Origin of the sequence: Chitinibacter sp. SCUT-21, from assembly GCA_041874755.1 — a bacterium.
Lineage (GTDB): Bacteria > Pseudomonadota > Gammaproteobacteria > Burkholderiales > Chitinibacteraceae > Chitinibacter.
The window spans coordinates 1440170-1555512 of record CP102611.1; the positions used below are offsets into that span (position 1 = coordinate 1440170).

116 protein-coding genes, 8 tRNA genes and 3 rRNA genes (2 of these 127 running past the window's edge) are annotated in these 115343 nt (G+C 49.6%); 36 read left to right on the plus strand and 91 right to left on the minus strand.

The genetic code is table 11. From position 1 onward, the window contains the following. Together NT239_06550 and NT239_06555 are read right to left on the minus strand one after the other, a co-directional pair. Nucleotides 1–596: the 5' portion of a response regulator gene (locus tag NT239_06550; protein XGA72484.1), read on the minus strand. Its footprint begins 3235 nt before the window's first position; 596 of the gene's 3831 nt are visible here — the first part of the coding sequence; the start codon lies at nt 594–596; its stop codon lies off the left edge, out of view. A gap of 92 nt (nt 597–688) precedes the next feature. Continuing rightward, nucleotides 689–976 carry an outer membrane protein assembly factor BamE gene (locus NT239_06555; protein ID XGA72485.1) on the minus strand — a complete coding sequence of 96 codons (288 nt, stop codon included), beginning with the start codon at nt 974–976 and terminating at the stop codon, nt 689–691. Between the two features lie 191 nt (nt 977–1167). Here NT239_06555 and NT239_06560 point away from each other — a divergent pair. Next, nucleotides 1168–1244: transfer RNA gene (locus NT239_06560), tRNA-Pro, on the plus strand. Between the two features lie 130 nt (nt 1245–1374). Then, nucleotides 1375–2820 (plus strand): exodeoxyribonuclease I, encoded by a 1446-nt coding sequence (gene sbcB / locus NT239_06565; GenBank protein ID XGA72486.1) that lies wholly within the window; start codon nt 1375–1377, stop codon nt 2818–2820. A 4-nt stretch (nt 2821–2824) separates the two neighbouring features. Here the strand turns inward: sbcB and NT239_06570 are convergent, their stop codons facing one another. Beyond that, on the minus strand, nt 2825–3004 hold the full coding sequence (locus NT239_06570) for a hypothetical protein (GenBank protein XGA72487.1): 180 nt from the start codon (nt 3002–3004) through the stop codon (nt 2825–2827). 444 nt (nt 3005–3448) lie between these two features. Between NT239_06570 and NT239_06575 the strand changes: the two genes are divergently transcribed. From NT239_06575 to NT239_06600, 6 genes are read left to right on the plus strand one after another with little or no spacing between them, the layout of a single operon-like run. Then, nucleotides 3449–4450 (plus strand): sugar ABC transporter substrate-binding protein, encoded by a 1002-nt coding sequence (locus NT239_06575; GenBank protein ID XGA72488.1) that lies wholly within the window; start codon nt 3449–3451, stop codon nt 4448–4450. Continuing rightward, nucleotides 4447–5508, plus strand: a complete 1062-nt coding sequence (locus NT239_06580; protein ID XGA72489.1) for an ABC transporter permease — start codon at nt 4447–4449, stop codon at nt 5506–5508. The genes NT239_06575 and NT239_06580 overlap by 4 nt, the downstream gene beginning before the upstream one ends. A gap of 1 nt (nt 5509) precedes the next feature. Further along, nucleotides 5510–6340 (plus strand): ATP-binding cassette domain-containing protein, encoded by an 831-nt coding sequence (locus tag NT239_06585; GenBank protein XGA72490.1) that lies wholly within the window; start codon nt 5510–5512, stop codon nt 6338–6340. 14 nt (nt 6341–6354) lie between these two features. Beyond that, nucleotides 6355–6810 carry an RbsD or FucU transport gene (locus NT239_06590; GenBank protein XGA72491.1) on the plus strand — a complete coding sequence of 152 codons (456 nt, stop codon included), beginning with the start codon at nt 6355–6357 and terminating at the stop codon, nt 6808–6810. Beyond that, complete coding sequence (locus NT239_06595) at nt 6791–8032, plus strand: ROK family transcriptional regulator (protein ID XGA72492.1); 1242 nt, start codon at nt 6791–6793, stop codon at nt 8030–8032. Before NT239_06590 ends, NT239_06595 begins: the two co-directional genes overlap by 20 nt. 8 nt (nt 8033–8040) lie before the next feature. After that, nucleotides 8041–8973: a carbohydrate kinase gene (locus NT239_06600; protein XGA72493.1), complete on the plus strand. Its 933-nt coding sequence runs from the start codon at nt 8041–8043 to the stop codon at nt 8971–8973. Here the strand turns inward: NT239_06600 and NT239_06605 are convergent, their stop codons facing one another. Together NT239_06605 and NT239_06610 are read right to left on the minus strand one after the other, a co-directional pair. Beyond that, on the minus strand, nt 8974–9927 hold the full coding sequence (locus NT239_06605; protein ID XGA72494.1) for a substrate-binding domain-containing protein: 954 nt from the start codon (nt 9925–9927) through the stop codon (nt 8974–8976). Between the two features lie 206 nt (nt 9928–10133). Then, nucleotides 10134–10210, minus strand: a tRNA-Met gene (locus tag NT239_06610). Between the two features lie 114 nt (nt 10211–10324). Here NT239_06610 and NT239_06615 point away from each other — a divergent pair. From NT239_06615 to lnt, 6 genes are all read left to right on the plus strand, one after another. Beyond that, nucleotides 10325–10681, plus strand: a complete 357-nt coding sequence (locus NT239_06615; GenBank protein ID XGA72495.1) for a hypothetical protein — start codon at nt 10325–10327, stop codon at nt 10679–10681. 142 nt (nt 10682–10823) lie between these two features. Continuing rightward, nucleotides 10824–12158, plus strand: coding sequence for a tRNA (N6-isopentenyl adenosine(37)-C2)-methylthiotransferase MiaB (miaB, locus tag NT239_06620; protein XGA72496.1), 1335 nt, complete (start codon nt 10824–10826; stop codon nt 12156–12158). Nucleotides 12159–12202: 44 nt separating this feature from the next. Further along, nucleotides 12203–13231: a PhoH family protein gene (locus NT239_06625; GenBank protein XGA72497.1), complete on the plus strand. Its 1029-nt coding sequence runs from the start codon at nt 12203–12205 to the stop codon at nt 13229–13231. Between the two features lie 7 nt (nt 13232–13238). Then, nucleotides 13239–13718, plus strand: a complete 480-nt coding sequence (gene ybeY, locus NT239_06630) for an rRNA maturation RNase YbeY (protein ID XGA72498.1) — start codon at nt 13239–13241, stop codon at nt 13716–13718. Between the two features lie 68 nt (nt 13719–13786). Continuing rightward, nucleotides 13787–14641: a CBS domain-containing protein gene (locus tag NT239_06635; protein XGA72499.1), complete on the plus strand. Its 855-nt coding sequence runs from the start codon at nt 13787–13789 to the stop codon at nt 14639–14641. A gap of 98 nt (nt 14642–14739) precedes the next feature. Beyond that, a complete protein-coding gene (gene lnt / locus NT239_06640; protein XGA72500.1) occupies nt 14740–16239 on the plus strand; it encodes an apolipoprotein N-acyltransferase in 1500 nt (499 codons plus the stop codon). On the opposite strand, the gene NT239_06645 is transcribed toward lnt, so the two are convergent. From NT239_06645 to NT239_06660, 4 genes are all read right to left on the minus strand, one after another. Next, nucleotides 16236–17156, minus strand: coding sequence for a TraB/GumN family protein (locus NT239_06645; GenBank protein ID XGA72501.1), 921 nt, complete (start codon nt 17154–17156; stop codon nt 16236–16238). The genes lnt and NT239_06645 overlap by 4 nt on opposite strands. A 63-nt stretch (nt 17157–17219) precedes the next feature. After that, complete coding sequence (locus tag NT239_06650; GenBank protein XGA72502.1) at nt 17220–17804, minus strand: RDD family protein; 585 nt, start codon at nt 17802–17804, stop codon at nt 17220–17222. A gap of 53 nt (nt 17805–17857) precedes the next feature. Continuing rightward, nucleotides 17858–18187: a hypothetical protein gene (locus tag NT239_06655; protein ID XGA72503.1), complete on the minus strand. Its 330-nt coding sequence runs from the start codon at nt 18185–18187 to the stop codon at nt 17858–17860. 2 nt (nt 18188–18189) lie between these two features. Continuing rightward, nucleotides 18190–18747 carry an RNA polymerase sigma factor gene (locus NT239_06660; GenBank protein XGA72504.1) on the minus strand — a complete coding sequence of 186 codons (558 nt, stop codon included), beginning with the start codon at nt 18745–18747 and terminating at the stop codon, nt 18190–18192. 361 nt (nt 18748–19108) lie between these two features. Here NT239_06660 and ilvB point away from each other — a divergent pair, with 361 nt between their 5' ends. From ilvB to NT239_06680, 4 genes are all read left to right on the plus strand, one after another. Further along, on the plus strand, nt 19109–20869 hold the full coding sequence (ilvB, locus tag NT239_06665) for a biosynthetic-type acetolactate synthase large subunit (GenBank protein ID XGA72505.1): 1761 nt from the start codon (nt 19109–19111) through the stop codon (nt 20867–20869). Nucleotides 20870–20882: 13 nt separating this feature from the next. Then, on the plus strand, nt 20883–21374 hold the full coding sequence (gene ilvN, locus NT239_06670; protein XGA72506.1) for an acetolactate synthase small subunit: 492 nt from the start codon (nt 20883–20885) through the stop codon (nt 21372–21374). A 96-nt stretch (nt 21375–21470) separates the two neighbouring features. Next, nucleotides 21471–22487 (plus strand): ketol-acid reductoisomerase, encoded by a 1017-nt coding sequence (gene ilvC, locus NT239_06675; protein ID XGA72778.1) that lies wholly within the window; start codon nt 21471–21473, stop codon nt 22485–22487. Between the two features lie 200 nt (nt 22488–22687). Continuing rightward, complete coding sequence (locus tag NT239_06680; GenBank protein ID XGA72507.1) at nt 22688–23644, plus strand: stealth family protein; 957 nt, start codon at nt 22688–22690, stop codon at nt 23642–23644. Here NT239_06680 and NT239_06685 read toward each other — a convergent pair. Together NT239_06685 and asd are read right to left on the minus strand one after the other, a co-directional pair. Next, complete coding sequence (locus NT239_06685; GenBank protein ID XGA72508.1) at nt 23641–24396, minus strand: transporter substrate-binding domain-containing protein; 756 nt, start codon at nt 24394–24396, stop codon at nt 23641–23643. The genes NT239_06680 and NT239_06685 overlap by 4 nt on opposite strands. A gap of 196 nt (nt 24397–24592) precedes the next feature. Then, nucleotides 24593–25432 carry an archaetidylserine decarboxylase gene (gene asd, locus NT239_06690; GenBank protein ID XGA72509.1) on the minus strand — a complete coding sequence of 280 codons (840 nt, stop codon included), beginning with the start codon at nt 25430–25432 and terminating at the stop codon, nt 24593–24595. Nucleotides 25433–25584: 152 nt separating this feature from the next. Here asd and pssA point away from each other — a divergent pair, with 152 nt between their 5' ends. The 4 genes from pssA to NT239_06710 all read left to right on the plus strand — a co-directional run bounded on the left by pssA (nt 25585) and on the right by NT239_06710 (nt 31188). Further along, nucleotides 25585–26349 carry a CDP-diacylglycerol--serine O-phosphatidyltransferase gene (pssA, locus tag NT239_06695; GenBank protein ID XGA72779.1) on the plus strand — a complete coding sequence of 255 codons (765 nt, stop codon included), beginning with the start codon at nt 25585–25587 and terminating at the stop codon, nt 26347–26349. A 136-nt stretch (nt 26350–26485) separates the two neighbouring features. Further along, on the plus strand, nt 26486–28276 hold the full coding sequence (locus tag NT239_06700) for a 2-isopropylmalate synthase (protein XGA72510.1): 1791 nt from the start codon (nt 26486–26488) through the stop codon (nt 28274–28276). A gap of 329 nt (nt 28277–28605) precedes the next feature. Beyond that, on the plus strand, nt 28606–30114 hold the full coding sequence (locus NT239_06705; protein ID XGA72511.1) for a YiiX/YebB-like N1pC/P60 family cysteine hydrolase: 1509 nt from the start codon (nt 28606–28608) through the stop codon (nt 30112–30114). Nucleotides 30115–30159: 45 nt separating this feature from the next. Beyond that, nucleotides 30160–31188 carry a sensor domain-containing diguanylate cyclase gene (locus tag NT239_06710; protein XGA72512.1) on the plus strand — a complete coding sequence of 343 codons (1029 nt, stop codon included), beginning with the start codon at nt 30160–30162 and terminating at the stop codon, nt 31186–31188. Here the strand turns inward: NT239_06710 and NT239_06715 are convergent. The 8 genes from NT239_06715 to NT239_06750 all read right to left on the minus strand — a co-directional run bounded on the left by NT239_06715 (nt 31173) and on the right by NT239_06750 (nt 39345). After that, a complete protein-coding gene (locus tag NT239_06715) occupies nt 31173–31556 on the minus strand; it encodes a hypothetical protein (GenBank protein ID XGA72513.1) in 384 nt (127 codons plus the stop codon). The genes NT239_06710 and NT239_06715 overlap by 16 nt on opposite strands. Then, the gene (locus tag NT239_06720) at nt 31556–32896 is read right to left on the minus strand and encodes a phosphatase PAP2/dual specificity phosphatase family protein (protein XGA72514.1); all 1341 of its coding nucleotides are present in this window, start codon (nt 32894–32896) and stop codon (nt 31556–31558) included. The genes NT239_06715 and NT239_06720 overlap by 1 nt, the downstream gene beginning before the upstream one ends. Before the next feature lie 101 nt (nt 32897–32997). Continuing rightward, on the minus strand, nt 32998–33483 hold the full coding sequence (locus NT239_06725; protein XGA72515.1) for a hypothetical protein: 486 nt from the start codon (nt 33481–33483) through the stop codon (nt 32998–33000). A gap of 40 nt (nt 33484–33523) precedes the next feature. After that, nucleotides 33524–35320 (minus strand): bifunctional alpha/beta hydrolase/class I SAM-dependent methyltransferase, encoded by a 1797-nt coding sequence (locus tag NT239_06730; GenBank protein XGA72516.1) that lies wholly within the window; start codon nt 35318–35320, stop codon nt 33524–33526. A gap of 6 nt (nt 35321–35326) precedes the next feature. Then, nucleotides 35327–35962: a 1-acyl-sn-glycerol-3-phosphate acyltransferase gene (locus tag NT239_06735; protein XGA72517.1), complete on the minus strand. Its 636-nt coding sequence runs from the start codon at nt 35960–35962 to the stop codon at nt 35327–35329. A 21-nt stretch (nt 35963–35983) separates the two neighbouring features. After that, complete coding sequence (locus NT239_06740) at nt 35984–36922, minus strand: phosphatidate cytidylyltransferase (GenBank protein XGA72518.1); 939 nt, start codon at nt 36920–36922, stop codon at nt 35984–35986. Continuing rightward, on the minus strand, nt 36915–37631 hold the full coding sequence (locus NT239_06745) for a CDP-alcohol phosphatidyltransferase family protein (GenBank protein XGA72519.1): 717 nt from the start codon (nt 37629–37631) through the stop codon (nt 36915–36917). The genes NT239_06740 and NT239_06745 overlap by 8 nt, the downstream gene beginning before the upstream one ends. Nucleotides 37632–38136: 505 nt before the next feature. Then, nucleotides 38137–39345, minus strand: a complete 1209-nt coding sequence (locus NT239_06750; GenBank protein ID XGA72520.1) for a multifunctional CCA addition/repair protein — start codon at nt 39343–39345, stop codon at nt 38137–38139. 98 nt (nt 39346–39443) lie between these two features. On the opposite strand from NT239_06750, the gene cysK reads away from it, so the two are divergent. Then, nucleotides 39444–40373, plus strand: coding sequence for a cysteine synthase A (gene cysK, locus NT239_06755; protein ID XGA72521.1), 930 nt, complete (start codon nt 39444–39446; stop codon nt 40371–40373). Between the two features lie 52 nt (nt 40374–40425). Here cysK and NT239_06760 read toward each other — a convergent pair whose 3' ends face one another. From NT239_06760 to NT239_06775, 4 genes are all read right to left on the minus strand, one after another. Then, on the minus strand, nt 40426–42633 hold the full coding sequence (locus tag NT239_06760) for a PAS domain-containing protein (protein ID XGA72522.1): 2208 nt from the start codon (nt 42631–42633) through the stop codon (nt 40426–40428). 96 nt (nt 42634–42729) lie between these two features. Next, nucleotides 42730–44247 (minus strand): threonine ammonia-lyase, biosynthetic, encoded by a 1518-nt coding sequence (ilvA, locus tag NT239_06765; GenBank protein XGA72523.1) that lies wholly within the window; start codon nt 44245–44247, stop codon nt 42730–42732. A gap of 78 nt (nt 44248–44325) precedes the next feature. Next, nucleotides 44326–45894, minus strand: coding sequence for a DUF3369 domain-containing protein (locus NT239_06770; GenBank protein XGA72524.1), 1569 nt, complete (start codon nt 45892–45894; stop codon nt 44326–44328). Between the two features lies 1 nt (nt 45895). Further along, entirely contained in the window at nt 45896–47554 is a 1659-nt protein-coding gene (locus NT239_06775; protein ID XGA72525.1) for a PAS domain-containing sensor histidine kinase, read from the minus strand. A 128-nt stretch (nt 47555–47682) separates the two neighbouring features. Between NT239_06775 and hslU the strand changes: the two genes are divergently transcribed. Further along, nucleotides 47683–49011 (plus strand): ATP-dependent protease ATPase subunit HslU, encoded by a 1329-nt coding sequence (gene hslU / locus NT239_06780; protein XGA72526.1) that lies wholly within the window; start codon nt 47683–47685, stop codon nt 49009–49011. A 58-nt stretch (nt 49012–49069) separates the two neighbouring features. Here the strand turns inward: hslU and NT239_06785 are convergent, their stop codons facing one another. From NT239_06785 to rplU, 14 genes are all read right to left on the minus strand, one after another. Further along, the gene (locus tag NT239_06785) at nt 49070–50029 is read right to left on the minus strand and encodes a hypothetical protein (protein ID XGA72527.1); all 960 of its coding nucleotides are present in this window, start codon (nt 50027–50029) and stop codon (nt 49070–49072) included. A gap of 108 nt (nt 50030–50137) precedes the next feature. Then, nucleotides 50138–50251, minus strand: a 5S ribosomal RNA gene (rrf, locus tag NT239_06790). Between the two features lie 138 nt (nt 50252–50389). Continuing rightward, nucleotides 50390–53276: ribosomal RNA gene (locus NT239_06795) — 23S ribosomal RNA — on the minus strand. Nucleotides 53277–53576: 300 nt separating this feature from the next. Continuing rightward, nucleotides 53577–53652 (minus strand) — tRNA-Ala (locus NT239_06800). 38 nt (nt 53653–53690) lie between these two features. Next, nucleotides 53691–53767 (minus strand) — tRNA-Ile (locus NT239_06805). 196 nt (nt 53768–53963) lie between these two features. Further along, nucleotides 53964–55497 (minus strand): 16S ribosomal RNA (locus tag NT239_06810). Together the 16S, 23S and 5S rRNA genes with 2 tRNA genes alongside form the textbook arrangement of a ribosomal RNA operon. A 460-nt stretch (nt 55498–55957) precedes the next feature. After that, nucleotides 55958–57118, minus strand: coding sequence for a THUMP domain-containing protein (locus NT239_06815; protein ID XGA72528.1), 1161 nt, complete (start codon nt 57116–57118; stop codon nt 55958–55960). Nucleotides 57119–57148: 30 nt separating this feature from the next. Beyond that, entirely contained in the window at nt 57149–59986 is a 2838-nt protein-coding gene (locus NT239_06820; protein ID XGA72529.1) for an AAA family ATPase, read from the minus strand. Next, nucleotides 59973–60509, minus strand: coding sequence for a GNAT family N-acetyltransferase (locus tag NT239_06825; GenBank protein XGA72530.1), 537 nt, complete (start codon nt 60507–60509; stop codon nt 59973–59975). Before NT239_06825 ends, NT239_06820 begins: the two co-directional genes overlap by 14 nt. After that, nucleotides 60506–61165, minus strand: coding sequence for a hypothetical protein (locus tag NT239_06830; protein XGA72531.1), 660 nt, complete (start codon nt 61163–61165; stop codon nt 60506–60508). The genes NT239_06825 and NT239_06830 overlap by 4 nt, the downstream gene beginning before the upstream one ends. Nucleotides 61166–61171: 6 nt before the next feature. After that, nucleotides 61172–62449, minus strand: coding sequence for a hypothetical protein (locus NT239_06835; protein XGA72532.1), 1278 nt, complete (start codon nt 62447–62449; stop codon nt 61172–61174). A 118-nt stretch (nt 62450–62567) separates the two neighbouring features. Beyond that, a complete protein-coding gene (gene obgE / locus NT239_06840) occupies nt 62568–63731 on the minus strand; it encodes a GTPase ObgE (GenBank protein XGA72533.1) in 1164 nt (387 codons plus the stop codon). Between the two features lie 311 nt (nt 63732–64042). Beyond that, nucleotides 64043–64315 carry a 50S ribosomal protein L27 gene (gene rpmA, locus NT239_06845; GenBank protein ID XGA72534.1) on the minus strand — a complete coding sequence of 91 codons (273 nt, stop codon included), beginning with the start codon at nt 64313–64315 and terminating at the stop codon, nt 64043–64045. A 15-nt stretch (nt 64316–64330) separates the two neighbouring features. Continuing rightward, the gene (rplU, locus tag NT239_06850) at nt 64331–64642 is read right to left on the minus strand and encodes a 50S ribosomal protein L21 (GenBank protein XGA72535.1); all 312 of its coding nucleotides are present in this window, start codon (nt 64640–64642) and stop codon (nt 64331–64333) included. A 256-nt stretch (nt 64643–64898) separates the two neighbouring features. Between rplU and NT239_06855 the strand changes: the two genes are divergently transcribed. Then, nucleotides 64899–65861, plus strand: a complete 963-nt coding sequence (locus NT239_06855) for a polyprenyl synthetase family protein (GenBank protein XGA72780.1) — start codon at nt 64899–64901, stop codon at nt 65859–65861. A 73-nt stretch (nt 65862–65934) separates the two neighbouring features. Here the strand turns inward: NT239_06855 and rplS are convergent, their stop codons facing one another. The 5 genes from rplS to ffh all read right to left on the minus strand — a co-directional run bounded on the left by rplS (nt 65935) and on the right by ffh (nt 69419). Continuing rightward, entirely contained in the window at nt 65935–66309 is a 375-nt protein-coding gene (rplS, locus tag NT239_06860) for a 50S ribosomal protein L19 (protein XGA72536.1), read from the minus strand. A 63-nt stretch (nt 66310–66372) separates the two neighbouring features. Next, the gene (gene trmD, locus NT239_06865; protein XGA72781.1) at nt 66373–67125 is read right to left on the minus strand and encodes a tRNA (guanosine(37)-N1)-methyltransferase TrmD; all 753 of its coding nucleotides are present in this window, start codon (nt 67123–67125) and stop codon (nt 66373–66375) included. A gap of 49 nt (nt 67126–67174) precedes the next feature. Next, complete coding sequence (gene rimM, locus NT239_06870) at nt 67175–67657, minus strand: ribosome maturation factor RimM (GenBank protein XGA72782.1); 483 nt, start codon at nt 67655–67657, stop codon at nt 67175–67177. 73 nt (nt 67658–67730) lie between these two features. Then, nucleotides 67731–67976 (minus strand): 30S ribosomal protein S16, encoded by a 246-nt coding sequence (gene rpsP / locus NT239_06875; protein XGA72537.1) that lies wholly within the window; start codon nt 67974–67976, stop codon nt 67731–67733. A gap of 99 nt (nt 67977–68075) precedes the next feature. Further along, nucleotides 68076–69419, minus strand: a complete 1344-nt coding sequence (gene ffh, locus NT239_06880; GenBank protein ID XGA72538.1) for a signal recognition particle protein — start codon at nt 69417–69419, stop codon at nt 68076–68078. A gap of 81 nt (nt 69420–69500) precedes the next feature. On the opposite strand from ffh, the gene ccsA reads away from it, so the two are divergent. From ccsA to NT239_06925, 9 genes are all read left to right on the plus strand, one after another. After that, a complete protein-coding gene (gene ccsA / locus NT239_06885; protein XGA72539.1) occupies nt 69501–70307 on the plus strand; it encodes a cytochrome c biogenesis protein CcsA in 807 nt (268 codons plus the stop codon). 235 nt (nt 70308–70542) lie between these two features. Next, nucleotides 70543–72249, plus strand: a complete 1707-nt coding sequence (gene pilB / locus NT239_06890) for a type IV-A pilus assembly ATPase PilB (GenBank protein ID XGA72540.1) — start codon at nt 70543–70545, stop codon at nt 72247–72249. A gap of 17 nt (nt 72250–72266) precedes the next feature. After that, nucleotides 72267–73490 carry a type II secretion system F family protein gene (locus NT239_06895; GenBank protein ID XGA72541.1) on the plus strand — a complete coding sequence of 408 codons (1224 nt, stop codon included), beginning with the start codon at nt 72267–72269 and terminating at the stop codon, nt 73488–73490. Further along, complete coding sequence (locus NT239_06900; protein ID XGA72542.1) at nt 73490–74350, plus strand: A24 family peptidase; 861 nt, start codon at nt 73490–73492, stop codon at nt 74348–74350. Before NT239_06895 ends, NT239_06900 begins: the two co-directional genes overlap by 1 nt. A gap of 3 nt (nt 74351–74353) precedes the next feature. Then, nucleotides 74354–74980, plus strand: coding sequence for a dephospho-CoA kinase (gene coaE, locus NT239_06905; protein XGA72543.1), 627 nt, complete (start codon nt 74354–74356; stop codon nt 74978–74980). Nucleotides 74981–75005: 25 nt separating this feature from the next. Beyond that, nucleotides 75006–75764 carry a cell division protein ZapD gene (zapD, locus tag NT239_06910; GenBank protein XGA72544.1) on the plus strand — a complete coding sequence of 253 codons (759 nt, stop codon included), beginning with the start codon at nt 75006–75008 and terminating at the stop codon, nt 75762–75764. Continuing rightward, a complete protein-coding gene (locus tag NT239_06915) occupies nt 75761–75958 on the plus strand; it encodes a DNA gyrase inhibitor YacG (protein XGA72545.1) in 198 nt (65 codons plus the stop codon). Before zapD ends, NT239_06915 begins: the two co-directional genes overlap by 4 nt. Nucleotides 75959–76150: 192 nt before the next feature. Next, nucleotides 76151–76900 carry a GNAT family N-acetyltransferase gene (locus NT239_06920; protein ID XGA72546.1) on the plus strand — a complete coding sequence of 250 codons (750 nt, stop codon included), beginning with the start codon at nt 76151–76153 and terminating at the stop codon, nt 76898–76900. A 58-nt stretch (nt 76901–76958) separates the two neighbouring features. Further along, nucleotides 76959–77732 (plus strand): 1-acyl-sn-glycerol-3-phosphate acyltransferase, encoded by a 774-nt coding sequence (locus tag NT239_06925; protein ID XGA72547.1) that lies wholly within the window; start codon nt 76959–76961, stop codon nt 77730–77732. Here the strand turns inward: NT239_06925 and NT239_06930 are convergent. The 47 genes from NT239_06930 to lgt form a co-directional block, all read right to left on the minus strand. Then, nucleotides 77683–78507 carry a symmetrical bis(5'-nucleosyl)-tetraphosphatase gene (locus tag NT239_06930; protein ID XGA72548.1) on the minus strand — a complete coding sequence of 275 codons (825 nt, stop codon included), beginning with the start codon at nt 78505–78507 and terminating at the stop codon, nt 77683–77685. The genes NT239_06925 and NT239_06930 overlap by 50 nt on opposite strands. Before the next feature lie 68 nt (nt 78508–78575). Then, entirely contained in the window at nt 78576–78956 is a 381-nt protein-coding gene (gene rplQ / locus NT239_06935; GenBank protein XGA72549.1) for a 50S ribosomal protein L17, read from the minus strand. 26 nt (nt 78957–78982) lie between these two features. Next, entirely contained in the window at nt 78983–79966 is a 984-nt protein-coding gene (gene rpoA, locus NT239_06940; GenBank protein XGA72550.1) for a DNA-directed RNA polymerase subunit alpha, read from the minus strand. A 33-nt stretch (nt 79967–79999) separates the two neighbouring features. After that, on the minus strand, nt 80000–80623 hold the full coding sequence (rpsD, locus tag NT239_06945; GenBank protein ID XGA72551.1) for a 30S ribosomal protein S4: 624 nt from the start codon (nt 80621–80623) through the stop codon (nt 80000–80002). A gap of 13 nt (nt 80624–80636) precedes the next feature. Beyond that, nucleotides 80637–81029, minus strand: coding sequence for a 30S ribosomal protein S11 (gene rpsK / locus NT239_06950; protein XGA72552.1), 393 nt, complete (start codon nt 81027–81029; stop codon nt 80637–80639). A 15-nt stretch (nt 81030–81044) separates the two neighbouring features. Next, a complete protein-coding gene (rpsM, locus tag NT239_06955) occupies nt 81045–81407 on the minus strand; it encodes a 30S ribosomal protein S13 (GenBank protein XGA72553.1) in 363 nt (120 codons plus the stop codon). 58 nt (nt 81408–81465) lie between these two features. Next, nucleotides 81466–81579, minus strand: a complete 114-nt coding sequence (gene rpmJ / locus NT239_06960) for a 50S ribosomal protein L36 (GenBank protein XGA72554.1) — start codon at nt 81577–81579, stop codon at nt 81466–81468. Nucleotides 81580–81836: 257 nt separating this feature from the next. Then, nucleotides 81837–83129 (minus strand): preprotein translocase subunit SecY, encoded by a 1293-nt coding sequence (secY, locus tag NT239_06965; GenBank protein XGA72555.1) that lies wholly within the window; start codon nt 83127–83129, stop codon nt 81837–81839. 40 nt (nt 83130–83169) lie between these two features. Continuing rightward, entirely contained in the window at nt 83170–83604 is a 435-nt protein-coding gene (rplO, locus tag NT239_06970) for a 50S ribosomal protein L15 (GenBank protein XGA72556.1), read from the minus strand. 1 nt (nt 83605) lies between these two features. Beyond that, on the minus strand, nt 83606–83791 hold the full coding sequence (gene rpmD, locus NT239_06975) for a 50S ribosomal protein L30 (GenBank protein XGA72557.1): 186 nt from the start codon (nt 83789–83791) through the stop codon (nt 83606–83608). After that, nucleotides 83788–84303, minus strand: a complete 516-nt coding sequence (gene rpsE / locus NT239_06980) for a 30S ribosomal protein S5 (GenBank protein ID XGA72558.1) — start codon at nt 84301–84303, stop codon at nt 83788–83790. Before rpsE ends, rpmD begins: the two co-directional genes overlap by 4 nt. 14 nt (nt 84304–84317) lie before the next feature. Beyond that, on the minus strand, nt 84318–84671 hold the full coding sequence (gene rplR / locus NT239_06985; protein ID XGA72559.1) for a 50S ribosomal protein L18: 354 nt from the start codon (nt 84669–84671) through the stop codon (nt 84318–84320). 13 nt (nt 84672–84684) lie between these two features. Further along, nucleotides 84685–85218, minus strand: a complete 534-nt coding sequence (gene rplF / locus NT239_06990; GenBank protein XGA72560.1) for a 50S ribosomal protein L6 — start codon at nt 85216–85218, stop codon at nt 84685–84687. Nucleotides 85219–85230: 12 nt separating this feature from the next. After that, nucleotides 85231–85623 (minus strand): 30S ribosomal protein S8, encoded by a 393-nt coding sequence (gene rpsH / locus NT239_06995; protein ID XGA72561.1) that lies wholly within the window; start codon nt 85621–85623, stop codon nt 85231–85233. 15 nt (nt 85624–85638) lie between these two features. Continuing rightward, nucleotides 85639–85944 carry a 30S ribosomal protein S14 gene (gene rpsN, locus NT239_07000; GenBank protein ID XGA72562.1) on the minus strand — a complete coding sequence of 102 codons (306 nt, stop codon included), beginning with the start codon at nt 85942–85944 and terminating at the stop codon, nt 85639–85641. A gap of 7 nt (nt 85945–85951) precedes the next feature. Then, nucleotides 85952–86491 (minus strand): 50S ribosomal protein L5, encoded by a 540-nt coding sequence (gene rplE, locus NT239_07005; protein XGA72563.1) that lies wholly within the window; start codon nt 86489–86491, stop codon nt 85952–85954. Between the two features lie 11 nt (nt 86492–86502). Continuing rightward, nucleotides 86503–86823: a 50S ribosomal protein L24 gene (gene rplX, locus NT239_07010; protein ID XGA72564.1), complete on the minus strand. Its 321-nt coding sequence runs from the start codon at nt 86821–86823 to the stop codon at nt 86503–86505. Nucleotides 86824–86835: 12 nt separating this feature from the next. Further along, entirely contained in the window at nt 86836–87204 is a 369-nt protein-coding gene (rplN, locus tag NT239_07015; GenBank protein XGA72565.1) for a 50S ribosomal protein L14, read from the minus strand. A gap of 194 nt (nt 87205–87398) precedes the next feature. After that, nucleotides 87399–87662, minus strand: coding sequence for a 30S ribosomal protein S17 (rpsQ, locus tag NT239_07020; protein ID XGA72566.1), 264 nt, complete (start codon nt 87660–87662; stop codon nt 87399–87401). A gap of 1 nt (nt 87663) precedes the next feature. After that, nucleotides 87664–87852, minus strand: coding sequence for a 50S ribosomal protein L29 (gene rpmC / locus NT239_07025; protein XGA72783.1), 189 nt, complete (start codon nt 87850–87852; stop codon nt 87664–87666). Continuing rightward, nucleotides 87852–88268, minus strand: a complete 417-nt coding sequence (gene rplP / locus NT239_07030) for a 50S ribosomal protein L16 (protein XGA72567.1) — start codon at nt 88266–88268, stop codon at nt 87852–87854. Before rplP ends, rpmC begins: the two co-directional genes overlap by 1 nt. Further along, nucleotides 88252–88956 carry a 30S ribosomal protein S3 gene (rpsC, locus tag NT239_07035; GenBank protein XGA72568.1) on the minus strand — a complete coding sequence of 235 codons (705 nt, stop codon included), beginning with the start codon at nt 88954–88956 and terminating at the stop codon, nt 88252–88254. The genes rplP and rpsC overlap by 17 nt, the downstream gene beginning before the upstream one ends. 10 nt (nt 88957–88966) lie before the next feature. Next, complete coding sequence (gene rplV, locus NT239_07040) at nt 88967–89296, minus strand: 50S ribosomal protein L22 (protein ID XGA72569.1); 330 nt, start codon at nt 89294–89296, stop codon at nt 88967–88969. A gap of 9 nt (nt 89297–89305) precedes the next feature. Beyond that, nucleotides 89306–89581 (minus strand): 30S ribosomal protein S19, encoded by a 276-nt coding sequence (gene rpsS / locus NT239_07045; GenBank protein ID XGA72570.1) that lies wholly within the window; start codon nt 89579–89581, stop codon nt 89306–89308. A 6-nt stretch (nt 89582–89587) separates the two neighbouring features. Then, nucleotides 89588–90421 (minus strand): 50S ribosomal protein L2, encoded by an 834-nt coding sequence (gene rplB, locus NT239_07050; protein ID XGA72571.1) that lies wholly within the window; start codon nt 90419–90421, stop codon nt 89588–89590. Nucleotides 90422–90433: 12 nt separating this feature from the next. Continuing rightward, nucleotides 90434–90736 (minus strand): 50S ribosomal protein L23, encoded by a 303-nt coding sequence (gene rplW / locus NT239_07055; protein XGA72784.1) that lies wholly within the window; start codon nt 90734–90736, stop codon nt 90434–90436. Beyond that, on the minus strand, nt 90736–91356 hold the full coding sequence (gene rplD, locus NT239_07060) for a 50S ribosomal protein L4 (GenBank protein ID XGA72572.1): 621 nt from the start codon (nt 91354–91356) through the stop codon (nt 90736–90738). Before rplD ends, rplW begins: the two co-directional genes overlap by 1 nt. Then, a complete protein-coding gene (gene rplC / locus NT239_07065) occupies nt 91356–92000 on the minus strand; it encodes a 50S ribosomal protein L3 (protein XGA72573.1) in 645 nt (214 codons plus the stop codon). The genes rplD and rplC overlap by 1 nt, the downstream gene beginning before the upstream one ends. Nucleotides 92001–92143: 143 nt before the next feature. Beyond that, nucleotides 92144–92455, minus strand: a complete 312-nt coding sequence (rpsJ, locus tag NT239_07070; protein ID XGA72574.1) for a 30S ribosomal protein S10 — start codon at nt 92453–92455, stop codon at nt 92144–92146. A 12-nt stretch (nt 92456–92467) separates the two neighbouring features. Beyond that, the gene (gene tuf / locus NT239_07075) at nt 92468–93658 is read right to left on the minus strand and encodes an elongation factor Tu (GenBank protein XGA72575.1); all 1191 of its coding nucleotides are present in this window, start codon (nt 93656–93658) and stop codon (nt 92468–92470) included. A 19-nt stretch (nt 93659–93677) separates the two neighbouring features. Next, nucleotides 93678–95774: an elongation factor G gene (fusA, locus tag NT239_07080; GenBank protein XGA72576.1), complete on the minus strand. Its 2097-nt coding sequence runs from the start codon at nt 95772–95774 to the stop codon at nt 93678–93680. 27 nt (nt 95775–95801) lie between these two features. After that, on the minus strand, nt 95802–96272 hold the full coding sequence (gene rpsG / locus NT239_07085; GenBank protein XGA72577.1) for a 30S ribosomal protein S7: 471 nt from the start codon (nt 96270–96272) through the stop codon (nt 95802–95804). A gap of 111 nt (nt 96273–96383) precedes the next feature. Beyond that, nucleotides 96384–96758 carry a 30S ribosomal protein S12 gene (gene rpsL, locus NT239_07090; GenBank protein ID XGA72578.1) on the minus strand — a complete coding sequence of 125 codons (375 nt, stop codon included), beginning with the start codon at nt 96756–96758 and terminating at the stop codon, nt 96384–96386. A 184-nt stretch (nt 96759–96942) separates the two neighbouring features. Further along, nucleotides 96943–101166: a DNA-directed RNA polymerase subunit beta' gene (gene rpoC / locus NT239_07095; GenBank protein ID XGA72579.1), complete on the minus strand. Its 4224-nt coding sequence runs from the start codon at nt 101164–101166 to the stop codon at nt 96943–96945. A gap of 83 nt (nt 101167–101249) precedes the next feature. Further along, the gene (gene rpoB, locus NT239_07100; protein ID XGA72785.1) at nt 101250–105422 is read right to left on the minus strand and encodes a DNA-directed RNA polymerase subunit beta; all 4173 of its coding nucleotides are present in this window, start codon (nt 105420–105422) and stop codon (nt 101250–101252) included. Between the two features lie 198 nt (nt 105423–105620). Next, nucleotides 105621–105995, minus strand: a complete 375-nt coding sequence (gene rplL, locus NT239_07105; protein ID XGA72580.1) for a 50S ribosomal protein L7/L12 — start codon at nt 105993–105995, stop codon at nt 105621–105623. A 53-nt stretch (nt 105996–106048) separates the two neighbouring features. Beyond that, complete coding sequence (gene rplJ / locus NT239_07110) at nt 106049–106588, minus strand: 50S ribosomal protein L10 (protein XGA72581.1); 540 nt, start codon at nt 106586–106588, stop codon at nt 106049–106051. A 234-nt stretch (nt 106589–106822) separates the two neighbouring features. After that, nucleotides 106823–107515, minus strand: a complete 693-nt coding sequence (gene rplA, locus NT239_07115; protein ID XGA72582.1) for a 50S ribosomal protein L1 — start codon at nt 107513–107515, stop codon at nt 106823–106825. After that, nucleotides 107516–107947: a 50S ribosomal protein L11 gene (gene rplK / locus NT239_07120; GenBank protein XGA72583.1), complete on the minus strand. Its 432-nt coding sequence runs from the start codon at nt 107945–107947 to the stop codon at nt 107516–107518. 98 nt (nt 107948–108045) lie between these two features. Further along, nucleotides 108046–108579, minus strand: a complete 534-nt coding sequence (gene nusG / locus NT239_07125) for a transcription termination/antitermination protein NusG (GenBank protein ID XGA72584.1) — start codon at nt 108577–108579, stop codon at nt 108046–108048. Nucleotides 108580–108597: 18 nt separating this feature from the next. Further along, complete coding sequence (gene secE, locus NT239_07130; protein XGA72585.1) at nt 108598–108951, minus strand: preprotein translocase subunit SecE; 354 nt, start codon at nt 108949–108951, stop codon at nt 108598–108600. Between the two features lie 67 nt (nt 108952–109018). Further along, nucleotides 109019–109094: transfer RNA gene (locus tag NT239_07135), tRNA-Trp, on the minus strand. 48 nt (nt 109095–109142) lie between these two features. Beyond that, nucleotides 109143–110333 carry an elongation factor Tu gene (gene tuf / locus NT239_07140; protein ID XGA72586.1) on the minus strand — a complete coding sequence of 397 codons (1191 nt, stop codon included), beginning with the start codon at nt 110331–110333 and terminating at the stop codon, nt 109143–109145. 53 nt (nt 110334–110386) lie between these two features. Then, nucleotides 110387–110461 (minus strand) — tRNA-Thr (locus NT239_07145). A 6-nt stretch (nt 110462–110467) separates the two neighbouring features. After that, nucleotides 110468–110541: transfer RNA gene (locus tag NT239_07150), tRNA-Gly, on the minus strand. A 49-nt stretch (nt 110542–110590) separates the two neighbouring features. Next, nucleotides 110591–110676: transfer RNA gene (locus tag NT239_07155), tRNA-Tyr, on the minus strand. A 100-nt stretch (nt 110677–110776) separates the two neighbouring features. Beyond that, complete coding sequence (lgt, locus tag NT239_07160) at nt 110777–111583, minus strand: prolipoprotein diacylglyceryl transferase (protein ID XGA72587.1); 807 nt, start codon at nt 111581–111583, stop codon at nt 110777–110779. A gap of 169 nt (nt 111584–111752) precedes the next feature. Here lgt and ilvD point away from each other — a divergent pair, with 169 nt between their 5' ends. Continuing rightward, a complete protein-coding gene (gene ilvD / locus NT239_07165) occupies nt 111753–113612 on the plus strand; it encodes a dihydroxy-acid dehydratase (protein ID XGA72588.1) in 1860 nt (619 codons plus the stop codon). 171 nt (nt 113613–113783) lie between these two features. Here ilvD and NT239_07170 read toward each other — a convergent pair whose 3' ends face one another. Next, nucleotides 113784–113987 carry a cold-shock protein gene (locus NT239_07170; protein ID XGA72589.1) on the minus strand — a complete coding sequence of 68 codons (204 nt, stop codon included), beginning with the start codon at nt 113985–113987 and terminating at the stop codon, nt 113784–113786. Nucleotides 113988–114177: 190 nt separating this feature from the next. Here NT239_07170 and NT239_07175 point away from each other — a divergent pair, with 190 nt between their 5' ends. Continuing rightward, a complete protein-coding gene (locus NT239_07175; GenBank protein XGA72590.1) occupies nt 114178–114879 on the plus strand; it encodes a hypothetical protein in 702 nt (233 codons plus the stop codon). A 49-nt stretch (nt 114880–114928) separates the two neighbouring features. Here the strand turns inward: NT239_07175 and NT239_07180 are convergent, their stop codons facing one another. Further along, nucleotides 114929–115343, minus strand: partial view of a BLUF domain-containing protein gene (locus NT239_07180; GenBank protein XGA72591.1) — the 3' portion only. The gene runs 5 nt beyond the window's last position; 415 of the gene's 420 nt are visible here — the last part of the coding sequence; the start codon falls outside the window, past its right edge — the gene reads right to left on this strand; the stop codon is at nt 114929–114931.

A 115343-nucleotide genomic window follows, 5' to 3' on the forward strand; every position in this document is an offset into this window, starting at 1 on the left:
GCAATTTCATTCAGCGCGCGCAACGCTGCTTCTCGGCGCAACAGCTGCGCTTGCTGCTGCTCTTGCTCGTGCCGAGCCCAAAGTCCCATCAGCAACTGGCCAACCGTGGTGATTAATGGCGTTAGTTGTTCGCTTAATTGCTGATCATAGCCTTGCACGCGATTAGCCACGCCGACCAAGGCCACCATCTTCCCCGCATAAATACAGGGTATTGCCATAAACGAATTTAGCGGCGGATGCCCTGCAGGTATACCCCCAGCCCTAGAGTCAGTAGCGGGCGAATTGGCGATTACAACTTCACCCGAAAGCATGGCCACGCCGAACAGCGTTTTTAAATTATTAAACTGTAAGCCTTGGGGGGCGTTTTTTTCATAAAAATCACGGGTCGCCTCATCCCAAGCAATATTGGTAATGGCATGGGTGCGTAAATAGGGCTGCCCGTCTAAGTGATGCCTTACCTCGCCTATAAAGCCATACTCACTCTGGGTAATATCTAAAATGTCGACCAGCATGCCCTCAAACGCTTTGCGTTGGTTTGCCACATCAACAAAACCCATTTGCGCGCGGGTAATGGCCGACAGCATTTTGGCGAGCATGCAAAACCCCTATTCTTGTCGTTCTAAAAACAAGATAGTGCCTCGCTTACTATTACGCAAAAGCGCAATCCTATAAAAGATCGATTTTGGGTTTATTGTTGATTGAGGCTATGCGTCAGCAGCGTTTCGTTGACAAACGTTGCTGTAATTTTGATTTTACCGTTCTCCCAAACCGCCGCCTCGCCCGCCACACCGAGCAAACTAGAGCGCTGTGTTGAAGTGGGCTCACCCAACACGTCAACCACCGCTTCCCGAGACATGCCTGTGGACACTTTCTGGTAATTTTCTGCAGTTACTTTGCTACACGCCGCCAACAGGCCAAGCACACCGATTAGCGCCGCACGGCGCAGAGCCGACAGGCATTTTGCTCGATTTAACATTGCTACCATCCTCGTTAAAAATGGAAATCATTGTAGCAACGCGCATTCATTTCGTAAGCACTCGCGCACACAGGTCGTGCGGATAAAAAATAATTTTCTTACAATCAAATATTTAGCGAAAAAGATCCTTTTTTCACCCGAAAAGCAGTTGACGTTTCAAGACCTCATCGGTATAGTTCGCAACCTCTAGTCGGGGCGTAGCGCAGCCCGGTAGCGCACCTGGTTTGGGACCAGGTGGTCGTGAGTTCGAATCCCACCGCCCCGACCATTCTTTCGTAAGAAAGATAGAAAACAAACGCCGAAAGGCGTTTTTTTCGTCCATAACAAAGCAACATTAGCTTGCCGCCCTCCTTGAGCGCAGGTATAAACGGCGTTTTATACCGCAACTTGCACGCAAAATGTCTCTAACTTTTCTCTGGCACGATTACGAAACCTTTGGCGTTAGCCCGAAAAACGATAGACCCGCGCAATTTGCCGCCGTACGTACCGATGCCGAACTGAACGAGATCGGGACGGCAATCAACCTGCACTGCCAGCCGGCCAACGATTACTTGCCCGCACCCGAAGCCTGTTTACTGACCGGCATTACGCCGCAGCATTGCTTAGAGGTCGGCATTCCCGAATATCAATTTGCCGCCGCGATCGAGCGCGAGCTGGCAACACCGGAAACCATCGGAGTCGGTTACAACACGATTCGGTTTGACGATGAAGTAACGCGCTACTTGTTGTGGCGCAATTTGACCGACCCGTACGCGCGCGAATGGCAAAATGGCTGTGGCCGCTGGGATTTGCTCGACGTTGTGCGCACCGTTTACGCGCTGCGTCCTGACGGGATTAACTGGCCCCAGCACGAAGACGGTCGCATCAGTTTTAAACTTGAACACCTCACCGTCGCCAACGGCTTAACCCACGAAGCCGCGCACGATGCACTATCGGACGTGCGCGCCACAATTGCGCTGGCGCGGCTGATTCGCGACAAGCAACCTAAACTTTTCGATTTCTGCTTGGCGCTACGAAAAAAAGACCGCGTCTTTGACGAAATCAACCTCGCGCAACCCAAACCCTTTGTGCATATTTCCGGCATGTACGGCGTTGAGCGTGGCAATCTCGCCATCGTCTGGCCACTGGGCATGCACCCGACTAATAAAAACGAAATCATCGTATGGGATTTGGCGTTCGATCCGAGCGAGTTGTTTGGTCTGGACGCAGCCGAAATTCGCCGTCGCATGTTTAGCAAACAAGACGAGCTGGGTGACACGCCACGCTTGCCAATCAAAACCATCCACGCCAATAAATCACCGATAGTCGTCAGCAACATCAAAGTACTGCGCGAGCAAGACCTTGCGCGCTGGCAAATCGATTTGGCGCAAATCAACTCGCACGCAGCCAAACTGAGCGAAGCGCCGCTTTTGCCGTGGGGCGAAGTGTTTGTGCGCGAACGCGATAGCGGCGACAAGCCCGACGTTGACGGCAATTTGTATGGCGGTTTTGTTTCCAGCACCGATAGGCGCACGCTAACGCGTTTGCGCGGCTTGAACGGCGATAAATTGGCGAGCGAAATCGTGCATTTTGAAGATCGCCAGCTGGAAGAATTATTCTTTCGCTATCGGGCGCGCAATTTCCCCCACACGCTCAGCGAAGAAGAAACGATGCGCTGGGAACAATGGCGCAGCGCACGCTTGTTTGACGGAGCTGCCGGGGCGCTCACGCTGGAAGCCTACAGCGAAGAAATCGATCGCTTGGCCGAAAGCATCGGCGACGAGGGCAACGAGGACAGTGCGCGAAGCGAAGCCATTTTGGCCGCGCTGTACGATTACGCCGAAATGATCGCCCCCGAGTTTTAAGACTTTAATCGTCCCAGCGCGCCGAAGGGCCGCGCTTGGGCGAATACAAATAAATACTAAAATCCACGCCATCATCAAAACCATCGCGCTGCACCACCCCATCGCGACGATCGACAAACCAGCACCACAGCAAATACAGCAGCACCAGCGCCAATAAACCCCAAGCCAACCATTCAGCCTTCATCTCACCCTCCTCCCCTCAAGCAGTCAGGCTAGACCACAGCAGCGCACAGCGAAATTCGACCAACGGTTAATTTTTTATTAAAACTCGCCCGCTTCAAAGGCCGCCCTTCAAGACAGTTTTGCAATTTATGTGGGTATACCGTGCAAACCATTATTAGAAATAGCTTGTATCGCCATACCCACTAAAACCAATCAAACCTCGTTCAGCGTTTCTCGCACCAAACAAACGCAATACGCCACGACTTCTCGCCTTCCGCGCCCTTAAACAGCACTTTTTCGCGCTCAAAACACGCTAATTGGCTGTTTACCAAGGGTTTTTATATAGATCAATGCACTTGATTTATTAATTCTAGCGGCATAATCTTTTCATAAATCAAATTGATTTATTTATAACAACAAGCAATTTGATCGCAAACACACAGACCACTGCATTTAGGAGAAAGTCATGCTGCATACCCGCACTCACCTCGCCGTTGCTACTTTACTTGGCGCAATCGCCGCCCCTAGCTTTGCCGCCGAACCGGTGATTGGCTTGATCACCAAAACCGAAACCAACCCCTTTTTCGTCAAAATGAAAGAAGGTGCCACCGCCGAGGCCAAAGCCAAAGGCGCCAAACTAATTTCTGCCGCCGGTAAAACCGATGGCGACAACGCAGGCCAAGTCACCGCGATTGAAAACATGATCGCCGCTGGCGCTAAGACGATTTTGATCACGCCGAGCGATTCGAAAGCCATCGTGCCATCGATCAAAAAAGCGCGCGAAAAAGGCGTTTTGGTGATTGCGCTTGATAGCCCCACCGATCCGGTTGACGCCACCGATGCGCTGTTTGCCACCGACAACTTCAAAGCCGGTGTGCTAATTGGTGAATACGCCAAAGCCAGCCTCGGCGGCAAACCGGCCAAAATCGCAACGCTGGATTTATTCCCCGGCCACCCCGTTGGCGCGCAGCGCCACAATGGCTTCTTGCAAGGCTTTGGCCTGAAATCGCTGGACGCAAAAAGCAATGAGCTAGCAAAACCGGCAGAAGTCGTCTGTATGGCCGACAGCTTTGGCGATCAAGCCAAAGGCCAAACGGCGATGGAAAACTGCCTGCAGAAAAATCCTGACATCAACTTGGTTTACACCATTAACGAGCCCGCCGCCGCTGGCGCATTTAATGCGCTGAAAAAAGCCGGCAAGCAAAAAGGCGTCATGATTGTGTCGGTCGATGGCGGCTGCCAGGGTATTAAAGACGTCGCCGCGGGCAAAATCGCCGCAACCTCACAACAATACCCACTCAAAATGGCAGCAATGGGCGTCGCCGCCGGGGTTGAATACGCCAAAACCGGCAAAAAACCAACCGGCTACACCGATACTGGCGTCACGCTGATCGCCGCCAAAGCCGTCGCTGGCGTGAACAGCAAAGACACCAAAACGGGCATGGATTTGTGCTGGGGTAATAAATGAAACTGACTCAACAAGGTTCAGGTGCCGCAGAAGCGGCGGCACTTGAGCCAATTAACCCAGCCATCGGCGCTTCATCAAAAATCACGAGGAGTCTGGCCATGCCCAACTGGAAAGACCATCTACCGTCTATCGGTACGCTCGGCCCATTTTTAGCTTTGCTGATGGCTTGCACGTTTTTCTCGTGGCAAAGCGAGCAATTTCTAACCGGCGCGAATTTCTCGCTGATTTTGCAGCAAGTGATGGTCGTCGGGCTAATCGCGATTGGCCAAACGCTGATTATCCTTACCGCGGGGATCGATCTTTCCTGCGGCATGGTGATGGCGCTCGGTGGCGTGGTGATGACCAAAGTCTCGCACGATTATGGCGTACCGCCGATTGTCGCGATTTTTGCTGGCTTTGCTGTAACCGCGCTCTTTGGCCTGATTAATGGCCTGCTGGTTACGCGCATCAAACTGCCGTCGTTTATTGTCACGCTCGGAACGATGAATATCGCCTTTGCCATTACGCAGCTGTATTCACAATCGCAAACGATTACCGACCTGCCTGCGGGCATGACCTTCCTCGGCAACACCTTTAGCATCGGCCAAACCGAAGTCGCCTACGGCACGGTGTTGATGCTGGCGATGTATGCCATCAGTTGGCTGTGGCTGCGTGAAACCGCGCAAGGCCGCCATATTTACGCGGTGGGCAATAACCCCGAAGCAACACGCTTGACCGGTATTGCCACCCACCGCGTGTTGCTGATGGTGTATGTGCTGGCAGGCCTGTGTTACGGCGTCGCCGCCTTGCTCTCGGTGGCACGCACTGGCGTTGGTGATCCAAATGCGGGGCAAACCGAAAACTTGGACGCGATTACCGCGGTGGTACTCGGAGGCACCAGCTTATTCGGTGGTCGCGGGATTGTGATTGGCTCCTTAATCGGCGCATTGATTGTGGGGGTATTTCGCAATGGCCTAACACTGATGGGGGTTTCATCGGTATACCAGATATTAATCACCGGCATCTTGGTTATTTTGGCCGTTGCCACCGATCAGTTGTCTCGCAAAGGAGGCCGTTAAGATGAGCCTAGCTACCGAACTTGAACGCCCTCATGCAACGAGCAGCAACAACCGGCTGGTGCTGCAAGCCAAAGGGCTGGTGAAACGCTATGGGCAGGTGACTGCACTCGATGGCGCTGATTTTGAATTGCGCGCCGGCGAAATCATGGCGGTGATTGGCGACAATGGCGCGGGCAAATCTTCGTTAATCAAAGCGCTGTCGGGTGCAACAATCCCCGACAGCGGCGAGATTTTGCTCGATGGTCAGCGCGTAGAATTTAACAGCCCGATCGACGCACGCCGCGCTGGCATTGAAACGGTGTACCAAGACCTTGCCGTTGCACCTGCAATGACGATTGCCGAGAACTTGTTTTTAGGCCGCGAAATACGGCGCGATAATCTATTGGGCCGCTGGTTTGGCGCGTTGGATAAAAAGCGCATGCTCAACGACAGCATCGCCTATATGCAAGAGCTAAAAATCGGTATTCGTTCGATGAGCCAAGCGGTTGAAACGCTATCGGGTGGCCAGCGCCAAGGCGTGGCTGTGGCGCGTGCCGCAGCGTTTGCCCGCCACGTGGTGATCATGGACGAACCCACCGCAGCGCTGGGCGTGAAGGAAGGCAATATGGTGCTTGAGCTGATCCGCAATGTGCGCGATCGCGGCCTGCCGGTGGTGCTGATCAGCCACAATATGCCGCATGTGTTTGAGATCGCCGATCGCATTCACGTCGCCCGCCTTGGTCGCCGCGCAGCAATTTTGAACCCGAAAGCCATCACGATGAGCGACGCTGTTGCCGTCATGACTGGCGCCATGAAGCCAGAAGACATTCCGGCCGAATGGCTCGCCCATTAAGCAAGGACATCGCCATGCTAAAAGGAATTGATCCACTATTAACGCCTGATTTACTCAAAGTGCTGGCTGAAATGGGGCATGGCGATGAAATCGTGATTGCCGACGCCAACTTCACCGCAGCCTCGTTGGCGGGTAGTAAACCCCTGCTGCATTTGGCAGGCGTTGGCGTAGCGCGCACCGTTGAGGCTGTAATGAGCTTGCTGCCGCTCGATCAGGATGTCGCGCAACCGGTTGGCTATATGCAAGTAAGCCACCAACCCGATGGTTGGCGTAGCGCACTGCAACGTCATGTGATTCAGCAATTGAGCGATGCTGGGCATGCGCTGGAAACGCAATGCGAAGCGATCGAGCGATTTGCTTTCTACGAGCGGGTCAAGCAAGCTTACGCGATTGTATTAACCACCGAATTGCAACCCTACGGCAATTTCATTCTAAAAAAAGGGGTGATCTGTGAACCGCTCGCCGGATAGTACGCTGGCCGAACCCAGCCCCAAAGCGGCCAAGCTTAAACCACGTGGCTCGTCGCAAGGCGGTATGCGCCAATATAACGAGCGCGTCGTGCTGCAAGCGATCCGCTTAAATGGCCGGCTGCCAGGCGCCGAAATCGCCCGCTTAACGCATTTAACCGCGCAATCGATCTCGCTGATTACCAAGCGTTTACTCGACGATGAATTGCTAATCAAAGAGCAGCCACAGCGCGGCAAAGTCGGCCAGCCTTCGGTGCCGCTGGCGCTGAACCCCGATGGCGCGTTTGCGATTGGCGTTAAAGTGGGTCGCCGCAGCTTGGATGTGTTGCTGGTCGATTTTACTGGCGTGGTGCGCGAGCGCTGGGATTTGCAATACGACTTTGCCGAGCCGGAAATCGTGCTGGCCCACATCAGCGACTGCCTCGACAAAATTAAAGCTGTACTCCCCGCCGCGTGGTGGGAACGTATTCAAGGCATCGGCGTCGCCGCGCCATTAAATATGGGCGGCTGGCAACAGCTATTGGGCCTCGATCAGCGCATCGTTGCGCGTTGGGCCAGCTTTGCACTGGAAGATGAAATCGGTGCACTGTCAGGCTTGCCTGTGCAATCGATCAAAGACACCTCGGCCGCTTGCGTCGCCGAATTAGTCGCCGGTCGCGGGCGCGATATTCGCAACTTTGTGTATATCTTTGTCGATACCTTTATCGGTGGTGGTCTGGTACTCGATAGCCATTTGCACATCGGCCAACACGGCAACGCCGGAGCCTTGGGCTCACTCCCCCTTGGCATGGGCAGTCGCGGCAATGGCGCGCAACTACTCAACGTCGCCTCGCTGTATCAGCTAGAAAATCGCTATGTCGCCGCAGGGCTGGATGGCAAGGCCACCAGCGACGAGCGCAGCGTAAACCAAACGTACTGGCCGCACACGCAAGCGTGGTTAGCCGAAGCCGCGCCCGCGCTGGCCTTGGCGCTGCTCAACACCGCCTGCTTATTGGATTTGGAAGGCGTCATCCTCGATGGCTGCTTCTGCCGCGAGCTGCAAACTCGGCTGATTCAATCCACTCGCGTGGCGATGGGTGAATTTAATTGGGAAGGCGTTAGCCAACCGCAATTGATTGCAGGCGCCATCGGCTCTGACGCCCGCGCCCTCGGTGGAGCGCTCTTGCCGCTATACGCCAATTTCGCGCCCGATCGGGACTTATTTTTAAAACTCGACGCTGAATAAGGTGAACCATGCAAGCGCCCACCCCTGCCCTGCCCGTTTTCGTTTCAGCCGGCGAAGCCCTTACTGACCTTATTCGCACTGATGCGCAACACTGGGTCAGCAAAGTCGGCGGCTCAACTTGGAACGTCGCCCGCGTCGTTGCCAAACTTGGGCTCGCCAGCGCGTTTGCCGGAGCCATCAGTCGCGACTGCTTTGGGCAAGACTTATGGCAAGCCAGCCAAGCGGCACAATTAGATTTACGCTTTTTGCAGCAGCTCAATTACTCGCCGCTACTGGCCATCGTGCCCGCCAGCCATCCGCCGCAATATTTCTTTGTGGGTGATAATGCCGCTGATCTGCACTTTACCCCATCCAAACTCCCCGCAGGCTGGCAAAGCGCCGTGCAGTGGGTGCACTTTGGCGGCATCAGCCTCGCGCGCCAACCGCTCGCCGGCCAATTGCTGCAACTGGCGCGTGAACTAAAACGCGATTATCCACACGTTAAAATCAGCTACGACCCCAATTTTCGCATCTTGATGGACGAACACTACGACGCCACGCTACGCGAAATGAGCGCGCTCGCCGACGTAATCAAAGTCTCTGATGAAGATTTAGCCGGCCTATTTCGCACCCCAGACATAGATGCCGCCTTTGCCACGCTACGCAGCTATAACCGCAGCGCCAGCTATCTGTACACCCGTGGCGAACACGGCGCGAGTTTGTATATCAACGATGAAATGATTGATGCTGTTGCAATCTCCGTTCCGGTCGCCGATACCGTCGGCGCAGGCGATGCAACCATCGGTGGCTTTGCATACAGCCAGCTCAAGCATCCTGAACGCAGCAATCGCGAGCATTTAAACTTCGCCATCGCCAGTGGCGCCGCAGCCTGCCTCGAACACGGCGCAACACCGCCAACGCTAGAGAAAATTAGCGCCCTATATATGAGTTCTTCGGCCTGATTATTTGCCAGGGCGGTTGGCATCCCACGCGTGAAACGTTGCCGCGTTGTCTTTGTTAACCAAGGTGGTACTGAGCAGCACCAGCTCAGTATCGGCTTTTTCGCCTTGATGCAAGGCCACGCCCAAATCGATGCCTTTTCGCCCCATGCTCTCTGGCGATTGGCTTGCCGACACAATAATTTGCGAACCCGCCAAAATCGCGTTGACCACGGCTTGCGAGCCATCAACCGAGCCAATTTTGGTTTTGCCATGCCCCGCTTTTTTTAGCGCTTCTAAGGTTCCCAAAGCCTGCCTATCATTAATCGCAAACACCGCGTCCACCGCGCCGTAGGAGCCCAAAGCAGCTTTCATCGCCGTATGCCCGCCCCACACCGAACCTTCGCCATTTTCTTTATCAGAGACGAGCTCAATACCGGGGTATTGCGCCCACGCCGCTTTACAGCCGGCAACACGATCGAGCACCGATGAAACTTGCGGCCCGTTTTGGATTAGCACACGACCCTTGCCTTGAATACTACGCGCCAAGAAATCGCACACCAACTGCCCCGCTTGCAGATTATTAGTCAGCACCGTCTGCATCGCGCCATCCGCGCGCACGTCAACGCCAACGACGATTACACCTTGCTGCCTAGCACGCGCCAGCACTTGCGCGAATTTATGCTCATCAGATGCCGCGATCAGCAATAAATCGATTTTCATCTCCAGCAATTGATAAATCTGCTTGGTTTGTAAATCAACGGAATAGTCGGAAGAACGAACGATTAACTTTGCCGCCGGGTTGATTTGCTTTACGCGCTCCTGCGCGCCACGCGTTAAGGCAACAAAGTATGGGTTTTCTACGCTAGAAACACTCACCCCAACGCGCGCAGGCCAATCCGCCGCCATAGCCTGCATAGGCCACGCACAAATAAGGCTGAATAAAAATAAGCGAAATAAACGCTGCGCGAGGAGCATGACTGAATTCCTGCTAAGGGTGAGTTTCTACTCCACCTTACAGTTTTGCCGCCCAGCTTGCAGCGGGCAATCGACATTGAGCAGACAAAAGGCATCTGCTCGGACGCCGTTTCGAGTCCCGTCATAGCCCCAAAAGCTGGCAAAGCAAAAAAGCGCGCAAAAACGCAAAAACCCCGCTAATTTGCATTAGCGGGGTTTTACTTAACTGGTGGCTATGACGGGACTCGAACCTGTGACCCCAGCATTATGAGTGCTGTGCTCTAACCAACTGAGCTACATAGCCAAGAGAGCCCGCATATTAGTCTTGGTTCTGAGGGCTGTCAACCCCCTTTGCGTTTTTTCTTTCAATTATGTGCGCCTCTTGTTACCATTAGCCCTTCTCACAGGAGCCCAACGTATGCGCAAGTTGCTGTTTTTGTTGCTTCTTACCGTTTCAAGCCTTAGTTTTGCTGGCCGTATTTTGCCAGCAGGAAATTTAGCCGAACTTGAAGCCTATCAACCGCCGCAAATTAAATTAAGCGGCAAAGTGTATAACACGGCACCTGCGATTCAGTTTCGCGGCCTGAATAATACCTTGTTGATGCCGGGCCAAATCGCCCAGTTACCGCGCGATGCGCAAGTGTGGTTCCAAACCGAACCCAATACTGGTTTTGTTTGGCGTGTCTGGCTGGTTGGCGGCGAAGAAGCCAAGCAACTGGCAATCCGTGAGAAAGAAGCAGCGGCGGCTTTAAAAGAAGCTCAGCAGCAGTATTAATCGCTAGCGCTTTGTATATAAGCGCTACACGGCAATACCCCATAGCTCGCCTTGGTGAGCACGATTGTGTAAGTCCTTTCGCCAGCGCAACACCGCGCAGCCAAGGCAGCCCATTTAGCATTTCATTGAAAGACGTAAATTTATGAGCAAGAAAGTATTTATCAAGACCTTTGGCTGCCAAATGAACGAGTACGACTCGGACAAAATGGTCGATGTATTGCACGCATCGGAAGGCTTGAGCCGCACCGACAATGTTGAAGAAGCCGATGTGATTTTGTTCAACACCTGTAGTGTGCGTGAAAAAGCACAGGAAAAAGTATTTTCTGACTTAGGCCGTATCAAGGAATTGAAAAACGCCAACCCGAATATCGTCATCGGCGTCGGCGGTTGTGTTGCTTCGCAAGAAGGCGACACGATTGTGAAACGTGCACCGTACGTCGATATTGTATTTGGCCCGCAAACCTTGCACCGCCTACCTGAATTAATTGCTGAAAAACGCAAAACCGGCGTGTCGCAAGTCGATATTTCTTTCCCAGAAATCGAAAAATTCGACCATATGCCACCGGCGCGCGTCGAAGGCGGCTCGGCGTTTGTGTCAATTATGGAAGGCTGCTCGAAATACTGTTCATTCTGCGTCGTGCCGTACACGCGCGGCGAAGAAGTTTCGCGTCCGTTTGACGACGTACTGGTTGAAGTGGCGAACTTGGCGCAGCAAGGCATCAAGGAAATCCATTTGCTCGGTCAAAACGTCAATGCGTATCGCGGTAAGATGGAAGATGGCGAAATTGCCGATTTTGCAACGCTGCTTGAATACGTGCACGAAATTCCGGGCATCGAGCGCATGCGTTTTACGACCAGCCATCCAAAAGAAATGACGCAGCGCATTATCGATTGCTACAAAAACCTGCCAAAACTGGTGTCGCACTTGCACCTACCAGTGCAAGCCGGTTCAGACCGCGTGCTGGTGAATATGAAGCGCGGCTACACCACGCTGGAATACAAATCGCTGATCCGCAAATTACGCGAAGCGCGCCCTGATATTTGCATGTCGAGCGACTTTATCGTCGGCTTCCCCGGCGAAACCGAGGACGATTTCGAGCGCACAATGAAACTGATCGAAGACGTGCGCTTTGACGCCAGCTTCAGCTTTGTCTACAGCCGCCGCCCGGGCACGCCAGCCGCCGATTTGGGCGATGATGTGCCAGAAGAAGTGAAATTGGCGCGCCTGAAACGCTTGCAAGCGCGAATTGAAGAATTCGCCAGCGAGATCAATCAGGAAATGCTCGGCACTGTACAGCGTGTCATCGTCGAGAAAATCTCGAAAAAAGACAGCAACGAGCTGGCCGGCCGCACTGATAACAACCGCATCGTCAACTTCCCCGGCAACCCGCGCCTGATCAATCAAATGGTCAATGTGCGGATCACCAAAGTGTTCCCGCATACGCTAGGCGGTGAGCTGGTGATTCTGGAAGACTAAGATTAAATGGCGGGTATATCCCGCCATAATTTATGGAATAAGCCTTGCACACTGATACCCTATCTTTTACTCCCATCGACAACGCCCGTCTTGCCAATCTGTGCGGGCCGCTGGACGAAAACCTCAAGCAAATTGAAAACGCGCTCGACGTGACGATTTCACGCCGTAACGAGCATTTCAAAGTTGCTGGCCGCACCAAGGTCGTCAATCAGGCGCTTGATGCGCTGGAATATTTTTACAACGAAGCGGTGCGCAAAGAGCTGGAAGTTGATGATATTCAGCTTGGCCTGATCGAAATCATCCGCGGCCCGGAAGAAGCACAATCCGATGTCGATACGCCAGTGCTGCGCACGCGTCGCGCCGATTTGCGCGGCCGCACGCCGGGGCAGAATGTTTATTTGAAGCAAATTCAGGATAACGACATTACTTTCGGCATCGGCCCAGCAGGTACAGGCAAGACGTATCTGGCTGTAGCCAGCGCAGTAGATGCGCTAGAGCGCGATACCGTCAAACGTTTGATCTTGGTACGCCCTGCGGTGGAAGCGGGTGAGAAGCTGGGCTTCTTGCCCGGCGATTTAACGCAAAAGGTCGATCCTTACCTGCGCCCGCTGTACGACGCGCTGTACGACTTGCTCGGCTTTGATCATGTCACCCGGCTATTCGAAAAAGGCATTATCGAAATCGCACCGCTGGCCTTTATGCGCGGCCGTACGCTCAACCATAGCTTTATCATCTTGGACGAAGCGCAAAACAGCACACCCGAACAGATGAAGATGTTTTTGACGCGGATTGGTTTTGGCAGCAAGGCGGTGATTACCGGCGACCCAACGCAGGTCGACTTACCGAAACACATGAAGTCGGGTCTGGTTGACGCGCAAGAAGTATTGCAAGGCGTGCGCGGGATTGGCATTCATCACTTCACCAGCGACGACGTTGTGCGTCACCCGCTGGTGCAAAAGATTGTGAACGCCTACGAAAAAGCAACCAAAAAACGCGACGAAGAAGCCGCTGCGCGCAAAGCCAAACAAGAGGCCGAGCGAGAAGCCTTTAACAAGGCTGGCAGCACAAACTGAGAACACCATGAGTAAGAACATCGAAATCAATATCCAAAACGAAAGCACTTTAAGCCCAATTCCACGCAAAAAATTGCTGAAAGAATGGGTGCGTGCGGCGCTGGGCGCGCAAGTGGAAATGGCGCAAATTACGCTGCGCTTTGTTGACGCCGAGGAAGGCCAGACGCTGAATCGCGAGTATCGCCAGAAAGACTACGCGACCAATGTGCTGACGTTTACATTTAACGACGATTTGCCGCAAATCGACGGAATGCCGCTGTTGGGCGATTTGGTTTTCTGTGGCTCTGTGATCGAGCGCGAAGCGCAAGAGCAAAACAAGCCACTGCTGGCGCATTACTGCCATATGGTCGTTCACGGCACCTTGCATCTGCAGGGATTCGACCATATTGAAGATGACGAAGCTGAGACAATGGAAACGCTGGAAACGCAAATTGTCATGAGCTTGGGTTATGATGACCCGTATCTCAGTGAGAAAGCACCAGCTTAATCACCGCGCCGAGCCGTTTTGACCGGCGCTTTTTCTACCCTAACTGAACCAAAGGAAATTAACCCACTATGGACGACGTACCGTCCCCGAGTCCGAAACAAAACTGGTTGGAACGACTCACACACTTCCTGTTACGGGAGCCGGAAAACCGCGGCGAACTGGTTGAAATTATGCATTCGGCCTTCGAGCGCCACCTACTCGACGCCGATGCGCTCGGCATGATCGAGGGCGTACTGAACGTTGGCGATATGCAAGTGCGCGACGTGATGGTGCCGCGCTCGCAAATGGACGTGATCGACATCAACGACACCCCCGCCGAATTTATCCCCCGCGTGATCGAAACCGCGCACTCTCGCTTTCCGGTGATTGATGGTAGCAAAGACAATGTGGTGGGCATTTTGCTCGCCAAAGACTTGCTGCGTTACTACGCCGAAGACGTTGAATTTAATATCCGCGACATGCTGCGCCCCGTCGTGTATATCCCCGAAGCCAAACGCCTGAACGTGTTGCTGAAAGACTTTCGCAATAATCGCAACCATATGGCGATTGTGGTCGACGAATACGGCGGCGTAGCGGGCTTGGTGACGATTGAAGATGTGATCGAGCAAATCGTTGGCGATATCGAAGATGAATTTGACGAAGACGACGATGAAGACCACATCATCCCTGATCGACGCGGCAATTGGCGCGTCAAGGGCGAAACTGAAATTGCGGACCTAAACGGAACCATCGGTAGCCAGTTTAGCGATAAAGAAGTCGACACCGTGGCCGGCCTGGTGACCTTGGCCTTTGGTTGCGTACCCAAGCGCGGCGAAGAAATCGTGATCGACGGTTATCACTTCTTGGTACTGCGCGCCGATAGCCGCCGCGTGCATTCGATTCAAATCGATAAACATCTCGAACGACACGAAAATACCGAATAGACACGCCGCCTTCATGCTGGCGCGGTACACTACGGGCTGCATCGACTTTGCCTTGAGCAAAGTTGCTTGCAGCCTTTTTGATTTCTAACAGTCTGCCCATGCAACTCAATCGCATCCAACAACTCGCGCTGCAAGCCCTATTTGGCACCCTTAGCGTTTTGGCCTTTGCGCCAGCATCGCAATTTTGGCTGATGCCCATTTGCTTGTGGGTATTTCTGCTCGGCATACAGCAAGCCAAAAGCGCGCGTTGGGCTGCGCTGAACGGATTCACCTGGGGCCTAGGGTATTTCTGCGCAAACGCCAGCTGGGTTTATATTAGCCTGCATACCCATGGTGGTATGCCAATATGGATGGCGGCAGGCAGCACGCTGGGTTTTGCAATTTTTCTGGCGCTGTTTCCAATGCTGGCGGCCTTCTTCACCCGCAAACTGATTCGCAATGCTTCACGCCGCCTTGAAGCGCTGCGCTACGCGCTACTGGCGCCAACGCTGTTTGTGATTTTTGAATGGGTGCGCGGCTGGATTTTCACTGGATTTCCGTGGGGCTCAGTTGGCGGATCGCAGCTCGCAACGATGAGTGGCTTTTACCCCATCATCGGCAGCTACGGCGTCGGCTTTTTGCTGTGTCTAGCCGTAGGTGTGTTTGTTTACGAAAAACGCCTCGGCCTCGGCGTGGTACTGGCGTTGATCAGCACCGGCTCGCTACTGAATCAAATCGACTGGACTAAGCCACAGGGCGAGCCCGTTAAAGTAAGCCTATTGCAAGGCAACATCCCGCAATCGATCAAATGGAACCCCGACGTTTTTGTCGACAGCCTAGGCAACTATATGGAGCTTGCGCAGCGCGCGCAGGGGCAATTGGTCGTTTTTCCCGAAACTGCCATTCCATCGACGCTGGATAATATCCCCGACTGGTATCTCGACGATTTGCGCCAAGTGATGCGCGATAAAAAAGCCGAGGCGATTTTGGGCGTGGCAGTTGGCGACGCGCAAAACCGCCTTTTTAACGCCGCAATCAACCTCGCACAGCCCACGCAAACACCGTACGCCAAATATCATTTGGTGCCATTTGGCGAATATATTCCGGCACCGCAAATTTTTGGCGGCATTTACCGCTTTTTAAATATGCCGCTCATGGGGCTCTCTCGCGGCGAAGAGGTACAGCCGCCGTTTAGCATGGCGGGCGGCAAAGTGGCGGCCAATATTTGCTATGAAGACGCCTTCGGCAACGAAATTCGCCGCAATGCGGTGAATGCCACACTGCTGGTCAATTTAACCAATATGGGCTGGTTTGATGGCTCATGGGCAGCCGAGCAACACGCCGAAATGGCGCGCGCCCGTGCACTGGAAAATGGCCGCTATTTAATCCGCGCCACCAATACCGGCAAAACCGCCATCATCAACCACAAAGGCCAACTAATCGCCGCCTTGCCGCCCGAGCAACGCGGTGTGCTCGAAGGCGAAATCACCCATCGCACCGGCACAACACCGTACCAAATTTGGGGCGACACGCCGATTGTGGCACTGTGGTTTGCAGTGCTGATCGCGCTTTTCGCCGCAAATTACCGCACCCGCTTGGTGAGCAATAGAGCTGATTAATACAGCGGCGTTAAGGTATAGCCCTGCCCGCGCAATAAATTGACCACGCCTTGCGGCCCGGTCAAATGCATAAAGCCAACAGCAATAAAGCAACCACCTTGCGGAAGATGCGCGGCAAGGCTATTGAGGTAGATTTGATTACGCTTATCCAACATGCGCACATCAAATTGTTGCATTGCGGCCTTTAACTCGGGCGACATCGTGTTGGGATAGAGCTGATCGTTAAACCGCGCAGGAATGGTACGCGCATAGTAGTGTTCAACGCCTTGTTGAAACGTTTGCTCGATTTTTTCACGCCCTGTGATCATCATCTGCAGCGCTTGCAACTGATGCGCTGGTGCCATCTCGGTAAATACCTTCACTTTGTCTTGCATGCGCTCCAAACCCGCATACGGCTTGTTGTGCAATAGCGCATAGCTCGCGACTTGCTCATCAAGCGAAGCCGCTCCTTTATCCGCAAAGGGAATCCCAATATACATCGTCAGCCATGCTTGCGGCACATCCATGGTGTCGACAATTTGCGCCCGAATATGCCGTTTTTCCATTTCGGAGAGCAAAGCCGGATACAAATCGCCCAACGCGCTGCGCACACCACCTTTACCCCCCAAGATAAAATCAGTGAGCACCTGATCCTCGGCACTTAGATATTTATGCTCGGTAAAAATAATCCGCGCTTGCTGCAAATACGGTTCAAAGCGTGGCAGTAATAGCGCAGAGCGACGATCGGCCGCATGCATGGTTCCCAACAGCCAAGAATCAGGAATGCCAGCTTTGCTCACTTTCCAGAAAATTGGCGTTGCCACTTCGGAGACGGGTTTGACTGGGGTGAAGTAAAAAACCAGCTCTTTATAAAAGAAGGCCGAAAGAGCCAAAACCAGCGCTAGCACTACTCCAAACACCGCAGCGATTTTTTTCATTTGCATATCCATAAAAAAAGCCGCGCTATATTAACGCGGCTTTACTTGGAAATGACATAAGAATTATTTTTTCGGTTTGCTATTCACAATCCGTGTTTTGGCAAAGCGATCATGCAACAGCTGCTGATCTTGATCGAAGCGCGCATAAATCCACGGCGCAAAAAACCATGCGGTTCCGATCCATGCCAATGCTTTTAGATTGGGGTGATAAATCGCCAAAATCCACAGCGGTAGCAAGGGCGCGTAAAACACACTGGCCAGCGCAAAACGTATCGCGGCGGCGCGCCAGCTCAGCTGCCCTTGCAGCGGCGCAATGCGCATACGCCACGTCATCATCGCCAGCGTTTGGCCGCGTGTCCAGCACCAGCCAAAATAGCCGTAACACACCAGCAGCACCCATACCCCATTCAGTATACGCGCAGAGGTCATTTTAGATAATTGCTCTGGCGTTATACCCGTTAGCAATTGCGCCACACCTTGAAACACGCCAACGGTAATCAGCAAGACCGCAACCAACAATAAGGCTTCGTACATCAAAGCGACAAAGCGCCGCCCTAAACCGGCATTGCCTAAGTGCGCCTCGAGCTCGCTCGCGTTATTTACTGCTGCTGCACCACCTTGAGACGACTTCTTTCCTGCTTTATTCAACACCGACTCCTAAACCATTTAACTGTCCCCTGCGCCACTGTTGTGGCGCGGAGCTATTCATCCAAACTGTCGTACAAAACCTCATCGACCACTTGCGCGGTAACGTCGTTTGCAGCGTATTGCTCCAATCGCACTTCGGGCTTAGGCCATACAGCCACCACTCCTAGCACCAGAGCACAGGTGCTGATGATTGCGCCCCAGCGATGCGCACCGAGCCAAGCAATCACCGGCGCATATTCACGAGATTGCGGCTTGGCGGCACTGAGCGCAGCATGTCGCCGCGCAGCCAGTTGCGAGCGCACGTCCGAATTGGCCTGCGCGGCACCTAGCGCCGTTTTGATTTGCTGCGCCCATTGATCTTGATTGCTGTCATTGACTGGCATTTTTATACCTCCACCCCGCGCTCAGTCAGCCACTTCGCTAAAGCATGACATGCCCGCGAGCAATGCGTTTTGACTGAACCGGCCGAACATCCCATCACTTGCGCCGTTTGCGCCACGTCCATCTCTTCCCAATAACGCAGCAGAAAGGCTTCGCGTTGACGTGCAGGCAATTGCGCTAAGCCTTCTTCAATCAGCGCAATATGTTGCTGGCTATTGAGCACCAGCGCGGCGTCCGCCCCCGACCAGCTTTCATCGGCAATATATTCCAGTGGATCGTCAGCGCCACCGTCGTCATTGTCGCGCGAGGAAAATAAACTCACCCAAAAATTGCGAACTTTGCTGCGCCGCTGGTAATCACGAATCGTGTTTTGCAAAATGCGCTGAAACAGCAGCGGCCATTCGGCGATTGGCTTATCTGCATAGTGCGTAGTCAGCTTAAGCATCGCATCTTGCACCACATCAAGCGCCGCTTCGCGTTCGCGCAAAGCAATCCATGCTTGCCGCCAAGCACGTGGCTCAACCTCGGCTAAAAATTGCGCTAATTGTGCTTGAGTGCCCAATACAATCGCCCTTGCGAGAAATGAGATGAAATATCACTGCAAAAACAGGGGATTGATACTAGCAAACGAGGTGAAAAACAGCCAGAAGAACTTGCCAATTAACTCGCCTTCGGGTAACTTTACAGCCCTACACCAAGTCACACCTAGCTGTGCGTTGACATTATTCGTCTCGTCCAGCGCCGTTACGCTTGCGCCAATGCATCATCTCTCGTATCAATACCGACCAAAAGTTGGTAAATGGCGTTCAAGCTCGGTACAAAATTTGGGTTGATACAAACCCACCCTCACATTGCCGTGTGAGGAGATTCCATAGCCCTCAGGGTTATGGTTTGCCGATCAACAGACTTCAGGATCTAAACCGATGGAAATTTCGGGCGCAGAAATTCTGGCGCGATGCCTGGCCGAAGAAAACGTAGAGTTCGTTTTCGGCTACCCGGGCGGCGCTGTTTTGGAAATCTATGATGCGATTTTCAAACAAAACAACTTCAAACACGTTCTCGTTCGCCATGAACAAGCCGCAATTCACGCTGCTGATGCTTACTCACGCTCGTCACAAAAAATTGGCGTTGCGCTGGTAACTTCAGGCCCAGGCGCGACCAATGCCATTACCGGCATTGCAACGGCGTTTATGGATTCGATCCCGATGGTGGTAATTTCCGGCCAAGTCGGCACGCCAATGATCGGTTCGGACGCGTTCCAAGAAGTCGACATGGTCGGCTGTTCACGCCCAGTCGTGAAACACAACTTCTTGGTCAAAGACGTGAAAGATCTGGCTACCACGATCAAAAAGGCTTTCCATATTGCAACGACTGGCCGCCCAGGCCCGGTTGTAGTTGACGTGCCTAAAGACGTGACGCAAGCCAAAACCGTTTTCGAATACCCAAAATCAGTATCGATTCGTAGCTACAATCCGCCGGTGAAAGGTCACCCAGGCCAGATTAAAAAAGCCGCGCAATTGATCGCCGAAGCGAAACGCCCGTATATCTATGTCGGTGGTGGCGCGGTATTGGGCAATGCAGCGGAAGAAGTCACCGAACTGGTTCGCATGCTGAACGTGCCTTGTACCAACACGCTGATGGGTTTGGGCGCATATCCAGGCTCGGACGAGAAATTCGTCGGCATGCTCGGTATGCACGGTACCTACGAAGCCAATATGGCGATGCAATACGCCGACACGATCATTGCGATCGGCGCGCGTTTTGACGACCGCGTGATTTCGAACCCGACTCAGTTCTTGTCGCAAGCGAAAAAAATCGTTCAGATCGACATCGATCCATCGTCAATCGCCAAGCGCGTTAAAGTTGACGTGCCTATCGTGGGCGACGTGAAAGACGTTCTGAAAGACCTGATCGCGATCTTGAAAGAAACCAATACTCGCCCGAGCGAAAAAGCCTTGAGCGCGTGGTGGGATCAGATCAACGATTGGCGCAAGCCAAACAGCCTGTGGTACGCGCAAGATGATGAAATCATCCAGCCACAGTTTGTAATGCAAAAACTGTACGAAGTAACAGGCGGCAACGCGATCATTACGTCTGACGTGGGTCAGCACCAAATGTACACCGCGCAGTTCTACAAGTTTGATCGTCCACGCCAATGGATTAACTCAGGTGGCTTGGGCACAATGGGCTTTGGTCTGCCAGCCGCGATGGGCGCGCAATTGGCCAACCCATACGCTGATGTTGCTTGTATTACCGGTGACGGCTCAATTCAGATGAACATCCAAGAATTGTCGACGTGCAAGCAATACCACACGCCAGTGAAAATCATTAACTTGAATAATGGTTACCTCGGCATGGTGCGTCAGTGGCAAGAATTCTTCTACGGCACGCGTTATTCCGAGTCGTACGTAGATGCGCTGCCCGACTTCGTGAAACTCGCCGAAGCCTATGGCCACGTGGGTATGCAGATCAGCAAACCTGCTGATGTAGAGCCTGCACTGCGCGAAGCATTTGCGATGAAAGAGCGCCTGGTATTTATGGATTTCCTAACCAATCCAAAAGCCAACGTGTTCCCAATGGTGCAAAACGGCAAAGGCCTGAACCAAATGGACTTGCCACCGCATATGCAAAACATGCAGCTCACGCCATTCGAAAACAACCGTGACTACGGCAATCTTTGCTAAGGAGAGATGAATCATGCGTCATATTTTGTCTGTCCTGATTGAAAACGAAGCCGGCGCGCTGAGCCGCGTAACGGGTCTATTTTCTGCCCGTGGTTACAATATTGATTCATTGACGGTGCAAACCACCGAAGATCCTACGATGAGCCGCATGACAATCGTCACGCATGGCTCGGAAGATGTGATCGAACAAATCACTAAGCAGCTCAACAAGCTGATTGAAGTGGTTAAAGTGATCGACCTGAACGAGGCCGACCACATTGAGCGCGAACTAATGCTAATCAAAGTACGCGCCACCGGTAAAGATCGCGACGAAATGAAACGGATGGCGGATATTTTCCGTGGCCGCATCATCGACGTGACCGAAAAGAGCTACACCATCGAATTGACAGGCCCAGGTGAAAAACTCGACGCCTTTATCAAGGCGCTGGATCAAGCCGTCATTCTGGAAACCGTCCGCACCGGCGCCTCTGGCATCGGCCGTGGCGAACGAATCTTGAAACTATAAGCAGAGTATTTGCCTGTAGAGCACTACAGGCAAAGCCTGCAAAGCAATACCCACATACGCACTATTGAATTATTTAAAGGAAGCATCATCATGGCATTGAACGTTTACTACGATAAAGACACCAACCCAGAAATCATCAAAGGCAAGAAAGTTGCGATCATCGGCTACGGTTCACAAGGCCACGCACACGCTTGCAACCTGAAAGATTCAGGCGTTGATGTAACTGTTGGTCTGCGCACTGGCTCAGCTACTGTTAAGAAAGCTGAAGCTCACGGCCTAAAAGTAACTGACGTAGCAACTGCAGTTGCTGGCGCAGACGTAGTGATGATTTTGACTCCGGACGAGTTCCAATCAAAACTGTACAAAGAAGAAATCGAGCCAAACATCAAGCAAGGTGCTACTTTGGCTTTCGCTCACGGCTTCTCAATTCACTACAACCAAGTTGTGCCACGTAAAGACCTCGACGTCATCATGATCGCGCCGAAAGCACCAGGCCACACTGTACGTTCAGAATTCGTACGCGGCGGCGGCGTTCCTGACCTGATCGCGATCTTCCAGGACGCAACTGGCAAAGCGAAAGAAGTTGCTCTGTCATACGCTTGGGGCGTGGGCGGCGGCCGCACTGGTATCATCGAAACGACATTCAAAGACGAAACTGAAACTGACTTGTTCGGCGAACAAGCGGTATTGTGCGGTGGCGCGGTTGAATTGGTGAAAATGGGCTTCGAGACTTTGGTTGAAGCGGGTTACGAGCCAGAAATGGCTTACTTCGAGTGCTTGCACGAATTGAAATTGATCGTTGATTTGATGTTCGAAGGCGGTATCGCGAACATGAACTACTCGATCTCTAACAACGCTGAATACGGTGAGTACGTAACTGGCCCACGCGTGATCAACGAAGAATCTCGCAAAGCAATGCGTCAAGCATTGAAAGACATCCAAACTGGTGAATACGCTAAGCAATTCATCTTGGAAGGCCAAACTAACTACGCTTCTATGACTGCAGCGCGTCGCAACAACGCAGCGCACGGCATCGAAGTGGTTGGCGCGAAATTGCGTGCGATGATGCCTTGGATTCAAGCGAACAAGATCGTTGACCAATCTAAAAACTAATTTCGTCGCTGCAATACGCTAGGGCTTTGTCGCTGCGGCGCTCGTGTACTTTGCGTACACGTCGCACCTAGCTTCGCGCCCCAGCGTATTTCCCAGACGAATGTTTAGCGGCCGTTTCGCTCGCTAAACAATAGTTAAAAGAAAACCGGCTTTATGCCGGTTTTTTTATAAGTACCGCAACATCATCGAAAGTGACATTCATGGATCAAATCGACATTGTCTATTTATGGGTCAACGGCGCAGATCCTATCTGGCAACGCAAACGCGCGCAGGCGCAGCAGCGTTTGAATCCGGATTCGCTGGCGCAATACGGCAATGTGGCTGGGCGGTATCGGGATAATGGCGAGCTACGATATAACTTGCGCGCACTCGAACGCTTTTTTCCTGATCATGGGCAGATTTTCATCGTCACCGACGGTCAGCGGCCGGAGTGGCTAGCTGAGCATGAGAAAGTCACGCTAATTGATCACGCCGATTTGATTCCAGCAGCTGCACGCCCGGTGTTTGACGCCGGCCACATCGAATCGTATTTGCACCACATTCCCAACCTGTCTGAACGCTTTATCTATCTGAACGACGATATTTTCTTTGGCGCGCCCGTCAAACTTGCCGATTGGTTTGCGGCTGATGGTCTTGCGGTACATTTCGAGCCCACAGCCAGCCCGACAAGCGATGAGATTCAGAAAAATGAAACCGCCCTCGTAAACGCAGCGGTTATTTCGCGCCGCTGGCTGGGGCAACAATTTGCTACGTATCAGCACATCCCGCAGCTATGCGCTCATGCGCCGCGTGCGATGCTAAAAAGCGCCCTGTGGCACTTGGAAGAACAGGCACAAACGCTATTTCATGCGGTGCGCAGCACGACCTTTCGCAGTTGGTCGATTCCACCGATTATGTCGGATTTGGCGCTACGCTGGATGATTCAGCACGACTTGGCCCGCCCACAATTTAGCCCCGCGCTCTATATCAGCAGTTGTGAGCCCAATGCCGGCGAACAGTTTCATGCGCTGCGCCAGCATTTTGGTCAGTTGCCGTATTTTTGCATCAATGATACTTGTGATGATTGTGCTGGCGATGATCCGCGTTTAGGCCTAGTGGCCGAAGTGTTGGCGCATTTACTGCCAACCCCATCTCGCTATGAAGTTAGCGTGGCTTAATCGCCCAAATGTTTAATTTGTATTTTCTTCGCAGTACCATCGCGCTTGATGGCAGCGATGCCGTCATTGATCAAGCGGCGTAATTCTTCGGCCTGCGGGTGTTTTTTTGTCACGAGAATATGGAAATTCTTAACGGGCTGCACTGGTTCGGCAATATAGGCCATTTGCTCTAAAGAGAGCTCCTTGCGTGCTTTCATCATTTGGATTACTTCTAACTGCTCAATGGCAAAGTCGTAGCGCCCAGCGATCAACATGCGAAACAAGACTTCACGATTTTTGGCGGTTGTATCCAACTTCAACTGCCCAGCATATTGGTCGTAATTAAACCCCAAAATCCCGCCAAAGCTATACGGCTTCATCTCGTCGAGCTGACGAATCACTGGGGCTTGGGCAAAGCGTTTGGTGTGATAAAACAGCACCAAATGGGTTGTGTATAAAGGTTCGGTGTATAAGGCATACTGGGCACGCTCGTCCCGATATGAGGAATTGGGCACTACATCCACTTCGCCGGTTTCCACTTCGGCCAAGCAGCGCTTCCAAGGGCGAATCAAGTGTTTGGGGCTAAGCTGGCGGCGCTTGAAGATTTCATTCACCATATCCACAGCAATGCCAGCTACTTGTCCCTGTGAATCCAAGCTTAAATAGGGTGGTTTTAAGCCCTCTTCCCAGCACACACTGACTTCGCTCGGCAAGGTTTGCGCCGCAGTGAGCACGGGTAAGAATAATGCAGCACCTAAAAAACGCCACTTCACTGCTTCACCCCCACGATGCAAATGCTCTTTTTCAGCCTAGCGCGCTTGCGCTGACACGCAAGGCGTTTTGCTTCATAGGTCAAAAAATCACTTCGTGCGAGCCAATGACTAGGCTCTAGCGGCAGGCCAGCTGAATACATACACCATGTATTCAGCTAGAAGAAAATAAAACCGATGCGTAAAGAAACATACCCGATTAAGAGCTCATTGCCTCGCCCAAGCGAACGCCCTTGGCAGGTTGCCAAGCTGGATTAAACGCGGGAGCGCCTTTTGGATACAACAAGACCACGGTTGAGCCCAGCAAAAAGCGCCCCATCTCCGCGCCCTTGGCAATACGAATATCCTGATCGCGGTAATCTTTGCGCCACACCGACTTGCTACGCGGTGGATTGACCACGCCGTGCCACACGGTTGCCATACTGCCAACGATCGTTGCCCCGACCAGCACCAGCGAGAAATTGCCAAACTCCGATTCAAACATGCACACCACGCGCTCATTGCGCGCAAACAGCGCATCGACGCCACGCGCGGTGGCTGGGTTCACCGAAAACAATTCGCCCGGCACATAAATCATCTCGGTTAAACGGCCGTCACACGGCATATGGATGCGGTGGTAGTCTTTCGGGCTTAGATAAATCGTTGCAAACTGGCCGTTTTCAAACTGCTGCGCCAGCGCCGCATCGCCGCCGAGCAAAGCCGTCGTCGTGAAATGCTTGCCTTTGGCTTGGAAAATCTGGTCTTTTTCAATCGCGCCAAACTGGCTGATCGCGCCATCAACGGGGCACACCAGCTTGGCATTAGCCAATGGGCGCGCACCGGCTTTGAGCTCGCGCGTGAAAAACTCATTGAATGTCGGATACGCCGCCGGATCTGGGTTGGCGGCCTCATTCATATTGACTTGGTATTTATTAATAAACCAACGAATCACCGACGTCGTGATCGAGCCCGCTTGCTTACCAGCAAAATGGCCAAAGAGTTGCGTCAGTGCCTGCTTGGGCAAGATGTGTTGCAGCATTACAAACAGTCGATCAGACACAGCCAACCCCAATAACAATCAAAGCGCGGATTATAACGCATCGTATTCGCTTCTTTATACAGGCAATTGCTCGACGATTTATGGTGCAACACTGTCGAGCCGAGCAAGCCTCAGTTACAATCGAGGCTTCCTATCTAGCCGTTGACGAGATTATGCCGCTCAATACCAAACCGTCGATGAATCTACGCCGCCAAGGCATCTATTTATTACCGAATTTATTTACCCTAGCCGCGCTATTTGGTGGCTTTTACGCGATTGTGCAAGCAATGAATGGCCATTTCGAGCAAGCCGCTCTGGCGATTTTTGCTGCGATGATTTTGGATGGCCTCGATGGCCGTGTAGCGCGTTTAACGCACACCCAATCAGAATTTGGCGCGCAATTTGATAGTTTGTCCGATATGGTGTCGTTTGGTGTCGCTCCCGCCTTGGTGATGTATTCATGGGCACTCTCGAGCTTTGGCAAACTCGGTTGGGCTGCCGCATTTATTTACTGCGCAGGTGCCGCGCTACGTTTGGCGCGCTTTAACACCAATATTGCCGTCGTGGATAAACGCTTTTTCCAAGGACTACCCAGCCCCGCTGCTGCGGCTTTGGTAGCAGGCTTGGTGTGGATCAATATCGAATATCGCGAAGATTTGGCGATGTTTGCTGAGCTGCTACCGTATACCGCGCTATTTTTCACCCTATTTGCCGGGCTAACAATGGTGTCAAACGTGCCGTTCTGGAGCTTTAAAGAGCTGCACATGCGCAAAACAGTGCCATTTGTATCATTACTGATTGCAACGCTGGTTTTGGTGATCGGCGCATCGCGCCCTGCCCTTGTGCTGTTTAGCTTCTTTATTTGTTACGCGGCGTCCGGCTACCTGTATTGGCTGTGGCGTTTTATCAAAAAACCACACAAAGCAGCCCAAAATTAGACAAAAAGTCCAATATTTCTAGTTTCGACAAACAATAGCGACTAAATTTGCCCTGGTCGCTATTTTTTCGTCAAAAACATTTGACACTAAGTCTAAAAATATCTAATCTAAACTCATCAACGCAAAGGAGCACACTGTGTCATTAGACATTGATCGTCTAATTGCTGATTTTGGTGGACCAAGTAATCTGGCCGAACAACTCAATAGCTTGTTTCCAGAAGACCCAGTATCCCGCGCAGCGATTTATAAATGGCGTGAACGCGGCAGTTTGCCACTCACCCAAGTGGACAAACTGGCCAAATTGGCCACAAGCCAAGGCCGCAGTTTCAACATCCAAAACTATATGGCGGGCGCGCAAACCGCCCCGACACAGGAGCACACCATGAGCACGAACAACCGTCTGGTCATTTTTGATACCACGCTGCGCGATGGCGAACAATCGCCTGGCGCGTCAATGACCAAAGAAGAAAAAATCCGCATCGCGCGCCAATTGGAAAAACTCGGCGTTGATGTAATTGAAGCGGGCTTTGCCGCTGCCAGCCCGGGCGACTTTGACGCAATCAAAACCATCGCCGGCATTATCGAAAACAGCACCGTCTGTTCGCTCGCTCGTGCCAACGAGCGTGATGTGCGCGCTGCTGGTGAAGCGATTAAAGACGCCAAACGCGGCCGTATTCACACCTTTATCGCCACCAGCCCAATCCATATGGAACACAAGCTGCGCATGAGCCCCGACCAAGTGGTTGAGGCAGCAGTCAAAGCGGTGAAAATTGCAGGCGAATACACCAAAGACATCGAATTCTCAGCCGAAGACGCACTGCGCTCGGATATTGATTTCCTCGCTCGTATTTTTGGTGCCGTAATTGAAGCAGGTGCAACAACACTGAACGTACCTGACACAGTGGGCTACGCCGTACCACAAAAAACCGAAGCGTTTTTCCGCGAACTGATCGCGAAAACACCGGGCGGCGACAAAGTGATCTGGTCTGCGCATTGCCACAATGATCTGGGCATGGCGGTGGCCAACTCACTCGCCGCCGTGTTGGGCGGGGCGCGCCAAGTTGAATGTACGATCAATGGCTTGGGCGAACGTGCAGGCAATGCCGCGATGGAAGAAATCGTAATGGCAACGCGTACCCGCCGCGATATTTTCGGCGTGGAATGCAATGTCGACGCGACGCAAATCGTGCCAACCAGCAAATTGGTTTCAACGATCACCGGCTACCCAGTACAACCGAATAAAGCGATTGTTGGCGCAAATGCGTTTGCGCATGAATCTGGCATTCACCAAGACGGCATTTTGAAACACCGTGAAACCTACGAAATTATGAGCGCAGAATCAGTCGGTTGGAGCACCAACCGCCTGACGCTGGGCAAACTATCTGGCCGCAATGCCTTCAAAACCAAATTGCTGGAATTGGGCATTGAAATTGGCAGTGAAGAAGGCCTGAACGCTGCTTTTGCGCGCTTTAAAGAATTGGCCGATAAAAAACGCGAGATTTTCGACGAAGACCTGCACGCACTGGTATCAGATGAGCTGATCTCGATTGAACAAGAACACTACAAACTGGTATCGCTCAAAGTAGTTTCGGAAACAGGCGAGACGCCACAAGCCGAGCTGGTGATTACCGAAGCCGGAGTTGAACGCCGCGCTACTGCGAACGGCGATGGTACGGTTGATGCGACGTTTAAAGCGATTGAATCTTTGTTTAACAGCGGCGCAGAGCTGCAACTGTATTCAGTGAATGCCATTACCGCGGGCACAGATAGCCAAGGTGAAGTGACGGTTCGTCTGGCTAAAGCAGGCCGTATTGTGAATGGCCAAGGCGCTGATACCGATATTATCGTGGCAAGTGCAAAAGCTTATATTTCTGCGCTGAATAAAATTAACAATAACGAGCAACGCGTTCACCCACAACCCGTTTAATGCTCCTGGTTTTGCTACATTTGGAACGGCTCGTTCTACCCCGACTTGCCGCAAAGCAAGGGATGATCTCCCGTTGGCCACAAGCCTGAAGCTTCAAACTTAATGCCGCTTTTACAATAAGCTGCCGCTTAGGTGCCGACCGCAAAAATTAAAGCCCCGCTCAGTAGCGGGGCTTTTTACATTGCATGATGTACACAGGCATATCAGTATCTAGCACGCAGATTAGGCCAATTGGTTAAGACCTCCTTAGACCTACAAACCTCACTAAACCATTGAAATCTTTACATACAATGTAAATGGACTCATCATGCATAGCATAAGGAGAAACCATGATACGACTATTGCTGTCCTTGGCTTTATTGTGCCCACTCTGGTTATACGCCAAAGAGTTCAATAAGCAATTCCACGAAGATGTTGCAGCTTTAGTTGCACTGCGCCAGCAAGCATATCAATTTGCGATAAACAATAAATTTACCGAGCAACGCACCCCAAAACTCAGTCGCGCGCAAAGCAACCAAATGCGCGAGATGGCTCTGCACTACATTGAACTTCGCTCCCAAATTTTGCCCTACGCTACCAAAGTGGCTCCGCTATTTCAAACCAATCTAAAGCTGGTATTGAGCACGGAAAAACCAACCAATGCTCATCAAGTTTTACTGCAAGCGCCGCCGCAATTGAATAAGGGTATTCTCAATGCCTATATCAATCCTACTGATGCAAGCGGTACACCATTAATCTATGAGATTCAGCAAGGTTTAGCTGCCGCACTGGTCTTAATGGACAGCTTTCAAATCGCCATCGAACCCTATGATGACAACCCTACGATTGGCTATTTACTCACTTACGATGTCAATAGCAAAACAAAACTCAGCCAATTATCGAATAATTATTACTCGGCCGAGTACCGTGCTCGTTTAGCAAAAGCAACTCGTTTTGTTGATCAAGTAATGGCTTGGCGTCGAGCACAAGGCCGCGACACCAGCCGTGCTGAAAATGATTTATATGCGTTAAGCCAAAGCACCGTTTGGTACGTCAGCCTACGCCAAGCCAATCCAAATTCAATTACAGGTTCACTGCGGCATCTATTTGGCAATATTGGCCAACAAGAGCAACGACAGCAAAACACCTTGAGCTACGGCGTAAGTATGGGATTTGGCAATATGATTGGATTGGTCAAAACCCGTAATGGCAAATTGAGTACGCTCTCGAGTGCCGAGCAACAAAATTTAGCCAGACAATTGAAACCATTGGATATTTTGCTCGAGAAAACGCCATTTCGCCTGAGTGACAAAATGATTCCAGGCCATTATGGCCATGTTGCAGTGTGGCTTGGCAGTGAAGATGAGCTCAAAGCGATCGGTGCCTGGGAACAAATCCCTGCTCAATACCAGCAAAAAATTCGCAATGGTGGGCGGATTGTTGAAGCATTACGCAGTGGCGTAACCATCAGCACGCTCGATCACTTTTTGGATATCGATGACTTATTGGTATTAAGGCAAAACAAAGAAACCCCAATACCCTATAAAAAATCGGCAGCACTCACCGCAATTGAACAAGTTGGCAAAGAATACGATTTTAACTTTGATGTACTCACACATGAACGAATTGTTTGCTCAGAATTGGCCTACGTAGTATTCCCCGATTTACCTTGGCCCTTAGCCAAAACACTCGGCCGTTATACGATTAGCCCCGATAATGTTGCTCAATTAGCAATTCAACAACAGCCTATTTTGGATCCTGTCGTCATTTATCGTGACGGGCATTTACTAAAAGATGACTTACGCGCAGAATTGACTAAATTGATTAGTAATCAAAGCACAATCGTTGCGAGCAAATAGATGTTGCAACGATTAACTCAAACCATTGCTAAATGCAGGCCCTCCATGGATGTAGGCCATTTGATTTCGACAGAAATCTTAGGTGCTCTATTCGACATTTGTCCGTCGGGGATTGCTGTTGCTGACGAAAATGGCCGCTACCTACAAGTCAATGACGCTTATTGCGCTTTATTTGGTTATTCGCGAGCCGAACTAATCGGCCAAACTTTTGGCATTATTTTATGCGACGATGACAAATCCTTTGAGCCAAATATTCTACAAATGGCGCTGACTCAAGATGAATCAGCGCCCAGTGAGTGGCGCGTACAACATCGAGATGGTCGATCCTTATTAGTTCATTCGGCATTTAAAACCTTTTTAGCGCCTGATGGCAGCGCCAGAATACTCACCATTTTAAGCGATGTAACCACCCTACTAGTCTCATTGCACTCATTGCAAAATCACCAGCACCAACTCAAACAAAGCAATACCGATTTAGAAGCCTTAGTCCAAAAACGCACCCTCTTACTCGAAGATGCCAATCGTGAACTTGTACGTTTAGCGACGCAAGACTCCTTAACGGGGCTCTACAATCGGCGGGCATTTGAAGTAGAAGCGGAAAAAGCAATTTACACGGCAGATCGCCATCATCGTCCCATGTCTATCCTGTTTCTAGACATTGATCATTTCAAACTAATCAACGATCAATATGGCCATGCTGTTGGGGATGAAGTACTACGCAATGTTGCACGCCAAATTGTGGAGTTATTACGCAGCAGTGATTTAATGGCACGCTGGGGGGGCGAAGAGTTTGTGCTCATCCTGCCTGACACAGGCTTAGAACAAGCCGTGGTGGTGGGTGAAAAAATCTTAAGTGCAGTACGTCAGATGCGTTTTATGCAGCAGAATAGCACCTTTGCAATTACGATCAGCGGCGGGCTGATCGAGCGCCATTTGCATCGGCCACTCGAAGAGTCTCTACAAGAAGCCGATCACCTACTTTACCAAGCCAAGCAAGCTGGCCGCAACCGCTTGGAATGGATTAAATTACTCCCCCGCCCAGTCGAAATCGAGCAACTTCAGGCTGCGTATTGAAGCGACCAATACGCCAAAGTCAGCAGCACAAATTGCCCAACTAAGCGCCGCGCCCCCTGCAGTCGTACAAGCATCATTTGATTTGATCGCTCAGGTCGCTTAAATAACCATACCAGCATTTGATCCAAACTCTGTTCATCTGTTCTACCTGTGGCCAGTTGCTCAAACAAATAACCATCAAATATGCAGCGCCAGCCCCAGAACAGCTGAAGTAGCGCTAAAACCGATGAAATATGCCCCAACCAGCCAATAGGTCTGCCACCCAAGATCAAATGCAATAAGGTCGGCAAGATGAGCCAGACCATACTCTTGAGGAGTGCAGCCATCACCGCAGCGTGGCGTTGATCGGCAGTAAAATCCACCATCATTACGCTCCTTGCTGTTGCAGCAGCAATTCGATGTGCTCTGGCTGCAGATGAATAGGCCGATGCCGACGAATCAACGCCACCGCCTCGCCCAGCGATTGCGCCCGCCCTGTTTGCACCAACCATGCCGCAATCATCGTCGCGCTGCGCGAAAAGCCCAACGCACAATGCACTAAAACTGGCCCAGCGCTTTGCTGGCGCAGTTGCTCAATGGCGGCAACGCCTTGCTCAACCTCATGCGCATTCGGTGGCAGCAAATCGAGCAGCGGCAGATTGATATAGCTCACTTGTTCCGCAGCTTGACGTGGGTATTCGGCGCATAAATCGAGCACAGCCACAAAGCATGTATCACTCGCCGCATCGATAGCACCCAACCAAACGCCATCAGCAATTTCGACCGCCTGCTCGGTGTGGCGTAAAAAGTAGCGGCGGCTCAGCATCGCACCCAGTTGATACGGCGCCAGCAGCCAGCGCGCAGCCAAGCTGATGCTCCCGCCCTGCTTTTGCAAGGTGACAGGGCCCAAATAGCCATAAGCCAGTGCGACAATGCCCAAGGCGACCGCTGGCCAAGCCAGCAGCCACGCCCAGCCTTGAATCAAAAATGCCGCAGTCAAACAAAGCACCGCGCCAAACCCATAGCGCAGCGCCAACGCACGGCGGCGCGTGTTTTGCGCTGCGCTCAAATGAGCGCGCCACTGTTGAGCATGTCGCCAACTAGCCTCAGGCATCGGCAGCAAATAGCACACCAATAAGCCCATCGCAAAACCGGTGGGTATATCGATGAAGTGATGCTGCCATGTGGTCAGCACCGATATACCTATTAAGACACACCAGCTATGCAGCACGACTCTCGCAACGGATTGCTTGATAAACGCAGCAAAACGCAGCCAGATAATCAGTAACAGGCTGATATGCAAAGACGGCGCTTGATTGAATGGCTGATCGACCTGCCCCAGCGCGGCAAACATCGCGCCAAACACCCCGTCGACCACTGGTTTATCCCAGCCAAAGCGCAGCGGCCACAACACAAAGCAGATCGACGACAGCAACGTCGCCAGCATTAAGCGCAGCGCTTGCGTGCGCACTTCGTCTTTATTGGCGCACAGCAGCAGTGAAAAACCGAACATCAGGTCGATCGACCAATATGGCACGATGCTCCACGCCCAAAATGGAATCCAGTCGCGCTCCCACGCGAAGACGATATTGCCAACTTGATCGGGCGGCAGGCTGGCCGCGTATTGATTGGCGTTGCCATAAAAAAGGAAAAAGGCTGGGCCCGCGAGTAAGAGCCAAGCGATGGCAGAACGCCAAGGTAGTGCTTTGAATTTCGCCAATGTCTGCATTTCACCTACTCAAAAATTGAAGAGGGGTATAGCACCAGCAACAATATTGATATTGAATCAGCAGCCAATACCATAACGGGTATTGGCCACCAAATCTGCGATTACACGCTCGCTTGCGCTTTGATGCCTAATTCGGCACACAGCTCAAAGAAACGCTCGAGCTTGGCGCTGCGCACCAGCACCAGCTGTTTTTCAGCCGCCACCGACACGCTGAAATCGACCAGCGTATAAGTTGGCGCCAGCTCGTCTTGCACCTTGGCCAACGCAGCCGCGTCGTCCAAACCCGCCAAATCAGCGACCGTCAGATCAAGCTCATCGTCGCCAAACGCGTCGACGATTTGCGCGTACAGCGCGTCAACTTGGCTGGCGTGAAACAGCAAATCGCCTTCCAATTGCTCGAGCAAAACCCATTCCCACAATGGGATTGGGTAGCCGGCTTGGTATTTTGATTCGCTATCGGCTTGCAAATACGCCGCCGCATCGGCGTGCGCCTTGCTCACCTCCAAGCTCATCGCGCTGATGTCTTCAGCGTCCAAGCTGCCGTCGACGATGATGTCGAGTAATTCGTTCAGGTGTTTTTGATTCATGAAAATCCTTCGCTTGGCTCGCCTGGGCGAGCCGAAATAATTAGGCTGAAATCGTGTCGTGAGTCGCTAAACTCGCAACCGTTGCCGCGATTTTACGCTGTGCAATCGAAACGGTAAAAATTCCCCACTCGTCGATGCGCTGCTCGATCTTTTCAAACCCCGCTGCTGCGACCAATTGATCCATTTCGGCTTGCGTGCGGCGGCGCATCACCCACGCTTTGCCGTCCTTGTGGCTGGTTAACGTGCGGGCAATCATTTCGAGCTGCGGATGCCAAGGCTGATTGGTGTAAACCAGATAGCCGCCTTCCGGTACGGCCGCCGCCAAGCCGGCGAGCGAATCGCGGATGCCTTGGTTTTCTGGGAATAACTCGTAAAGGCCCGACACCACGGCCAAGGTTGGTTTCGGGTCCAAACTTGCCAAACTATCACGATCGAAGGCGTTGCCCTGCGCAAAGCGCGCTTTATCACTCAAGCCGCGCTGCAAAATCATCTCTTGCCCCGCTTTAACGTTAATGTCGCTGTAATCGCGCAGCAGCACCGATTCAAACGGCAGACCGTCAATCGCATCGAGAATATAGCGCCCGTGCCCTGCGGCAATATCGACAATCCGCACCGGTTTACCCGCCGCGTGCAGGCTGCGCACCGCGTCGCCAATCAGCTCTTGTAAATGAATTTTGCGCTGGCGAATCCCGCGCCAGCCGACTGAATCGAGATATGCCCGATCGCCCAATTTACCCAATGGCGTAATGCCCTGCGCTTGATTGCGATACACGTAATCGAGCGTCGAACCCGAATCAAAGCCGGTTTTCCAGCCTAATTGAATCCCGCTCGATAATTTACCCAAGCTCGCCAACGTGCGGCGGGTGATGCCGAATTCCCAGCGTTTAGGGTTCAGCAAACTTAAAGGCTGCTGCAAAGCGCGATACTCGTTATAGGTATAGCCCTGCTGATCAGCGCTGATTAGGTCGGCAGGCAATACCCCTGCATCGACTTTGGCGATAAAGCTGCGAATCAGCGCAAACGCTTTTTCACGCTCCAGCTCACCCAAGGTATCGTGGTAAAAACCATCGAGAATGTGCTTTTCTTTGACGCTAGAGCCCAAACGATCAAAAAACTCGTGCTGTGGGCCGTGATGCACAACAAAATCCGCGCCCGAAATCAGCACTTGTGTCGGTACGGTAATCGCGCCCGCGTCGTCAATAATGCGCTCTGCAGTTTCGTATAATGACAATAAGATGTGCGAGGCAATTGGGCGAGTAATCAGCGGATCGTTGTTATAGCTGGCGATGCGTTCGGGATCGTGACTCAAAAACTTGGCTTTCACATAGGAATTAACAAAAAACTGGCCGCGCAGTTTTTGCATTAGCGCGATGCCGGTGCGCGCTGCAGGCACGTACAACTTCACTTTAAACGCGGGCGCCGCCAGCACCAGCGCGCGAATATTCGGCGCGTAATCGTGCACCCACGTACTGGCCAGCACAGCACCGACGCTTTGCGCGATGACGATAATCTCGTTAATCGCGTAACCATACGTGTGGCTGATGTGTTTCACAAAGCAATCCAAATCACGCACTGTGCTGGCTAAACTCGGTGAATAGCCGCGTTGCCCCTCATTGCGGCCATGACCGCGCGCGTCCCAAGCAAAAAAAGCCGCGTCGTTCAAACCCAATTCGTCAACGATATGCTGCACACGGCCAGAGTGTTCGTGCCCGCGGTGCAGCAGCACAATCGCCCGCCGCGCCGCGCCCTCGCCGACTGGCTGCCAGTGGCGGTAGAAAATCGACTGTTGATCAAAAGATGAAAACTGACTTTCTTGGCATTCACGGATTTGACGCATTAAACATTACTCCTGTGTGGGCATGACTTTCTTGCGTAAATATTGAAACTGCTCGGTAATTTCTGCCTTAAACAAAGGGCGCTCTGGCCGCCAAGGCAACACGCGGCCAATTGCGACATCAACAAAAAACGGAATTGGTAACCACTGCCCGCGCCCCATCGCGCGACCTAGCCCATGCATATACACCGGTACGATCGGTGCATCAGGAAATTCCTGCGCCAGATACCAGAGGCCTGATTTGATTTCGGACAATTGCTCAGGCTCGCCACGTGTGCCCTCGGGAAACAAAATCAGCACCTTGCCTTGCTGCAGCGCTTCGCGGCATCCCGCCAGTGGATCGCTGCCTTTTTTCGCGCCACCGCGCTGCACCGGAATAATCCCAACCACCTTGGTCGCAAACCACGCCATCGCCTTGTTGCGCAAGAAGTAATCCGCCGCCGCCGCAGGGCGCACATTCGGAATGTCTTTCAGATCAAACAGCGAATACAAAGTCAGAATATCGAGGTGGCTATTGTGGTTCGCGATGATGATTGCTGGCCCCGTGTGCGGCAAACGATCGCCATTGCGCACCGTTAAACCCAGCCAAAGCCTGACCACGGGACGCGCGATCAGCAGGACAAATAAGGTTCGGAGATTGAACATGCTCTGCCTCAAATTCATTAATTAGAAATAGAGGTAGCGGATGAAGTGGTAAAACAGCGGCGCGGTATAGGTCAGCGAATCGAGCCGATCCAAAATCCCGCCATGTCCTGGCAGCAGCGTACCCGAATCTTTAACGCCTAAATCGCGCTTCACTGCTGAAATGACAATATCGCCAATAAAGCCCATCGTTCCGATCAGCAAACCGGCGCACGCGGCGTACAGTGGCGAGAGTGGCGTTAAGTGCGGTGCAATTAACCAAGCTAGTAGAGTCGTAGTCGCAATACCACCCAGCAAACCACCCAAGGTTTTATTCGGGCTGACCGTCGGGCTGGCTTTGCGGCGACCGATGGATTTGCCCCATAAATACTGCGCCACATCGTTGGCCTGAGTTAAAGCGACCAAGAAAAACACCAACTTAGCACCCTCTGCCGGCGAGCCGGGTAAAGTCAGCAAGGCGGCCAGATGCGACAGGCTAAACACGCAAATCATCAAGCCCCAGTGCAGTGATGAGGCCGAATTTAAGAAGCCTTTGGTTTCACCAATCAACACCATCCGCATCGGCAGCAAGAGCAACATATACACCGGAATAAACAACACAAACATGCCGTACCACGAAATGCCAATCCAGAAGTATTGCAGCGGAATCGCCAGATAAGCCCAGAACAGCACCACATGATCGGCTTGGCGGGTACTTGATAATGTGAGGTATTCTTTAAACGCCAGAAAACTAATCAGGCCAAACACTGCCAACGCCAATTGCAATTGGCCGATCAGCGTGAGCGAAAACACCAGTACGATCCACCACCAAGTGTTAATCCGCGCTTTAAGCTCGCGCCAATCTTTACTTGGATAACGCGCGCCCAACACCGCCATTGTGCTACTCGCAATCAGCAACAAACCGAAAACGGCCAGTAAAGCCCAGCGCAATTGCGGCGCCATATTACTGATCAACTCAGGCATGTTTCACCTCGTTCAAAATGGATTTGACGCGCTTTACACAAGTGACCAGTAATAAAACGGTACAAAGGCCAAACACCCCACTTAACACAAAAGTGCCAGTTGGAATCCAGCCTAAGCCGTAGGCCAAGCCCAGCGCGCCAAAAACAAAAGCGCGATCACTTTTCCCCAGCGGGCCATCATAACGGCGACTTGCACCTAGCATCGGGCCTAGTACGCCGATGTACTCGGTGATGATTGCCAAAATGAGCACCGCAAAGATCAGCGGCACAGCGATCGCATCGTCGACATGCCAAGCCAAGATGAAGAAGGGAATTATCAGAGCGACATCCGAAATTACATCGCCCGTTTCATTCAGAATCGCGCCAAGATTGGATTTCTGACCATGCTCACGCGCTAACATGCCATCAATGGCATTGAGCGCCATCCGAACAAACAGCCAAACAGGCAGCAGCAACCACAAACGATAGCCGCCGTCTTCTGGCCGCCATAGCGCGGCATAGGCAAACAACAAGATGCCCAAACTCACCGAGATCAACATCGCAGTGACGGTAACGGCATTCGCTGTAATCCCCCATGAGGCTAGCCTCCTCACGATGGGGCGCAATAAGTTTTGAAACGATGCTTTAAGTTGATAGATCGACACAGTTAACCGCGCTTCAATTTGAATGTCATTATTATTACCAACATTCCAAAGTAATGAAAACAACATCAATTCGTAAGCCAGCCAAGCTAACCATTATGGCCTCGATGATGAATCATGAAACAACCACAACCAGGCGACGAAGAAAATAACAAATAATTATTTATAAACATGCAATTAACAAAATTAAGTACAAACCCTAATTTCATTTTTATGGTTTTACATAAACACGAAACAGTCCAAACAATGTGAATTTGCCAAGCCATGAAAATGTAAAAATACACACTCGCACTCAAAAAAATTACAAAAAAAAACCGACCCAAGGGCCGGTTCGTAAAATCAAGAGCCGAAGCCCCTGATGTGCGCAAATATCAGTCAGATTACTCCGACTTCAGTTCGGTGGTTTACTACAAAAACAGTGGCTTGGTTTAATTGTGCAAGCCCAACAAAACCAAGCAGTTAATCTGGACGCGATCATAGCAGAAGCCAAGCAATTGCTAGTAGCAAAGCGGATCACAGCAGTGATACAAAACACATCCACGTCAAAACCGTAGCTACTCTAGCCACGCGACATTCATGTTAACTCAGCCGCTATCGCGGCAATTCTGGCCTGCTCTACCGCTTGCGGTATCAGCTTTTTATCCGCGCATTGCTGAGCGATTTCCCCCGCATTTACCGCATTGGCAGCGGCTAGCAAGCGCAATAAATAGCTCGCTTGTGGATATTCGCAATGTTCAAACTGATAACGACCTCTGGCATCTGCCACACAGGCATCAAGCATTTGGCTAAAACGCTCGGGGCGGCGGAAGGCATCGCAGCGGATAAACAGTTTTAATACTGTTTCTGGGCGTAATTGCTGCGCAGTGTGCACCAAAGTGTGGTCGCGGCAGGTCATCACCGCCAAATCACGGCATTCGGCTGGCACACGCAAACGCTGACACAGCGCCTCCACCAAAGGCACGCCGCGTTGTTCGTGCATAATATGGCGCGGTAATACATCGGCCGGCGTCAACGCTTTGCCCAAATCGTGACACAGCGCGGCAAAACGCGTCGCCAAAGGCCAGCCTTGCGCTGCGGCATAGTCCAGCACCAGCATTGTATGCAAGCCGGTATCGACTTCTGGGTGGTAATCCGCGCGTTGCGGCACACCCCATAGCGCGTCGATCTCGGGCGCGATGCGCGCCAAAGCGCCGGATTCGCGCAGCGCGGCAAACATCAGGCTGGGCTGGTCTTCCATTAAGCCCTTGGCCATTTCTTGCCACACTCGCTCGGGCACTAAATGATCAACTTCGCCATCGGCGACCATCTGGTGCATCAGTGCCATCGTATCGGGTGCTGTGCTAAAGCCAAACCGCGCGGCAAAGCGCGCCAATCGTAGAATCCGCACCGGGTCTTCGCTAAAGGCGGGCGACACATGCCGCAGCACTTTGGCGGCCAAATCGGCTTGGCCGTGGTAGGGGTCGATAATCGTGCCGTCATCGTCCTGCGCCATCGCGTTAATCGTTAAATCGCGGCGCAGTAAATCTTCTTCTAGCGTCACTTCAGGGCTAGCATGAACAACAAAGCCAGTATAGCCATGACCGTCTTTACGCTCGGTGCGTGCCAGTGCATACTCTTGATGGGTATTTGGATGCAAAAACACCGGAAAATCTTTGCCAACCGCCTGATAACCCAGCGCGAGCATTTGTTCTGGCGTTGCGCCGACGACGACCCAGTCGATGTCTTTTACCGGTAAACCGAGCAAACGGTCGCGCACAGCGCCGCCAACGCGATAGATCTGCATTCCATATCCTTAGTTTTAAGAGTTACTTCAAGTCTGCGTCAAAAACGTTCTACAATCGAGCTACGTTATTATCCCTCATTTAACCTGCAGGATGAGTTATGAAAATCGCAAACAATGTCACGGAACTGATCGGTAAAACCCCGCTAGTGCGTTTAAATCGCCTCAATAGCGGCGGCGCGACCATCGTTGCCAAGCTTGAATACATGAATCCATCGCATTCGGTCAAAGACCGTATCGCCGTGAGCATGATCGACGCCGCTGAAGCGGCGGGCAAAATCGGCCCAGATACGGTGATTGTTGAACCGACTTCTGGCAACACTGGCATTGGCTTGGCAATGGTATGTGCGGCACGCGGCTACAAACTGGTTTTAACCATGCCAGAAACCATGTCGAAAGAACGTCGCGCGCTGTTACGTGGCTACGGTGCCGAGCTGATTTTGACGCCTGGCCCTGAAGGCATGGGCGGCGCGATTGCGAAGGCCAAAGCGCTAACTGAAGAACACGCCAACTACTTTATGCCACAGCAGTTTGAAAACCCAGCCAACCCAGAAATTCACCGCAACACGACGGCGGTTGAATTATGGGAAGACACTGACGGGCAAATTGATATTTTGGTTGCGGGCGTTGGTACCGGTGGCACGATTACTGGCGTGGCGGAAGTGTTGAAGGCAAAAAAACCATCATTTAAAGCGATTGCGATCGAACCCGATGCCAGCCCTGTGCTGAGCGGCGGCGCCAAAGGCCCACATCCGATCCAAGGGATTGGCGCTGGTTTTGTACCAGGCGTACTCAATACGGCGATTTACGACGAAGTAATCCGCGTGAGCAACGACGATGCCTTTGCGACTGCACGCGCGATGGCAACGCAAGAAGGTATTTTGTGCGGCATTTCAGCGGGCGCAGCCACTTGGGCGGCGATTGAAGTGGCAAAACGTCCAGAAAACGCCGGCAAACTGATCGCGGTGATTATCCCATCATTTGGCGAGCGCTATTTGTCGACCAAGTTGTTTGAAGGTTTGGCCGATTAATATCAGGTATAGCCCGCCAGCCCTTATGTAAAATAAATTGGTGGGCTATACCCTATATTTCAAAATCCACGCGTTCATCAACCTCGCGCCAATTGCTAATATCGCGAAAGACCAAAACGGCACCAATCGTGCGCATCTGTTCATCTCGTATTCGCGCGGCACACTCTTCAACCTGAAAATTCAAGCCAAATTTATTGAGTAAGACACTACGGCGCGCGCCGTGGTATTGCCCGCCATCGCTAAGCACCTCCGCCACTATATCCGGCAACGGCAAGCGGGTGTAACGATCTACCGATTGATAAATTGCAATTAAACTTTGCCCCTTTGCCGCAGCCAGATCCCAGCCTATCAGCGATGAGGCTACTGGATTTACATACTCGACACGCCCAAATAGATCCGTCGTAATGACACCATCTGCGATGGATTCAAGCGTGGCTTGAGCTCTTTGCTGTTCGGAAATAAGTGCCTTTTGTGCCAAGCGAATACCGGTAATATCGCGACCAATACCGCGATAACCCATAAACTCGCCATCTTCGCTGTAGAAAGGAACACCCGAAACACTAAGAATGACCGCTTCGCGCCCCAATTGCGCGGTGTATTCAAAATCCCGATAAGCTTGCCTTGCTGCCAATACGGCACGATGGGCATCCCACTCCTCAGGGCTTAAGCCACCCGAACCAAGATCCCAGCGATGTTTGCCAATAAAATAACTCGGCGTAATATCGAAGCGCGAAAAGAAACCACCGGTCACCACAGTAAACCGAGCCTCGACGTCTTGCTCCCAAAACCAGTCACTGGATAAATCAACCATTTCTTCTAAGCGGCGATTGCTTTCCACTAACAGGGCTTTTTCAGTGCTAAGAAGCGAAATATCGCGCACTTGCATCGCCAAGGCGATGGTTTGTAACAACTCATTACGCAAGGGATGGAGCAACACTTCAAATTGCTGTGCCACCCCAGAGGGGGCAGAATAGCGCGTTGCAAAATTGAGAGAATGGGCAAGATTGCCTATTTCGGCAGAGCTGAGCAACACGTCAAAGCGACCCACCAAATTGGCGTCTTCTGGGGCAAACCATTGCTGTGCCGTTTGATTGGCATAAATGATCTTGCCATCGGGTTGGCGAATCACCAGTGCATCATGGCTTTCTTGCATGAGTTGGGCGAGTAACTGGACCTGATCATTGCGTTCACTTTCATCACCTTTTGCCTGTAACAGCATTTCTAGCGCCCACTGGCGGGAGTGGTAAAGAAACTGGATCAAAGCCGCCAGCAACAGCAAGCCCAACATGGCCATACCAAAAGCAAGCGAGAGCCATTCTTGATACTGTACGGACAGCACTTCGTCATAACTTTGAAACTCGATCCGCCATTGTCGACCGGGCAAGTGAACTAAAGTAGAAAACCGATGATTGATAGTGCCAGCTTGTACAGAGGAAGATTGAATCACCTTGCTAGCATGATTCGCACTCCCACTAGCCTGTGAGTAGTCTTGATCATAAAGTTGCCAGCCTAAATGTTCATGATCGTGCATCCGATTCATCGGACGGACTATGTCATCAAGGCGTACATAGGCCACGATGGTGCCCACATGATGAGTACGCCGCTCATCAATCGTCGGCTCAACCGGTAAATCATGATAAATCGGGGCATAGAGGCAAAAAATGCGAGGCGTTTGCACTTCCAAATTAAATATTGGACCGACCAATAAACGCCCGCTATCACGTGCCGCATTAAGGCCTTCTTTGAGCAAATCGGATTCGGCTAGATTGTTGCCAAGCAATGGTTCGGTAAGCCGATTAATCGGGTAAAGATGCTCAAGTAACAAGGGCTGCGCCGTTTTGATAGGGCCTGGCGTATAATTTTGAAATGCCAGCGGCGCAACTCGCTTATCTGCTCGGACTTGATTGATATGCTGTGACAAATCCGCCAATTGAACGGGGCGCGCCAAACCAACCGCCAAGAGGCTGGGTTGACGGTACATCACATTGCTTTGCAATAATAAATTATAAAACTCAGCGCGATCTAACTGCGGGTGGAGCGTTAGCGCGGCCTGCAGTCCCAACACCACTTCTTGCAATTGCACCAAACGGTCTTCTAATTGCCCTGCTTTGCTTTGCGTAATGACGCGCAGGTGCTCAGCCGAAGCCGTTCGCATTTGTTGCTGAATTAGCAACAAACCCGCACAAATCACAGCCATACCAACCAAGCTAACCGTCAGGAAAACAAAATAGCGGCGCAAAAAAGTCCAAAATACTTGCAATGCCCACTCCAAAAAAACAGGGTTGATGACTCAACCCTATTTTTCATACTCTCGCCGCGAATGAAACTAAAAGTGAATGCGCAGTGCTGAAGTGTCTCAATTTGACCCTAAGAATAACTGGTAGGCTTGGTTTTCCGTTTCGATCCAGTATGGATAACCTAGGCGCGACAGGAAATCTTGGAATTGCACATCATCGCTTGGTGGCACCTGAATACCAACCAAAACACGACCATAGTCTGCGCCATGATTGCGGTAGTGAAAAAGCGAAATATTCCAGTTATCGCTCATGCCGTTCAAGAAATTCAGCAAGGCCCCCGGACGCTCTGGAAATTCAAACCGAATCACGCGCTCATGCAAAGCTTGTGGCGCTTGGCCCCCAACCAAATGGCGAATGTGTAATTTTGCCATCTCGTTGTCTGTCAAATCGAGCGCAGCCAAACCTTCATCAGCCAACTTGCCAATTAGATCGACCACTTCGCTGCGCTGTTGAATCGATAAGCCCACAAATACATGCGCTTTTTCGCTCGATCCATAACGATAGTTAAACTCAGTCACCGCCCGAGCGCCGATCAGACTGCAGAACTTGCGGAAACTACCCGGTTTTTCTGGCACCGTCACCGCCATAATCGCTTCGCGCTGCTCACCCATTTCGGCTTGTTCAGCTACATAACGCAAACGATCAAAGTTCATATTCGCGCCCGAAGCAATCGCGATCAGCGTTTGATCTTGCACCCCTTCACGCGCAGCCCAAGCCTTCATCCCCGCAATCGCCAACGCACCGGCCGGTTCGAGAATCGAGCGATTATCTTCAAACACGTCTTTAATCGCAGCACACATTGCATCGGTGTCGACCAAAATCACGTCATCGACAAATTCTTTAGATAAACGGAAGGTCTCTTCCCCGACTTGTTTGACCGCCACGCCATCGGCAAAAATTCCGACTTGTGGCAAGGTGATGCGCTCGCCTAATTTCAACGACAAATACATGGCATTGGCATCAGTCGGCTCAACGCCAATCACTTTCACATCTGGGCGCAAGCGCTTGATATACGCCGCCATACCCGCCAATAAGCCACCGCCGCCAACGGGAATAAACACCGCATGCAGCGGATCGGGATGCTGACGCAAAATCTCCATCGCAACCGTACCTTGGCCAGCAATAACATCGGGATCGTCGTACGGGTGGACAAAAGTTGCGCCCGTTTCGGCCGCCAACTTCACCGCATGCTCATAACAGTCGGAGTATGACTCGCCAACCAGCACCACTTCTGCGCCACGGCGAGATACAGCCTCTACTTTAATGCGCGGCGCGGTGGCCGGCATTACGATAGTCGCGCGGCATTTCAGGTGTTGCGCCGCCAAGGCCACGCCTTGCGCATGATTCCCAGCTGACGCCGCGACAACGCCCCGCTCTAATTCGGCACGGCTTAACTGCACCATGCGGTTATAAGCACCACGGATCTTGAACGAAAATACGGGCTGCATATCTTCGCGCTTGAAATAGACATTATTGCCAATTCGACGCGATAGATTCGGCGCAAATTCCAACGGAGATTCAACCGCCACGTCATAAACACGGGCAGATAGCGTACGTTCAAGATAATCTTTTGTCATAGTGTTTGGCCAAAATAGAAATGGGCGAATTACCGCCGTAATTCACCCATTTTAACCTTAAATACCGCGCAAATTGTTTCAATGATCGGTTAATGATTGCCTTATTTCTTCGATCTTTGGCAAACAGCGGAAAAAAGCGTCGACAACTGCGGGGTCAAAATGCTTCCCTGATTGTTCACGAATAGTCTCCAATACCCGATCACGCGGCCACGGGTCTTTGTAGCAGCGCGCATGGGTTAAAGCGTCATACACATCGGCCAAGGCAATAATTCGCCCAGCAATATGAATTTCATCGCCCTTCAATTTACGCGGATAACCCGAGCCATCCCATTTTTCGTGGTGTTCATATGCAATAATCGACGCCATTTTTAAGATGCGGGGCTTGGACTCACGCAGCATGTCATAACCTAACTGCGCATGTGTATCCATCACCGCACGCTCTGCAACATCCAACGGGCCCGGTTTATTTAACACCATGTCTGGAATACCAACCTTGCCGATATCGTGCAAAGGGCTAGCCGCACGAATAATTTGCGCCTCTTCATCACCCAAACCCAGCTCGAGCGCAAGCACGTAGGAAAACTCGGCCATCCGATGAATGTGTTTGCCCGTGTCTTTGGAGCGATTTTCTATGACTTCCGACAGCTGGTAGATAATACTGCGCTGCGTATCTTCGATCTCTTTATTGAGCATTAAATTTTCATACGCAATCGACACATTTTTACAGAAAAGATCGACTAGATTGGCATCAGGATGCGACAGCTCGACCGGACCATCGATAATCAATAAATTAATGGGGCCATGCGGTGAAATAAAAAAACCAACAAAGTGATCGCTCGCAAAAACACTATGTTGCTTTGCAATCGCTTCATCGATTGAAGGCTGTAGCCGAGTCAATTCAGTTTGCCCCAATGCACGTCCACAATACTGCTGATACCCTCCAGTAGCATACATCACAACCACTTCATTATCATGGCTTAGAGCCGCCATACCCCCATTAACAACCAAATACAGTGCATCTTGCTCAAAAAATAGTAGCGATTGCAACTGCTCCAGTACGCCTTGCGCAAACTGGTGAATCGATTGCATCCGAAAGATCGTCGTTGAGGCATCCACCACTTTGATTAAGCCACGGCGATTGGCCTCGAGCTGGCGGCGTTGATGCTCGATCAGCATGATGTCGTTATACGAGCGCAGCGTACCAAGGACAGAGGTATAGAGTTTATCCCGTGTGAGCTCGGTTTTCGCTTTGTAATCGTTGATATCGTAGTTCTCGATCACGTGGCGTTCTGGCGCAACGCCAGGCTGCCCTGTACGTAAAATAATTCGGATATGGTGGTTGTCCAAGGTTTCACGTATTTCACGCGCCACGAGCAAACCCGCATCTTCTGTTTCCATTACGACATCGAGTAAAACTAAGGCGATATCTTGGCGAGTACTTAAAAGCTCAAGTGCCTCTTTACCCGAAAAGCACGACATAATATTCAGCGGACGCTTTAAAAAATCGATATTCGACAAGGCGAGCTTGGTTACGTGATGAATATCTGGCTCATCATCCACAACTAGCACATTCCAAGGCTCGATCTTGCTGGCTTGATCATCCAGCGTATCATCTTCTAACCAGTTATCGTCGTCGAGCATACTCATCCTATCTTTCTCCCTTTAAGACGCGGGGAAATACCAAAACAAAACAGGCCCCGCCTCCCGGCGTATCCTCAATACTGATCCGTCCTTTGAGCTGGGCGGCAACAATATTGTGAACAATGCTCATGCCTAAACCACTGCCACCCTGCCCACGTTTTGTAGTGTAGAACGGCTCAAACACTTTTGCTCGTACACTTGGATCGATGCCGATGCCGTTATCCATAAAACGCAACTCGATTTCGGATTCATCCAACAACTTCACTTCGATGAGAATGTGCCCCTTTTCGATTCCGGCAAAGGCATGCAACAGCGCATTATTGAGTAAATTATTGATAATTTGCGTAAACGCACTGGGATAGGTATGCACCAAAACACCATCAGGGCAATGAACCTCAATCGTATGGCAAGTGTGCTTTAAACTAGGCTTGAGTGATTGCAGAATTTCATCTAAATACAAACCCAAGTCAAAGTCGCGGACCACTTCTGCAGTCTGGTCTACCGAGATGTTTTTAAAGCTGCGAATCAGGGCGGCGGCATTATTACAGTGGCGTAAAATAAGCTGACTGGCCTCACTTGCCACCGCCAAATAATGCTGCAAATCGGTTTTCTTTAGCGCACCACTATCCATCTGCGCTAACACACTGTGCGTGTCTTCGCTTAATGTGGATGCTGCAGTCAAGGCAATACCCAAGGGGGTGTTGACCTCATGTGCAACGCCAGCAACTAAGGCGCCGAGTGCCGCCAATTTTTCCGATTCAATCATTTGCAACTGGGTGCCACGTAGCTGGGCCACTGCTTTTTCAGCGGCTTCTTTGGCCTGAGACAACTCAATCATCGCTTTTCGTTGGGCCGTGATATCCGTTTGCGCCCCAACAACACTCAGAATCGCCCCCTCGGGATCACGATCGGCTACCGCTCGCGACAAAACAATAATCCAATGTCCATCTTTATGCCGCATTCTAAATTCTGCTTCAAATATCAGTTCAGCAACAAGCTCACGGGACTGAGTAAATTGAGCAAAGCCTTGCCTAACACGTTCGACATCGTCAGGATGAATAAAGCCATCAAAAGTTGCGGCACTGTTTGGTAATTCCGCATCGCCATAGCCCAAGATGGCTTTCCAGCGGCTGGAAAAATACCAAATATCTTTATCAGCTTTCCATTCCCAAATGCCATCTCCTGTCGCGCTTAATGCTAGCAACCACCGCCGCTCAGAGCGGCGCAATTGCAGACCGATTTCATTGATTTCATCCAGTGCATCCGCGAATAAATCATTTTTATCGTTCAATTCGCGAATCACGGTTTCTTGCTGCCGCATAATTGGCTGCAACGAAGTCAGTAGAGGAAGAAAATTCGGGCTCAAAAGCTGAAGTTTGTCGGATGGTAGGTGGACTAAATCGGGCAAGATTGCGATTGCGGCTTGCTGCTGCTTATGAAATTGCAGCAAAAAATAGAGAAAAGGGATCAGTGTGCTGAGCAAAAAGAACAACCCTAAAAAGAACACACCCAACAGATCTAATTGCAAGGTTAATAAAATATGCGCACGATGCCCGCCCATGCTGGTATTGCTCACCATCAGCAAGAACAGGCCAAAGATCAACAAGGCCAGCAATGGCAACGCCAACAGATATAGCCATCGACGTGAAGTTAAAAATCCGATCACACGACTCTCAGAATGGTTAGGTCACTCAATTACTATAGACAAGGATTGTTCTACCTTGCAGCAGTCGTGATCTTTAAATTTCACCACCAGCCCCGATCTAATTGCTATCAATTTGAAAGGAAGTTGCCATGACGCAAATGACGCCACAAGAAATCGTCCATGAATTGGATAAACATATCGTTGGGCAATCTGCAGCCAAAAAAGCCGTTGCCATTGCCCTTCGTAACCGTTGGCGTCGCCAGCAAGTGGCCGAGCCGCTTCGTAACGAAATTACCCCAAAAAATATTTTGATGATCGGACCCACCGGCGTCGGGAAAACTGAAATTGCCCGGCGTTTGGCCAAGCTAGCTGATGCACCATTTATTAAAGTCGAAGCGACCAAATTTACTGAAGTTGGCTATGTCGGCAAGGATGTCGATAGCATCATTCGCGATTTAATGGAGATTGCCATTAAACAAGTACGTGATATTGCGATTAGCCGCAATCGCGTTCGCGCTGAAGACGCCGCAGAAAACCGCATTTTAGATGTACTGTTGCCACCACCCGCAGGCAACAATAACTATGGCAGCGTCAATGGCGAAGACCCAATGGCCGAAACGCGCCAGAAATTCCGCAAGATGCTTCGGGAAGGCAAATTCGATGACAAAGAAATCGACATTGAAGTAGCTGCGGCAGCACCAACAATGGAGGTGTTTAGCCCCCCTGGGATGGAAGACTTCTCCAGCCAAATTCAGCAAATGTTTAAGGGGGCAATGGGCGGAAAAACTAAATCGCAAAAAATGAAAGTGGTCGATGCGATGAAGCATCTGATCGATGAAGAGGCAGCCAAACTCGTTAACGAAGAAGATGCCAAAGCAGAAGCAGTCAGAGCTGTTGAACAACACGGTATCGTATTCATTGATGAAATCGATAAAGTAACCACTCGCTCCGAAGGCAGTGGAGGCGAGGTTTCTCGGCAAGGTGTGCAGCGCGATCTGTTGCCGCTGGTTGAGGGAACAACCGTCACTACAAAATACGGCATGGTAAAAACTGACCATATTTTATTCATCGCGAGCGGTGCGTTCCATCTCGCCAAACCATCGGATTTAATTCCTGAGTTACAAGGCCGGTTTCCAATTCGCGTTGAACTAAACTCATTAACCGTCGAAGATTTCGCCACCATTTTGACCGGTACTGATGCTTGTTTAGCCAAACAATATCAAGCTTTACTAGCCACAGAAGAAATTGACGTTGAATTCACCGCGGAAGGCATCAAGGAAATGGCGCAAATGGCATGGTCGGTGAATGAAAGTACCGAAAATATCGGGGCACGTCGCTTATATACCATCATGGAACGCTTGCTTGAGGACGTGTCATTTGACGCCAAACGCGGCAAAGTTTCAGTGAATGCACAATTTGTACGAGAAAAGTTAGGCTCCGTGGCCGGCAACGAAGATCTTGCCCGCTACATGTTGTAATACATGAACGAGTATTGCCCTGAAAGGCTTTTGAATACTAACCTTCAGGGCAATACATCTAAAAACTACAAGCAATACTCAGTCCTGCACCTTCAACCCCAGGACCAAACATATAGCGCGCAACAAAGCGAGTGCGCGTAATCATCGGAATTAAATCTGTCGAATCAACCTCAACCCCAGCCCCCAGGGTAGATAGATAATCAAACCCCAACTGCCCCGCCTGATCCCCATAATATCTCGAATGAGAAGCCTCTAGCACATAACGCAAGGGGCGAGCGAACAAATTCAAACCCGTTGGGGCTCGATAACGCGCGTAGATATTTGCCGTTTGTGAGTCTGCATTCGCATCAATGCTTTGGCCATTCGAAAACCCTTCTAAATGCATCGCCGAATAGCGTATTTCAAGATCAATCTCATGCTCAGGGCGAACAAGTTCATAATCAAGCATCAAAGCCCCCCCATAGCCTAGTGCATTCATGCTTCCGCCATGCGAAAAGTTATAATCCGTACCTAGTTTCTCGTTCAAAAACCAGTTGATCAGCTTTAAATCGCTCTGGACTGTCCCTAAAGAAAAATTCGCAATCGGGCGTAGCACTAAATCTTCACGCAAGGGGATATCCCAACCCACTCCGCCCATTACCGAAAGCGTCGTCCACTTCATAGGGATAGTACGACTCTCCTGGCCATTACTAGCAACAAAAGTGGGATCATAACGGCTGTACGCTATCGCCCCTTCTAAATATACGGGCACGGTATCACTGATAGTTGCACCACCGCCAAGCTGACTCATAACAAGGGTTTCACCATCGCTTTGCGTATTTTGCATACTCAAACTACTGCTGGCTAAATCCAAGATCACGGAATATGACATCATTGCGAGTACAGACTCGGCACGTTTTCGAATGGAATTAGGCTCGAAACTAAATTCGCTATTACGAACCGTCGCAGCATGTTCAGACGCGGCGAAAAGACAGGAAGAAACAAAAAAACTAATTATTGCGGTATTTAGATGACGCATACATCGACCCTTTGTTTAGCCGTAAGCATAACACTGAGCTAAAATTGCGCCAAATTGAAAATTCAAAGCAAAAAGCCCAGCTGAATCAGCTGGGCTTTCTATTAGGGAGTCTGGCAATGACCTACTTTCACACGGGCAATCCGCACTATCATCGGCGCTGAGGCGTTTCACTGTCCTGTTCGGGATGGGAAGGAGTGGGACCACCTCGCTATGGTCACCAGACAAAACTGGGTGAGTTAACTGCTTACCCCATTGGGTTTGCAATCACTCGAAATCAATAGAAGAAGTAATCTTTATTCTCTGTCTTAAACATTCACAATCGGGTCGATTGCACCTGTCGCTTAACGCGTCTCAGGTTATAGGATCAAGCCTCACGGGCAATTAGTATCGGTTAGCTTAACGTATTACTACGCTTCCACACCCGACCTATCAACGTCCTGGTCTCGAACGATCCTTTAGAGGTCTTAAAGACCTAGGGAAGTCTCATCTTGAGGCTAGTTTCGCGCTTAGATGCTTTCAGCGCTTATCTATTCCCGACTTAGCTACCCGGCAATGCCACTGGCGTGACAACCGGTACACCAGAGGTCAGTCCACTCCGGTCCTCTCGTACTAGGAGCAGCCCCCCTCAAACTTCCAACGCCCACTGCAGATAGGGACCAAACTGTCTCACGACGTTTTGAACCCAGCTCACGTACCACTTTAAATGGCGAACAGCCATACCCTTGGGACCGGCTACAGCCCCAGGATGTGATGAGCCGACATCGAGGTGCCAAACTCCGCCGTCGATGTGAACTCTTGGGCGGAATCAGCCTGTTATCCCCGGAGTACCTTTTATCCGTTGAGCGATGGCCCTTCCATTCAGAACCACCGGATCACTATGTCCTGCTTTCGCACCTGCTCGACTTGTCGGTCTCGCAGTTAAGCCGCCTTTTGCCATTACACTATCAGTACGATGTCCGACCGTACCTAGGCGACCTTCGAGCTCCTCCGTTACAATTTGGGAGGAGACCGCCCCAGTCAAACTGCCTACCATGCACGGTCCCCGATCCGGATAACGGACCTAGGTTAGAACCTCAAAGGGGTCAGGGTGGTATTTCAAGGACGGCTCCACAGAAACTGGCGTTCCTGCTTCAAAGCCTCCCACCTATCCTACACAAACCACTTCAAAGTCCAATGCAAAGCTACAGTAAAGGTTCACGGGGTCTTTCCGTCTAGCAGCGGGGAGATTGCATCTTCACAAACACTTCAACTTCGCTGAGTCTCGGGAGGAGACAGTAGGGCCATCGTTACGCCATTCGTGCGGGTCGGAACTTACCCGACAAGGAATTTCGCTACCTTAGGACCGTTATAGTTACGGCCGCCGTTTACTGGGACTTCAATCAAGAGCTTGCACCCCATCATTTAATCTTCCAGCACCGGGCAGGCGTCACACCGTATACATCCACTTTCGTGTTAGCACAGTGCTGTGTTTTTGATAAACAGTCGCAGCCCTCATTTCTCTGCGGCCTCATTGGGCTCCAGTTGTACACCTTCACCTACTAGAGGCACACCTTCTCCCGAAGTTACGGTGTCAATTTGCCGAGTTCCTTCTCCCGAGTTCTCTCAAGCACCTTAGAATTCTCATCCTACCCACCTGTGTCGGTTTGCGGTACGGTTCGATATTAGCTGAAGCTTAGTGGCTTTTCTTGGAAGCAGGGTATCGCTCACTTCGTCTACAAGTAGACTCGTCATCACGCCTCAGTGTTAAAGCAGCCCGGATTTGCCTAAGCCACACACCTACACGCTTAAACCAACTCTTCCAACCGTTGGCTGAGGTAACCTTCTCCGTCCCCACATCGCACTAATACCAAGTACAGGAATATTAACCTGTTTCCCATCGACTACGCATTTCTGCCTCGCCTTAGGGGCCGACTCACCCTGCGCCGATGAACGTTGCGCAGGAAACCTGGGGTTTTCGGTGAGGGGGCTTTTCACCCCCTTTATCGCTACTCATGTCAGCATTCGCACTTCTGATACCTCCAGCATCCTTCTCAAGACACCTTCACAGGCTTACAGAACGCTCCTCTACCATATGTACATCGTACATATCCGCGTCTTCGGTTATCAATTTGAGCCCCGTTACATCTTCCGCGCAGGACGACTCGACCAGTGAGCTATTACGCTTTCTTTAAATGATGGCTGCTTCTAAGCCAACATCCTGGCTGTCTATGCCTTCCCACCTCGTTTTCCACTTAATTGATCATTTGGGACCTTAGACGGCGGTCTGGGTTGTTTCCCTCTTGTCCCAGGACGTTAGCACCCCAGGACTGTCTCCCATGCTCGCACTTGACGGTATTCAGAGTTTGCCATGGTTTGGTAAGTCGCGATGACCCCCTAGCCATAACAGTGCTTTACCCCCGTCAGTGATACATGAGGCACTACCTAAATAGTTTTCGAGGAGAACCAGCTATTTCCAAGTTTGTTTAGCCTTTCACCCCTAGCCACAGCTCATCCCCTGACTTTGCAACGTCAGTGGGTTCGGACCTCCAGTGCGTGTTACCGCACCTTCATCCTGGCCATGGCTAGATCACTTGGTTTCGGGTCTACGCCCAGCAACTATGCGCCCTATTCGGACTCGGTTTCCCTACGCCTCCCCTATTTGGTTAAGCTTGCTACTGAACGTAAGTCGCTGACCCATTATACAAAAGGTACGCAGTCACAGAACAAGTCTGCTCCCACTGTTTGTATGCATCCGGTTTCAGGTTCTATTTCACTCCCCTCCCGGGGTTCTTTTCGCCTTTCCCTCACGGTACTGGTTCACTATCGGTCGATGATGAGTATTTAGCCTTGGAGGATGGTCCCCCCATCTTCAAACAGGATTTCTCGTGTCCCGCCTTACTTATCGTACGCTTAGTACCACAATTGTGTTTTCATATACGGGGCTATCACCCACTATGGCCGGACTTTCCATTCCGTTCTATTAACACGACTGTTATCACGTACAGGCTCTTCCCATTTCGCTCGCCACTACTTTGGGAATCTCGGTTGATTTCTTTTCCTGCGGTTACTTAGATGTTTCAGTTCACCGCGTTCGCTCTACATCACCTATGTATTCAGTGATGAGTGACCCAAAAGGGCCGGGTTTCCCCATTCGGAAATCGTGGGATCAAAGCACTTTGCCAGCTCCCCCACGCTTATCGCAGGCTATCACGTCCTTCGTCGCCTATCATCGCCAAGGCATCCACCAGATGCACTTATTCGCTTGATCCTATAACCTCAAACACGTTTTACCGTATCATCGGTTTAGAGTATCGGTATTTACGACTTGTTGAATGAGTTCTCACGTCATTCAACGCTGATCTTTCGATCAGAGATACAATCAACCCAATTTATTTACTGTTCACACCAAGTTGCCTTGATGCTCACATTGTTTAATTAGGAGATATTACTTCTTCTATTTTGTTAAAGAACGATACAGATGCCAAAGGCATTCTGATTTAAGAAACCAGAACAAAATAAACAAACCAGAATAAATCTGCTTGCTCACTGAATTCTGAACTCTTGTGATTGGTGGAGGATGACGGGATCGAACCGACGACCCCCTGCTTGCAAAGCAGGTGCTCTCCCAACTGAGCTAATCCCCCAATCTGGCATTACAAAGCTGTTTCCACTGATGAATCAATGGTGGGTCAAGCTGGAATCGAACCAGCGACCCCCGCCTTATCAAGACGGTGCTCTAACCGACTGAGCTACTGACCCAGCTTTTGTCTTCACTAGATCATCTCTAACTTCGCGATTACTTTTAGATAATCTACGCCGCCAGAGCTACTGACCCAGCTTCCAACCAAGTCCGTAACCCTGCAATGAATTGCTTCATTGCTCAGCTACTTTCTCTGTATCTTCAAACTCTACAGCCGATGAGTGTGAGTACTTGACCCGAAGGTCTTTTCTCTTGAAAGGAGGTGATCCAGCCGCAGGTTCCCCTACGGCTACCTTGTTACGACTTCACCCCAGTCATGAATCCCACCGTGGTAAGCGGCCTCCTTACGGTTAGCCTACCTACTTCTGGTGAAACCCACTCCCATGGTGTGACGGGCGGTGTGTACAAGGCCCGGGAACGTATTCACCGCGACATGCTGATCCGCGATTACTAGCGATTCCGACTTCATGCACTCGAGTTGCAGAGTGCAATCCGGACTACGATCGGTTTTGTGAGATTGGCACCCCCTCGCGGGTTAGCGACCCTCTGTACCGACCATTGTATGACGTGTGAAGCCCTGGTCATAAGGGCCATGAGGACTTGACGTCATCCCCACCTTCCTCCGGTTTGTCACCGGCAGTCCCACTAAAGTGCTCAACTGAATGGTAGCAACTAGTGGCAAGGGTTGCGCTCGTTGCGGGACTTAACCCAACATCTCACGACACGAGCTGACGACAGCCATGCAGCACCTGTGTTACGGTTCCCGAAGGCACTCCTCTATCTCTAAAGGATTCCGTACATGTCAAGACCAGGTAAGGTTTTTCGCGTTGCATCGAATTAATCCACATCATCCACCGCTTGTGCGGGCCCCCGTCAATTCCTTTGAGTTTTAGTCTTGCGACCGTACTCCCCAGGCGGTCTACTTCACGCGTTAGCTGCGTTACTAAGCTCCGAAAAGCCCAACAACTAGTAGACATCGTTTAGGGCGTGGACTACCAGGGTATCTAATCCTGTTTGCTCCCCACGCTTTCGTGCATGAGTGTCAGTATCAGCCCAGGGGGTTGCCTTCGCCATCGGTGTTCCTCCACATCTCTACGCATTTCACTGCTACACGTGGAATTCCACCCCCCTCTGCCGTACTCTAGTTAGCCAGTTCACAATGCAATTCCCAAGTTGAGCTCGGGGATTTCACATCGTGCTTAACAAACCACCTGCGCACGCTTTACGCCCAGTAATTCCGATTAACGCTTGGACCCTACGTATTACCGCGGCTGCTGGCACGTAGTTAGCCGGTCCTTATTCTTCAGGTACTCTCATCCCCGGTGGGTATTAGCCACAAGGATTTGCTCCCTGACAAAAGCGCTTTACAACCCGAAGGCCTTCTTCACGCACGCGGCATTGCTGGATCAGGCTTGCGCCCATTGTCCAAGATTCCCCACTGCTGCCTCCCGTAGGAGTCTGGACCGTGTCTCAGTTCCAGTGTGGCGGATCGTCCTCTAAGACCCGCTACTGATCGTTGCCTTGGTAGGCCTTTACCCCACCAACTAGCTAATCAGCCATCGGCCGCTCCAATAACAAGAGGTCTTGCGATCCCCCTCTTTCCCCCGTAGGGCGTATGCGGTATTAGCTATCCTTTCGGATAGTTATCCCCCATTACTGGGTACGTTCCGATGTATTACTCACCCGTTCGCCACTCGCCACCAGACCGAAGTCCGTGCTGCCGTTCGACTTGCATGTGTAAAGCATGCCGCCAGCGTTCAATCTGAGCCAGGATCAAACTCTTTCGTTTAATCTCTGCTATTTTTACTACTTGGCTTGTACTTCAATACTCAAAGAAAGAAACGAGATGAACAATTAAGTTCGTCTTGTTTATTTCCTATCATCTGAGTGCAAGCACTTGTTTCGACTTACGAATCAAGCACTCACACTCATCGGCTGTAATTTGTTAAAGATCGGTGCGAGACAGAGAGAAACATCACTTCGTTTCGCTGCGTCATCAGCAGAGAGGCCGAACTATACCCACCGCTCTGAAACACGTCAACACCTATCGATAAAGAAAAGCGAACAAAGGCGATAAGTGATTGATGGAAAAGGAAACTCACTTTTAAACAATTGAGCCCAGTCAATCAAAACCAAACGGTCAGCACCTGCAAACTCAGCCACAAAATCACAAAAACCAAGCACAAAAAGCACAAAGCCCGCTAGCGCGGGCTTTGACTTGGTCTTTTAACGACGCATCACTGATTAAATCAATCTTTAGCAGGCTTATCTCGATTGCCACCGGCGATCATTTTGTATTCAAACAAGCGACATTCGAGTGGGCCGTTAAATAGCACCGTACGTTTAGATGCTTTTAAACGCATGTATTTAGGCATATCTAAATCGGCGGTGAGGAAATAAGCGTTCCAACCTGCAAAGCGCTGCTTTAATACCGTTGCCCATTGTGGGTACAAGCCAGCCAAATGCTCTTTCTCATCCATACGTGCGCCGTAGGGTGGATTACATACCCATACACCCGATTCTGCTGGCGGCTTAGCATCGAGGACATTCAACTGTTTCAGTTGAATCGCATCTTCCAATCCCGCGGCGGCAATATTGGCTTTCGCGTAAATCAACACCGTACTTGAAACGTCCGAGCCCGAAATCAACTGATTACTCTTGCTTTCTTTTGCTTTAGCTTCGTCGCGAACGCCTTGCCAGAATCCATCATCAAACATACGCATTTGCTGGAAGGCAAAAGAGCGGCGAATACCTGGCGCAATATTGCGTGCAATCATTGCCGCTTCGATCAGGAAAGTCCCCGAACCGCACATTGGATCGTAAAACGCTTGTTCCGGCGTCCAGCCGCTTAGCGCCAAAATACCGGCGGCCAGATTTTCTCGCACTGGCGCATCACCCGTTTCAACGCGATAGCCACGCTTAAATAGCGCTTCACCCGAAGTATCGAGATACAAGGTCGCCATTTTGTCCGACAGATACAAATGAATCCGCATATCCGGCTCTTTGGTATCCACATCAGGGCGCTTGCCACACTTCAAACGGAAACGATCACAAACGCCGTCTTTCACTTTGAGCGCAATAAAATCGAGGCTACGCAGCGGCGAGCGCACCGCCGTGACCGTGACTTTGATTGAATTCTCAACGGTAAAGATCTCCGCCCATTCAGTATCACGCGCCATACGGAAAATATCGTCTTCTGAGCGATATGGCTTTTCCACCAGCTTCCACAGAATGCGGCTGGCAACGCGCGAATACAGATTCGCTTTGTACATCACCGTCCATGGGCCAGAAAACGCCACGCCACCATCGGTGACTTTCACTTTCTTAGCACCTTGCTCGAGCAATTCCTTTTCCAGAATCGGCTCAAGGCCACGCGGACATGGCGCGAAAAATTCAAATATTTGTAGCACAGGCTTCTTCTTTAAAATTCTGGATAAAAATTACACAGTTGCGAGCACTGTACCCGCATCAAGCGATTTTTGCTCGGTTCTGCGACGCGTTTGCATGATCAATGGCGCCCAAGTCTCGCCCGGACGTTTTTTTCGCGTCGTTAGCGTCAATTCGGACGGGCCATACACATTGGTATTGTGCGTTAACGGCGTGGTAATCAAATACTGCGCCTGCGTCGCCTTCAAGAATGCGCCAACGCGGTCAATATTGAAAATATCCAAGTGCGCAAATGGCTCGTCGATGAACACAAAGCCCGATGGATTGTTTTCGTCCATCATCAAGCCGATCAGCAAAATCAGCGACTTCATGACCTGCTGACCGCCCGACGCTTCACCGTCGTTCAAGCCCATCATGCCTTTCTGGTCGAAATTGAAACGTGCCGTCAGGCCAGCCTGCGCCAACACCACGTCGTCATTTTCCAGATGCGGCATATCAAGCTCAACGTCGATGCCGGCTAAATCGCCCAAGCCTTTAATATTGCGACCATACGCACGCACCGTCGCACGCAATTTATTAATATACGCCGCGCGCGCCTCTTCGGTTAGCTGGCCAGTGCGCTCAACTTCTTTGCGGTGGCCTTGCGACTCGTCTTCCAGCGCCTCGTAGTCGGCAACCAATTTGTCGCGGCGCTGGATGATGGTTTCGTCTTTTTCCCAATGCGCTTGCGTTAGCTGCTCTTGCTGACGCTCGATGATGTGACGCACTTCGGTCACGCTGCGATATTCTTCTTTCAGTTGCTCAAGCACACTTGGCAATAGCCAAGCTGGCAAAGCTTTTTCTTTCAAGACGCGAATCGCGCCAAGCTGGCGGCTAATTTCATTGCGTTGGCGCGTAATTTGCGCCTGCAATTCTTCGACCGCGCGGCGGAATTGATCGCGCTCGATTTCAATTTTTTGCGCCGCCAAGCGCAATTCAGAACGGCTTTCGCGCGAACCTTCGACCGCTGCCTGCGCCGCAGCCAGTTCCGCACCAAGGCGCTGCACTTCGGCTTGCTCGGCCGGGAAGCGCTCGGCCGCTGCGGCAAATTCGGCTTGGCGCGACGCCAATTGCAACACCGCCTGCATACCCATCAGCTGCACAGTAATGCTCTGAATATCCCGTTGCACGCTGGCAAAATCGGTTTCTTGATCGAGAATCTGCTCGTTCAAGGCTTTTAAGCGTACGGCGATGTCGTTCAGGCGTGAATGACGCGCCGCCTCACCAAAAGCATATTCGCGGGTATCGACCCCAATGAAACGCGCACCGCGGCGTTCACGGTAATACCCCTCTTTGGTAATCCAATCGCTGCTAATGCGGCTGCCGGCTTCGACCGACTTCACGCGCTGAATGCCATTCAATTGACGAGTCAACCACGGCGGCACTGGCGCCTTGAAATCGATAATTTCAAGAATCGAGCCCAACACCGCACGCGGCGCTGGTTCGCGCTCCGACACGATAAAGTGGCGATAACGCAAACGCTCGCCGACTTCCCATGCGCGCTGCTTATCAGCTTCGCGCTGCAGCAAAATCAAATGGCGCGACGGCGCGAGCAAGGCCTCAACCGCGTCTTGCCAAGTCGGGTCAGTTACTTCGCAAATTTCGGTCAGCAATTGATGCGGAATGCCAGCCTCGTCAAGCGCAGCACGCATTTGGCGCACAAAGTCGGGCGACGGCGCTTTGCCGGCTTGCAGCGCAAATTGCGCTTCCGACAATTGCTGGCGCTCATCGCGGGCTTTTTTCAGCGCTAGTTTTTTCTCGGTCTCAATGACTTTCAAATCGGCCAAACGATCGTTCAAGCCAATCGCGTCGGCGCCGTGCTCGCGCTCGGCGAGCTCACGCAGCTTTTCGCCTTCGCGCATAATGCGCTCGGTATCGCGCGCCGCATCGCGCACTTCTTGGAACTTGGCAAACAGCGTTTCGTAATCCGCTTTGCTTTGCTGCTCGCCATTCAGCGTTTGATTGGCCGCCAACTGCGCCACCGCCAAGCGTTTATCGAGCTGCACCAAATCACCGCGCTTATGCCACAGATTGCGGCGGTTTTGCTTAAATTGGGCGATATAGTTGCGCAGCGTGTCTTGCGCTTCGGCCACTTGCAAGGCGGGAATTACTTCCTGCTCAAGGCGCACCGTGTCGGTACCGAGCGAACACCATTCCAGATAGCTGCTAGCGCGCAGACGGAAACGCTCAACGTCCAAGCCAAGCTGCGAGAGTTGCTGCTGCATTTTATCGAGCTCGCCCTCAGCCTCGCGCAAACGCACTTTGGCTTCTTGGTAATGGTCGAGCACTTCTTTGTCGCCAAACACTTGGAAAACCAAATCCAGCAATGCCTTAGGGGAGTATTCGCACAGCTTGTCCGTATCACCTTGCTCCAAGGCCAATACCTCGGCAATTGCTGGCGTTAAACCGGCTTGCTCCAAGCGGCGGCGATAATCGCCAACGCCTAGCCATTGCAAATTCGTCTCAGTTTGGCCGTCAAGCTGCGCATCGCCTTCGGCAATCGCATACTGGCGCACCCAATCGCCGCCCTGTTTTTTAATCCGACAAAACAGCGTTACCGTTTCAGACGAGAGCGGGAAAAACAAATACGGAAAAAAGCCGCCACCGCTACGGCGCGGATTACTCACCACCGCGCGCAACCAAGCGATGTTTTCTTTGTTATTGCGCACATAGCGTTTGTAATCGCGGCGGCCCGAACATTTAAGCGCCAAAATCGTGCGCAGCGCATCGAGCAGCGTCGTTTTACCTGAACCATTCGGGCCGACTACCGTCACAATCTGCGCATCGAGCGGCACAGAAATACGTTGCCAGAAATCCCAGTGCACCATTTCCAAAGTTTTAATCTGGAACATTTTGACTTCCCTTTTGTGCTTGCAGCCATTCGCTGGCCAACAAACCATAAATCACTTGATCTTGCGCCTGACCGCCGATCACAAAATGCGCGCGCAACACGCCTTCGCGGACAAAACCAATTCGCTCAGCCAAAGCCAGCGACGGCCTATTCAGCGCAGAAATGGTCGCGCCAAGCCGACGATAACCTGCGGCGAATAATTGCGTCACCCAGATGCCAAGCGCTCGGCTCGCCAAACCTTGGCCTTGATATTGCGGCAATAATGAATACGACACTTCGGCGTATTGCATCATCGGCGAGCGCTGATTCGCGCCGACCATGCCGATCGCCCGACCATCGACTTCGACGATCATCATTAACTCAGCATTATCTTGGCAATTGACTTGCTGAGCTGCGGCCGTAATTCGCGCCTGTATCGCAGGCAAATCTAATTTCATTAGCGGCATGTATTGCAGCGCAGCTGGGTCTGAGCGCAAGCGCAATAAAAACTCAGCGTCTTGCTCGTTCGCTACACGTAAAATCATGCGTCGATCTCGGCCGAGGCAATTTGCGTGCCCGACAGTTTTAAAATATCGGCCAGCGCGCCGTTGATAATACGCGGCGCGAGCTTGGCGTAGTCGATCATCAAATCAAGCATCGGGCCTTCATAAATCATTCGGTTGCGGCGTACGACAAAACCCAATTTGGAGAGCTGGCCTAAATTGGTCGTAAAACGCATTTTGCCGCCCAGCACTTTGCCAAAATCGGCGTACAACGCGTCTTCCGAAATGCCTTGCGCGACGCCTTCGCCGTGCTCGATCGGTTTTTCGGCGCCAAATAAATCGCCCTGATCTTCATGCCCCGCTTCAACGCGCGCAATTTGACGCTCGCGCTTCGGCAAAATAATCAGCGCCCACACGACGACCAGCAAGGCGATGCCATCACGCGGCAGGCCCATATTATTCGACAACCAGTTTTCACCTTCGCCAAACACCCACTCTTCCATATGCGGCTGCAACGCCACCGCGATATGTTCGGCGTAGGGATTTTCCAGCAACTGCAAACCACATTCGGCTAGACGATGTTCGAGCGACTCGCGAAAGGCTTCGTCGATCAGCGCGCGGCGCGCCAGTGGGTCTTTACGAAGCACAAAACGTTGCGCCAATAAACGCGCAACTAAAATATTGAGGGCTTGATCCATGTTCTATCAGCCTTTTGATGAATTCAGTGGAGCGAGTCGGCCACGACTAATGCTGGCGACTTCAGGATGATCAGGTTCGTGCAACTCGGCACTTGCTTCCAGCCGCAACGGCACTTTTACAATATCGGCGACTACACTCTTTTCCAGCGCAGCCTCGGCATCGCCCAATAACGACAGCAGCGATAAGCGATACGCCGTTTCGTTATATGTCGGCGCGATCACCGCCTCGGGCAAATCGCCACCTAAGCCGCCAGCGACGAGGCGATTAAGATCGTCGTACAGAGATTCCGCCAGCAATAGGCGCTCGGCTTCAACTTCGCCGACCATTTGCGCGGCAGCGCCGGCGGGCATTGCACTGATGATGTTGACTGGGCGTTCGCGCTCGCAAATTTCGTATTCGGCCACGTCGAGCAAAATATCCGACACGACAAAATGCGGCTCGGGATGGAACAAAATTAAATCACGGCCAAGACTGGCGAGCTTTTCTTGCGTTTGCTGGCGCAACCAATCGGCGACGTTGGTCGTCGATAAACCAGATTGCCCCAAATGCACGCGCTGCGAAGCCAATTCGGAAAGACGACGATGAAACACCGACGTTAAGCGCAGCATGCGCGCTTGCGCCAAGGCGATCGATTGCGCGACTTGATGGATGCGCGGATCGGTCTCTTCGTCAGTCAGCACGGTGCGGATCACATCGGTGCCTTTTTCGACCCACTGCCACACTTTTTCGAGTTTTTCGCGCGCGGCGCGGATTTGGAATTCGGATTGCGACTCGAGCGCCGCTTCAAAATCGGCGTACAGTTCGTTCAAGCGCGCCAGCAAATTGAGCATCACTTCGTTGGAAACTTGCCCCAGCGATTGACCCGCCGCCACCTGCGACGTCAAATAACCCAATTCGGCATCGCCTTCGGCGAACTGCATCATCGTGCCCATCGCCGCCAAGGCCACGCGCCCCGCCTCGGACATTGCGTACAGCTGCTCGTCGCTATCCCACACCAACAAGCCATTATCGCGCAAACGCTTCAAGACCGTATCGAGCTTAACCTGATTGATATAGGCAAAATGCGCCTGCAAGTCGGCCGGCGACCAGCGCGGCGCATCGGCGCGCGCGCCGATTTCGCGCAGCACGATCAGACGAACAAAAACCTCGTCTTCGCCACCGCGAAACAAGGTAATAAAAGCGTCGATATAGGTGCGCGCGCGCAGTAATTCCGCCATTTGCGGCAATTCGTGCGGCACAAAACCGGGCTGAAAAAAATCGGAAAATAAGTTTTCGTCTTGCATGGAGATGACAAAAATCGGGAAGCAGCAAGACTAAAGGCAAACAGGCGGAAAAACAATGCCTTTAGTAGGAAGTAGTACCACGAGCACACCATTGCAGCGCACTCGTGGATTAAAGCAATTACTCGAAGTCGCGACCTTCGGCCAAAGCCGCTGCACGCGCAGCCAGCAAGGCTTCTTGCTCGGCAGCCAAACGCGCGGCGGCGTCTTCTTCTTGCTGCTTAGCCAGTTTTTTCGCTTGTTCCAGATAATCAGCAATCGCGTAGGTTAGATCACGGCAACCTTCACCGGTCAGACCGGCAATCACAAAGTAACGTGGTTTCGCTGGATTAAATGGCGCGTACTCGTCGTACTCGCCCGCCTCCCAACCATAGGCTTTCAGGAAGGCTTGTACGCGTTCTTCGCGCTCATCTTCCGGAATCATGTCGACTTTATTGAGCACCAACCAACGTGGCTTGGTGTACAACTCTTCGTCGTATTTGCGCAGCTCTTCGACAATGGCATTGGCTTCAGCGACTGGATCAACTTCTTCGTTGAACGGCGCCAAATCAACTAGGTGCAACAAAATACCAGTGCGCTGCAAGTGCTTCAAGAAGCGGTGACCTAAACCCGCGCCATCGGCGGCGCCTTCGATCAAACCTGGCACGTCGGCAATCACGAAGCTGCGATTTTCATCGATGCGCACCACGCCCAAATTTGGATGCAGTGTGGTAAATGGATAATCGGCTACTTTTGGCTTGGCGGCAGAAACAGCACGGATGAAGGTTGATTTACCCGCATTCGGCATGCCAAGCAAACCAATATCGGCCAGCACTTTCAATTCCAGCTTCAATTCGCGACGCTCACCTTCCGCGCCCGGCGTCGTTTGGCGTGGCGCGCGGTTGGTTGACGATTTGAAGTGCAAATTACCAAAACCGCCAGTTCCGCCTTTGGCGATTGGCAAACGCTCGCCATTTTTGGTCAAGTCTGCAATCAATTCACCAGTTTCAGCATCAGTAATGACTGTGCCGATTGGCATGCGCAACTCGATATCGTCGCCGCCTTTACCGTAACAATCGGCGCCGCGACCATTCTCGCCGTCTTTGGCTTTGTATTTACGGACGAAGCGGTAATCAACCAGCGTATTGATGTCCTCATCCGCCACAGCCCAAACCGTACCGCCTTTACCGCCGTCGCCACCATCTGGGCCACCACGGGGTACGAATTTCTCACGGCGCATACTGGCCGAACCATTGCCGCCCTTGCCGCCGATTACTTCAATCTTTGCTTCATCAATAAACTTCATATCTCTACTCCTACCTCACAGGGTATCGCCCCGCAAACCAAGGGATTTACCACATACAGACCAATACTTAAGCACGTATCTGGAAAATCACCTAGCCAGACTGCAAAACCCACAGACTCAACAAGAAAACGTAACGAGAAGCGCGAAGACAAGGCTTAAAAAGACGAAAAACCGGAGCTTACATAAAGTAAATGAGGATTTTGAGTCGTTTTAAAACGCAGTATTCGTGATTCGCAGTCGTTTTCCCATTCAGACAAAGAAAAAAAGCCCCATCACTAGGATAGGGCTTTCAAAGCAAACCGGAAAGAAGCTTAAGCTTCTTCGCCAGTGTAAGGCAATACAGTTACAGTGCGACGCTTCAGAGCGCCTTTCACTGCGAATTGTACGTAGCCATCAACTTTAGCGAACAGAGTGTGATCTTTGCCCATACCAACGTTGTCACCAGCGTGGAATTCAGTACCACGTTGACGAACAATGATAGAACCAGCAGGAATCAATTCACCACCGTAAACTTTGATACCCAAGCGTTTGGCTTCTGAATCGCGACCGTTACGCGAACTACCACCAGCTTTCTTATGTGCCATGGTTCAGCTCCTTAATTACTTAACGATTTCGTCAATGCGAATTTCAGTGTAGTTCTGGCGATGGCCAGCACGACGCATGTAGTGCTTACGACGGCGCATTTTGAAAATGCGAACCTTCTCACCACGACCTTGAGAAATTACAGTTGCTTTGATGGAAGCACCGGCAACCACTGGGGCACCAATTACAACCGCATCACCGTCTGCCACCATCAATACTTCATTCAGTACGATTTGGCTGTCGATGTCTGCAGCAATCTGTTCTACTTTAAGTTTTTCGCCGATAGCAACTTTGTACTGCTTGCCACCAGTTTTTACGACTGCATACATAACAAGCTCCTAAGAGTTTGACCCAACGTGCCGCGGACTATTCACACCGGCACGCTCCCCAAAATTGGGAATCGAGCATAGTAAGGGCTTGTTTTAATAAAGTCAAGGACTTAAGCCCACACTTTTCGCAGCATGCGCCAGAAGTCGGGCGTAAAAGGGCAATTTCTGCTAATATCTCGCGCAATTATTTATTCATCACGCTGGTGCAGCAAAATAACGCACCAGCCACAAGCCAAAGGGTAAACCCAGCGTGTCGATGCAGTTTGTAAAGTCGGTCGTAGATGCCGACATGGCCATCATGGACAATGTCATTCGTGACCGACTCTACTCAGACGTCGTACTAGTGCGACAAGTCGCCGAGTATATTGTTGCATCCGGCGGAAAACGCCTGCGCCCAATGATTACACTACTCTCCGCGCAAGCACTAGGCTACCAAGGCACGCATCATCACGAGCTGGCTGCCGTCATTGAATTTATCCACACCGCCACACTTTTGCACGATGACGTAGTGGATGAATCTAGCCTGCGCCGTGGCCGTGACACCGCCAATGCACTGTTTGGCAATGCCGCCAGCGTACTGGTCGGCGACTTTTTGTACAGCCGCGCCTTTCAAATGATGGTCAATTGCGGCTCGATGCGCATTATGGAAGTGCTGTCTGACGCCACCAACGTCATCGCCGAAGGCGAAGTTTTGCAACTGATGAATATCGGCAACATCGACATCGACGAAGCCGACTACCTGAAAGTCATTCGCTACAAAACAGCCAAACTATTTGAAGCCGCCTCACGCCTTGGTGCAATCCTCGCAGCAAGCAACACGGACATTGAAGATGCCATGGCGCGTTATGGCATGCACCTAGGCACCGCATTCCAGATTATCGACGACGTTCTCGATTACAGCGGCAAGCAAGAAGAAATCGGCAAATCACTCGGTGATGACCTTGCCGAAGGCAAGCCAACGCTGCCGCTGATTTATGTAATGCGCCACGGCGCAGCCGACGCAGCGGCCACTGTGAAAGACGCACTTGAACACGCCAAACGCGAAAATTTCGATGCCGTTTTGGCGGCAGTACAGCAATCTGGCGCACTCGAATACGCCCGCCAAGTCGCACAAAAAGAAGCACAACTGGCCATTGATTGCCTTGAACACCTCGCTGACAACCCCCACACCCAAGCATTAAAAGCACTGGCGACACTCGCCATCAACCGCAACAGCTAAAAAGCCCTAGATTGCAAACATAAAAAAACCGACTTCATTCGAAGTCGGTTTTTTCTTTGGCAAACCCCAGCAATTAAGCTGCAGTTGCTTTGCGCGCTGGCAATTTTTCCTTGATACGTGCAGATTTGCCTGAACGATCACGGAGGTAGTACAGTTTAGCGCGACGAACATCACCACGGCGTTTAACTTCAACAGAAGCCACCAGTGGAGAGTAAGTTTGGAAAGTACGCTCAACGCCAGTACCAGAAGAAATCTTGCGAACGATGAAGTTGCTGTTCAGACCACGGTTACGCTTAGCGATCACTACGCCTTCGTAAGCCTGCAGACGTTCACGGTTACCCTCTTTTACTTTTACTGAAACGACAACAGTGTCGCCAGGTGCAAATTCAGGGATAGTTTTACCCAGACGGGCGATTTCTTCTTGCTCGAGTTGTTGAATCAAGTTCATTTTAATACTCCATATGAGGCCTGTACCTTCTGCCATCACCCTAAAGCAACGGTATTGCCAAGCTTAGTCCGGCAATTGCTCGGACTTAAATTCAGCCAGAAGACGAGTCTCTTCTTTAGATAACTGCCGCTTTTCCAGCAAATCAGGCCGGCGCAACCAAGTACGACCGAGCGACTGCTTTAAACGCCAGCGCCTTATAGCGGCATGGTTGCCTGACATCAAGACATCAGGCACAGCCATATCGCGATAAACTTCGGGACGGGTGTAATGCGGGCAATCCAGCAACCCATCCACAAATGAATCTTCCACCGCACTTGCCGCCGTATTTAATACACCCGGCAACAAACGGGACACGGCATCAATGACGATCATTGCGGGCAATTCGCCACCCGACAACACATAATCACCCACCGAGATTTCTTCATCGACGTGCGAAGCAATAATTCGCTCATCAACCCCCTCATAACGCCCACACAACAAAACAAGTGATTGCTTTTCAGCCAACTCTTGCACTTTTTGATGCGTTAACGGCGCACCCTGAGGGGACATATACACCGTATATGGCTGCAAGCCACGAGCAATTTGGCGTTGCTTGCTATACCCAAGTGCAGCATCCAGCGGAGCAGGTAACATCACCATCCCAGGACCACCACCGAACGGCCTATCATCGACGCGATGATAATTGTCCTGCGTAAAATCCCGCGGATTACATGTTTCGACCTCGATTAAGCCCAACTCCACCGCACGACGCGTGACGCCATGCGCGGTAATTGCCGCAAACATCTCGGGAAACAGCGTTACCACATCAAACTGCATGCCACTTTTGGATTCATGGCTTTTGGGTTCAGACATTAAATCGTCCGGATTAAAAATCCAGCCCCCAATCCACTCGCATTACACGAGTTTCAAGATTCACATCCAATACCACATGCCCCACGAAAGGCACCAAACGCTCTACGTCACCATCTTTAACAACAATCACGTCGTTAGCGCCGGTTTCGAACAGCTTTTCAATTACACCAAGGCGTTCGCCTTGCGAATTAAGCACTTCCAAGCCAATCAAATCAGCCCAGTAGTATTCATCCTCTTCCAACTCCGGCATTTCACTGCGCGGCACAGCGATCTCACAACCCTTTAAAGAAAAGGCCACATCTCGATCATTGACACCCTGCAATTTTGCCCCGAGCTTTTTAGGCTGAACGTGCGCATCCGCAACCTGATACGATTTCCACTGGCCATTTTTACCCAACCACCATGTTTTGTAGTCAAGCAGGCTATCAGCGTACTGCGTATCAGCGATCAAACTAACCCAACCCTGAATGCCAAAAGCCCCGCTAATGTAGCCCATCACCACCAGATCATCTGGCACGACATTCTGAGCATCCACCGACGAGGCTTTAAGATTTTTCACCACGGAAAAATTAGGCCGCTTTTTGCTGCTTGATCAAACGAGCTACGGTATCAGAAGGCTGAGCGCCAACACCCAACCAGTAGTTCAGACGATCAGCAACGAAGCGCAATTCTTCAGCAGCGCCAGAAGCTTGTGGATTGTAGAAGCCAACGCGCTCGATGAAACGACCATCGCGGCGGTTGCGAGAATCAGTCACTACAACGTTGTAGAACGGGCGATCTTTTGAGCCACCGCGAGCAAGACGAATCACGACCATAATAAAACCCAATATTGGTAAATAAAAATAAGCTCGCAATCATGCCAGAATTTAGCAGCGACTGCAAGACCATATCCAAATACACCGTACAAACGGCGATTACATCCCCGGCATTAAGCCCTTGAGGCCACGCATCATTTTCATCATACCACCACCCGAGAACTGCTTCATCATCTTCTGCGTCTGCTCAAACTGCTTCAACAGTCGATTCACTTCCTGCACCGTCACCCCCGCACCTGCAGCAATCCGGCGTTTACGGCTAGCCTTGAGCAACTCCGGCTTGCGGCGCTCTAGCGGCGTCATTGAGTTAATAATCCCCTCGATGCGCGTGACCGCCTTATCAGTTACCTGACTATCAGCCATTGCACTCAACTGCCCCGGCAATTTATCCATCAAGGCAGCCATACCACCCATTTTTTTCATTTGCTGAATTTGGGTTTTAAAATCTTCAAGATCGAAGCCTTTGCCAGACTTCATCTTCTTCATCATTTTCAGCGCTTCAGCTTCATCGACGGTATTTTGCACGTCTTCAATCAAAGACAGCACATCACCCATACCAAGCACGCGACTGGCCATCCGGTCAGGATGGAATGGCTCAAGCCCTGTTAGCTTTTCACCAGTACCCAAGAATTTAATCGGCTTACCCGTTACATGACGCACCGAGAGCGCAGCACCACCACGAGAGTCGCCATCCATCTTGGTCAACACCACACCAGTCAATGGCAGCGCCTCATTAAATGCCTGCGCAGTATTCACCGCGTCTTGACCCTGCATCGCATCAACAACAAACAGCGTTTCAACTGGCTTGACCGAAGCATGAAGCGCCTTAATTTCCTGCATCATCGCTTCGTCAATTGCCAAGCGACCGGCCGTATCGACGATCAATACATCAAAGAAATGCCTTTTTGCGTAATCAATGGCTGCATTCGCAATATCAACTGGTTTTTGTGACACATCGGATGGGAACCACTCCACCTGCAGCTGGCCCGCCAAAGTTTTCAACTGCTCAATCGCCGCGGGGCGATAAACGTCAGTAGAAACCAGCAATACTTTTTTCTTTTGCGTTTCTTTAAGTAACTTGGCCAACTTACCCGAGGTCGTCGTTTTACCCGCACCTTGCAAACCCGCCATCAACACCACAGCAGGCGGCTGAGCGGCCAAATTAAGCGCATCATTTTGCGCGCCCATCAACTTGGTTAGCTCTTCATACACCACGCCAATCACGGCCTGACCAGGCGTCAAGCTACCAACAACCTCTTTCCCTTCCGCACGCACCTTCACATCAGCAATAAACTGCTTCACCGCCGGCAGCGCCACATCCGCCTCAAGCAAAGCCATGCGCACTTCACGCAACGCGTCTTTAATATTGTCTTCGGTCAGACGCGAGTGGCCTCGTAATGTTTTTACTACGCCACCTAAGCGGCCAGACAAGTTTTCAAACATGCAACGTTTCCTTGATCGACAGATGCCGTAGCGGCACCCACTCTGTTAGACTTAATTACTTTCCATTTTACCCTAAATGCCGTGCTGACTTTGCTTGGGCCTCTTTCTTTATTTATTTATCTACTGCTAGGTTGGCATTTTTGCCAAACTCGCCTCGCAGGCAAACGCGCGCTTCACCCTTTAATCGCCAACTTGCTACTCGCATTGGCCATCGCCATGCACGGCTCGATCGTTGCTAGTACAGCCCTACAGACTCCGACATTTTTTGGCGCTGCCGAAGCATTATCACTAACCGCCTGGCTGGCAATAGCCATCTATTGCTTCAGTAAAATACGTTGGAACCTGACTGGACTAGAACCACCACTTTTTGCATTCGTTTCTGCCTTTATGGCGCTATCACTCTTACTACCACAAGGGCACAGCATTACTTACGTGCAATCCACCCTTTCCCGATTGCATTTTATTTTTGCCATGCTAGCTCAGAGTTTATTATTCATTGCTGCAGGCCTCGCCATTTTAATGCGCATTACCGACAGCACCTTACATCACCACGCCCGCAAACTACTCAGCCAAAACCTACCACCACTTTTAACCCTCGAGAAGCTTTTATTTAGCACGATATCCGTTGGATTCGCCCTACTCACCCTCACACTGATCGCCGGCGGAGTATTTAACCAACAAAGCTATGGCACAGTATTTACTGTGTCACACAAAACAGTATTCGGACTACTATCGTGGATACTTTTTGGCTCCCTTTTGTTGGGTCGCTGGCTTTCAGGGTGGCGGGGGCGTTTAGTAGCCAACTGGACCCTTGCGGCATTCTCCGTTTTATTCCTGGGGTACATTGGAACACGTATAGTGCTAGAGACCATATTAGCAAAGGGCTAGCAAGACATACCCACCAACCCCCTACTAAAACTCAACCCACAGCGACAATATTAGCAAGTACTAACAATTAAGTGCGTTGCGCAACACTCAGGCGGCAAAATGATCTGGGATACCGCGCTTTCGATTTTCATCTGCTAGACTAGAGTAGATATTAAATTGATATAACGCCGCTCATAGACCAAAAATTCAAGGCGTTTCATACTATCAATGATCCCACTGGAGTGATTTTTTTGTTATGAGCACCCCGCAAATTTCTGGCTTAGCTCGCTTATTAGTACAGCACGGACGCCTAAGTGAGACCGACGCAGAAGCCCTGCAATCGGCGGCCATAAGCAACAAAAGCACTTTTATTGAGCAGCTAACTCAAAGTAAAAAACTCACTGCACGCGAGGTTGCTGAGTTTTCAGCACAGACTTTTGGCTATCCGCTACTAGACCTCGATCGAATTGATTCAAGCTACCTCCCGCAAGGCGTTCTTGATAACAATGTAATGCGCACACAGCGCCTTGTTCCGCTATTCAAGCGCGGCACAAAACTCTTTATTGGCCTCTCTGACATTACCAATCTTGAGGCAGTAGAAAAGGTTCGCTTCCAAACCAACTCACAAGTTGAGCCAATTATTGTCGAAGACAATAAGTTGATTATTTTGCTCAACAAAACCATCGAAGCTACCGGCGCAAATCTGAAAGACATGGTAATTGACGAGGCAGATTTAGCGCTCGATGGTGGAGAACAAGAACCAACAGCAGCTGAAACCCAAATGGGGCAGGAGATTGATGATGCGCCAGTGGTTAAGTACCTGCAAAAAATGCTAATGGATGCCATCAATAGTGGCGCCTCCGACATTCATTTTGAGCCCTTTGAAAAATTCTATCGAATTAGATTTCGCATTGATGGCGTTTTACGTGAGGTTGCACAACCCCCATTAGCCATTAAGGAAAAAATCTCCTCCAGGATCAAGGTAATCTCTAAGCTCGACATTTCAGAAAAACGAATCCCACAAGATGGACGGATGAAGTTAGTTTTATCCAAGTCTCGTGCAATTGATTTCCGTGTTTCGACATTGCCGACCATGCATGGCGAAAAAATCGTAATGCGGATCTTGGACCCCTCTTCTGCCACGCTCGGGATCGATGCGCTCGGCTATGATCCCGATCAAAAAGCACTGATTTTAGATGCCATCCAGCGTCCATATGGCATGGTACTAGTGACCGGGCCCACCGGCTCAGGCAAAACCGTGTCACTTTACACCTGCCTCAATTTACTGAATAAGCCAGACATTAACATCTCGACAGCAGAAGACCCTGCTGAGATTAACTTGCCAGGCATCAATCAAGTCAATGTAAATGATAAAGCTGGGCTAACCTTTTCTGCCGCGCTAAAAGCGTTCCTGCGCCAAGACCCCGACATCATTATGGTCGGTGAGATTCGCGACCTTGAAACAGCGGACATTGCAATTAAAGCAGCCCAGACTGGCCACATGGTGTTCTCAACGCTCCACACTAACGACGCACCAACTACGTTAACGCGGATGTTGAATATGGGCATCCAGCCATTCAATATTGCTTCCTCCGTAATACTGATTACGGCACAACGGCTTGCACGACGCCTATGCAGTTGCAAAAAACATGTCGATATTCCGGCGCAAGCACTGCTAGATGCAGGCTTTCAGCAAGAAGAACTAGACGACACCTGGCAACCCTATGGGCCAGTGGGTTGTGAACTATGCAAAAACACAGGCTATAAAGGTCGAGTTGGCATTTATCAAGTCATGCCGATTAGCGATGAAATTAATCGTCTCATCATGAATCATGGGAATGCCATTGATATTGCCGACCAAGCCCGAAAAGAAGGCGTACTCAGCCTACGTGAGGCAGGACTAAGAAAAGTACGTCAAGGACTCACCTCCCTCGAAGAAATCATGGCTGTAACAAACGTATAAGAAAGGATAGAAATAAAATGGCCGTTAAAGCAAAAAGTCCCGCAGCCAAAGAGTTTGCATTTCGCTGGGAAGGTAAAGATAGAACTAATAAAATTGTTAAAGGCGAGATGCGCGCAAGCGGTGAAAATGTAGTCAAAAGCACCCTGCGACGCCAAGGGATCAACGTTACAAGTGTAAAAAAAGTTCGTCTTGGCGCCGGCAGAAAGATCACTGAGCTTGATATTGCCATGTTTACACGCCAACTCGCCACCATGCTAAAGTCTGGCGTACCCCTGCTAACAGCCTTCGACATTGTAGCCAAAGGCCATAGCAATCCATCAGTAACCAAGCTACTAATGGAAATCAAGACCGATATTGAAACCGGGTCTTCACTAACACAAGCCTTTAGAAAACACCCCAATCAGTTCGACAACCTGTACTGCAATCTTGTACAGGCAGGGGAGCAGGCCGGTATTTTAGATGCCCTTCTAGCACGCCTTGCCACTTATAAAGAAAAAATTCTGGCCGTTAAAAAGAAAATCAAGTCAGCGATGTTTTATCCTACGGCAGTCATTGTTGCGGCCTTCGTTATCACGGCGGTGATTATGATTTTTGTGATTCCAGCCTTTAAAGAACTTTTCTCCAGCTTTGGCGCCGACCTACCTGGGCCGACACTCTTAGTCATGGCCATTTCCGACTTCTTTGTTGATTACTGGTACATCATTTTTGGCGGAATTTTTGGAGGCATTTATCTTTTTCTCCAAGCCTGGAAAAAATCTGAAAAAATTCAATTCTTTATGGATAGGTTGTTACTAAAACTCCCCATTTTTGGCGAAATTGTTCGCAATGCGACCATTGCCCGTTGGACTAGAACTTTAGCAACGATGTTTGCTGCCGGCGTCCCGCTGGTTGAATCGCTTGAGTCGGTAGGAGGCGCATCAGGGAATATCGTCTACAAATTAGCAACCCAGAAAATACAATCGGAAGTTAGCACTGGCACAAGCTTGACTAGCGCCATGCAGAATGCCAATGTATTTCCAAATATGGTTTTGCAAATGACGTCAATTGGGGAAGAGTCAGGCTCACTGGACGCAATGCTAAGCAAAGTCGCCGACTACTTTGAAGAGGAGGTCGATAATGCAGTAGAAGCGCTATCAAGTTTAATGGAGCCGATCATTATGGTCGTTCTTGGCACACTAATCGGGGGGCTTGTTGTTGCAATGTACCTACCAATCTTCAAAATGGGCGCGGCGGTAGGCTAATGTTTGAAATTTTGACAAATCCAAGTTATTTGATTGTTTGCACAGCTCTACTAGGCTTATTTGTTGGCAGCTTTCTCAACGTGGTCATCCATCGACTACCAATCATGATTGAAAACAGCTTTCGCCAAGAATGCTCAGTGCTTCAGGAGGGGGAATCAATACAATCGACCATCCCTTTTACAACATACAATCTAGCAATCCCACGTTCCGCATGCCCAACTTGCGAACATCAAATTACTGCGCTGGAAAATATTCCAGTCGTCAGCTGGCTACTACTACGGGGCAAATGCAGCCAATGCAAAGCACCAATTAGCAAGCGCTACCCCTTAGTTGAATTAGCTACAGCCCTAGTCTCGGGAGGGCTCGCATGGCATTTTGGTTTTAGCTTGCAGCTATTTGGAGCACTTTTGTTTAGCTGGGCTCTTATTTCATTAATACTGATTGATGCAGATACTTATTTATTGCCAGATGCCATCACGCTCCCCTTACTTTGGTTGGGGGTGCTCTTCAACACACAAGGTATTTTTACAGATCTAACAAGTTCAGTATATGGCGCAATAGCAGGGTATTTAAGTCTTTGGAGCATATACTGGGCATTTAAACTTGCCACAGGCAAAGAAGGAATGGGCTACGGGGACTTCAAATTACTCGCCGCCCTCGGAGCCTGGCTAGGAGTTAGCATGCTGCCAGCAATTATTCTGCTCTCTTCATTTAGTGGGGCAGTAATTGGCATCATTATGATCGCAGGTGCAAAACGCGGATGGAACAAGCCGATGCCATTCGGGCCATATCTTGGAATAGCCGGCTTATTAGCGCTAATATGGGGCAAAGATATCACTCAGATGCTGTACGGTTTTTAAGCAATGATCGTTGGACTCACAGGCGGAATCGGCTCCGGCAAAAGCACTGCAGCAGAGTACTTTGCTCGATTAGGTATACACATTGTCGATACCGACCTAATTAGCCACCAATTAACCCAGGCAGATCAGCCAATACTTACCGCGATTTCCGCTCACTTTGGTACGAATTGCCTGAATGCCGATGGCGCACTCAATCGAGCATGGCTGAGGCAAGAAATACACACCAATCCAAACAAAAAGAAAGTACTTGAATCCATTTTGTATCCAAAAATTTTAGCTAAATGCATCCAAGAGCTAAACGAGTACACCACAGATAGCTACCAAATTCTGATGGTGCCATTACTTTTCGAGAATGCCGCATTTAAAAATCTATGCCAGCAAACCATCACAGTGGAATGCGAGCAAGAAGTGCGGATTGCGCGAGTCATGCAGCGCAGTCACTTAACCCACGAAGGTGTGGTAGCAATAATAAATAATCAATTAACAGATGCAGAACGCCGACAACAAGCCCACCACTTGATTTACAATAACGGCTCGTTGGCATCATTAGAGCAACAGGTCATTACTATTGATTCGTTGCTTCGGGATCGTTGTAATACACTAAGCACAAATACAGCATCGCAATTTTGAAATCTCCTATTTAGGCCCTAGCACAGTGATTAGCTATGAATTCCCTATCAATGAGCGCATCCGGACATTATTGCGCCTGGAAGAGCTATACGTGCGCACGGCCAAGTTAGCAGCTCGCGATGATGCGCTTGATCACCACATGGCATTGCTCGGGATTTTTGAGATCATGGAGGTAGCAAGCCGCGCTGATTTAAAATCAGATTTATTACAAGAGCTAGAACGCCAACGCCAAACCTTAGCTAGCCTACGGAACAACCCTCACATCTCTGAAGATGCGCTCGATTTAGTACTGAATGAAATTGAAACCACCCATGGCCGTCTGTTAGAAATGACGGGAAAATTTGGGCAATATCTTCGGGAAAATGAATGGCTAATGAGTATCAAACAACGTGTATCCATCCCAGGCGGCGTTTGTGAGTTTGACCTACCTTCATACCACTACTGGCGCAAGCAATCTTCGGACCGTCGCCGTGGCGATCTTGAGCGCTGGTTAAGTCCGCTATTGCCCATTAAAAATGGCCTCGACATTGTTTTAAAACTGCTCCGCGACTCAGCGAAAAGCAACCATTTCACAGCAAAAAACGGCAGCTTTCAGCAGATGTCTGGTGGCAAAGTCGTACAGCTGCTGAAGGTATCGCTCCCGAACGATCTGCCGGCAGTACCTGAACTATCCGCAAATCGTTATGCCATCAACATCCGCTTCATCGTTCCATCCACCAGCGGCGAGCGCGCTAAAGTTGTCGATGCCGATATCGACTTTACCCTCAGTTATTGCAACCTATGATCAAAACACAGCAACCGATGGTTAAGTGCCCTACGTGTGCGGCAGTATGCGCCTATTCACCCCAAAACTTGTTTAGGCCTTTTTGCAGCGAACGCTGCAAAATGATTGATTTAGGCGAATGGGCTAATGAAAGTTATCGCATCCCTGAGCAAAATAATACTGCAAATACAATCGACAGCATCGATTATCAATAGTTAAATACCCTTGACAGTATTAATACCAGGCCATTATTTGCATTGGCTCACAGATAGATACCCAACCGCCACAGCCCACCCTAAAATCAAGCACTCCATAAAAAAGCAGTTGAAACAAGAATATCACCTCAGTGTAATAGCATAGTCACAGCGCCGCAGTAGCTTAAGAGTCATCCAAATGGAGGATTTTTTATGCACACAGGTCTGGAACACGCTCACCGCAGCCCTCACAAAAGCATTACAGTCTGCATCGCAGACAATCCACGGCAAATACGTCAAGCACAAGCTTTACGTTATCAAATTTTTGCGGAGGAAATGCACGCCAATTTAAATTGCAAAGAACCAGGTTTCGATCAAGATTTATTTGACCCTTATTGCGACCATCTCATTGCCATTGATGAGAATAATGGGCAAGTCATCGGTACTTATCGAATACTCGCGCCGCATCAAGCGCAACGAATTGGCAGCTATTACTCTGACACGGAATTTGATCTAACGCGCCTGAACAATATTCGCAGCAATATTGTTGAGTTAGGGCGCAGTTGTGTACATCCAGACTATCGCACAGGCACCACTATCGCCTTATTGTGGAATGCGCTGAACCAATACATGGAAAAAAATCGCTACCAATATATGATGGGTTGCGCCTCGGTCACTCTAAAGGATGGGGGGCATACTGCTTGCAGCCTATACGACAAACTTGCCAAACAGGCCCTATCACCAATCGAATGGCGTGTTTTTCCGCGCACACCGCTACCAATCAAAGAGCTAAACTCGACACTGCAGGTTGAAATCCCTGCATTAATTAAAGGCTATATTCGTGCGGGAGCAATGCTGTGCGGTGAACCTGCTTGGGATCCATATTTTAATACCGCCGATTTTTTGCTCCTACTTCCAAGGCAACATATCAGTCGACGCTATGCGAAACATTTTGGACGCTGACCAAAACACAAAAAGCTAAGTTAAAATACGCCCTTAATTGCCAACCACGCCAAGAGTCATGCGCAAACTACTTCGTACCTCCAAGCTTATTTCCCACCTTGGCGTCGGACTTTTCATCATTACTTTTGTTATCAACAAACACGGCACTGAAAAAAAAGCCGAATTAATTCGCAACTGGTCAAAAAAATTAACCAAAATTTTAGGAGTTAAGGTCATCGTCAAAGGCAAAGTACCGCCCACAATCCCTAGCAACTATATGTTTCTATCTAATCATATTTCATGGTTTGATATTTTTGCACTGAACACGATTTATGCCTCTCGATTCATTGCGAAGGCCGACATTCAGAGCTGGCCTCTAATTAATAGGCTATGCGTGGGAGCCGGGACGTTTTTCATTCAGCGTGAAAAGATAAAGGATACAAAAAGAGTAAACGATGCAATAACTGAATGCTTACAGAATGGTGAGTGTGTAACCTTCTTCCCCGAAGGTACGACAACCGATGGCACCTATCTGAAACCACTGAAGACTTCACTATTACAATCAATTGTTACCAGCCAAGGTCATGTACAAGCAATCTATCTAAACTATCTTGACGATGAGGGCAAACACAGCGAAGTGCCGGCATATGTAGATGATATGACGTTTCTACAGTCTTTGAATAAACTGCTAGGCAATCAAAATACCGAAGTGCATATTCGCTTCATGCCTGCAATTAAAGTACACGAACATGATAGAGCAAGTATTAGCGCAGCGGTTAAAGCGCAATTACATGAGGCTCATCTCAGTTTTCACCAGCAATTGATTGATAAGCACGTCGAGCAGAAATACTAAAGATCTCATCAGTATCAAGGCAATAAGCCGTCATTTGCCCACCCCAAATACAACCAGTATCCAGACAAACATAGCTATCATTGACTTGAAGTCCAAGTGCTGACCAGTGGCCAAAAAAAATTCTTTTCTTGGGTGCTGTATTGTGCACAGAAAACCACGGAATAAGAGCAGTAGGTGCACCTATTAGCTCGCCTTTATACTTTAAATCAATGGTTTTCCCATCCAAAAATCGCATTCTTGTAAATGCATTTATTGTGAATCTAAACTTTTCAGAATCACTGAGTGACTTATCCCAAAAGTCGGGTCGATTTCCAAACATAACGGAAAACCAGCGATGGCGATCAATGCCAGAGTACAGCTTTTGAGCTTTAAACGCCCGCTTGATTGCTTGTTCTTGAGACCAGAAAGGATAAATTCCTGCGTGGGCGATGATTGCATTGTCTAACTGCAGCAATAAGGGCTGCTGAATCAACCATTCTAAATATAGCTCAGCGTGCTCATCCTCTAAGATTTCACCAATCGTGTCGCCATTGCGCGGAGTTGCAAAGCCAAGCCAGCAGGCCAACAGAAACAAGTCGTGATTACCTAAGACAGTCGAGGCACAACATCGGTATTCGTAGACCCACTTTATCACTTTGTACGACTCAGGACCACGATTGACTAAATCACCCACAAAATACAAATGATCACAGAGAGGATCAAATTGAATCTTAAGCAATAAAGCCTGTAATTCGTCGTAGCACCCCTGAACATCACCAATCACATAATTTGCCATAATCGAATCTTTAATATCGCACACAAAAAAAAACCGACCTAAAGGCCGGTTTTTCAGTTGAGTAATAATTACTCAGCAGCTTCAACTTCTTCTGGACGATCAACCAGCTCTACGTATGCCATAGGAGCGTTGTCGCCAACACGGAAGCCACATTTCAGGATACGCAGGTAACCACCGTTACGAGCAGCATAGCGCGGACCTAAAACGTCAAACAGCTTAACTACGATATCACGATCACGTGTACGAGAAAAAGCCAAACGGCGATTAGCCAAAGATGGTTTTTTACCCAGAGTGATCAGTGGCTCTGCTACACGGCGAAGTTCTTTCGCTTTTGGCAAAGTTGTTTTGATTACTTCGTGCTTCAACAAGGAGTTAGCCAAGTTGCGAAGCATCGCAAGACGATGACTCGACGTGCGATTTAATTTACGATTAGAAAGACGATGACGCATTTGTCAATTCCTTTGCTAGTACCAGCTTAAGGCTTGTCTAAGCCAGCCGGAGGCCAGTTTTCAAGGCGCATGCCAAGGCTAAGCCCTTTCGAAGCCAGCACTTCTTTGATCTCATTGAGTGATTTACGACCGAGATTAGGAGCCTTAAGTAGCTCTGTCTCTGTGCGCTGAATCAAATCACCGATGTAATAAATGTTTTCCGCTTTCAGGCAATTTGCTGAACGCACGGTCAACTCAAGATCATCAACTGGACGAAGCAGAATCGGATCAATAGTTACTTGTGGCTCAACAACTTTTTCTTCTTGCGTACCTTCCAGATCAGCAAAAACGCCAAGCTGGTCGATCAACATACGAGCGGCTTGACGAACTGCTTCGTCTGGCTCGATCACACCGTTGGTTTCAATGTCGATAATCAAACGATCAAGATCAGTGCGTTGTTCTACACGAGCACTTTCCACTTGGTAGCTTACACGGCGAATTGGACTGAACGATGCGTCCAGAATAATCGTTCCAATAGAACGACCCTCATCTTTATTCTGACGAGAAGGAGCTGGCTGATAGCCACGACCTTTCTCAACAGTAATATCCATGCTTAACTTGCCACCAGCAGACAGATGTGCAATCACATGATCAGGATTAATTACCTCAACATCATGTGGCAACTGAATGTCGGAAGCCTTGACGACACCCTCACCCTCTTTAGAGAGGGTCAGAGTGACTGATTCCCGACCATGCAGCTTCAGCACAACGCCTTTCAGGTTCAACAGGATATCGACAACGTCTTCCTGCACGCCATCCAAAGCGGAATATTCGTGCACAACACCTTCAATCTTAACTTCAGTTGGGGCAAAACCAGCCATTGAAGAAAGAAGGATTCGGCGTAGTGCATTACCGAGAGTATGGCCATAACCGCGCTCAAACGGCTCCATAACGACTTTAGCGTGAGCTTGAGCCAGAGCTTGCACATCGATGATGCGCGGTTTGAGCAACTCGTTTGCATTGATTTGCATAAGTCAGTATCCCTTGCCAACCGGTTCAGGTTATTACTTGGAGTAGAATTCAACTACTAACGATTCATTGATATCGCTAGACAGATCTGAACGCTCTGGCATGTTTTTGAACACGCCTTCCATTTTTTTAGAATCAACCTGTACCCAGCTTGGGAAGCCAATGCCTTCAGCCAAGCTCAAAGCTTCCTGAATACGTACTTGCTTCTTAGCTTTTTCACGTACAGCAACAACATCACCCGCCTTCACTTGGAAAGAAGGGATATTAACTACGTTGCCATTTACGGTAATCGCTTTGTGGGAAACGAGTTGACGAGATTCGGAACGAGTAGAACCGTATCCCATACGATATACAACGTTATCGAGACGAGACTCGAGCAATTTCAACAGATTTTCACCAGTTGAACCTTTGCGGCGAGCTGCTTCTTCAAAATAACGGCGGAACTGACGCTCCAAAACGCCGTAAATGCGACGGATCTTCTGCTTTTCACGCAGGTGAACGCCGTAGTCCGACAGACGCGTATTTTTCTTAGCGCCATGCTGGCCTGGGGCTTGTTCCAGCTTGCACTTACTGTCGAGCGAACGACGTGCGCTTTTCAAGAACAGATCCGTGCCTTCGCGGCGTGCAAGTTTGCACTTGGGTCCAATATAACGAGCCATTTCTTACTCCGAATTAGATACGACGCTTTTTCGCAGGACGGCAGCCGTTGTGCGGAACAGGCGTCACATCCGAGATGCTAGTGATCTTGAAGCCCAATGCGTTTAAAGCACGCACTGAAGATTCACGACCAGGACCCGGACCCTTGATGCGTACTTCTAGGTTTTTAACACCATATTCTTGGGCAACTTTACCAGCTGCTTCTGCGGCAACCTGTGCAGCAAAAGGTGTACTTTTACGAGAGCCTTTGAAACCAGCACCGCCCGAGGTAGCCCAAGATAAAGCATTGCCTTGGCGATCAGTGATGGTAATGATCGTGTTATTGAAAGAAGCGTGAACGTGCACGATTCCTTCAGACACACTCTTTTTGACTTTCTTACGTACACGAGCTGTGTTTGCTTTAGCCATAATTTATGTCCTTAATTACTTCTTGCCAGCGATAGACTTGCGAGGACCCTTACGAGTGCGCGCATTTGTCTTAGTACGCTGACCGCGAACTGGCAGGCCTTTGCGATGGCGGAAACCACGATAGCAACCAAGATCCATAAGGCGCTTGATGCTCATAGTTACCTCACGACGCAGATCACCTTCAACAGTGAATTTGCCTACTTCGTCACGTAGTTTTTCAAGTTCAACATCACTGAGATCTTTAACTTTCTTGCTTGGCTCAATTGCAGTAGTAGCACAAATCGCTTTAGCGCGAGTTTGACCAATACCGTAAATAGCCTGAAGACCGATCACAGTATGCTGATGATTAGGTATGTTAACCCCAGCAATACGGGCCATACTTCTTACCCCAGGTTAAAAAGTGGTGGATTTTAACACCAATAGCCGATTGACTCAATCAGCCTTGACGCTGCTTGTGCCGTGGGTCAGTACAAATTACACGCACAATACGATTGCGACGGATAATTTTGCAGTTACGGCAGATTTTCTTGACCGATGCTTGAACTCTCATGGTCTATCCTTTGAGAACAAAGTAAAATCCCAGCCAACAAAATCATTGACTGGAACACGTTGCAACTACTGTTTTTGACAATTGCACCAAAACCAGCACAATCGAATTCCAGTAAAGCCCACGACTATAACACGTGAATCAAAACTAGAAAAGAAAAAACAGCAGCCACACGTCCGATAAAAGAAAAGATCTTAATCAATTAAGATCTTTTCCATTCATGCTTCGCAAAAATAAGTTTTGAAGCTTAACAACTAGATTTACGAACCTTTAAAATTAGCCTTCTTGAGCAGGCTATCGTATTGGTGCGACAGAACATATGACTGCATCTGAGCCATGAAATCCATCGTAACAACAACCAAGATTAGCAGAGAAGTACCACCAAAATAGAATGGGACATTCCACTTCAAAATCAAGAACTCTGGGATCAAGCAAACCAGCGTAATATACACAGCGCCGATCAGAGTTAGTTTCATAATCAATTTTTCAATGTACTTAGCAGTGTGGTCACCAGGGCGATAACCAGGAACCATAGCACCACTCTTCTTCAAATTCTCTGCTGTTTCACGTGGATTAAATACAAGCGCAGTATAAAAATAACAGAAAAAGATAATAGCAGCAGCGTAACACAGCACATAAAGCGGCTGACCAGGGTGCAATTTATCACCAATAGTCTTCAGCCAAGAGAAATGCTCACTATTGCCGGTCCACGACAACACTGTCGCTGGAAATAGGATGATCGAAGAAGCGAAGATCGGCGGAATCACACCAGCCATATTCAGCTTCAAAGGCAAATGTGAACTTTGAGCCTGCATCAAACGATTGCCTACTTGACGTTTTGCGTACTGGATCGGAACTTTACGTTGACCACGCTCTACAAATACCACTGCAGCAGTTAGCAAAATCACGCCAACGAACAGAAACAGCACCAATAGGATAGGCAGAGCACCTTGAGACGTTAGACTCAAAGTCTTACCAATCGCAGAAGGAACCCCAGAGGCAATACCTGCGCAAATAATAATTGAAATACCGTTACCGATACCACGCTCGGTGATTTGCTCACCAAGCCACATCAAGAACATCGTACCTGTAACTAAAGAAACCATTGTTACAGCAACAAACAACCATTGATCCATAACAACCAAATTTGGTTGCTTGAATAGCATCAGGGCAATACCGAAGCTCTGTGCAGTAGCAAGGAGGACGGTAAAGTAACGAGTATATTGCGTTAATTTACGGCGCCCAGCCTCACCTTCTTTCTTTAATTGCTTAAGGTTAGGCAGCACCTCACCAGCCAACTGAATGATAATCGACGCCGAAATATACGGCATGATACCAATAGCAAACACGGTAAAGCGTGACAAAGCACCACCGGAAAACATGTTAAACATATTTAACAAGCCGGTCTGCGAAGACTGGAACAAGTTTGCTAGCTCAACAGGGTTAATCCCTGGAACAGGTATGTGCGCACCGATACGGTAGACAATCAATGCACCAACAACAAACCAAATACGTTTTTTTAGATCAGCAAATTTACTTGCTGAACCAGCCATTGCGGGATTTGCCACGTTCTGCCTTAACCTTTAAGAATTATTACTCACCAACAGAACCACCAGCAGCTTCAATCGCAGCCTTAGCGCCCTTAGTAGCCAAAACACCTTTCAATGTTACAGCTTTTTCAATCGCACCAGACAATACAACTTTGCAGCTAATAGAATGCTGAGAAATCAAACCAGCTTGAACCAAGCTAAGCATGTCGATTTCAGTGATTGGCAACGCTTGCAACTCAGACAGAGTCACTTCTGCATTTTTGCCTTGAGCCAAAGATTTGAAACCACGTTTTGGCAAGCGGCGTTGCAAAGGCATTTGACCGCCTTCAAAACCTACTTTATGGAAACCACCAGAACGTGACTTTTGACCTTTGTGACCACGGCCGCAAGTTTTACCCAAACCCGAACCGATACCACGACCAACACGCTTGCTAGAGTGCTTAGCACCAACGCCAGGAGTTAAAGTATTCAGTTCCATTTTAACCCTCAACCTTTAGCAAGTAGCTAATCTTGTTAACCATACCACGGTTTTCAGGTGTATCGATAACAACAGCAGAGCTGTTTGTTTTACGAAGACCTAAACCACGAGCGCAGGCTTTGTGCGACTCAAGGCGACCAATCAAGCTTTTAACCAAAGTCACTTTAATTGTTTTAACGTCGCTCATTGTGCACCCCCAAGAATCTCTTCAACTGACTTGCCGCGTTTAGCAGCAATTTCAGCCGGTGTATGCAATTTAGACAAACCATCTAATGTTGCACGTACGATATTGTATGGGTTTGTTGAGCCATGGCATTTAGCAGTGATGTTATGAATACCCATAACTTCAAAAACCGCACGCATAGGGCCGCCAGCAATGATACCAGTACCTTCAGGAGCAGGCTGCATAAATACGGTTGTAGCACCATGCTTACCGAATACTGTATGTTGCACAGTCCCGTTCCGCAGATTAACTTTAACCATCTTGCGACGAGCTTCTTCCATCGCTTTTTGTACAGCTACAGGCACTTCTTTAGACTTGCCCTTACCCATACCAACGCCACCATCACCATCACCAACGACAGTAAGAGCAGCAAAACCAAGGATACGACCGCCTTTAACGACTTTAGTAACGCGATTAACGCTTACCATCTTCTCACGAAGGCCGTCCTGACGATCTTCCATTTCGTTCTTAGCCATTATTTGAACTCCAATTAGAAGACGAGGCCAGCTTCACGAGCCGCTTCAGCCAACGCCTTAACGCGGCCGTGGTATTGGAAACCTGAGCGATCGAAAGCAACGTTTTGAACACCAGCTGCTTTTGCTTTTTCAGCAATCAGCTTACCAACAGCTACCGCACTAGCAACGTTACCGCCATTCTTAACTTCAGAACGCAGAGCTGCTTCAAGTGTATTAGCTGAAGCCAAAACTTTACTGCCAGTCTCATCAATGATCTGAGCGTAAATATGGCTATTGGTACGATGCACAGACAGACGCACGACCTTGAGCTCCGCAATCTTGGCACGGGTTTTACGTGCACGGCGAAGTCTGCTTTGATTCTTATCCATAATTTAGCCTCGATTACTTCTTCTTGGTTTCTTTGATAACAACCACTTCATCAGCATAACGAACACCCTTGCCTTTATAAGGCTCTGGAGAACGGTAAGCGCGAATTTCAGCTGCTACTTGGCCAAGAAGTTGTTTATCGGCACCCTTTAAGATGATCTCAGTCTGAGACGGAGTCTCACACTTGATACCTGCGGGCATTTGATGCGCTACTGGGTGCGAAAAACCCAAAGACAAATTCAGCACATCACCTTGAGCTTGGGCACGGTAACCAACACCTACAAGCGTCAATTTACGCTCGAAGCCTTTGTTTACACCCGCCACCATGTTGTTCACCAGTGCACGCAATGTACCAGACATTGAGCGAGCAAACTTGCTATTGCCATTAGCCGCAAAAACGACAGAACCGTCTTTAACCTCTACTGCAACCTCAGAAACAACTGGATGAGATAAAGTACCTTGCGGGCCTTTAACTTCAATTTTGCCTTGGCCGAGTTTTACTTCGACGCCAGCTGGAATTGCAACCGGATTTTTAGCTACGCGAGACATTGTGACACCTCATCAAGCAACGATGCACAGCAACTCGCCACCAATACCATTGGCACGCGCTTTGCGGTCGGTCATCACACCCTTGGAAGTGGACAGAATCGCCACGCCAAGACCATTCATCACACTTGGGATGTCGCTAGTACCGCGATAATCACGCAAGCCTGGTTTTGAAACACGGTCGAGACGCTCAATAACTGGGCGACCAGCGTAGTATTTCAATTCGATCGTCAAAACTGGCTTAACCTCACCACTTACAACGAACGATTCAACATAACCTTCTTCATGCAGTACTTTTGCAATTGCAACCTTCAACTTAGAAGATGGCATTACTACCGAAGCTTTATCAGCGCGCTGAGCATTGCGAATACGAGTCAGCATATCGGCGATAGGATCATGCATTGCCATGTTATTTCTCTCCTATTACCAGCTTGCTTTAACAAGACCCGGGATTTCGCCTTTGAAAGCGAGATCGCGCAACTTGCTACGGCCAAGACCAAACTTACGATATACACCACGCGAACGACCAGTCAATTTGCAACGGTTGTGCAAACGTACAGGTGAAGAATTACGTGGCAACTGCTGGAGTTTCAAACGAGCTTGGAATTGATCTTCCTCGCTCGCACTTTGGTCGTTAATAATGACCAGAAGTTTTTCGCGTTTTGCTGCGTATTTAGCAACTACTGCCGCACGCTTAGCTTCACGATTAATCAGTGCAAGTTTTGCCATGATCGCCTCAATTCTTGAACGGGAACTTAAAGGCTGCGAGCAATGCGCGCGCTTCCTCATCAGTCTTAGCCGTAGTCGTAATGGTAATGTTCATGCCACGCAAAGCATCAATCTTATCGTACTCGATTTCCGGGAAGATGATCTGCTCTTTAACGCCCATGTTGAAGTTGCCGCGGCCATCAAAAGATTTGCCACCAACACCACGGAAGTCACGTACACGTGGAAGTGCAATCGTCACCAAACGATCTAAGAATTCGTACATACGTTCACGACGCAAAGTTACCTTGCAACCAACTGGGTAACCATCACGAATTTTAAAACCTGCGATCGATTTTTTCGATTTTGTCACTACTGGCTTTTGACCTGCGATTTTCTGCATGTCGCCAACAGCAAACTCCATTACTTTTTTATCTGCAACTGCTTCGCCAACACCCATATTGATTGTAATTTTCTCAATACGCGGTACTTGCATAGCTGATTTGTAGCCAAATTGTTTTACCAATTCAGGAACGATCTTGCTTTCATATACTTCTTGAAAACGAGCCATTGTAATTCCCCTTAGGCGCCGACAACTTCGCCGCTAGACTTGAAAACGCGAACTTTTTTGCCGTCTTCAAGAGTCTTGAAGCCAACACGGTCTGCTTTACCAGTCTTAGCATTGAAAATAGCAACATTAGATACGTGAACTGGCATAGTCAGCTCAACGATACCACCTTGCACACCGCGCATTGGATTAGGCTTCTGGTGCTTCTTAACAACGTTAACACCTTCAACAACAACACGATCAGTAGCAGGCAGTGCGCGCACAACAGTGCCACGCTTACCTTTATCTTTGCCAGTGAGAACTACAACTTCATCGCCTTTGCGAATCTTATTCATACTGGATTCCTCTTATAAAACTTCTGGCGCAAGCGATACAATCTTCATAAAGCGCTCAGTACGCAATTCACGCGTAACTGGCCCGAAGATACGAGTACCGATTGGCTCGAGTTTTGCATTAAGAAGAACAGCAGCATTACCGTCGAACTTAATCAACGCGCCATCAGCACGACGAACACCTTTAGCAGTACGAACAACTACGGCGTTGTATACATCACCCTTCTTCACGCGTCCGCGAGGGGCCGCATCCTTGATGCTCACCTTAATGATGTCACCAACAGATGCATAACGACGCTTAGAGCCACCCAACACTTTGATACACATAACTGAACGTGCACCAGTGTTATCAGCAACCTCTAGCTTTGATTGCATTTGAATCATTTAGAACAAACCTCCAACTTAATCCACCTGATTAGCCTGGTTCAACCAGGTGCCCGGATGAACCGAGCCAAGAGTGGCCAGTTTTGGATCCCGATGGGAAAACAGCGCACCACGCAAGCATGACACGCAAGGAAAACGGGCATTCTACACAAGTTAGAATGCCCGCGCAAGCAGTATACGTTATTTAATCGAAATTAAATAACGCGTGCTTTTTCTACCAGGCCAGTTACAGCCCAAGATTTAGTCTTAGACAATGGACGGCACTCTTCAATCGTCACAACATCGCCTTCAGCGTATTGATTCGACTCATCGTGCGCATGGTATTTTTTAGATTGACGAACCATCTTGCCGTAGAGTGGGTGTTTAACCAAACGCTCAACAAGAACAGTTACAGTCTTATCCATTTTATTGCTAACCACTCGACCAGTCAGCGTACGCTTGAGTTTAGCTTCGCTCATATTAGGCAGCCTTCTGAGTGAGAACGGTAAGAACGCGCGCAATATCTTTACGCACACGCTTGAGTTCGCTTGTGTTAGCCAATTGGCCGGTCGCATGCTGCATGCGAAGGCTAAACTTGGCTTTCAGCAGCGCCGTCAATTCGCCCTTCAGCTCTTCAACGGATTTCTGTTGCAGTTCAGTCGCTTTCATCATTGCCCCACTTGGCGAGAAACCATGGTCACAGCAAAAGGAAGCTTAGCAGAAGCCAAACGGAAGGCCTCGCGTGCAATCTCTTCTGACACACCATTCAATTCATACAAAACTTTACCAGGCTGAATTTCAGCTACGTAGTAGTCAGGAGAACCCTTACCCCCACCCATACGAACTTCAGCTGGTTTAGTAGAAATTGGCTTATCTGGGAACACACGAATCCACACACGGCCACCACGCTTGATATAACGCGTAATAGCACGACGAGCAGATTCAATTTGGCGCGCAGTCAAACGACCACGGCTAGTTGCTTTCAGACCAAACTCGCCGAATGCAACTGTGTTACCGCGAGTAGCGATACCTGTATTGCGGCCCTTTTGGACCTTACGGAATTTGAGTCTAGTTGGCTGCAGCATTGCGAGGCCCCTTACGTGGTTTCTTCTGAGTTTCTACAGGCTCAGCAGCAGATTTTTCACCTGGCTTAACATCACCCTTATACACCCAAACTTTTACGCCGATAATACCGTAGGTAGTCTTAGCTTCAGATGTTGCGTAATCGATATCCGCACGCAAAGTATGCAAAGGCACACGACCCTCACGATACCATTCAGTACGCGCAATCTCGATACCATTCAGACGACCTGAAGACATAATCTTGATACCTTGAGCACCAAGACGCATTGCATTTTGCATTGCACGCTTCATGGCACGACGGAACATAACGCGCTTTTCAAGCTGAGCAGTGATGCTATCAGCAATGATTTGCGCATCGATTTCAGGCTTGCGCACTTCTTCGATGTTCACATGCACAGGCACGTTCAAGATTTTTTGCAACTGAGCCTTCAACTGCTCAATATCTTCGCCTTTTTTACCAATTACAACACCTGGACGAGCCGAGTAAATGGTAACTTTAGCATTTTTAGCTGGACGCTCAATAACGACACGACTAACAGCAGCACCGGCCAATTTCTTTTTCAAGAAATCACGCACTTCGATGTCTTCATTCAACATCTTAGCGAAATTAGCACTGTTGGCGTACCAACGAGAAGACCAGTTTTTTGTTACAGGTAAACGAAAACCTGTTGGATGAATTTTCTGACCCATGAGTCGCTCCTTAATCGCCAACAGTGAGAGTAATGTGGCAAGTTTGCTTCTCAATACGATTACCACGGCCTTTAGCGCGCGCAGAGAATCGTTTTAAAGAAGGACCTTTGTCCACATAAATCGTTTTCACTTTGAGTGTGTCGATATCGGCACCTTCATTGTGCTCGGCATTGGCGATAGCCGACTCAAGAACCTTCTTGATCAAAACTGCACCCTTTTTAGGGCAGAAGGCCAGAATATTCAGCGCCTGCTCTACGGGCTTGCCACGAACGAGGTCTGCGACAAGACGCGCTTTCTGAGCTGAGAGGCGAGTGTTGCTTAGTACAGCAGATACTTGCATTTCTTCACCTTATCGCTTGGATTTTTTGTCCGCGGCATGACCTTTAAATGTACGAGTCAACGCGAACTCGCCCAATTTATGGCCAACCATGTTTTCATTCACGTACACAGGAATGTGCTGCTTGCCGTTATGCACAGCAATAGTCAAGCCAACAAAATCTGGCAAGATAGTAGAACGACGCGACCAAGTTTTAACTGGACGCTTATCGTTGTTAGCACGAGTGGTTTCAACTTTCTTCAGCAAGTGCAGGTCAACGAAAGGACCTTTTTTCACGGAACGTGCCATGTTGCATTACCCCTTGTTCGCGAAACGACGACGGACAATCATATTGTTCGTACGCTTGTTACGACGAGTGCGATAGCCCTTAGTAGGTTGACCCCACGGACTAACTGGCACGCGACCTTCGCCTGTACGACCTTCACCACCACCGTGTGGGTGATCAACAGGGTTCATTGCAGTACCACGAACAGTAGGACGAATACCCAACCAGCGCTTAGCACCAGCCTTACCGTACGAGCGCAGGCTATGCTCACCATTGCCAACTTCGCCAATAGTTGCGCGGCAATCTACGTGCACCTTGCGAATCTCACCCGAGCGCAAACGCAATTGAGCATAAGCACCTTCACGAGCCAACAATTGAACGCTAGTACCAGCTGAACGAGCCAATTGAGCGCCTTTACCAGGCTGTAACTCAATGCAATGGATCGTCGAACCAACAGGAATATTACGGATCGGCAATGCATTACCAACTTTAATTGGTGCATCAGAGCCAGAAACCACAGACATACCAGCTGACAAGCCTTTAGGTGCAATAATGTAAGCACGCTCACCGTCTGCATAACAAAGCAAAGCAATATTTGCTGTACGATTTGGGTCGTACTCAAGACGCTCAACTTTAGCAACGATACCATCTTTATTGCGACGGAAATCGATCAAACGATAATGCTGCTTATGACCACCACCAATATGGCGTGTAGTGATATGACCATTATTATTACGGCCGCCAGTTTTAGACTTTTTCACCAACAAAGGAGCATAAGGAGCACCTTTATGGAGATCAGGACTAACAACTTTAACAACCGCGCGGCGACCTGGTGATGTCGGTTTTACTTTAACCAAAGCCATTTCTCAGTCTCCTTATTGCGCAGAAGCCAAGTCAATTTCCTGACCGGCAACCAAGCTAACGTAGGCTTTCTTCCAATCCTTACGACGACCAGCTGTACGGCCGAAACGCTTAGACTTGCCTTTAACGTTAATTGTTGTTACTGCATCTACCTTTACTTTGAAAAGCAATTCCACTGCAGCCTTAATTTCGGCCTTAGTAGCATCGGTAGATACGCGAAATACAACCTGCTCAGATTTTTCAGCCAACATAGTGCTTTTTTCAGACACTACTGGCGCCAAAATCACTTGCAACAGGCGATTTTCAGCGAATTTGATCATGCGAACATCTCCTCAAACGCCTGAAGAGCTTCACGAGTCAAGACCACTTTCTTGAAACGCACCAAGCTAACAGGGTCAGCCTGAGCTGGCTCAAGAACCAGTACATGTGGCAAGTTACGTGAAGCAAGATACAGATTCTCATCCAATTCTTTCGTAACGATCAGCACGTTATCCAACTGCATTTCAGCCAATTTCTGGGCAAATGCTTTTGTTTTTGGCGCTTCGAGAACAAAAGAATCAACAACCACCAAACGATCTTCACGCACTAATTGCGACAAAATTGTCGCAATACCAGCACGGTACATTTTGCGGTTTACTTTATGAGAAAAATTCTCATCAGGGCTATTTGGGAAAGTACGACCACCACCACGCCACAATGGAGAAGAAGACATACCAGCGCGTGCGCGACCAGTACCTTTCTGACGCCAAGGCTTTTTGGTAGTGTGCTTAACATCGGTACGGTCTTTCTGAGCGCGATTACCGCTACGAGCATTAGCAAAGTAGGCTGTTACTACTTGATGCACCAAAGCTTCATTAAATTCGCGACCAAACAAAGAATCCGAACCAGCAACGGCAGCTTGCGCCTCGCCTTTAAGATTTACAGATTTAAGTTCCATTACGCACCCACCTTCACGCCCGGACGAACGACAACTTGATTGCCTTTAGAGCCTGGGACACCACCCTTAACCAACAGCAATTGACGCTCAGCATCAACGCGGACGATCTCCAGGTTTTGTACAGTACGCTTCTCGTTACCATACTGACCAGCCATACGCTTACCAGGGAATACACGACCTGGATCCTGCGCCATACCGATCGAACCAGCAGAACGGTGAGATACAGAGTTACCATGCGACTCACGATTAGAGCTGAAGTGGTGACGCTTGATAACACCAGTAAAACCCTTACCTTGGGTTGTACCAGTCACATCAACGATCTGACCAACACTAAACATTTCTACAGACAGTGCATCACCAGCTTTCAAGCCAGCAATTTTATCAGCTGACAAGCGGAACTCAACAAGAGCCTCACCAGCTTCTACACCAGCAGCAGCAAAGTGACCTGCTTCTGCTTTATTTACACGACTAGCTTTCTTAGCGCCGAAAGTCACTTGAACAGCTGAATAGCCATCCACTTCCTGCGTTTTGATTTGCGTGACGCGATTTGCGGCCATATCAAGCACCGTTACAGGGATAGACAAACCATCCTCTGCAAAGACGCGAGTCATGCCGACTTTGCGACCTACAAGACCTAAGCTCATAGTTATTCCCTTTATCAAGGGCCAGTTACGATTGACTGGCTATGACCATTAAAAAATAAAACGGACTTGCCATTACGAAATGGCAAGTCCGCGATACTAACACACAATTTCTTTTAACTGCAAGCACTTAGCCTGCAAAAAAATTAGTTCAGCTTAATTTCAACATCAACACCAGCTGGCAAATCTAGCTTCATCAACGCATCAACAGTTTTATCAGTTGGGTCAACGATGTCCATCATGCGCAAGTGAGTGCGGATTTCGAACTGATCACGAGAAGTTTTGTATACGTGCGGTGAACGCAAGATATCAAAACGCTCGATTTTAGTTGGCAAAGGAACTGGACCTTTAACAACCGCACCAGTACGTTTAGCAGTTTCAACAATTTCTTGAGCCGAACGATCGATCAAAGAATAGTCAAATGCTTTTAAACGAATACGGATTTTTTGGTTTTGCATTTTGAGTCCCTATTATTCGATGACTTTAGCAACAACACCAGCACCAACCGTACGACCACCTTCACGAATCGCAAAGCGCAAACCTTGCTCCATCGCGATCGGGCAGATCAACGTTACAGTGATAGACACGTTATCGCCTGGCATAACCATTTCAGTACCTTCTGGCAACGCGATCGCGCCAGTTACGTCCGTTGTACGGAAGTAGAACTGTGGACGGTAGTTGCTGAAGAATGGTGTATGACGACCACCCTCTTCTTTCGACAGAACGTAGATTTCTGAAGTGAATTTAGTGTGTGGCGTGATTGAACCTGGTTTAGCCAATACTTGACCACGCTGAACGTCTTCACGCTTAGTACCGCGCAGCAACGCACCAATGTTATCACCAGCTTGACCTTGATCCAACAACTTACGGAACATCTCAACGCCAGTACAAGTTGTCTTAACAGTTGGAACGATACCAACGATCTCGATTTCTTCACCAACTTTAACGATACCGCGCTCTACACGACCAGTTACTACAGTACCACGACCAGAAATTGAGAATACATCCTCAACTGGCATCAGGAATGTACCATCAACTGCACGCTCTGGCAGAGGAATGTACGTATCCAAAGCCTCAGCCAAGCGGTAGATTGCTGGCTCACCGTATTCGCCTTGATCACCTTCCAGCGCTGCACGAGCAGAACCAGTAATGATTGGGGTGTCGTCACCTGGGAAGTCATATTTAGACAACAGGTCACGAACTTCCATTTCAACCAATTCGAGCAACTCAGCATCATCAACCAAGTCAGCTTTGTTCATGAATACGATGATGTATGGAACGCCAACCTGACGAGACAACAAGATGTGCTCACGAGTTTGTGGCATAGGACCATCAGCAGCAGAAACCACCAAGATCGCGCCGTCCATCTGCGCCGCACCAGTAATCATGTTTTTAACATAATCCGCGTGGCCTGGGCAGTCTACGTGAGCGTAGTGGCGAGTCTCAGTTTCGTATTCAACGTGTGCTGTATTAATAGTAATACCACGTGCTTTTTCTTCAGGCGCGCTGTCGATTTGAGAGTAATCTTTAGCTTCACCACCGAACTTACGAGTCAATACAGTAGTAATTGCTGCAGTCAGGGTTGTTTTACCGTGGTCAACGTGACCGATTGTACCAACGTTAACGTGCGGCTTGGTCCGCGTAAACTTTTCTTTAGCCATTTTTCAAATATCCTTTAAATTATTTCTTAGCCATGATTGCATCAGCGATGTGCTTAGGCGCGATTGAGTAATGCTTGAATTCCATAGAGTAAGTTGCACGACCTTGCGACATAGAGCGCAATGTAGTCGAGTAACCAAACATCTCAGAGAGAGGAACTTCAGCCTTAACCATTTTGCCACCAGCAGGATTATCATCCATACCTTGCAAAATACCGCGACGTGAAGAGATGTCACCCATGATGTCGCCCATGTACTCTTCTGGAGTCTCGATTTCAACAGCCATCATAGGCTCAAGAATTACCGGACCCGCGCGACGCATAGCTTCCTTGAAGGCAATAGAACCCGCCAATTCAAACGCAATTTGCGACGAGTCTACGTCGTGGTACGAACCAAAGGTCAGACGAACCTTAACGTCTACAACAGGGAAACCAGCCAACACACCAGACTTCAGTGTATTTTGAATACCCTTATCAACCGATGGAATGAACTCACGAGGAATTACACCACCCTTGATCTCGTCAATGAACGAGTAACCATTACCTTCACCAGCTGGTTCAATGGTAATCGTACAATCACCATACTGACCCTTACCACCAGACTGCTTAGCATGCTTACCTTGCACATCTGCTGCGATTTGAGTAATCGTTTCGCGATAAGCAACTTGCGGCGCTCCAACGTTAGCTTCAACACCAAACTCACGTTTCATACGATCAACAAGAATCTCAAGGTGCAACTCACCCATACCCGACATGATAGTCTGGCCAGTCTCTTCATCAGTACGTACGCGGAACGATGGATCTTCTTTAGCCAAGCGACCCAAAGCCAAGCCCATCTTCTCTTGGTCAGCCTTAGTTTTTGGCTCAACCGCAACGTGAATTACTGGCTCAGGGAACACCATGCGCTCAAGAATAATCGCATTGTCTGGATCACACAAAGTCTCACCAGTCGTCACGTCTTTCAAGCCGATTGCCGCAGCAATATCACCAGCACGAACTTCTTCAATTTCCTTACGATCGTTCGCATGCATTTGAACGATACGACCGATACGCTCTTTCTTGCCTTTCACTGAGTTCAGAACTGATTCGCCTGAATTCAAAACGCCAGAATAAACGCGGAAGAACGTCAACTGACCAACGTACGGGTCATTCATCAACTTGAACGCCAAAGCTGAGAAAGGAGCAGCATCAGAAGCAGGACGAGTCGCCTCTTGCTCACGATCATCTACACCTTTAACGTCAGCAATATCAAGCGGTGATGGCAAGAACTCAATTACAGCATCCAACATACGTTGAACACCTTTGTTCTTAAAGGCCGAACCACACAATACTGGCTGAATTTCACAAGCCAATGTACGAGTACGCAGAGCCGATACGATCTCTTCTTCTGAGAGCTCGCCAGTTTCTAAGTACTTATTCATTAACTCTTCTGATGCTTCAGCAGCAGATTCAACCATTTTCTCGCGCCACTCTTGCGCAACAGAAACCAGATCTGCAGGAATATCACCATACTCAAACTTCATACCTTGAGACGCTTCGTCCCAGATAATCGCCTTCATTTTGAGCAGGTCAACCACACCTTCAAACTTGTCTTCGGCACCAATAGGCACAACAACAGGCACTGGATTTGCTTTCAAGCGAATTTTCATTTGCTCAACCGCACGGAAGAAGTTGGCACCTGAGCGGTCCATCTTATTCACAAACGCCAGACGTGGTACGTTGTACTTATTAGCTTGGCGCCATACAGTTTCTGACTGAGGCTGAACACCACCTACAGCACAATAAACCATACAAGCACCATCCAGAACACGCATTGAACGCTCTACTTCAATCGTAAAGTCAACGTGACCTGGGGTATCAATAATATTTACCAAGTGCTCTTGGAACTGCAAACCCATACCTTTCCAGTAGGTAGTTGTTGCAGCAGAAGTAATGGTAATACCACGCTCTTGCTCTTGCTCCATCCAGTCCATAGTGGCTGCGCCATCATGAACCTCACCGATTTTATGATTTACACCGGTGTAGAACAAAATACGTTCAGTCGTAGTAGTCTTACCTGCATCAATGTGAGCTGAAATACCGATATTACGGTAGCGCTCAATAGGGGTCTTACGTGCCACGGCTCAATCCTTATTAGGAATACGCAATTAGAAACGGAAGTGAGCAAACGCTTTGTTTGCATCAGCCATACGATGCACTTCATCGCGTTTTTTCATCGCGCCGCCACGACCTTCAGCCGCGTCTAGAAGCTCACCTGCCAAACGCAGATCCATCGATTTTTCACCACGTTTACGAGCCGCTTCACGGACCCAACGCATCGCCAATGCCAGACGACGGCTAGGACGCACTTCTACTGGTACTTGGTAGTTAGCACCACCGACACGACGGCTCTTCACTTCAACAGCTGGCTTAACATTGCCAATTGCTGTGTTGAAAACTTCAATTGCATCTTTACCAGTCTTTTTCTCGATCTGAGTCAATGCACCATAAACGATACGCTCAGCAACGGCCTTTTTACCGTCAAGCATCACTACGTTCATGAATTTAGCGAGTTCTGTGCTACCGAATTTTGGATCGGGCAAGACATCACGCTTCGGTACTTCTCTGCGTCTTGGCATAATTTACTTCCTTAATGTGACATTCAGTTGGGGACTCACCCCTGGGACGCCCAAAGGGACGGCCACTTACTTGACAGCTTTTGCTCTGCGCTGCCGCACAGACTGCACCAATTACGCCTTAGGACGTTTAGCACCGTACTTAGAGCGAGCTTGCTTACGATTTTTAACGCCAGCCAAGTCAAGAGAGCCGCGTACGCAGTGATAGCGAACACCTGGCAAGTCTTTTACACGACCGCCGCGCAACAGCACAACACTGTGCTCTTGCAAGTTATGGCCTTCACCGCCGATGTACGAAATCACTTCGAAACCGTTAGTCAAGCGAACTTTACAAACCTTACGCAATGCAGAGTTTGGTTTTTTTGGAGTAGTTGTATATACGCGAGTACATACACCACGTTTTTGCGGGCAAGCTTCAAGAGCTGGTACTTTGCTCTTAAAAGTTTCCGCAACACGACCTTTACGGACGAGTTGGTTGATAGTTGGCATTGTTTTAACATCCTACCACGTTAAAAAAAACCCACCTGAACAGTCAGGAAGGCTATTCGTTTCCACAATGGAAACACTGCGGGAAGCGATGATTTTCGCTTCCCGCAGCAAAAGACTTTGAATTATAAGGAAATCAAAGCATTTGAGTCAATGAAAACCGACAAAAGTCGATTCCCGTTTTTAATTATTCCGCGACTTCACCTGAAGATTCGGCCATTACTTCAGCTGCCACCTCGGCAAAAGGCATTAGAGACTCAACTTTGCTTTGCAAACGCTTACGATTCTTATGGTAAGCGAGACCCGTACCAGCTGGGATCAAGCGACCAACAATCACGTTTTCTTTCAAGCCACGAAGATCATCAACTTTACCCATGATCGCCGCTTCAGTCAGGACTCGTGTAGTTTCCTGGAACGATGCAGCAGAAATGAATGAGTCGGTTGACAATGATGCCTTGGTAATACCGAGCAAGATATTGTCATACTTCGCCAATTCTTTGCCTTCGGCCGCCAATTTATCATTAGCGATCAATACTTCAGCGCGCTCTACTTGTTCACCCAAGATGAAATCAGAATCACCCGAATCTGAAATCACTACGCGCCGAAGCATTTGACGAACGATCACTTCAATGTGCTTGTCGTTAATCTTCACGCCCTGCAGACGGTAAACCTCTTGCACTTCGTGAACGATATAACGCGCCAAGGCTTCAATACCTTGCAGACGCAGAATATCGTGCGGATCAATTGGGCCGTCAACAATTGTTTCACCGCGGTTAACAACCTGACCATCGTGCACCATGACATGCTTATCTTTAGAAATCAGATATTCATGTGCTATGCCTTCTAGGTCAGTGAGCACCAGACGCTGCTTACCTTTGGTGTCTTTACCAAAGCTTGCAGTACCTGTGACTTCAGCCAGCATACCGGCATCTTTCGGTGAACGTGCTTCGAACAACTCAGCAACACGTGGCAGACCACCCGTAATATCGCGCGTCTTAGCCGATTCTTGCGGGATACGTGCCAGCACATCGCCCACACCAACTTGCTGACCATCTTTTACGGTAATAATCGAACCAACTTGGAACGAAATTGTAACTGGGGTATCAGTACCAGCCAGTTTCATTTCATTGCCAAACTCATCGATCAATTTAACCAATGGGCGCAAGCCTTTGCTTGAAGTTACTTTCGCTTTAGAAGCGATAACAACCAGTGTAGACAAGCCAGTTACATCGTCGACTTGTTTAACAACCGTCATGCCTTCTTCAACGTTTTCGAACTTCACTGTACCTGCGTACTCAGTGATGATCGGACGAGAGTGAGGATCCCACGTACCCAATACAGTACCCGCCTTGATCGCATCGCCGTCTTTTACAGTCAGCGTTGCACCGTACGGTACTTTATGCGATTCACGCTCACGACCATTGTCGTCAAGAATCATCACTTCGGCTGAACGAGCAATAACCACTGGCTCGCCTTTAGCGTTTGTGACATAACGCATATTCGAGCTATAAGCGATATTACCGCTTGATTTAGCTTCAACTTGATTCGCCGCCGCTGCTCGAGATGCCGCACCACCGATGTGGAACGTACGCATCGTCAACTGTGTACCTGGCTCACCAATCGACTGAGCTGCAATAACACCAACAGCTTCACCGCTATTCACCAAGTGGCCGCGCCCCAAATCGCGACCATAACATTTCGCGCACAAGCCATAGCGTGTTTCACACGACAGTGGTGTACGTACCAATACTTCATCAACACCGCGCTGTTCGATCAAATCAACTGCATCTTCATTCAGCAGATGACCCACTTCAAACAGGGTTTCTTGGCTTGATGGATCTACAACGTCTTTGGCTACAACACGACCCAAGATACGCTCACGCAAGGCTTCAACAACGTCACCACCTTGCACAACGGCTTTCATGGCCACACCATTCTTCGTACCGCAATCGTCCTCAATCACCACCAAGTCTTGCGTCACGTCGACCAGACGACGAGTCAGGTAACCCGAGTTCGCTGTCTTCAACGCCGTATCCGCCAGACCTTTACGTGCACCGTGTGTTGAGATGAAGTACTGCAACACCGTCAGACCTTCACGGAAGTTGGTCGTAATCGGCATTTCAATAATCGAGCCGTCTGGTTTCGCCATCAGACCACGCATACCCGCTAACTGACGAATCTGAGCTGCAGAACCACGGGCACCCGAGTCAGCCATCATGTAAATCGAGTTGAACGACTCTTGCTCGTCTTGCTTACCATTAGCATCAAGCACTGGCTCTTTACCGAGTTGATCCATCATCGCCTTCGCGATTTGGTCACCGGCACGACCCCAGATATCGACTACCTTGTTGTAACGCTCGCCTTGAGTTACCAGACCCGAGCTATATTGTTGCTCGATCTCTTTAACTTCAGATTGCGCCGCAGCCAACAATTCAACTTTCTTAGCCGGAACCAACATATCATCAACGCAAATCGAAATACCGCCACGCGTTGAGTATGAGAAACCGGTGTACATCAATTGATCGGCAAATACGACCGTATCTTTCAAGCCGCAACGGCGGAAAGAAGCATTGATCAGCTTACCAATTTCTTTTTTCTTCAGTGATTTGTCGATGTGTGAGAAATCCAGGCCTTTAGGCAAGATTTCTGACAAGATCGCACGACCCACAGTCGTGTCACGACGAACAAGCTTGCATTCCCACTCACCCGCTTCATTTTTCGACCAGTCTTTCAGACGAATTGAAACGCGAGTTTGTAGAGTGACGTCTTTATTCGCGTAAGCACGCAATGCCTCAGCAACGTCTGAGAAAATCGTCAAGCGTTGGCCATCGTCGTTCAGACGCTCGCCTTTCGCGTATTTCGCTTCACGGGTCATGTAATACAGACCCAAGACGATATCCTGTGAAGGAACAATGATTGGCTCACCATTGGCTGGTGCCAATACATTGTTCGACGCCAACATCAAGGTACGCGCTTCCATCTGCGCTTCAAGCGACAATGGAACGTGAACCGCCATCTGGTCACCGTCGAAGTCAGCATTGAATGCCGCACAAACGAGTGGATGCAACTGGATAGCTTTACCTTCGATCAGAGTCGGTTCAAACGCTTGAATACCCAAGCGGTGCAGCGTTGGTGCACGGTTCAGCAGTACTGGATGCTCGCGAATCACGTCTTCCAAGATATCCCAAACTACAGGCTCTTGGCTTTCTACCATTTTCTTCGCAGCTTTAATCGTCGTCGCCAGACCCATCACTTCCAATTTATGGAAAATGAACGGCTTGAACAATTCGAGCGCCATCAACTTTGGCAGACCGCACTGATGCAGGCGCAAAGTTGGGCCTACGGTAATAACCGAACGACCTGAGTAGTCAACACGTTTACCCAACAAGTTCTGACGGAAGCGACCGCCCTTACCTTTGATCATATCGGCCAAAGATTTCAGAGGACGTTTGTTCGCGCCAGTCATGGCTTTACCACGACGACCGTTATCGAGCAAAGAGTCTACCGACTCTTGCAACATACGCTTTTCGTTACGTACGATGATTTCTGGCGCGCGCAATTCAAGCAGGCGCTTCAGACGGTTATTACGGTTAATTACGCGGCGATACAGATCATTCAAGTCTGAAGTCGCGAAACGGCCGCCATCTAGCGGAACCAATGGACGCAACTCAGGTGGCAAGACTGGCAATACTTCCAGAATCATCCACTCAGGTTTGATGCCTGAACGCTCAAACGCTTCGAGTACTTTCAAGCGTTTCGCGATTTTCTTGATCTTAGTTTCTGAACCCGTGGTATCGAGCTCTGAACGCAGACGGCTGATCTCTTGATCAACGTCCATTGATTTGAGCAATTCACGAACCGCTTCAGCACCCATCATTGCAACGAATTCATCACCGTATTCTTCTACTTTCGAGAAGTAATCTTCTTCGGTGAGCAATTGACCGCGTTGCAACGGCGTCATACCTGGTTCGATCACGATAAACGCTTCGAAATACAATACGCGTTCGATATCGCGCAATGCGATATCCAATACCATACCCAAACGAGATGGCAGTGATTTCAAGAACCAGATGTGCGCAACTGGGCTAGCCAATTCGATGTGGCCCATGCGCTCACGACGCACTTTTGACAACGTCACTTCGACGCCACATTTTTCACAAATCACGCCACGATGTTTCAGGCGTTTGTACTTACCGCACAAGCATTCGTAATCTTTAATCGGGCCAAAGATACGAGCACAAAACAGACCATCACGCTCAGGTTTGAACGTACGGTAGTTAATGGTTTCTGGCTTTTTCACTTCGCCAAAAGACCAAGAACGGATTTTCTCAGGCGATGCAAGCCCGATCTTAATCGCGTCAAATTCTTCGTCTTGTGCGACTTGCTTGAAGAGTTCGAGTAAGCCTTTCATTCCAATATTCTCCAGTGAGGGCAATCAGGTATTGGCTTGCAGCCCTTATTCATAAAGAGCCACAGCCGCATACCTCACAGTAATCAGTAGGTTTCCAGATCGATATCGATACCGAGCGAGCGGATTTCCTTAACCAATACATTGAATGACTCTGGCATGCCAGCATCAATGCGGTGATCACCCTTCACAATGTTTTCGTAAACTTTGGTACGACCGTTCACATCATCGGACTTCACAGTCAACATTTCTTGCAATGTGTACGCTGCACCGTACGCTTCCAGTGCCCAAACCTCCATCTCACCGAAACGCTGACCACCGAACTGAGCTTTACCGCCCAATGGCTGTTGCGTTACGAGAGAGTACGGGCCAGTCGAACGCGCGTGCATCTTATCGTCAACCAAGTGGTGCAGTTTCAGATAGTGCATTACACCCACAGTCACTTTACGCTCGAACGGCTCACCAGTGCGGCCATCGAACAATTGCATCTGTGTTTTGCTGCCGTTGAACGACAATTGCTGTGTACGTGGGTCTTCATCTGGGTAAGCCAGATCCAACATTTCACGGATTTCGCTTTCTTTCGCGCCGTCAAATACTGGGCTCGCAAACGTCATACCGGTGCTCAGACCTTTCGCCAATTGCATTACTTCAGCGTCATCCAAACCTGCGATGTCTTCTGACTTGCCATTGGTGTTATAGATCTTCTCAAGGTAAGCGCGTACTTCTGCGGTGTTTTGTTGTTCACGCAACATCGCGTTGATACGTTGGCCAATACCTTTGGCAGCCCAGCCCAAATGTACTTCCAGAATCTGACCGATATTCATACGTGATGGAACGCCCAATGGGTTCAACACGATGTCCACTGGCGTACCGTCTGCCATGTGTGGCAAGTCTTCAACCGGCAGGATCTTCGATACCACACCCTTGTTACCGTGACGGCCGGCCATCTTATCGCCTGGCTGCAAACGACGTTTCACTGCAACGTAAACTTTAACCATTTTGATAACGCCAGGTGGCAATTCGTCACCTTGCGTCAATTTACGTTTTTTATCTTCGAAACGCAGTTCAAACTCAGCTTTAGTTTGCGCGATCAGATCTTTATTCGCTTCAAGCTGACGAGCACTTTCTTCGTCAGACAAACGGATATCGAACCAGTCGTGCTTGCTTGGCAAATCAGCCAAGTATTCAGCTGTTACCGTCGCGCCTTTAGCGAGTTTTTTCGGACCGCCGTTGGCTACTTTGCCAACCAACATGTCTTCAATACGCTTGAACAAGTCAGACTCAACGATACGCAATTGGTCGTTCAAGTCTTGACGGTAGCGGCGCAGTTGCTCGTCGATAATCGCTTGAGCACGTTTATCGCGCTCGATGCCTTCACGCGTAAATACTTGTACGTCGATAACCGTACCGGTCATACCTGATGGCACGCGCAATGACGTGTCTTTCACGTCAGACGCTTTTTCACCGAAGATCGCGCGCAGCAGTTTCTCTTCTGGCGTCAGTTGCGTTTCGCCTTTAGGCGTTACTTTACCAACCAGAACGTCGCCAGCTTCAACTTCAGCACCGATGTAAACCACACCTGCATCATCCAAACGGCCAAGCATGCGCTCTGACAAGTTCGAAATATCGCGAGTAATTTCTTCAGGGCCCAGCTTGGTATCACGCGCCATCACGTTCAACTCTTCGATGTGGATCGAAGTGTAACGATCATCAGCAATGACCTTCTCGGAAATCAGAATCGAGTCCTCGAAGTTGTAACCATTCCAAGGCATGAAGGCGATGGTCATATTTTGACCCAGAGCCAATTCGCCAAGGTCTGTAGACGCACCGTCAGCAACCACGTCACCCTTAGCCAGCAAATCACCTTTCTTGACGATTGGGCGCTGGTTAGTGTTGGTATTCTGGTTAGAACGAGTAAATTTAACCAAGTTGTAGATGTCTACACCGGCTTCACCCGCAATCACTTCGTCATTGTTCACACGAACGACGATACGAGTCGCGTCAACGTAATCAACCACACCACCACGCAATGCGGTTACCGCAGTGCCTGAGTCGGTTGCACAAGTACGTTCGATACCGGTACCCACGAATGGTTTTTCTGCGCGCAGACAAGGAACCGCCTGACGCTGCATGTTGGCACCCATCAAGGCACGGTTCGCGTCATCGTGTTCGAGGAACGGAATCAACGAAGCTGCTACCGATACGATCTGGCTTGGCGCTACATCCATGAACTGAACGCGATCTGGCGTTGCAACGATGGTCTCGCCTGCTTCACGGCATGTTACCAGTTCGTCCGTCAGATTATTGTCTTCGTCGGTTTGCGCGTTCGCCTGAGCGATCACGTATTTACCTTCTTGAATCGCAGACAGGTATTCGATTTCGTTCGTTACTTTACCGTCAACCACTTTACGGTATGGCGTTTCGAGGAAGCCGTACTCGTTGGTGCGTGCGTAGCAAGACAAAGAGTTGATCAAACCAATGTTTGGACCCTCTGGTGTCTCAATTGGACAAACACGACCGTAGTGCGTTGGGTGTACGTCACGTACCTCAAAGCCCGCGCGTTCACGCGTCAAACCGCCTGGACCCAAGGCTGAAACACGGCGTTTATGCGTGATTTCAGACAATGGATTGGTTTGATCCATAAACTGCGACAGCTGAGAAGAACCGAAGAATTCTTTCACAGCAGCAGATACTGGCTTCGCATTGATCAAATCATGCGGCATCAGGTTATCTGATTCAGCTTGTGACAGACGCTCTTTCACTGCACGCTCAACACGTACCAAGCCAGCGCGGAATTGGTTTTCTGCCAACTCACCTACTGAGCGTACACGGCGGTTACCCAAGTGATCGATATCGTCCACTTCGCCACGGCTGTTACGCAGTTCAAGCAAGATGCCGATTACAGCGATAATGTCTTCAGTCGACAATACGCCTGGGCCAGTAATGCCTTTAGAACCTACGCGCTCGTAGAAGCGACGTTGCCAGCCCGGTGCTTTCTCATCCAAACGATCTGGGTAAGCACGGCTGTTGAATTTCATGCGACCAACGGCGGATAGATCGTAACGATCTTCAGAGAAGAACAAGCCATTGAACAAGGCTTGAACTGCGTCTTCTGTTGGTGGCTCGCCAGGGCGCATCATGCGATAGATTGCAACACGTGCCTGCCACTGATCTTGTGTATCGTCAGTGCGCAGCGTTGTTGAAATGAAACCACCTTGATCCAAGTCGTTGATGTACAAGGTCGTGATTTCTTTAACTTCGTTCGCGTCCAGTTTTACCAACAAATCTTCTGTGATTTCATCGTTGGCTTTGGCAACCACTTCACCCGTTTCTGGGCTAATCACATCTTTTGCCAACACGCGACCGTAGGTGTAATCCAACGGAACTTGTACACGTGTCATGCCAGCATTGTTGATATCACGAATGGTTTTTGCAGTGATGCGCTTGTCTTTTTGCGCCAGCACTTTACCTTCGTCAGAAACGATATCAAATTTCGCAACTTCACCGCGCAAGCGGTCAGACTGCAATTCCCAGAACACGCCATCTTCAGTTAGATAGAAGGTATCTGTGTCAAAGAATTCAGCCAAGATCTGTTCAGGCGTATACCCCAGTGCTTTCAACAGAATTGACACTGGCATTTTACGACGACGGTCGATACGGAAGAACAACAAATCTTTTGGATCGAACTCGAAATCCAACCATGAGCCACGGTATGGAATTACGCGAGCCGAGAACAGCAATTTGCCTGAGCTATGGGTTTTACCCTTGTCATGCTCAAAGAACACGCCTGGAGAGCGGTGTAACTGCGATACGATTACGCGCTCAGTACCGTTAATTACGAACGAGCCGTTACGAGTCATCAGTGGAATTTCACCGAAGTACACATCCTGCTCTTTTACTTCTTTGATCGTTGGTTTTGAGGATTCACGATCCATGATCACCAAACGAACGCGCGCGCGTAAAGGTGCGGCAAACGTGATACCACGTTGCTGACACTCTTTCACGTCAAAGGCAGGCTCACCCAATGAGTAATGCACAAACTCTAAACGTGCATATTCATTGTGCGAAACAATCGGGAAAATTGAGTTAAACGCAGCCTGCAATCCAATTTCACGACGCGCTTCGATAGGCACGCCTAGTTGCAGGTACTCGGAATAAGAGTCGATCTGAGTAGCCAACAGAAACGGCACTTCAAGGACACTTGCCCGCTTCGCAAAACTTTTGCGAATACGTTTCTTCTCAGTGAACGAGTATTTCATACTCATAAACTCTCCATGGGTGGGGCGCAATGGACAAACCGCAAAACGCCCGCTAACAATTAGTTGTGAGCGGTTTCTGGTTTGTCTGCTGCAAGGGCTTATTTACACACTTTATTTTTTGTAAGCAAGCCGCAGTATACAAACGCAAAAGGGCAGACGGATTGCTCCGTCTGCCTGTACTACTTAACTAGCTAAAGATTACTTAACTTCAGCCTGTGCGCCAGCTTCGATCAATTTCTTAGCGATAGCGTCAGCGTCTGCTTTAGAAACGCCTTCTTTAACTGATTTTGGTGCGCCGTCAACCAAGTCTTTAGCTTCTTTCAAGCCCAGACCAGTTACTTCACGAACAACCTTAATCACGCCAACTTTTTGTGCGCCAGCGTTAGTCAAGATTACGTCGAATTCAGTTTTTTCTTCTGCAGCAGCAGCAGCGCCACCAGCAGCTGGGCCAGCAACTGCAACAGCAGCTGCAGAAACACCAAATTTCTCTTCGAACGCTTTAACCAAGTCGTTCAATTCCAAAACAGTCAAAGCACCAACTGCGTCAAGGATATCTTCTTTAGATACGGCCATTTGTTATTACTCCTGAAAATCTTATCTGATTAATTCTATTTAGATACGAAAAATTAAGCTTCGGTCGCTTCTGCTGGAGCCGCTTCGGCTGCAGGAGCGGCAGAACCCTCGCCTTTCTTCTCTGCCAAAGCTGCCAGGCCGCGAACGAAGCCAGCCACTGGCGCTTGCATAACGTAGAGAAGTTTCGAGAGCAATTCTTCGCGGCTTGGTACAGATGCCAAGGCAGCAACAGCTGCAGCATCCATAACTTTGCCATCATAAGAACCCGCTTTCAGAACGATTTTGTCGTCTTTTTTCGCGAATGTATGCAGTACTTTAGCTGCAGCAACTGGGTCTTCGGAAATACCGTATACCAAAGGACCGACCATTTGGTCAGCCAATTCAGCAAACGGAGTTCCTTGTACCGCACGGCGTGCCAACGTGTTTTTCAAAACACGCAGGTATACGCCTGACTCACGCGCTTGTTTGCGCAGTTCAGTCATGCTGGAAACCTCGATACCACGATATTCAGCGATCACGATGGTTTGAGCATTTGCAACAACTGCTGCAATCTCAGCCACTACCGCTTTTTTGTCGTCAAGATTTAGACTCAAGGTCAACCTCCATTAGTTAAGTTCAGCGCACAAAGTACGCCACCCAATCAAACGGCGACCAATATTCAGGAGACTTTTACTAAACATGAAGTTCAGCGAGAAGCCTGCATTGGGAGCACCGTCTGCGTAGGCTGGTGTTTGGTCACCTTGATTAAGCCTACTTTGCAAGTAGGCACCTACGGTCTTTGACTATCTGAAGCTTCACCTATAGCGAAGCTCCAGCCCAAAGTCAGATTACAGGACGGACGAAGTGTCTACGCGAACACCCAAGCCCATCGTGCTTGAAACTGCGATTTTCTTGAAGTACACGCCTTTAGAGCTTGCTGGCTTCGCTTTTTGCAAAGCATCAACCAGAGCTGCCAAGTTGGCGCGCAAGTCAGCAGCTTCGAAAGAAGCGCGACCCAAAGTAGCGTGAACGATACCACCTTTGTCTGTACGGTATTGAACCTGACCCGCTTTAGCATTTTTAACTGCTTCAGCAACGTTAGGTGTAACAGTACCTACTTTCGGGTTAGGCATCAGGCCGCGTGGACCCAAGATTTGACCCAACTGACCAACGATACGCATAGCATCTGGAGACGCGATCACCACGTCGAAATCCATATTGCCTGCTTTAACTTGTTCAGCCAGATCTTCGAAACCTACTACGTCTGCACCAGCAGCTTTAGCGGCTTCAGCGTTTGCACCTTGTGTAAACACTGCTACGCGTACAGTTTTACCTGTACCTTTTGGCAACACAACTGCGCCACGAACAACCTGATCAGATTTACGTGGATCAATACCCAAATTGAACGATACGTCGATAGACTCGTTGAATTTAGCAGTTGCAGCGCCTTTTACCAAAGCGATCGCTTCATCGATTGCGTACAATTTGTTGCTATCAACATTTGCGCGCAATGCTGCAAGACGTTTAGAAACCTTAGCCATTTACACGCCCTCCACTTCGATACCAATCGAACGAGCTGAACCAGCAATCGTACGAACAGCAGCATCCAAATCGCCACCAGTCAAATCAGCTTGCTTGGTTTTAACGATTTCTTCAAGTTGAGCGCGAGTAACTTTACCAACTTTGTCGGTATGTGGGCGAGCAGAACCTTTAGTAATGCCAGCAGCCTTTTTCAGCAAGATAGTTGCTGGAGGCGATTTCATTACGAAAGTGAATGATTTATCCGCAAATGCAGTAATCACAACTGGAATTGGCAGACCAGGCTCTACACCTTGAGTCGCAGCGTTAAACGCTTTACAAAATTCCATGATGTTCAAGCCGCGCTGACCCAAAGCTGGACCAATTGGAGGCGATGGATTTGCTTTACCAGCTGGCACTTGCAGCTTGATGTAGCCAATAATTTTCTTTGCCACAGTACTACTCCTAAAAATGGGTCAAACGCCAGCCACGAAAGCTAGCTCCCCTACCAAAAACGCTGAACAATTAACTATTCAACGCCTCAAAACGCAGATTAGGTTTTTTCAACCTGCGAGAATTCCAAATCTACTGGTGTTGCACGACCAAAAATTGACACCGTTACTTTCAGACGGTTTTTGTCGTAATCAACATCCTGGACTGTCGCGGTAAAGTCAGCGAACGGACCATCAGTAACACGCAAAGTCTCACCCACCTCAAACAGGATCTTGTGACGCGGCTTATCCGCCCCATCCTGAACCTGCTGCATCATGCGCTCAACTTCTTTTGCCGGAATTGGCATCGGTTTAGTACCCGAACCACCAATAAAGCCAGTCACTTTTGGCGTACTTTTCACCAAGTGCCAACTATCATCAGTCATATCCATCTCTACAAAAACATAACCTGGATAAAACTTACGCTCAGTTAGCGCCTTACGCCCAGCCTTTACTTCCATCACCTCTTCAACTGGAACCAGGATCTGACCAAACAGATGCCCCATCTCCAATCGATCAATTCTTTCTTTCAATGCTTTCTGTACGCTTTTTTCAAAGCCAGAATAAGCGTGTACTACATACCAACGCATTGCCATGCTCGATTCCCCGACTGATTAACCGCGACCCAGCACGATATCGTAAAACAACCAAGCCAAGCCAGAATCAACCACCCACATAAACAGGGCCAACACAGCTACAAACAAGAACACAACGCCAGTCACTTGCCACGTTTCTTTCTTGCTTGGCCAAACCACCTTCTGCGCCTCTTTGATTGAGTCACGAGCATAGTCAACAAAAGAGCGACCCAACTCACTAAACCACATCACAACACCGCCAGCCACCAAACCCGCGACCACGGAGAGAGACCCAACAAAAGACTGCCCAGCAGGCACCAAATAAAAACCAGCAACACCCAAAGCCACCAAGGCCAGAGCTGCCATTACTTTCAGTCGTTCTATGCTTTGCATTACGTTTCCGGCGACCCATAAAACAAAGCCGCCCCAGATTAGATCTGGAACGGCTCCGCTGATAATGTGGCAGGCGAGGAGGGCTTCGAACCCGCAACCCCCGGTTTTGGAGACCGGTACTCTACCAATTGAGCTACTCGCCTGGGGAGAGACCAAAACTATAACTTAGTTTTGATCACTTTGCAACTATTTTATTCAATTACTTTAGCAACAACACCAGCACCAACCGTACGACCACCTTCACGAATCGCAAAGCGCAAACCTTGCTCCATCGCGATCGGGCAGATCAACGTTACAGTGATAGATACGTTATCGCCAGGCATAACCATTTCAGTACCTTCTGGCAACGCGATCGCGCCAGTTACGTCCGTAGTACGGAAGTAGAACTGTGGACGGTAGTTGCTGAAGAATGGCGTATGACGACCACCCTCTTCTTTCGACAGAACGTAGATTTCTGAAGTGAATTTAGTGTGTGGCGTGATTGAACCTGGTTTAGCCAATACTTGACCACGCTGAACGTCTTCACGCTTAGTACCGCGCAGCAACGCACCAATGTTATCACCAGCTTGACCTTGATCCAACAACTTACGGAACATCTCAACGCCAGTACAAGTTGTCTTAACAGTTGGAACGATACCAACGATCTCGATTTCTTCACCAACTTTAACGATACCGCGCTCTACACGACCAGTTACTACAGTACCACGACCAGAAATTGAGAATACATCCTCAACTGGCATCAGGAATGTACCATCAACTGCACGCTCTGGCAGAGGAATGTACGTATCCAAAGCCTCAGCCAAGCGGTAGATTGCTGGCTCACCGTATTCGCCTTGATCACCTTCCAGCGCTGCACGAGCAGAACCAGTAATGATTGGGGTGTCGTCACCTGGGAAGTCATATTTAGACAACAGGTCACGAACTTCCATTTCAACCAATTCGAGCAACTCAGCATCATCAACCAAGTCAGCTTTGTTCATGAATACGATGATGTATGGAACGCCAACCTGACGAGACAACAAGATGTGCTCACGAGTTTGTGGCATAGGACCATCAGCAGCAGAAACCACCAAGATCGCGCCGTCCATCTGCGCCGCACCAGTAATCATGTTTTTAACATAATCCGCGTGGCCTGGGCAGTCTACGTGAGCGTAGTGGCGAGTCTCAGTTTCGTATTCAACGTGTGCTGTATTAATAGTAATACCACGTGCTTTTTCTTCAGGCGCGCTGTCGATTTGAGAGTAATCTTTAGCTTCACCACCGAACTTGCGAGTCAATACAGTAGTAATTGCTGCAGTCAGGGTTGTTTTACCGTGGTCAACGTGACCGATTGTACCAACGTTAACGTGCGGCTTGGTCCGCGTAAACTTTTCCTTAGCCATCGCTTTATTTCCTTCTCGAGAACTTGAAATAACAGATTAATGACACTACGAACTGGTGCTGATGGGGGGAATTGAACCCCCGACCTCTCCCTTACCAAGGGAGTGCTCTACCCCTGAGCTACATCAGCAAATTCTGGAGCGGGTGAAGGGAATCGAACCCTCGTCGTAAGCTTGGAAGGCTTCTGCTCTACCATTGAGCTACACCCGCGCTTAGTACTTAAAATTCGTTTCTACCAAAACCCGCAACTATGGGTGTTTGGTGGGGGGAGAAGGATTCGAACCTTCGAAGGCTGAGCCGCCGGATTTACAGTCCGGACCCGTTGACCGCTGGGGTAATCCCCCCCTTTAGAGACCCGCATTATGGAGATGTCGCAGAATCTCGTCAAATAAATTTCAATACAAAACGCATGCTTTTTGAGTAAACACTTATTTCACAAAGAAAATTAAGCGAGTTCAGACTGTAATTTTCGCTTAGAGGCCCACACAAACATCGCAACACCAGCAATAATCATTGGCAAACTCAGCAACTGCCCCATCGATAAATTCATCGCCAGCAAACCCAAATAATCATCTGGTTCACGCGCAAACTCAGCAATAAAGCGGAATGCGCCATAACCGATCAAAAATAGCGCGGAAACTTGCCCAGTCTGACGCGGCCTCTTCGAATAAATCCATAAAATCAGGAACAACAAAACGCCCTCAAGAGCAAACTGATACAACTGCGACGGATGACGCGGCAAACCATCATGCGCCTGCGGAAAGACCATAGCCCATGGCTTAGTGGCATCGGTTACACGACCCCAAAGCTCGCCATTGATAAAGTTCCCCATGCGCCCGGCGGCCAAACCCAGCGGCACAAGTGGCGCAATAAAATCCGTAACCTGTAAAAAGCTACGCTGAGTTTTGCGCCCAAATAAATACATCGCCACCAGTACACCCAAAAATCCGCCGTGAAAAGCCATCCCGCCTTCCCATACCTTTAAGATATCCAGTGGATTTGCAAGATAGAACGCAGGTTTATAAAACAGCACATAACCGAGGCGCCCACCTAAGATCACCCCTAGCACACCATAAAACAGCAGATCATCCATCTCTTCCGTGCGCCAACCCGCTGGATTGCCGCGCCGAATACGCCAACGCCCCATTAGCAGGAAGCACACGAAACCTAGCAAATACATCAAACCGTACCAATGCAGCCCAAACGAGCCGATATGGATTGCAACAGGATCAAACTGAGGATGTACAAACATGACGTTGGCTTTCTTAATATCAGAGTGCTGCTGATTATATCTGGCAAATGCGGCAATATCTCGCACTAAGTACAAATAACAATTTACAAGCACGCCATTGCAGTTCAGCCAAAACGCCTAATTTTTAGTTACAATTGCCACACAGTTTCAGCCACTTAGAGAAAACATCATGCCTGTATATCGTTCCCGCACCACCACCCACGGTCGCAATATGGCCGGCGCCCGCGCTCTTTGGCGCGCAACTGGGATGAAAGATGGCGATTTCGATAAACCCATCATCGCCATTTGTAATTCATTCACCCAATTCGTCCCTGGCCACGTACATTTGCAAAACCTCGGCCAACTGGTTGCACGTGAAGTTGAAAAAGCAGGCGGCGTTGCTAAAGAATTCAACACCATCGCGGTGGATGACGGCATTGCCATGGGTCATGGCGGCATGCTGTATAGCCTGCCAAGCCGTGATTTGATTGCAGATTCCGTTGAATACATGGTCAACGCGCACTGTGCTGATGCGATTGTCTGCATTTCAAACTGCGACAAAATCACCCCTGGCATGTTAATGGCTTCATTACGCCTGAATATTCCCGTGATTTTCGTCTCTGGCGGCCCAATGGAAGCGGGCAAAGTGAATTGGCACGGCGAAACCCGCAAGCTAGATCTCGTTGATGCGATGGTCGAAGCTGCCAACCCAAACGTTTCGGACGAAGAAGTCGCCGCGGTTGAACGCAGCGCCTGCCCAACCTGTGGCTCGTGTTCTGGCATGTTTACCGCCAATTCGATGAACTGTTTGACCGAAGCTTTGGGTCTTTCATTACCAGGCAACGGTTCGCTACTAGCCACGCACGGTGACCGCAAACAACTCTTCTTGCAAGCTGGTCGTACGATTGTTGAATTAGCGAAACGCTATTATGAGCAAGATGATGAATCAGTCTTGCCGCGCAATATCGCCACTTTTAAAGCCTTTGAAAACGCGATTGCGCTTGATATCGCCATGGGCGGCTCAACCAACACCGTTCTGCACTTGCTAGCAGCGGCGCACGAAGCCGGCGTCGATTTCAAAATGCAAGACATCGACCGCATGAGCCGTAAAGTGCCATGCTTGGCTAAAGTTGCGCCTGCTACGCAGAAATACCATATGGAAGACGTTCACCGCGCCGGCGGTGTCATCGGCATTTTGGCCGAATTGGATCGCGCTGGCTTAATCCACCGTGACGTACCAACCGTACACGCCAAAACTATGGGCGATAGCATTGACCAATGGGACATCATCAAAAACACCCCAGAAAGTCTCGCACACCTACTGTACCGCGCAGCTCCTGGCGGCGTAGCAACCACCATCGCTTTCAGCCAAAGCATGCGCTGGCCAGAACTTGACCTAGACCGTGCCAACGGCTGCATTCGCAACAAAGAAAACGCCTACTCGCAAGACGGTGGCATTGCAGTACTGTATGGCAATATCGCCGAACGCGGTTGCATCGTAAAAACTGCCGGCGTTGACGATTCGATCCTAAAATTCACTGGCCGCGTACGCATTTTTGAAAGTCAAGACGACGCGGTAGCCGGCATTTTGGACGACCAAATCGTCGCTGGCGATGTGGTATTGATTCGCTACGAAGGCCCGAAAGGCGGTCCAGGCATGCAAGAGATGCTGTACCCAACCTCTTACCTAAAATCGAAAGGTCTTGGCAAAGCGTGCGCACTCCTGACCGACGGTCGATTCTCTGGCGGCACTTCTGGTCTATCGATCGGCCACGTTTCACCTGAAGCAGCCGAAGGTGGTGCGATTGGTCTGGCAATGGAAGGTGATCAACTTGAAATCGACATTCCAAATCGTACGATCAATTTGCTGATTAGCGATGAAGAACTGGCTGCGCGTCGCGCAGCAATGGAAGCCAAAGGCAAAGATGCTTGGAAGCCAGTTGATCGCCAACGTTTCGTCAGCGCAGCGCTGCGTGCCTACGCCGCAATGACAACATCAGCCGACACTGGTGCGGTTCGCGATGTATCACAAGTTGAGCGCAAAGACTAAACACTCAGCACAACAAAAAGCGGCCTCAGGGCCGCTTTTTTTATTGCTAGGTATATATCAAAAGCCTAAGCAATTAATTACCTACAGAGCAATACCCCTAGCAATTTAATTTAAATCGACAACAAAAAACCCAGCCTTAGCTGGGTCTTGAGCATCAGAGTCTGTAGTAAATTACAGAGGCTGAATGTTTGAAGCTTGTTGACCTTTAGGGCCGTTCGTCACTTCAAAGCTTACTTTCTGGCCTTCTTGCAGTGTTTTGAAACCGCTAGAATTAATTGCTGAGAAGTGGGCAAACAAGTCTTCGCCACCTTGATCAGGAGTAATGAAACCGAAGCCTTTTGCATCGTTGAACCACTTAACTGTACCAGTTGCCATCTTTAATTTACCTTAAACTATAAAATTGAGCATTCGCCCAAGACCACATCATACACAATATTGCGCCGCCCGCATCTTTTAAATGACTTTTTACCAATTTTATTTGCTCGCATACCGCTCATCTCCTACAGCATCAACTTTCCCAACCCTTGGCCGATAAGCTTTTTATCCCTCACTGGAGCACGCCATCATGTCGTCCATATCCGCACTAGCAGGGCGAGACTTCTTGAGCCAAGCTCGAAACAAAGGTGTTAGCGAAGTTGTTCAAAACAGCAATGCAAGCGAAAACAAACCCAGTAAAATCGAACATCGCGTTGCGCAACTACAAAAAGAAACACTCCATCTGGCACAAGATTTCCTTGGACAATTTGCCCAGCAATTATTTGGCGACGCAGCCAAAGGCATGCAGGTAAGTTTTGATCAAATTGAGCTTAATGCCAGTAGCGAAGCCAGCATGAGCCTATCAAGAACAAGCGATGGCACAACAAGCACCCAAGCGGCCAATTTCAGCCTTAGTGACAGCAGTAGCTTTTCAGGGCGCGGCACCATTACAACGGCCGACGGTCGACAGTTTGAATTTGAACTAGCAGTGAATTATGAATCTAGGCAAGAACTCAGCTACACTCAACATGTCACCCGCAACGCTAAACCTAGCATTGCTAACGATACAGAGAGCACCCCAGCATCAACCATGCACTATAACGGCACGGCTGACGACCTTCTGAATAGCATCAGCGCTGAACCTGTACGACTCCCCTTCAAACTCAGTAAGCCAGATAACGCGGATCAAATCATGGGTGATATGGTACTCAAACTTCTGAAATTGAATGGCGGCGACCGTTTCTTTGATTGGTTTGGCAACAAAGCCCCTGCTATCGATCAAACAGCCTAACAACAAAAAAGCCATCTACAAAGATGGCTTTTTTTCTTCACAACCCAATTTATTTCGATATCGCCGCCGTCGCAATCAACTCATCGAGCAATAAAATAATTGCAGAGGAATTCATCTCAAACGGGTTAAATTCGCTGCGAGCCGAATATTTGAGCAATACTCCGTGATTTACTTTCGACATATTCACTTGCCCCATCGTCCAATCAGAAAAATGGCGCTCACAAATTTCCTCAAAACTGAGTAACTCAACTTTTTCGTGCCGTGGATCACGGACAATCACATTGTACAGCGATGAAACCGCCGAGCGGCTTCCCTCCAACACTTGCACGAACACACCAGAACCATAGCACAACACGCCCGTAATACCGATCGCGGGGTTATTTTGCCGTGAACTACGCAATAAAGCCTCAAGCAATTCAGCGTTCACCTCACCCGCCGCACGACTCGCATAAATCAAACGTACA

Bases quoted from the DNA above. Each gene is read 5' to 3' on its own strand.
- NT239_06555 (XGA72485.1), bottom strand. From the start codon at position 976: ATGTTAAATCGAGCAAAATGCCTGTCGGCTCTGCGCCGTGCGGCGCTA.
- sbcB (XGA72486.1), top strand. From the start codon at position 1,375: ATGTCTCTAACTTTTCTCTGGCACGATTACGAAACCTTTGGCGTTAGC.
- NT239_06570 (XGA72487.1), bottom strand. From the start codon at position 3,004: ATGAAGGCTGAATGGTTGGCTTGGGGTTTATTGGCGCTGGTGCTGCTG.
- NT239_06575 (XGA72488.1), top strand. From the start codon at position 3,449: ATGCTGCATACCCGCACTCACCTCGCCGTTGCTACTTTACTTGGCGCA.
- NT239_06580 (XGA72489.1), top strand. From the start codon at position 4,447: ATGAAACTGACTCAACAAGGTTCAGGTGCCGCAGAAGCGGCGGCACTT.
- NT239_06585 (XGA72490.1), top strand. From the start codon at position 5,510: ATGAGCCTAGCTACCGAACTTGAACGCCCTCATGCAACGAGCAGCAAC.
- NT239_06590 (XGA72491.1), top strand. From the start codon at position 6,355: ATGCTAAAAGGAATTGATCCACTATTAACGCCTGATTTACTCAAAGTG.
- NT239_06600 (XGA72493.1), top strand. From the start codon at position 8,041: ATGCAAGCGCCCACCCCTGCCCTGCCCGTTTTCGTTTCAGCCGGCGAA.
- NT239_06605 (XGA72494.1), bottom strand. From the start codon at position 9,927: ATGCTCCTCGCGCAGCGTTTATTTCGCTTATTTTTATTCAGCCTTATT.
- NT239_06615 (XGA72495.1), top strand. From the start codon at position 10,325: ATGCGCAAGTTGCTGTTTTTGTTGCTTCTTACCGTTTCAAGCCTTAGT.
- miaB (XGA72496.1), top strand. From the start codon at position 10,824: ATGAGCAAGAAAGTATTTATCAAGACCTTTGGCTGCCAAATGAACGAG.
- ybeY (XGA72498.1), top strand. From the start codon at position 13,239: ATGAGTAAGAACATCGAAATCAATATCCAAAACGAAAGCACTTTAAGC.
- NT239_06635 (XGA72499.1), top strand. From the start codon at position 13,787: ATGGACGACGTACCGTCCCCGAGTCCGAAACAAAACTGGTTGGAACGA.
- lnt (XGA72500.1), top strand. From the start codon at position 14,740: ATGCAACTCAATCGCATCCAACAACTCGCGCTGCAAGCCCTATTTGGC.
- NT239_06645 (XGA72501.1), bottom strand. From the start codon at position 17,156: ATGAAAAAAATCGCTGCGGTGTTTGGAGTAGTGCTAGCGCTGGTTTTG.
- NT239_06655 (XGA72503.1), bottom strand. From the start codon at position 18,187: ATGCCAGTCAATGACAGCAATCAAGATCAATGGGCGCAGCAAATCAAA.
- ilvB (XGA72505.1), top strand. From the start codon at position 19,109: ATGGAAATTTCGGGCGCAGAAATTCTGGCGCGATGCCTGGCCGAAGAA.
- ilvN (XGA72506.1), top strand. From the start codon at position 20,883: ATGCGTCATATTTTGTCTGTCCTGATTGAAAACGAAGCCGGCGCGCTG.
- NT239_06680 (XGA72507.1), top strand. From the start codon at position 22,688: ATGGATCAAATCGACATTGTCTATTTATGGGTCAACGGCGCAGATCCT.
- pssA (XGA72779.1), top strand. From the start codon at position 25,585: ATGCCGCTCAATACCAAACCGTCGATGAATCTACGCCGCCAAGGCATC.
- NT239_06705 (XGA72511.1), top strand. From the start codon at position 28,606: ATGATACGACTATTGCTGTCCTTGGCTTTATTGTGCCCACTCTGGTTA.
- NT239_06710 (XGA72512.1), top strand. From the start codon at position 30,160: ATGGATGTAGGCCATTTGATTTCGACAGAAATCTTAGGTGCTCTATTC.
- NT239_06715 (XGA72513.1), bottom strand. From the start codon at position 31,556: ATGATGGTGGATTTTACTGCCGATCAACGCCACGCTGCGGTGATGGCT.
- NT239_06720 (XGA72514.1), bottom strand. From the start codon at position 32,896: ATGCAGACATTGGCGAAATTCAAAGCACTACCTTGGCGTTCTGCCATC.
- NT239_06725 (XGA72515.1), bottom strand. From the start codon at position 33,483: ATGAATCAAAAACACCTGAACGAATTACTCGACATCATCGTCGACGGC.
- NT239_06730 (XGA72516.1), bottom strand. From the start codon at position 35,320: ATGCGTCAAATCCGTGAATGCCAAGAAAGTCAGTTTTCATCTTTTGAT.
- NT239_06735 (XGA72517.1), bottom strand. From the start codon at position 35,962: ATGTTCAATCTCCGAACCTTATTTGTCCTGCTGATCGCGCGTCCCGTG.
- NT239_06740 (XGA72518.1), bottom strand. From the start codon at position 36,922: ATGCCTGAGTTGATCAGTAATATGGCGCCGCAATTGCGCTGGGCTTTA.
- NT239_06745 (XGA72519.1), bottom strand. From the start codon at position 37,631: ATGTTGTTTTCATTACTTTGGAATGTTGGTAATAATAATGACATTCAA.
- NT239_06750 (XGA72520.1), bottom strand. From the start codon at position 39,345: ATGCAGATCTATCGCGTTGGCGGCGCTGTGCGCGACCGTTTGCTCGGT.
- cysK (XGA72521.1), top strand. From the start codon at position 39,444: ATGAAAATCGCAAACAATGTCACGGAACTGATCGGTAAAACCCCGCTA.
- ilvA (XGA72523.1), bottom strand. From the start codon at position 44,247: ATGACAAAAGATTATCTTGAACGTACGCTATCTGCCCGTGTTTATGAC.
- NT239_06770 (XGA72524.1), bottom strand. From the start codon at position 45,894: ATGAGTATGCTCGACGACGATAACTGGTTAGAAGATGATACGCTGGAT.
- hslU (XGA72526.1), top strand. From the start codon at position 47,683: ATGACGCAAATGACGCCACAAGAAATCGTCCATGAATTGGATAAACAT.
- NT239_06785 (XGA72527.1), bottom strand. From the start codon at position 50,029: ATGCGTCATCTAAATACCGCAATAATTAGTTTTTTTGTTTCTTCCTGT.
- NT239_06820 (XGA72529.1), bottom strand. From the start codon at position 59,986: ATGTTCCAGATTAAAACTTTGGAAATGGTGCACTGGGATTTCTGGCAA.
- NT239_06825 (XGA72530.1), bottom strand. From the start codon at position 60,509: ATGATTTTACGTGTAGCGAACGAGCAAGACGCTGAGTTTTTATTGCGC.
- NT239_06830 (XGA72531.1), bottom strand. From the start codon at position 61,165: ATGGATCAAGCCCTCAATATTTTAGTTGCGCGTTTATTGGCGCAACGT.
- NT239_06835 (XGA72532.1), bottom strand. From the start codon at position 62,449: ATGCAAGACGAAAACTTATTTTCCGATTTTTTTCAGCCCGGTTTTGTG.
- obgE (XGA72533.1), bottom strand. From the start codon at position 63,731: ATGAAGTTTATTGATGAAGCAAAGATTGAAGTAATCGGCGGCAAGGGC.
- rpmA (XGA72534.1), bottom strand. From the start codon at position 64,315: ATGGCACATAAGAAAGCTGGTGGTAGTTCGCGTAACGGTCGCGATTCA.
- rplU (XGA72535.1), bottom strand. From the start codon at position 64,642: ATGTATGCAGTCGTAAAAACTGGTGGCAAGCAGTACAAAGTTGCTATC.
- NT239_06855 (XGA72780.1), top strand. From the start codon at position 64,899: ATGCAGTTTGTAAAGTCGGTCGTAGATGCCGACATGGCCATCATGGAC.
- rplS (XGA72536.1), bottom strand. From the start codon at position 66,309: ATGAACTTGATTCAACAACTCGAGCAAGAAGAAATCGCCCGTCTGGGT.
- trmD (XGA72781.1), bottom strand. From the start codon at position 67,125: ATGCAGTTTGATGTGGTAACGCTGTTTCCCGAGATGTTTGCGGCAATT.
- rimM (XGA72782.1), bottom strand. From the start codon at position 67,657: ATGGGCTACATTAGCGGGGCTTTTGGCATTCAGGGTTGGGTTAGTTTG.
- rpsP (XGA72537.1), bottom strand. From the start codon at position 67,976: ATGGTCGTGATTCGTCTTGCTCGCGGTGGCTCAAAAGATCGCCCGTTC.
- ffh (XGA72538.1), bottom strand. From the start codon at position 69,419: ATGTTTGAAAACTTGTCTGGCCGCTTAGGTGGCGTAGTAAAAACATTA.
- pilB (XGA72540.1), top strand. From the start codon at position 70,543: ATGAGCACCCCGCAAATTTCTGGCTTAGCTCGCTTATTAGTACAGCAC.
- NT239_06895 (XGA72541.1), top strand. From the start codon at position 72,267: ATGGCCGTTAAAGCAAAAAGTCCCGCAGCCAAAGAGTTTGCATTTCGC.
- NT239_06900 (XGA72542.1), top strand. From the start codon at position 73,490: ATGTTTGAAATTTTGACAAATCCAAGTTATTTGATTGTTTGCACAGCT.
- coaE (XGA72543.1), top strand. From the start codon at position 74,354: ATGATCGTTGGACTCACAGGCGGAATCGGCTCCGGCAAAAGCACTGCA.
- NT239_06915 (XGA72545.1), top strand. From the start codon at position 75,761: ATGATCAAAACACAGCAACCGATGGTTAAGTGCCCTACGTGTGCGGCA.
- NT239_06920 (XGA72546.1), top strand. From the start codon at position 76,151: ATGCACACAGGTCTGGAACACGCTCACCGCAGCCCTCACAAAAGCATT.
- NT239_06925 (XGA72547.1), top strand. From the start codon at position 76,959: ATGCGCAAACTACTTCGTACCTCCAAGCTTATTTCCCACCTTGGCGTC.
- NT239_06930 (XGA72548.1), bottom strand. From the start codon at position 78,507: ATGGCAAATTATGTGATTGGTGATGTTCAGGGGTGCTACGACGAATTA.
- rplQ (XGA72549.1), bottom strand. From the start codon at position 78,956: ATGCGTCATCGTCTTTCTAATCGTAAATTAAATCGCACGTCGAGTCAT.
- rpoA (XGA72550.1), bottom strand. From the start codon at position 79,966: ATGCAAATCAATGCAAACGAGTTGCTCAAACCGCGCATCATCGATGTG.
- rpsD (XGA72551.1), bottom strand. From the start codon at position 80,623: ATGGCTCGTTATATTGGACCCAAGTGCAAACTTGCACGCCGCGAAGGC.
- rpsK (XGA72552.1), bottom strand. From the start codon at position 81,029: ATGGCTAAAGCAAACACAGCTCGTGTACGTAAGAAAGTCAAAAAGAGT.
- rpsM (XGA72553.1), bottom strand. From the start codon at position 81,407: ATGGCCCGTATTGCTGGGGTTAACATACCTAATCATCAGCATACTGTG.
- rpmJ (XGA72554.1), bottom strand. From the start codon at position 81,579: ATGAGAGTTCAAGCATCGGTCAAGAAAATCTGCCGTAACTGCAAAATT.
- secY (XGA72555.1), bottom strand. From the start codon at position 83,129: ATGGCTGGTTCAGCAAGTAAATTTGCTGATCTAAAAAAACGTATTTGG.
- rplO (XGA72556.1), bottom strand. From the start codon at position 83,604: ATGGAACTGAATACTTTAACTCCTGGCGTTGGTGCTAAGCACTCTAGC.
- rpmD (XGA72557.1), bottom strand. From the start codon at position 83,791: ATGAGCGACGTTAAAACAATTAAAGTGACTTTGGTTAAAAGCTTGATT.
- rpsE (XGA72558.1), bottom strand. From the start codon at position 84,303: ATGGCTAAGAACGAAATGGAAGATCGTCAGGACGGCCTTCGTGAGAAG.
- rplR (XGA72559.1), bottom strand. From the start codon at position 84,671: ATGGATAAGAATCAAAGCAGACTTCGCCGTGCACGTAAAACCCGTGCC.
- rplF (XGA72560.1), bottom strand. From the start codon at position 85,218: ATGTCTCGCGTAGCTAAAAATCCGGTTGCAATTCCAGCTGGCGTCGAA.
- rpsH (XGA72561.1), bottom strand. From the start codon at position 85,623: ATGGCAATGCATGATCCTATCGCCGATATGCTGACTCGTATTCGCAAT.
- rpsN (XGA72562.1), bottom strand. From the start codon at position 85,944: ATGGCAAAACTTGCACTGATTAATCGTGAAGCTAAGCGTGCGGCAGTA.
- rplE (XGA72563.1), bottom strand. From the start codon at position 86,491: ATGGCTCGTTTTCAAGAAGTATATGAAAGCAAGATCGTTCCTGAATTG.
- rplX (XGA72564.1), bottom strand. From the start codon at position 86,823: ATGAATAAGATTCGCAAAGGCGATGAAGTTGTAGTTCTCACTGGCAAA.
- rplN (XGA72565.1), bottom strand. From the start codon at position 87,204: ATGATTCAAATGCAATCAAAGCTAGAGGTTGCTGATAACACTGGTGCA.
- rpsQ (XGA72566.1), bottom strand. From the start codon at position 87,662: ATGAGCGAAGCTAAACTCAAGCGTACGCTGACTGGTCGAGTGGTTAGC.
- rpmC (XGA72783.1), bottom strand. From the start codon at position 87,852: ATGAAAGCGACTGAACTGCAACAGAAATCCGTTGAAGAGCTGAAGGGC.
- rplP (XGA72567.1), bottom strand. From the start codon at position 88,268: ATGCTGCAGCCAACTAGACTCAAATTCCGTAAGGTCCAAAAGGGCCGC.
- rpsC (XGA72568.1), bottom strand. From the start codon at position 88,956: ATGGGTCAGAAAATTCATCCAACAGGTTTTCGTTTACCTGTAACAAAA.
- rplV (XGA72569.1), bottom strand. From the start codon at position 89,296: ATGCAAGTATCTGCTGTACTAAGCAACACTCGCCTCTCAGCTCAGAAA.
- rpsS (XGA72570.1), bottom strand. From the start codon at position 89,581: ATGGCACGTTCCGTGAAAAAAGGTCCTTTCGTTGACCTGCACTTGCTG.
- rplB (XGA72571.1), bottom strand. From the start codon at position 90,421: ATGGCTTTGGTTAAAGTAAAACCGACATCACCAGGTCGCCGCGCGGTT.
- rplD (XGA72572.1), bottom strand. From the start codon at position 91,356: ATGGAACTTAAATCTGTAAATCTTAAAGGCGAGGCGCAAGCTGCCGTT.
- rplC (XGA72573.1), bottom strand. From the start codon at position 92,000: ATGAGCTTAGGTCTTGTAGGTCGCAAAGTCGGCATGACTCGCGTCTTT.
- rpsJ (XGA72574.1), bottom strand. From the start codon at position 92,455: ATGCAAAACCAAAAAATCCGTATTCGTTTAAAAGCATTTGACTATTCT.
- tuf (XGA72575.1), bottom strand. From the start codon at position 93,658: ATGGCTAAAGAAAAGTTTACGCGGACCAAGCCGCACGTTAACGTTGGT.
- rpsG (XGA72577.1), bottom strand. From the start codon at position 96,272: ATGCCAAGACGCAGAGAAGTACCGAAGCGTGATGTCTTGCCCGATCCA.
- rpsL (XGA72578.1), bottom strand. From the start codon at position 96,758: ATGCCAACTATCAACCAACTCGTCCGTAAAGGTCGTGTTGCGGAAACT.
- rpoC (XGA72579.1), bottom strand. From the start codon at position 101,166: ATGAAAGGCTTACTCGAACTCTTCAAGCAAGTCGCACAAGACGAAGAA.
- rpoB (XGA72785.1), bottom strand. From the start codon at position 105,422: ATGAAATACTCGTTCACTGAGAAGAAACGTATTCGCAAAAGTTTTGCG.
- rplL (XGA72580.1), bottom strand. From the start codon at position 105,995: ATGGCCGTATCTAAAGAAGATATCCTTGACGCAGTTGGTGCTTTGACT.
- rplA (XGA72582.1), bottom strand. From the start codon at position 107,515: ATGGCTAAGGTTTCTAAACGTCTTGCAGCATTGCGCGCAAATGTTGAT.
- nusG (XGA72584.1), bottom strand. From the start codon at position 108,579: ATGGCAATGCGTTGGTATGTAGTACACGCTTATTCTGGCTTTGAAAAA.
- secE (XGA72585.1), bottom strand. From the start codon at position 108,951: ATGCAAAGCATAGAACGACTGAAAGTAATGGCAGCTCTGGCCTTGGTG.
- tuf (XGA72586.1), bottom strand. From the start codon at position 110,333: ATGGCTAAGGAAAAGTTTACGCGGACCAAGCCGCACGTTAACGTTGGT.
- lgt (XGA72587.1), bottom strand. From the start codon at position 111,583: ATGTTTGTACATCCTCAGTTTGATCCTGTTGCAATCCATATCGGCTCG.
- ilvD (XGA72588.1), top strand. From the start codon at position 111,753: ATGCCTGTATATCGTTCCCGCACCACCACCCACGGTCGCAATATGGCC.
- NT239_07170 (XGA72589.1), bottom strand. From the start codon at position 113,987: ATGGCAACTGGTACAGTTAAGTGGTTCAACGATGCAAAAGGCTTCGGT.
- NT239_07175 (XGA72590.1), top strand. From the start codon at position 114,178: ATGTCGTCCATATCCGCACTAGCAGGGCGAGACTTCTTGAGCCAAGCT.